The following is a 115,343-nucleotide window of genomic DNA, read 5'->3' as shown; positions in this document are numbered from 1 at the left end:
ATAGGAAGTAAAAAAATGGCTATTTATGGACAAAAGGAAGGCGGAACAGAGACCAAGCAGCTCAATCCTGATCAGCAAAAGACGCAAACTCTTACGGATCAACAAATTTTACAACTGGCACGCATTGGAAGACAGATCGAAGAACATTTCGGCTGCCCACAAGACATCGAATGGTGTTTGGCTGATGATACATTTTATATTGTTCAGAGCCGACCGATTACCACTTTATATCCCATTCCTGAAGCAAATGACCAGGAGAATCACGTGTATGTATCTGTCGGCCATCAGCAAATGATGACTGATCCTATTAAACCACTGGGGATATCTGTTTGGATGCTAACAGGTGCCACACACATGTTTAAAACTGGTGGTGGAAGGCTGTTTGTGGATATCACGATGGGCCTGTCTTCACTGGAAGGCAGACAGAATTTATTGGATGTTTTAGGGCACTCCGATCCGCTCATAAAAGACGCGCTTATTACCATCATAGAGCGGGGAGATTTTATAAAATTGGACCCATCTGACAAAAACGTACCGGGGCCGGTTAAAAGCCATAAGGGTATGTCGTCTGCAGATATTCTGGCAGAAGCAGGAAATGACCCGGCAATTGTTGCTGATTTGATTAAGAGTAGTGAGACATCACTATCAGCGTTAAAACATAGCATCCAAACGAAATCAGGATTGGATGTGTTTGATTGTATCCTGGAAGATATGCAGCAACGGAGGCAGCGTGCGTCAGATCTAAAAAATTTGAGTGTAATTATGTCCGCCATCCATGCTTCAGCATGGATCAATGAAAAAATGAATGAATGGTTAGGTGAAAAAAACGTAGCAGACACACTTTCCCTATCTGTACCTAATAACGTCACTTCTGAAATGGGTATGGAGCTACTGGATGTTGCAGATGTGATTCGTCCCTATCCGAAAATAGTTGAGTATTTACAACAGGTAAAGGATGATAACTTTTTGGATGAACTGGTTCAATTCGAAGGTGGGCAGCAGGTGCGTGATGCTATTGCTGCTTATCTCGACAAATATGGAATGCGATGTGCCGGGGAGATCGATATCACAAGAACACGCTGGAGTGAAAAACCAAGTATACTGGTACCTATGATCCTCAGTAACATCAAAAACCTTGAGCCTGGCGCTAGTAAACGAAAATTTGAGCAAGGGCGACAGGAAGCTTTGAAAAAAGAACAGGACTTATTAGCCCGATTGAAGCAATTACCGGGTGGTGAACAAAAAGCCAAAGAGACAAAACAAATTATCGACCAGATCCGGAATTTCATCGGTTACCGTGAATATCCGAAATACGACATTGTTAGTCGTTACTTCATCTATAAACAGGCTTTATTAAAGGAAGCGGAACGACTCGTACAAGCCAATGTTCTTCATGAAAAAGAAGATATTTACTATCTCTCTTTTGAAGAATTGCAGGAAACTATACGTACCAATAAACTGGATTACCAGGTCATCGACAAACGAAAAAATGAGTACAGATTATATGAAAAATTAACTCCCCCACGTGTTATCACATCTGATGGCGAAATCATTACAGGTCAGTACAAACGAGAAAATATCCCCGCCGAAGCTATTGTAGGCCTCGCTGTTTCTTCGGGCGTTGTAGAGGGTCGGGCACGTGTGATCCTGAATATAGAAGGGGCTGATCTGGAAGATGGCGATATACTAGTCACCGCCTTTACCGACCCCAGCTGGACTCCATTGTTTTTATCCATAAAAGGCTTGGTTACGGAGGTGGGCGGACTGATGACCCATGGAGCCGTTATCGCACGTGAATATGGCTTGCCAGCCGTTGTCGGAGTGGAGAATGCGACCAAACTGATAAAAGATGGGCAACGAATTCGCGTGCATGGAACAGAAGGGTATATCGAATTTTTGTAAAGGATAAATAAGGGAGGGTAATTATGGGCAGCGGCGGTCATTCAGGCTTGCCGTTGCATTTAATTCAAATACATGCAGGCCTGGCGTTCGTTTCACGTAGCCCACAGGGCAGTACTATGTTTCCGCTAACTAGCAGCTGTATCATCCAAAAGTGATTTGTTATCCTTTAGAGAGAGTCTAAAAGAAGTTGGTGCTAGGCCGATTACCATAGCCCTTGTAGATTTTAATTGTGAAGTTGTGACGATGAGGTGCATATGAAGTATATTCATGCTGGCAATGGACAACGCTTAGGTTAAATATTATCTTATGCGGGAGGTCATCGCTTCATGAAATTTGAACTAGGACGTTGCTTACTGAGTGAAAGATTGATGGAATCCGGAAAGTCAGCAGAATGGCTGGCAAAAGACTTGCTTTTTAAACCGGAACGAGTTTATGACTTTATTGAAAACAAGAGAGTGATGCCACTCAAAATTGCCGTATCGATCGCCGATTCCATCGGTTGTGATGTTCGTGCATTGTATGAATTAATTCCGAACGATAATGAAGTAAAGTGAGATTAATGGAATAAGTGGCAGGTTCCATTAAGGCAACAAATGTGATCCATTAAATTATAACGGCAAACGCTAACTTAATAAAAAAGGAGCTGATCAACGTGATCGGCTCCTTTTTTTGAACAACTTAAATCATGTAAAAAAGCGAATAATCGTTTAATATTAGTTGGCTAATTATCTTGTGAATAAATCCACTTAAATTGAATTATAAATGAAAATTAGACAAAAATAGTTATTTTTTAACAAAGAAGCGTGCAAATAGAGATTGATTAAAAGAAGTAGGACATTATCCAACAAATATTGGAGGGAATGCACATTATGTACTCACCAATTCGAAAAATAACGAATGAGATGGGTAAAAATAGATTTTTTTGTTTTTAGCAAGAGACTCCAGAGGGGGGGAGATTACAACAGTCTACAGTACGATCACTGGCGCTAATTGAATCCGATCTTTCGGTTCTGTATCACTGTGAAGACCTCACAAGATAGTAGTTTCTGTGGCAGGTAAATTAATGATCCGCGCCATGAACTGTTGTTACAAACCATGCCTGATTTTTTAGACAAAAAAGGGCATGGTTTGTGTGTGTAATATACTTATACATTATATTGCCATACTTTAATATACTTTTATGCTTAATATAACAAAAACATTCATTCTCATAATTTTCCCTTATTAAAGGAATTTAAATGTATATTGACATTTTTCGAGTCCATATCTATTATATAAATAAAATATTCCATATTTAACGCTTACTTAGAAAAACATCCTGTATAACTCCAGTAATTTCACACCATTCATCTATGATGCTGAATTTTAGCTTCCAAGCCTAAAAATTTCAGTATACTCCAAGGTTTTTACACTTCCAATTCTACTCACACACCTGACTTTTGATCACAATCACATCACGAACAGAACCCTATTACCAATTCACTGACATAGGTCGATTACTGTTTTTTGGCAATCGACTTCGTTGCTCTTTACTGCATTTTCTCTACATCTTAATGTCCCCATACATATGTATCCATACATAAAATGGAAAATATTTTTTTGTTTTTCCGTAATTTTTGTGGAAAGGGGTTTGATATGAATCGCATGGCTTTGGTTTTTCCTGGGCAAGGATCTCAGTATGTAGGAATGGGAGCTACGTGGCATAGCGGCTTTGCAGAAGCAGATCGCTTGTTCGAAGAGGCTGCTGATATTTTGGGATATGATCTGAAAGCTTTATGCATGGCGGGTCCGATGGACCAACTATCCAGAACATTCTATACTCAGCCCGCACTTCTCACGACCAGTGTCATTGCATTCCGGCGTTATATGCATGAAATCGGAATGATTCCTGAATTTTCAGCTGGTCATAGCCTGGGTGAATATTCAGCTCTGGTAAGCAGCGGTGCTCTGTCCTTTGGAGACGCTTTACGTTTGGTCCAAGAGCGGGGACGCTTCATGGAAGAAGCCGCAGTGGCTGGACTGGGCAGCTTGATTGCCGTTCGCGGAGCTGAGTTGAGCGCCGTGGAAGAATTCTGTCGTCTGCATTCCACAGACGATCAGCCTGCTGTCATTGCCTGTTACAATTCACCTAACCAGTACGTCGTTTCAGGTCATCACACTTCTGTCGCTGTGGTAGCTGGCGAATTAGAACAGCGGGGAGCCCAAATTACCCGCTTGCAGGTCAGTGGTCCTTTTCATAGTCCGCTTATGCAGCATGCTGCGGATAGACTGACCGCAGAGCTGCAAAAATACACTTTAAATGAGGCGAAGTGGCCCGTGATCTCCAATGTGACCGCTCTGCCATACCCCGATGTTGACAGCATCCGTCAAGGATTGATTTTGCAAATGACTCACCCGGTTCGATGGATTCAAACCATGCAGTATATTGCGAATCATGGCGTGAAACAAGGCATCGAGTTAGGTCCACGAACGGTGCTGAAAAATTTGGCGAAGGAAATAAACACTACCATTGAATTTCTGTCCCTGGACAGAGAATTGGATCGCGTTGAACTGGAACGCCGCTTCTCAGTCCGTGATTGGGTTGCTCGTTCCCTTTCATTGGCGGTGTCTACCCCCAATGCCAATTGGAATGAAGATGATTATCGAAAGGGTGTTATTTTACCTGTTCGAAGACTGGAAGAATTACTTCGAAACTCAGAATCAGGCAGCAGTTCGTCTCCTGCCTCTGAGCAAAGACAGGAGATTTTGGAGTGTATTCGCCTGGTGTTGCAAACCAAACAGGTCTCCGAAGGAGAGCAGAAAGTAATGCTAGAGCAATTGAGGAGGGATCAGGATGGAACAGTTTCAAACTTTAATTGAAATCATTCAAGACCGTGCAAGCCGGGATGAGAACGGAATCACCTTTATTTCCGGTGATAAACAAGAGGAATACGTATCCTACAGTAAACTTCTGGAGCAGGCATCACAGGTACTTTATGAATTACAGGAAAAAGGGATACAACCTGGCGATGAGCTGATCATGCAGATCGACGACAATCATAGCTTTGTGAATGTATTTTGGGGCTGCCTACTCGGTGGAATCGTTCCTGTTCCTGTAAGCATAGGGAGTAATGATGAGCATAAAATGAAATTGTTTAAAATCTGGAACATACTTTCCCGCCCTTATATGATTGCAGACGACAAGGTATTGGATCAGCTGGAAAAATACTCGCACCAGCACGAACTGCTGGATTCCTTTGAGCTTGTTAAAAAAGCGGCTTTTTCAAGCCATACATTCGATTATTCCAGTCAGAACAAAGGTGTTGTCCATATATCCAAACCGGAGGATTTAGCTTTTATCCAATTTTCCTCAGGCTCTACAGGTGATCCCAAAGGAGTCATGCTGACGCATGAAAATTTGGTTTACAATATTCGGGATATCGCAAATCAAACGGGCATGAGCTCCAAGGATGCTTATTTGGGCTGGATGCCGCTTACGCATGACCTGGGATTGATTTGCTTTCATTTAACCTGTGTGATCGCTAATGCCAAGCAACTGATTATGCCGACGGCGCTTTTTATCCGACGCCCGTCTTTATGGCTAAAAAAAGTATCGGAGCATAAGGTGACTCAAATATGCTCTCCCAATTTTGGATATAAATTTTTTCTCGATCAGTATAAACCTGAGACAGCATCTAACTGGGATTTGTCAAGCGTTCGTATGATTTTAAATGGAGCGGAGCCCGTATCCGTAGAGCTTTGTCATGTGTTTATGGACGCAATGAGTGTTCACGGTTTGAATAAAAATGCAATGTTGCCTGTCTACGGATTGGCAGAGGCGAGCGTGGGTGTTTCCTCTCCACCTCTGGACAAAAACACCTTTATCCCTATTCATTTGAATCGGCAGCAGTTACACGTAGGTGAGCCTATAGAAGAAGTGGACAAGTCTGACAAGCGGTGTCTTACTTTTGTGGATTTAGGGTATCCGTTGGCCAGTACCTCTGTCCGCATTTGCGATGAACAAAATCAGGTGCTTGAAGATGGGGTGATTGGACACACACAGATCCGCGGCAAAAATGTGACATCCGGATACTATAACAATCCAGAGGCTACCGCGAAGGTCAAAACAGAGGATGGCTGGCTTATCACCGGCGATTTAGGGTTTATGCGGAACGGTCGCCTGACTATTACTGGTAGAGCCAAGGATATCATTTTCGTGAACGGACAGAATGTCTACCCGCATGACATCGAGAGAATTGCCGAGGAACTAGATGGTGTGGATCTCGGAAAAGTAGCTGTATGCGGTGTACATGATACGCAAACAAGGCAGGATCGTATTATTGCCTTTGTGATGCACACGAAAAAGATAGAGCATTTTGTACCGCTTGTCCAAAAACTGAAGAGTCATCTAAATTACCGGGGAGGTTGGCATATTCAGGATGTGGTTCCGATCCGGCGTATTCCTAAAACAACCAGTGGCAAGGTTCAACGCTTCAAATTAGCCCAGAGTTATGAGCAGGGCGAATTTGATGAAATATTGACAGCACTGGCCGAGGCTACTCGAGTCATGCAAGCAGCTGAGCATGCAGTCTTACCTCAAGGAGAGATAGAACAGAAGCTGATTGGAATCTGCCAGGATATTTTAAATGTAAAGTCGATCGGGACGGACGACAGCTACTTTGATATCGGAGTGACTTCCTTACAGCTCGTTCAAATTGTGGAACTGTTGGAGGATCAATTAGGGGTTCATATTGAGGTGACGGACTTCTTTTCCTATCCGACCATCGCCAAGCTTGCTGCATATATCTCCAGTCAGGGCATGTGCAGCGACCCGACTGCAACAGCACAGTCCGAGGCCAAGGAGGAAGCAAATGTCAGGGATATCGCCATCATCGGCATGTCCGGCAAGTTTCCTCAAGCAGAAACATTGGAGCAGTTTTGGGCAAATGTGGCATCAGGGGCTGACAATATCGGCCCGTACAGCGACGAAAGAAGAAAAGATGCCGAAGATTTCATTTCCCGTCTGAATACGGAAGGACGGAATATGCAAATTGCAGAAGGCGGCTATCTGGATGAAGTAGACAAGTTCGATTACTCCTTCTTTAAGCTGACTCCACGGGAAGCCTCACTCATGGACCCGAATCAACGGTTATTTCTACAAACAGCCTGGAGCACGATTGAGGATGCGGGGTATGGGGGGAAGCAACTGGCAGGCCAAAAGGTCGGCGTGTATGTCGGCTTCTCCAAAACCAGCTTCGAATACGAGCGTTTGTTGTCCGAGGTGGAACCGGGCGCGCTGCCGAACTTTGCCATTGGTAATTTATCATCCATTATTTCCAGCAGGATTGCATATTTGCTCGATCTAAAAGGTCCGGCGCTAACAATTGATACAGCATGCTCTTCATCACTCGTGGCAGTGCATTTGGCCTGCAAGTCCATCCTTAGCGGAGACTGCGACATGGCCTTGGCAGGTGGAGTGAAGACGATTTTGCTGCCACTGAAAGCGGGCATTGGCATGGAATCCTCCGATGATCGAGCACGCGCCTTCGACGACCAGTCTAACGGAACGGGCTGGGGTGAAGGAGTTGGAGCCGTTTTACTGAAGCCGCTGCGCAAAGCAGAACAAGACGGTGACAACATTTTAGCCGTGATCAAGGGAAGTGCCATCAATCAGGACGGCAGCACGATTGGTATTTCCGCGCCGAATGCGCTGGCTCAGGCAGAAGTGATTTCGCAGGCGTGGCGCGATGCACGGATTAATCCTGAAACGATAAGTTATATCGAAGCACATGGAACCGGAACCAAGCTGGGCGATCCGGTTGAGATTGACGGCATTACCAAGGCTTTCCGCAAGCATACACAGCGTAAGCAGTTTGTGGCGATCAGCACGGTCAAAACGAATATAGGTCATTTATACGAAGCCGCCGGGATTGCGGGCTTGATCAAATCCGTATTGTCCATGAAGCACAAACAGATTGCGCCACTCGTGCATTTTCGCACACCAAACCAAAAGATCCATTTTGAGGAATCCCCGGTATATGTCAATACGAGGCTGAGGGAATGGAAGACGGACAGTTTCCCGAGAAGAAGCGGACTGAGTTCCTTTGGATTCAGCGGGACAAACTGCCATGTGGTGCTGGAGGAATATATAGCGAAGACGGAATCAGACCAAGCCTCAACGGACAGCAACAATAGATCATCACCACTGCTGCTGACCCTGTCAGCGCGGAGTGAATCCGCTTTGCACGAGCTAGTCGGGCGGTACGCAGAACGGTTTGGACGTGCGGAAGAACTCGTGATGCAGGATGTATGCTATACGGCTAACACAGGCAGAAGTCATCTGAATCACCGGATTGCTGTGACTGCCCCAGGAGCGGATGCGTTGAAAGCGAAGGTACTTCAGTTGCACGAACAAGGCAGAGTCGTTGAAGGCGTATACACCGGGAAAGCGGATAGTACAGTTGGCGCAGAGATGGTCACTGGAAGCTTGGACACGTTGCAATCACTGGAGCAACTGGCTGCCAAGTATGTGCAAGGAGCGCAGATCGATTGGAATGCCCTCTATGCAGGTAAGCACTATAAAAAGGTTTCTCTGCCTACGTATCCATTCGAACGGAAAAGATGCTGGATTAACGTACCCGAACAGGTTCGAACGGAACAGAAGGTACCAGTTCATGAAAACTCAACAGTAAAGGAGTCTGGAATTATGGGGAACGAGTATTCAGCGCCAGCATCTGCTACTGATCAGCACAAATCATCTATTCTTCAAAAGTTAGCGAAAATGATCGGTAATGTGTCCCAACTCAGCCTGGAGGAACTGGAGCCACAAACACATTTTCTGGAGCTTGGGCTGGATTCCATTAATTTGTCCCAGGTTCGCCACAGTATCAAGGATACCTTCGGACTGGACGTTCCAATGAACGAATTTTTCGAATCGCTGACCACGCTGGAGCTGTTGGCCAGCTACGTAGCCGAGCGGGTGAGCATTTTCACTTCTGCTGAAACCCCGGTTCAATCTGTGGAAAATCGTCCAGAAACAACTCTGAATCAGGTTGATCATGCAGCTTTCCCGTTAACACAACGGTCTCATGAATCCGCTGTTCCGGCTACCGCATCCGTTTATGCCATAGATACGGCTGGGCAAACACGGGCTCAAAGCTTTCCAATCGCTACAGCTCCTGCAGCTGTAGAGCGAATTTTGGAGCAACAACTACATCTGATGTCACAGCAGCTCGATGTTCTCCGGCATCAGCCAGCTGCATCCGTAATAGCTTCCGAGCCATTTAGCCCGGAAACGGGCGTTTTGCCATCGGCAAGTAGTGAAAGCGCGCAGATCATCCGTACCGAATCCAAGCAGAAAGTCGCGGCTGCATTAGCACCGGCTCCATCCGTAAAGGCTGTTTCCAAGCAGACAGGCAATGAAGCCAAGCCTTATACGCCTTATAAAAAGCTGGATGTTAAAGCACGTGAATTGCTTTCGCTCCGTCAGGAACAACACCTGCAAGAGCTGATTGAGCGCTACACGACCCGTACGCGTAGCACCAAACAGTACACCCAGCAATATCGCTCCGTATACGCCAATAACCGTAATGTGGCTGGTTTCCGACCTGTTTTGAAGGAAATGGTGTATCAAATTGTATCCCAGCGTGCAGACGGGTCTAAAATTTGGGATCTGGACGGCAATGAATATGTCGATTTGACAATGGGCTTTGGTGTGAATCTGTTTGGACACAATCCGACCTTTATTCGTGAAAAAATTGAGGAAGAGCTAAAGAACGGCATGTGTGTCGGCCCCATGTCCAACATGGCTGGGCAAGTCGCCGAGCGAATATGCAAGATGACCGGCGTGGAACGGATTGCCCTGTATAATTCCGGCACAGAGGCTGTCATGGTCGCGCTCCGTTTGGCACGTGCTGCCACAGGACGAGCTAAAGTCGTCATTTTTGCTGGCTCGTATCACGGTACATTTGACGGGGTGCTGGCACTGGGGAGCGCGGGTGATGACAAGGAGCATTCGACACCTCTGGCCCCAGGTATCTTGCAGCATATGGTGGATGATGTCGTCGTGCTTCATTATGGGGCGGACGATTCCCTGGACTATATCCGCACCCACGCGCATGAACTGGCTGCGGTTATCGTGGAGCCGGTGCAAAGCCGCCGACCGGATTTTCAGCCTAAAGCCTTTTTGCAGGAAATTCGCCGGATAACGGAGCAGTCGGGTACTGCCTTCATTTTTGATGAAGTCATTACAGGCTTCCGGATTCAGCCCGGAGGAGCCCAAGCGTGGTTTGGGGTGCAAGCTGACCTGGTGACCTACGGTAAAATCATTGGCGGCGGGCTGCCCATTGGCATCGTAGCCGGAAAAGCCGTCTTTATGAACGGGATTGATGGAGGCACGTGGAGCTTCGGGGACGATTCCTATCCGCAGCATGAGCAGCAGCGAACCTTTGTGGCAGGAACCTTCTGCCACCATCCGCTGGCAATGGCTGCATCCTTAGCGGTGCTGGATCATTTGGAGAAACATGGCGAGCAACTGCAAAATCGCTTGAACAGCCGCACCTCTGCGTTAGCAGCGGAGCTGAACAGCTATTTCACTGACGAACGCGTACCTATGAAGGTCGTTCACTATGGCTCCCTATTCCGCTTCGTGCTCAAAGGCGATCTGGAATTGTTCTTTTATCACATGCTGGACAAAGGCATCTATATCTGGGAGGGACGAAACTGCTTCTTGTCCACGGCCCATACCGAGGAAGATATTGCGCGAATCGTACAAGCAGTCAAGGATAGCGTGGACGAGCTGTGTAAAGGGGGATTTTTACCGGACCCGCCCCCGAATGGAAACGGACCGGGAAAGCAACCTGTTCCTGTAACCGTACCTCCAGAGGCTGAAGTAGCAGAAACTATTATTCCGTTAACTCCAGAGCAAAAGCAGCTTTGGTTCGCTTCTGTGTCAGATCGAAGTGACTCTCAGTCTTTACACGAAACCGCCTTGTTGCGGTTTCGAGGTCCACTTCAGCACCAGGCGTTCAACCAAGCTGTCCAGACCATTGTAAACCGTCATGAAGCCTTACATATCTTTATGAGCGGCGATGGGGAAACTCAGGTGTTCGCTCCTGTGATGAAGGCGGAAATCCCGCTTCATGATTTTACCACTCATCGCCCAGATGAACAGGAACAACATATCTGGGCATGGATGAACAAGGACAGTGAAACCCCATTTGCCATGACGCCAGGCGAGCCATTATTCCGAATTCATCTGCTGAAAATATCGGATGAAGAGCATCTGGGTGTTTTTACGTTTCATCATTTTATCGCGGATGGCTGGTCAATCAGTGTATTCATTCAGGAATTGGAACACATCTATTCTGCGCTTGTCCGATACGCTGACTACAACCTTCCCGATCCAGTACCTTTTCGGAATTACGTTGTTTGGCAGCAGGATCAATTGAAAGCAGGGAAAAAAGAGGCCCTTGCTTTTTGGTCGTCAGTGCTAGAAAAGCAGCAGCCTGTCATCCATCTGCCATCTCCGGTGAGGGGAATACAAATTCCGTCTTCCAGAGGAAGCAGACATACCATAATGCTCGAAACGAAACTCGTTAAACAATTGAGATCCGCCAGCATAAAGCTAGGCAGCAGTCTTTTTATAACGCTGCTATCCGCCTTTCAGATTTTTCTGCATCGCCTGACAGGGCAGCAGGAAGTAACGGTGGGGGTTCCCACCGCAGGACAATCCCATATGGACGCCTTCTCTCTGATCGGCAACTGTGTCAACTTGCTTCCGGTAATCAGCGAAGTGCGTCCTGATGCTACTTTTACGGAGCATGTCCAAACGGTCAAAAAGCGCATGAATGAACTGGACAGATTTCAAAAGTACAGCTTTGCCGGACTCGCTCAGCTGGGGCTGAGGCATTTGCCTGTCATTAACGCTGTATTCAATATGGATCGACCGATTCCGCGATTTCAATTCCACGAACTGGAAGTAGAACTCGTTGAGAATGAGGTATCATTCAGCAAATACGAGTTGTTTTTGAACGTGACAGGGGCGCAGAAACAATTACGTCTTGATTTCGACTACAATTCGGATCTTTTTCAGCCAAACATAATCGAAGTCTGGTCAGGATATTTCCTGAATCTGCTGTATTCCATTGTAGAGGAAGAAGGGGCTCGCGTTTCTGCGTTGACTTTACTCCGTGCGTCGGAGAACGAGCAACTTCGAGCTACATGGGCAGCCAATAGCGATGCCAACGGAAACTATCTTTGCGTCCTCGATGCCTACAAGCATTTGGCACCTGTTGGGACAGCAGGGGAGGTGTATCAAGCCTCAGTAGCAGGCCTGTTGGGAACGACCCGGGAATGGGCTTACGTGGAACACGATGGCAAGCTGCGGCATATTGGCAATTTGAATCGGACTATCCACATTCGCGGACATCAGGTTAATTTGGAGCAGTTGGAGAAACACCTGCAAATATTACAGTTGGAGTCCTGCGTCATTACACCGCAAACAGACGAAGCTGGAAAAGTCTCATATATAACCGCGTATGTGGTCGCAAACGCATCGAAGCTATGGGAAGAAGACGCGCTGAAAGAGGCTGTAATCGAAATTCTTCCAGATTATACGCAGCCCCGTTTTTGGATTTCTATGGATCATATTCCTCTTCTGCCGGATGGTCAGCCTGATCTACAGGCTTTGCCAGAGCCGGGACAAGCAAGCGTATTCACTAAAATAGGCGCCGCTTCTGAGAGCCAGGGCGTAGAAGATCAACTCGTGAACATTTGGAAGGACGTTCTGAATGTAACGGAAATCAGCTATAACGATAACTTTTTTCAACTGGGCGGTGATTCACTAAAAGCGACGGTCATTCTGTCGAGAGTCAATAAGGAACTGGGTGTACACATTCCACTTAGCCACATTTTTGAGCTGCAAACGATTGCAGAGCTGGCTACATATATTGCGGGTAGAACAAAGAAAACCTACGAACCGATTGTATCTGTGAAATCGCAAGCCTTCTATCCGGTATCTTCTTCCCAAAAGAGAATGTACGTGCTGGATCAGCTGGGAGGCGGAACGGCCTATCATGTACCCGGCCAGCTTTTCATAGAGGGAGATCTGGAGGTTCCCCGCTTCATTGAAGCCGTTAGGGAAGTTATTTTGCGTCATGAATCCTTTCGGACTTATTTCGATCTGGAAGACGGGGAAGTGGTACAAAAAGTTCGGGACACGATTCCATTCGACATCCCATGTACCCGTATTTCCAAGGAAGAAGCAAAACAGGCTCGGACCTTGTTTGTTCAGCCTTTTCATCTTGGAACAGCTCCTTTATTCCGGGCTGAACTGTACGAATTTATCGAAGGTGGCTTCAATCTGCTAGTGGATATGCACCACATCGTGTCCGATGGTTTCTCCATGGCCGTGCTGCTGGATGAAATCATTCAACGGTATCAGGGTAGACAGCTTGCGAACATTCAGCTTCATTACAAAGACTTTGTTATTTGGCAGAAGCAGCAGATCACTGACGACGCATTGCAAGCGCATGAATTATATTGGCTTCAGACCTTGAAGGGCGAGCTTCCTGTACTAAATATGCCTACGGACTTTTCGCGTCCGCAAGCACAAAGCTTTGAAGGTGACAGCTTGACCGTCACCTTGGAATCCAAACTTACTAGCAGACTCTACAAATTGGCCAAAGATACCGAATCTACAATCTTTATGGTATTTTTGGCGGCTTATAATGTCCTGCTGGGTAAATATTCTGGCCAAGAGGACATTATCGTGGGTACACCTGTTGCCGGAAGACGGCATGTGGATACGCAAACGATGATTGGCATGTTTGTCAATACGCTGGTTCTTCGCAATCAGCCGCAATCTTCTTTAACGTTCCAAGCCTTTTTGCAGGAGGTTAAGCAAAACTCGCTGCTGGCACTGGAGCATCAGGAATACCCGTTTGATGAGCTTGTAGACAAGCTGGAACTGGTACGCGACGTAAGTCGAAACCCGGTGTTCGATACGATGTTCAGTTTGCAAAATGTCGGCACAGATGTTTTGGAAACAGGAGGCATTCGTTTTAAACCGGAAGAAATCAACGCGGGTATATCCAAGGTGGATTTTTCATTGCATGTGACCGAGGAAAAAGAACGTTTGTCCTTCACTTTGGAGTATGGCACAAAGTTGTTCAAACCGGAGACCATCCGACGGCTGGCAGAGCATTTTGTGCGAATTTTGGAAACGGTGACGCAGGATGTCACGGTTCAGTTGGCCGATATATCGATTGTATCTGATGAAGAGAAGCAATTACTGCTAACCGGATTTAATCGTACCATCATACCTTTCCCGCACAATGAGACCGTCCACAGACAGTTTGAAAAGCAGGTTAAACAGACGCCGAGTCATACAGCATTGGTGTTCGGAGATCAGCGTCTGACCTACCGGGAGTTGAATGAACGTGCTAACTCATTGGCACGGGTGCTTCAAGCGCATGGTGTAGGACCCGATAAGCTAGTCGGCCTGATGGTGCAGCGTTCGGCGGAAATGATTATCGGTCTGCTCGCCGTGCTAAAAGCGGGTGGCGCTTATGTGCCTATCGACCCTGAATATCCGTCAGCCCGTATTGAGTATATGCTGAGTGACAGTGAGGCTGCCGTACTCCTGACCAGTCGCGATCTGGTAAGAGAACACCATTACAGCGCTCACACCCTGTTTATCGAAGATGAGGAAGTATATCAAGTGGAAAGGACCAATCTGGAAGCTACTGCTCAGCCGGAGCATCTGGCTTACGTCATCTATACTTCTGGCTCAACCGGAAATCCGAAAGGAGTTATGCTCCAGCATCGCTCGGTGCTGAATTTTATTACAGGAATGCGTGAAGTGATCGACTTTGCAGCCAACAAAACGATTTTATCGCTAACCACCATTTCGTTCGATATTTTCATTTTGGAAACGATTCTCCCGCTGCTGGGTGGAATGACCGTCGTGCTAGGCGACCGCCATCATCAGGTCGATCCTCAGACACTTGGCGAGCTGATTACTGCCCATCATATTGACATGCTGCAAATGACGCCATCTCGGCTACACATGCTGCTGAGTCATGAAAAAGGCTCCCGTGCGCTGCAAGGTGTACAGGAAATTATGGTTGGGGGAGAAGCGCTTCCGCCTAGGCTGCTGGAGGCATTGCAGAAATTGAACGGTCCCCGTATTTATAACATGTACGGACCTACAGAAACGACGGTTTGGTCGGCAGTACAGGAACTTACTCATGCCAAACAGATTGACATTGGACGCCCTATTGCAAATACGCAAATTTATATCATGGATGCGCAGGACAGATTACAACCCATCGGTATACCGGGCGAGCTATGCATTGCAGGGGAAGGGCTGGCCCGTGGTTATTGGAACCGCGAGGATTTGACGGCAGAAAAATTTGTGGATAATCCATTTTCAACAGGGACACGAATGTACAGAACGGGTGACCTCGCTCGCTGGAAAGCAGATGGAAATCTGGAGTTTATCGGCCGAATCGACCATCAGGTGAAAGTACGTGGATTCCGGATCGAACTGGGTGAGGTTGAAAATGCTTTGATGAGCCATTCTGCAATTCAAGAGGCTGTCGTCACTGTATATCAAAACAAAGAGCAAGAATCCGTCTTGTGTGCCTACATTGTATTGCATACAGAAGAAACACCAAGCTTAACGGTCATTCATGAACATGCCGCCAAGTTGCTCCCGTATTATTCGGTTCCGTCATACTTCGTGTTTCTGGATCGGATACCGTTGACACCGAATGGAAAAACCGACCGAAAAGCATTGCCGGAGCCTGAAAAGCTATTCCGACCGGATGTGGCCTATGTAGCGCCGCGAAATGATGTGGAAGAAGCTTTGGCCGCCGTATGGCAAGATGTTTTGGGGCGCGATCAAGTGGGCATTCAGGATAACTTTTTTCTGCTCGGAGGCGACTCGATTAAAGCAGTTCAAGTCATCGCACGCATGCGTCTCCACGGGTATTTACTGGATATCCGACACGTACTGGAGCATCCGTCCATTGAAATCCTGAGCGGCTATGCAGAAACACTGTCCCGTCCGATAGAGCAAGGCCCGATAGATGGAGAAGTACCACTGACACCGATACAACGACATCTAATCGATTGGTTCGAACGGCATCCAGCATCCGAGGCACTTCCTGCCGCAATGTCGGTACTGCTGTTGGCAAAGTCGGGCTTTGACGAGCAGCCATTGCGAGCCGCATTGAAGAAAATCGTAGAGCACCACGATGCTCTGCGCCTTGGCTTATTACAACAGGCTGACGGGTCGGTTAAGCAAGCTCACAAAGGACTGCATGAGGAGCTATTCACGCTGGAGGTACTGTCGCTTACGGGAACGGAAAGCGAAGCATGCAGCCAGATGGAAACTGAATGTCAACGGATTCAAAGCAGCCTGCGGCTGTTTGAAGGACCACGAGTTCGGGCAGGGCTTTTCCGTCTGGATAGCGGAGATCATCTTTTCCTTGCTGTAGACCCGCTAGTGGCTGACGCCATTTCATGGAATATTTTGCTCGAAGATCTGGCAACAGGCTACGGACAAGCTCTGGATGGGGAAACGATTGTCTTACCGTACAAAACGAACGCTTACCAAACGTGGGTAGAGCATCTTGAGCATTATGCGAATAGTAAAGAGCTGCTCAAGGAGCAGGACTATTGGAACAAGATAGAGTTGTCAGAGTGGAGAACGCTTCCCAAAGACTATGAAGCCATTACGGATTCTGGATCGGAGAGACAAACACATCAGCTCGACCTACAATTATCAACTGACGAAACCCAGCATCTGATGACACAGGTCAATCATGCCTACAACACCGTGCCCGAGGAAGTACTGCTATCCGTACTGGGTCAGACAGTATCCGAATGGTCAGGACAAGAACGGATTGCACTCTACGTGGAGAACCCTGGCCGAGAGCAGGCTGAAACAAATTCGCTGGATATCTCCAGAACGGTGGGGCAGTTTACGTCTTTTTATCCGATTGTACTGGACATCAAATCTGTGGATGATATAGCGCTGTTGCTCAAGCGTGTGAAGGAAACGGTTCGGCAGGTTCCAAATCACGGATTGGGCTACGGTGCATTGAGATATCTGACCGAAGCCAGCAATCCAGCGGATTCTAAACGTTTTCGTCATCCGGAAATTGGTTTCCGTTATATAGACTCCCCACACCCGGAATCGGTTTATTTTTCAACATCGCCGCTGCAAGCTGAAATTGGACCAGGTACCAAGGATGTGATTAATGGTTCTTCTTATGCTCTTTATATGGATAGCCGGTTGGAGGACGGAAAATTAAGTATCCGTATATCCTATGACAGGAATGCATATGAAGAGCGCACGGTCAAACAACTTTTCTCCCGCTTCGAAACACACCTGTTGAATACCATTCGTCATTGCCTTGATCAGTCCGGTCAGGAACTGACACCAACAGACGTAGGGGCAGATGATCTGGATTTGGAAGAGTTCGAAGAGATGAAGCATTTTTATGAAAGCCTATAAATATTCGATTGAGGGGGAAATCCGATGAGTAAAAGGCTTGAAATCGAAAAAGTGGCCAATTTAACGCCTTTGCAGGAGGGGATGCTCTTTCATACAGTGATGGAGCCGGAATCACAGGCGTACTATGAGCAAGTACGAATGACCATCCGGGGTGAACTGAACCTGGAGGCTCTGCAAAAGAGCTTCGAGACCCTGGTGCAGCGTCACGAAACGCTTCGTTCGAATATTTATCATAAAAGTGCTTCCCGTTCGAGGCTCATCGTGTTGAAGGAGCGAAATCCAACGCTTCGTTACGAGAATCTGACGAATATTCCCGAGGCAGAGCAAGCTGAGGCCATTCGCAGCTACGCAGACGCAGACCGGAACCATCGTTACGATCTGAGCAAGGATTTGCTCATTCGTCTGGCTGTGCTTCAAACCCAAACGAACGCATATACGCTACTTTTAAGCTTTCACCATATTATTATGGACGGCTGGTGCCTCGGCATCGTTATGGATGAGCTATTCGTGGCTTATGAAGCGCTGAAAGCGGGTAAGACCGTACAACTGCCAACACCGCAGCCCTATACTGGCTATGCCCGCTGGCTGGATAAGCAGGATAAGGAGGCGGCGAAGGAATACTGGCGGTCCATCCTGAACGGCTATGAACAGCCAGCCGTGCTGCCAACCCTGCCTGTAGCCCATCCGCTCCAGCCAGATACCGGGTACTTGCTGCATGAGCATAAAATAACACTCACGGATGAAACAACCCGTCAATTGCGGACGGTGGCTGAACGCAACGGAACAACCCTTAGCAGTCTGTTTCTGGCTGCATGGGGAGTGGTGCTTGGAGGATACAACCAAAGTGAAGACGTCGTCTTCGGCACCGTTGTTTCCGGCCGACCGCCGGAACTTGAAGGTGTTGAACAGATGTTGGGACTTTTCATTAACACCATACCGGTACGAATCAAATTGGATGCAGATCTGCCATTCTCAGGTCTGCTTCGTGAAGTGCAGCGCAGCGCGGTTCAATCACGGGCATATGACTATTTTTCACTCGCTGAAATACAGTCTCAGTCAGCGCTCAAGCAGCAACTCATGGATCATTTTGTTGTATTTGAAAACTACCCGCTGCAGAATATGATTGGCCGGCCTGATCTGAAGGAACGACTTGGATTCGTCGTGGAGGACGCTCAGCTGTCCGAAGAAACACCTTACCACTTCAACATCGAAGTGGAGGACGGAAAAGCGTTGAGCTTTATGCTGTCCTACAACAACTATGTCTACAGCGATGAAGCGATGACACGGTTAGCCGGGCATTTGGAACATGTACTCATCCAGATTGCACGTATACCAGAACTCCTGCTGCGGAACATTCGTCTGCTGACCGCTACAGAAGAGACGGAACTCACCAATGTATGGAGCGGGCCAGTTGCCGACTATCCTGCTGGAACGTTTCATGGAATATTTGAGGCCCAGGCAGAACGTATCCCGGAACACACCGCCGTCATCTACGAAGACACCGCATTTACCTATTATGAGTTGAATGAAAAGGCTAATCTGCTTGCTCAAGCACTACAAAACCGTGGCGGCAAGCGTGAGCATCTCGTTGCCGTGATGCTTGAGCGTTCAGCAGACATGATTATCGCTGTGTTAGGGATTATGAAGGCGGGAGCTGCCTACGTACCTGTCGATCCGACCTATCCGAAAGAAAGAATTGCTTACATGCTTCAGGACAGCGGAGCTACGATTATGCTCACGCAGTCTTCCTTGACTGAACTATTGGCCGATGTGGATTTTGCGGGGGAAGTGGTGGACTTGCCAGCGTTACTTCAACAAGCTTCACAAGCGGAGCATTCCCCTCAACAAGCGCCTATCTACGCACCTATTCATGATCCCGAGGCTTTGGCCTACGTCATTTACACATCGGGAACGACGGGCAACGCCAAAGGCGTGATGATCGAGCATCGCCATTACGTAAATACGGCGTGGGGCTATAGAGAAGCTCACCAGTTAAAAGAGTTTCCCGTCAAGCTCCTTCAGATTGCCAGTATGTCGTTCGATGTCTTTGCCGGTGATCTGGCCAAGACATTCGTGAACGGAGGCACCATGGTCATTTGCCCACAGGATGTGCGCAACGATCCTCCAGCTTTGGCCCAGGTTCTCGAACAACACGAAATCACGACGTTCGAAGCTCCACCAGCCTTGTTGACGCTGCTTATGGACTATGTATATGAACATGGTACAGATGTCAGTGCCATGAAGCTACTTACTACAGGCGCGGACAGCTTTGGCGTTGATAACTATCGGACGCTTTTGAATCGCTTCGGTGATACAATGCGCATCATGAATACCTACGGTGTAACCGAAGCGGCGATTGATTCCAGTTTTTATGAAGAAACTGCTGAACGTCTGCCTTCATTTGGTATCGTCCCAATTGGAAAGGCACTGCCCAATCATAAAGTATATATCCTGGATGAGACTTTGCGTCCGCTCCCGATCGGCGTAGCCGGGGAGCTGTGCTTAGGCGGTGCCTCAGTAGCCCGTGGATATTTGCACCGTCCTGACTTGACGGCAGAAAAATTTGTACCGAATCCTTTTGTGAACGGTGAGCGTCTATACCGCACTGGAGATCTGGCACGCTGGCTGCCGGATGGCAACATTGATTTCATCGGTCGGGTTGACTTTCAGGTAAAAATTCGTGGCTACCGGATCGAGCCTGGTGAAATTGAGTCGGCCTTGCTCCAATTAGTCGAGGTACGCCAAGCGATAGTTACGGATAGAACGGATAAGACCGGACAAAAGTATTTGTGCGCCTACGTAGCAGGGACAGCCGACAAATCCTTCCTGCGGACAGAGCTGGCCAAGCAGTTGCCGAGCTATATGGTGCCCGCACATATTATCGTGCTGAATCAACTGCCTTTGACTCATAACGGCAAAATTGATCGCCGTGCGCTTCCAGAACCCGAAGATTTTGTGTTAACCGATACCGAATATGAAGCGCCGCGGAACGAATTGGAACAGACACTCGCTTCCATCTGGGAGGAAGTCCTTGGCGTTAAGCCGATTGGCCTGCGCAACAACTTTTTCGAGCTTGGCGGAGATTCGATCAAAGCACTGCAAATTACAGCCCGGTTGAATGCGAAGGGCCTCAAAATGGATATGAAGGATTTGTTCCGTCATCCGCAGATTGATTTGATCGTTCCTTATATTAAGACAATAACACGGATCATCCCACAAGGTGCAGTCCAAGGTGCAGTGGAGCTGACGCCAATCCAGTGGGGATTTTTTGAATATCATCAAACCGAACGTCATCATTACAATCAGGCTGTCATGCTCCAGAACACCGAAAGATGGAATGAAACCTGGCTGAGAAGCGCTATGAATAAGCTGACCACGTACCATGATGCCTTGCGAATTACCTTTGATGAGCGAGAAAAAGAACCTGTCGCCTATAACAGAGGCACAGCCGAAGGTGAATGCTTCACATTGGAAAGCTACAACTTATTACATGCGGATCAGCCTGAGGTAGAAATCTTACAATTGGCTGACGCGTTACAACGCGGCTTTGATTTGCGCAACGGCCCAATTGTGCGTTTGGCTTTATTCCGGCTGCAGAAAGCCGACCATTTATTAATCGTCATTCATCATCTCGTCGTAGACGGTGTATCGTGGAAAATTCTGCTGGAAGACCTGGAAACAGCCTATCAGCAGGCTGCTAACGGTCAAAAACTACAACTGCCTGCCAAGACTGATTCCTACAAGGAATGGGCAGCACGTTTGTCCAAGTACGCGCAAAGCGCGCAGGCGCGTCAGGAAATAAACTATTGGAATGAGGTAGAAGCCCGTGAGACACGCCCTCTGCCAAAAGATCATGAGTTTTCGGTTAGCCTCATCCGTGACACACGCCAATCAGAAGTGACACTCAACCGGGAAGAAACTGAAAACCTGTTGAAGCACGCAAACCATGCCTACAATACAGAAATAAATGATATTTTACTGACGGCGCTAGGATTAGCTTTTTATGAATGGAGCGGACATGCTGAAATTGTAGTCCAGGTGGCTAGCCATAACAGGAAGGAATGGATTAAAGACATTGACATATCCCGTACAGTTGGCCAGTTTACGTCCGTATATCCGTTTGTGGTACATGTGAGCAAGCCCGAAGATCTGGCCTATCAAATCAAGCTGGTTAAAGACAATTTGCGGCGTGTACCCAACCAGGGTGCAGGCTATGGCATTTTACGCTATTTGACCGACAGGGAGGAGCAGGGTAAGGCAGCTCTTTTTTCTGCTAAGCCACCTGAGATCAGCTTTAGCTTTGACGGAGAAGCCAGAGAAGGTACAACATGGCGTACCTCGGCACTATCCATGCTTACCGGTACAGCAATCAGCCCTCTGACTGAAAAAGCGCCCGGCATTGATATCCATGGTGCGGTGGCCGATGAAAGACTCCACATTGTATTCGAATACAGCGCACGTGAATATGAAGCATCGACGGTGGAGCGGCTTACAGCCAGCCTTAAGAATCATCTGATCGAACTTATTTCCCATTGCTGTGCCAAGGAAACATCAGAAAAAAGCCCGACGGATTTTACATATGGGCAATTGTCTCTGGACCAGTTTGAACATATTGCAAACCGCTTGACGGATAAGCTGTTAAACCACCAAGTGAAAATTAAAGACCTCTATCCGCTATCACCGATGCAGGAGGGAATGTTATTTCATGCCATAGCCGATGAAAAATCAGAGGCTTATTTTGAGCAAACGATCATCACCATTCATGAAGCTATGGATACTAACTTAATCAGACGTAGCTTACAAAGGCTGATTGACCGCTATGATATTTTCCGTACGGTATTCATTTATAAGGAGACGGATCGTCCGCTTCAGGTTGTACTGGAGGAACGATTAGCTGCTCCTGTGCATACCGAAGATGTGCGTAGTCTACCGGATGCGGAAAAGCACAGACGACTTCAAGCCATTTTACAGGAAGAGCGGCAGAGAGGTTTTGATCTGGAAAAGGAGGTTCTCATCCGGTTAGCGCTTGTACAGTGGGATGAGGACACTTCAAAGCTCATCTGGATCTCTCATCATATTATTATGGACGGCTGGTGCCTGCGGACGGTAGCAAAAGATTTTTTTGATATTTACACATCGCTTCGGGACGATACTCCTTTAAAATTAGCGCCTGTCCATCCATTTAGCAGCTTTATTCAGTGGTTGGAAAGACAAAATAAAGAGGAAGCAGCAGCTTACTGGAAACAATATGTGGCTGATTTTGAAAATGAAACCGTCGTGCCCGGCTATACCCGTTCCGTTGATTCTTCGTTTCAGGCAGAGCAGCTCATATGCACATGGGGGGAGCGGCTGACCCAAGGCATGGAGCAAATAGCCAAGCAAAACCGTGTCACCGTCAGCACTTTATTTCAAACCGTTTGGGGCTTATTGCTACAAGCGTACAACAATAGTAACGATGTCATTTTCGGGTCCGTTGTATCGGGCAGACCTGATGAAATCCCCGGTATTGAAAATATGGTCGGATTATTCATTAATACCATACCCGTACGTATTAAAAGCTCCGCTGAGCTGCGGTTTTCAGACTTGCTTACGTCTATACAGGATTCCTTGATGGAGTCCAATCGGTATTCTTATTTTTCCTTGGCTGATATTCAAGCCCATAGTGTACTAAAACAAAACCTGATCCAGCATATTGTCGCCTTTGAAAACTTTCCCGTTTCGGAAGAACTTACGAGCTTGGAAAAAAAACCTAAAGCCCTCCGTGTTGGTGAAGTAGAGGATATTGAACAGACCAATTATGATTTGAATGTAATCGTCATGCCTGGCCGAGAGCTGGAAATCCAATTTAGCTATAACGCGCTGACTTATAACAAAAATGTGATCAAACAATTGGCTGCTTACCTCATCCAAATGATGGAGCAAGTTATTCAAAACCCAAATATCCGGGTTTCGGAGATTGATCTTTTGACAGCGGAGGAAAAACAGCAGCTCTTATTTGATTTTAACGATACACGAAGACCGTATCCATCGGACCAGACCATACATCACGGATTTGAAGAACAGGCAGAGAAAACACCAGATGCAGTAGCTATTGTATTTGAAAATCGTGAGCTAACCTACCACGAATTAAATATAAAAGCTAATCAACTGGCCTCGAAGCTGCTGAAACTGGGTGTTACGCCGGATACCATCGTAGGCATTTTGACTGAACGTTCACCAGAAATGATTATCGGTATTCTTGGTATTTTGAAGGCGGGTGGAGCCTACTTGCCACTGGAGCCTTCTTATCCACAGGAACGGATTATGTTTATGCTTCAGGATAGCGGTAGCGAAATTCTGCTAACCCTATCGGACAAGGGAAAACCGATGCACACTGTCGATTTTTCCGGTACTGTTCTGGATCTGGCCGACATCAGCTCCTACGAATCCGACGACTTCATTTTTTCCGAATCGTCAACGGCAGACGATCTGGCTTATGTCATGTATACATCCGGTTCGACCGGGCGTCCCAAGGGTGTTATGGTTGAACACCGGAATGTCATACGGCTGGTGAAGAACACCAATTACATGCCATTTGCCGGGAACGAACGCATTTTGCTGACCGGGGCGCTCGTGTTCGATGCCTGTACCTTTGAAATTTGGGGAGCTTTGCTTAACGGATTGCGCCTGTACATTGTACCGGAATCCGTAATCTTGGATGCTGTTCAGCTTGGTGAAGCGCTGGATCGATATCATATTACAACGATGTGGCTCACATCGCCCTTGTTTAACCAACTCACTCAGCATAAACCAGATCTCTTTGCTTCGCTAAAGCACCTGCTGGTGGGCGGGGATGTACTTTTACCTGGGATCATTAATACGGTGAGAGCACATTCTCCGGGGCTGAACATTATCAATGTCTATGGCCCCACGGAAAACACAACATTTTCTACTTATTTCCCGATTGATAAGGAATATAACCGCATTCCTATTGGTCGTCCAATTGGCAATTCAACAGTTTATATTTTGGACTCTTCAAGCAGGCTGCTGCCTATTGGTGCTCAAGGAGAAATATGTGTTGGCGGGGATGGTCTGGCACGTGGCTATCTGAACAGGGATGATGTGACCCAGCTAAATTTTGTCCCTAATCCATTCATTCCGGGCGAAAAAATGTATCGGACAGGTGATTTGGGCAGATGGTTACCGGATGGCAATCTAGAGTATCTCGGACGGATAGACCAGCAGGTTAAAATCCGCGGATATCGTATTGAACCTGGGGAAATTGAAACCCAGCTCATGAGACATGATGCAGTTCAGGAGGCGCACGTAGCGGTAAAAAGCACAAACGATGGTCAAAAAACGCTCTGTGCTTATATCTCAACCGACGTACCGCTATCGAAGAGTGATATGAAGACCCATTTGACTGGCCAGTTGCCGGATTATATGATTCCTGCCCAGTATGTGTTCCTACGGGAGTTTCCTCTGACAACGAACGGTAAAATCGACCGCCAAGCATTGCCTGAGCCAGAAATGGCCAACGGTTCCGATATGGAATACGTTGCTCCAAGAAATGAAGCGGAACAACAGTTGGCGAACCTGTGGCAAGCAGTGCTTGGCGTTGAAAAGGTCGGGATTGACGACGGCTTTTTCGAGCTTGGAGGTCATTCATTGAAGGCCATTCAACTGGTATCGAAAGTACAGGAATCGAACATTCCGCTGGATATACATCAATTGCTTCAATATCAGACGATAAGAAGCTTGTCCGATCTTTTACAACGTGGTGAAGAGGGCGGAGTGAATACAGATACGCTCATTGCGAAAGCTCAGGAGGTTGAGCGGGCTATTACAGAAGCGTTTGGTGTACAGGTCTTGCTTCAGTCCATATCCACCGATAAGCAAAACTATTTGTTCCTGCAAGTGGAGCCTTTTCGCGTAGAACAAGTTCAGGCAATCTCAGAATTTATCCAATCGCATATCCATCCAGACCTGCACCCGCATTATATCGTCCGCTGGGGAACCGACGAACCAGATAGAATTCTCGGAGCTATACCGATACACGAAGAACAAGAAACCTTACTCAAACAACAGGCCGATGTATGGCTTGCCAGCATTGCTGAGTTAAATACAGAGTGGAATACTAATATACTAAGTCTAAATGCTATTGGGCGCTATCCGCTTGCACCAGCTCAACATTACCATTTGCAACATTTTACAGGTTCGGGTATGGCTGTGCAGTTAGATAACTACTTGGACACCGAGCGTTTGAACGTAACGATTCAGCGGCTTATTGAACGCCATGAATTGCTAAGAAGCGTACTTGTTCAATCGTCCGGAGCATGGAAATGGGAGTTGCGTCCAGCTCCAGAGCATCTTTCTTTACCGACTGTTGATCTCTCGGATCAGCCGGTACAGACACAACGTAGGCTGCTTTTATCTATCGCTTCCAGCCTGTTTTTAGAACCTTATGAACTTACACAATCTTTGCAGTACCGGATTGTCCTGGTTCGCTTAAATTTGCGTGAACATCTGTTGTTGTTTCCTTGCTCGCACATCATCTTTGATGCTACGAGCAGCGACATCTTACGCAGACAGCTTCTTGATGAATATCATCACCCGCAACAGGGATATACGACAGAAGAGGTACAATACCGGGATTATGTGAACCATATCCGTCAAGGCCCTCAAGGAATCGGGGATCAGGAAATCAGCGAGCAATTCAAACTCCAGACGTTTGGTGAGAATAATGATCGTATCCATGTGCTGACCGAAGAACGCAACTATGCGGACACTACCAGATATCTTTGGGAGCTGAATTTAAGCGACATTTCAGAGCAGCACGGCGCTGCGAATATGTGGGATATTTCGCTTCAAATGGCTGTACGTTTTTTCAGCAACTATTTCCAACTCTCTGATGTTCCGCTTTGGCTTACTAATTATGGAAGACAATATGGCGACCGAAACTATTTTGGAATCGCAGGCGAGTGTATTGATCATATCCCCGTTGTACTGCAGGAAGATGACATGGAACCCTATGAAAAGAGCATCCATACCTATCTGAACTTTGCTTCACGCTATCATTTGAACTTTTTCAACCTGATCTTCAATGCGGAAATGGAGGAAGTTTACCCGGTATCCAGTAGCTTTTTGAAAAAGGGACTTGGGCAGCTGCCCATCGTATTCAACTATTTGGGTGAGGGACGCGAGGATGCAGAATTGCTCGACAATCTATATACCGAAAGCACAAAGACTAATGTCAACAAGGTTATTTTTTTCGAGTCAGAGCATGTAGGGGATATTCTGAAAATTTCACTTACCATTCCATATGAAGAAAACCGGCAGTATATCCATCAAATCTTCCAGACTGCTAGTGACAGGCTTATGAATGCTTTGACTATTTTGCAGTAAGGAGATGAAGATGTGAATCTATTGTTTAAGGATAGCCGTTTTATCCGTTTCTTCGCATCTCGTACTTCTGCCAATATCGCGGACAGCATTTATTCTATCGTCCTGCTGTATTTTGTTCAGCAATCGACACAGTCGGTGGCGATGACCAGCTTCACGTATACGGCCGTATCTGCGGCGTCAATTTTCAGCTTTCTCGTGGGTCCTTTGGTGGACCGTTATTCACCGCCTTTGTTAGCTAGCATCGCTTTGTTTACGCAGGCTGTGTTAATTTTGGCCGTCCCGTTTCTCATTCAGGGCGGGATGGTCAATCTAGTCGCTATTCTTGTTATTGTATTCATTGCATCCTGCTTTTCCACCCTGTTTTATCCGGCCAACAGTAAAATGCTGCCGCAACTGGTAGACTCTCCAGATTCGATTGTCCGGGCGAATTCCATGATTTCGTCGACGGATCAGGTTATTAACATTGCCGGATATCTAGCTGGAGCCTCGCTCATCATCACAATAGGGATGAAAAATACGTTTTTTCTAGCCGGTGCAATGCTGTTTCTGGCAGGCTTTGTATATGTCAGGCTCAGCAAGCAAATCGATGCTCCTCCGGTGGAAGACACGGACAGGAGCTCACTAAAGCTCGGGTACTATCTGAAACAATTGAAAGAAGGGTATCTTTTTGTAAAAGGGCACACCTTCCTGAGAATTATGCTTCCATTCTTTGCGCTGACAAACTTTTCGATGGCGATTTTGGTCATCGCCATGCCTTCCATCGCTGTATCCTATGGCTCGCCGATCTATTACAGTCTGCTGTATGTAGCTTACTTTATCGGTATTTTCATCGGTTCCTTTCTGGTCAGTGTACTGAAAAAGAATGGCATTACCATCGCAGTTTCCTGGGTAGCCATGGGACTGGCAATCTATGTCTTTTCCCTTGTGCCCGAGATGTGGATGAAACTGCTGGCAGCTCTGTTATTAGGCATTTTTACTGGCATCATCAATGTGCTGCAAACGTCGTTGATTCAAATTATTACACCGCTGCCGTTACTGGGACGTGTTACAGCCTTTTTAAACACCTTGTCGAGTGCGGCTCTGCCATTAGGGGCTTTGATTGGGGGGGCGCTAGCTTTACGGTTTGCTCTAAGTGAGGTTCTTTTTTTCAGTGGACTGATTATTGTACTGTGCGGATTGATTATGTTTCTGGTTAAGGATATCCGCCAGTATCAGATTCCTTCTGGGGAGATTGGAAGAGTTGCCCCTTCCCACAATTCATAAGCCACGCATGCCAATGCCAGGTTCTCATCATAGAATCTGGCATTTTTAGTATGTCTGGCCTCACCATGATAAGGATGACCATTTTGGCGCTGATGTTAAAAAATATATACACAGCGAATTTTCTTCGCTCTTTCGGTGAAAGAAGTATAAACTGTTTATAGCTCGTTTGATACCTGGGGATTTATCCTTCAAGTCATGAACGAGACGTGGGAGGGCTGGAGCTAAAAGAACGAATAAATCGGCATAATTTACTTCGACTTGGACTGGCTCTGCCGATTCGATCCGAAGTGCCCGGTTGATCTGTCCCCGGTGATATCGCCCATGTAAGAGAACCTGCAACAGGATGTCCCGGACGGACGTTCGGAACGGAACCCCGCTCTGGTTCGCATAGTCGATCATCTCGTCCGACTCGGATTCCTCGAGCCCTTTGATATAGACACGATATTGCTCGGCGGTTCGGGTAGCGTGTAGTGCTTTTAAAGGAGCCTTATACTGGCTTCCGGATCGGTGAGCAATGCAGGGAGATGCGCCACAACAGAGTGGCAAAAGAGCAGGGCCTATCTCACGCATATAACAAGAGTAGGAGAAAGCGACCCCAGCCAAGGTGCTCTATAACACCACGGACGTACATCCCATTGCGCTAATATCAAAACAATTTGATAAGCAAAATCTTTTGATTAGACACACTCCCGGATATAACGTTAAAAACTATGTGCAGGCCTTCAAGCTGGAATATGTGCATAGCTCGACCGCTATTGAAGAGCATGCCAGTTTGTTAAAGCCAGCATTGCCCAGGCCGTTGCTCAAGCTTTTTTTGAGCTTATCCGGGACTGGAGAGACGCTTTGAGCGCGACTTTTTTCAATGCGAAGTCCATACGGCTCTTGTTTTATAAATTCAGTCCATTTAAAGCGGCTGGGAGGTATAAATATGCTAAAAACGATATTAGTTGTAGACGACGATGAAGAAATCGTAAAACTCATCACAAAGAGTTTAAGGTACGAGCAATTTTCAATACTTTCGGCATATTCGGGGAGAGAAGCCTTATCTACATTGGAAGAAAATCACATTGATTTCATCGTTCTTGATATAGTGATGCCTGATATGGATGGACTTGATGTCTGCAGAAGTATCCGAAATTCTTATAATGTTCCAATTCTGTTTTTAAGTGCGCGTGATAAGGACATTGATAAAATCGTCGGGCTCGAAATAGGAGCAGACGATTACATGACCAAACCTTTTAGTATTCAGGAGCTTGTCTCCAGGATAAAGGCTCATTTCAGAAAAGTGGACAGACTTTTTAAAGAGTGGGACGAACTTAGTACCAGTAACGAAAAGGCGGATTCTCCGCTCATTTTGAATGATAAGACGTTTGAAGCATTCCTGAATAGCAGAAAGCTCGACTTATCAACGAAGGAATTTCAGATTCTGTCTATCCTCATGCGCCACCCCAATAATGTATTGACTCGTGAGCAGATATATGAAAACGTCTGGGGAGACGAATACGGAGAAATAAATACCGTAACGGTTCATATAAAAAATATCCGGAAGAAACTTGGTCCTGAATATGACTTTATTAAAACAATATGGGGCATAGGATATAAATACACGGAAAGAGAGCAATAGTATGAAACTGAAAATAAAGCTTCCTCTTTTGTTCCTGCTGATGTTTATAATATTCATGTTTTCGATTGGAATGTACCTGAAGCTTGTCTTTGCAGTGTATTCTCCTATACGCAGTTCATTGCTGGACTCGCGATACATAGCATTGCTCCTGCCCATACTGGCAATTGCCTGTATCATATTTATTATTCTAATTATCTATATTCATTTTTGCATAGAGAAACCCATTCAGCTTCTGAATACCAGGCTTGAAGAAGTAAATATTGTACATCCACTGCCTCCGCTAGCTCTGAGAAGTAATGACGAGATCGGAGAACTTTATAAACACTTCAATAAGATGGAGCATCGGCTTCAACTCGCGCACAAAGAGCAGGTCGATATGATCGCGGCAATTGCCCACGACTTGAAAACTCCCTTGACATCTATTAATGGCTTTACTGAACTGCTGGCTATGCACAAGGATTTACCAGAAACTGAAAAGCGGGAATATTATGATTTGATTCAAAAGAAGTCAGCATATATGGTCGAACTCATCAATGATTTCTCCAGCTTCACCAAAGAAAAACTCGAGTTGGAATCTATGGTAGCTAAACCTGTAAAAGCATCAAGATTATTTGAAAACATTGCCCTTGAATATGAGTATGAGTTGGCGGGACTTGACAACGAGCTTACTTGCCGCCATTCATTCACGGAAAATATATGTCTGATGGTCAATGAACCGATGATACGTCGGGTTTTCGGTAACCTCTTTAGCAATGCTGTAAGATATGGAGGGAAAAATAAGCTGAAAGTGTATATGACCGGTTACCCGCTAGGACAGTATGCCTTTTTTCAAATCGAGGATAATGGAATTGGAGTGCCGGATAAGGATATACCTTCTCTGTTCCTCAAATTTTTCACTGTGGATAAATCGCGACAAATCCAAAAGGGCGGGCTGGGGCTGGGGCTTGCAAGCTGTAAATCCATTATTGAACATCATAGGGGCGAAATTGACGCCTATCCTTCCGAATATGGCGGTTTGGGGATAAGATTCAGCCTTCCCTTGGCCGCACAACACTGATTTTATTTTTGCACATTTTCTTTTACTACAGGAGTTAAAGGCTGTTGCCAGCTGTGAACACCCAGGCAGCAGCCATTTTTTATTTTTTTTAGTGTTTTATAATTTTTTATATTCTCTTTACAAACATTTATTTTTCTTTTAAAGAAGCTTTATCTTTGTGTTGTAAAAATTACTTGTAGTAAAAAAACTACAATAACTAGAACTGGATAAGGAGGATGTTACAATGTCAATTGAGTTCAGCCGTTGGCCTAATCACTACATGATGTCATACCAAGTAACCAAAGCTTTAGGTATGGCAAGCCTCGGTGCTACGGACGTCACCGAGATCTACGAGGCCTGCAAAAATATCGACCCCGAAGACAAGGACACGTGGCACAGGGAATGGCTCATAACGGCTCAGGCATTGGAAAGACACGGCAAGGAGGCCGAAACGGCTGGAAACTGGTATACAGCACGAAACTGCTACATTCGTGCCTGCAATTACTACAGAATTGCAGAATATACGGTGATGAATGATGACACCGAGAAAATCCGTGTATTTAAGAAAGTAAGTGAACTCTTCGAAGCTGCCGGAAAGTACTTCGATGTCCAACCGGAGAAGATCCAAGTCGATTACGAAGATGTCAAGCTGGATGGTTACTTCTTCTCCCCTTCCTGGATAAAAGGTCCGAAGCCGACCCTTTTTGCGCTCAATGGTGGCGACGAGTGGTCAATTGAAAACTATTTCTGGCTAGGTCCCGCTTTTATTTCGTGTGGATATAACTTTCTGGTCTATGATCAACCTGGCACCGGCCTCTCGCTGTACGAAAAAGGAAAAGGAAGACGAGCGGACAGTGAGGCTTTCCATTCCCGAGCAATCGACTTTCTTCTAACGCGGCCGGAAGTTGACCCCGACAAGATTATCGTGCACGGTGAGAGTTTTGCGGCTTACGACTCTTTGCGATTTGCTTCGTTCGATCACAGAATTGCTGCCGTCATCTCCGACGGCGGTACGCATGCCTTTGATTGGGATGCAATGCTTAAATGGATGCCACCGAGTCTGGCCGCACATGGCATGAGAATTCTGGGGGCAAAAAGCATGGAGGACTTTGCGGGTAATCCGCGTTTTGCCTATGATCTTGAGGGGGTGCTCCACCAGATTGAATGTCCGCTTCTTGTAATGCACGGAGCGGAAGAGATATTGGTTCAGCCAAATCCGCTGGCACAAGCCTTGAAAAATTATGAGCAAGCGGGTTCGAAAAACAAGACGTTCTTCCCGATAGAGGATAGACGACTTGGGGGATTAGAACACTGTCAGGTAGACAACATCAACGTGCTACATGAGGTAGCGCTGAATTGGCTCTGCTCAATTGGGCTTGGACCAGCCGTACCTCGTCCTAAGTGATTGCCAGAACGTCATAAGTAAATTTGGACCATCGGAATTGATCCCATTGCGGATGATGCTGGCAGCTTCGATCTTCCGGTTGCCAGAGGCACCCAGTGCTATCATGAAAAAGCAAAATTCGATATATTGAAAGATTTAGATTTCTGATGAGCTTATTTAGGAGTGTCCTACTTAGAATCCTGAATAAGCTCTCCTCTTTATTGAAGAGTTGAAGACTGTGAGTATTTTCTCAAAGGAAAAAATTAGCGTAACGTCCGCCATGCAAATTGAGGGACTGCACAAAAAATTTGGCGACTATATCGCATTGAATAATCTTTCGCTGGAGGTGAACCGAGGAGAGATATTTGGATTTTTAGGACTGAATGGCGCTTGAAAGACAACGACCATAAAGATGCCCTTAGCGATGCTGAAGCCAAGCTCAGTTAACTCCTAAGTTAACCATTAAAATCCAAAAAACAAAAGCGGGTGCCGTCCAACAAAGGAGAGCGCCCGCTTTGATTTTTTAGTTGATGAGCTCCCCCAATGCTCATGGCGTGGGTTCGTACACCTTGCCAACTAAGAACATCCGCAAGCTCTGCCGATGCAATTACCAGCGCGTCGTTTCGTTTTGCAATTTCAAGTATTTCCAACATGGTCCCGTGGCCATGGTTCAGAAGGATTACATCAGCCTGCACGTCGGCTGCTTCCAGATCGGTGTTGGAGTTGGTACCAATTGAGGCTCTTGAATGAATGTATATGCAGGTGCGTATATGCAAGTGTAGTGAGGAAGTCTATACTACTGGAAACAGGAGAGAAAGCAATTGCTTTCTCTCCTGTTTCCAGTTTGCTTCCGACATGGGAGATAACCTGATCTCTTCCAGCTAAGTAACAAAAAATGGAAAAAAACATGCAGAAGCAGCAACCGATCGGCTGCCGTTGTTTTAGTGTTTCGTTGTATACTGTGACCTTTATTGAATAGGGAAAAGGACATTTTCTTTACAGAATATATTACCGATTAAAAACTTCTTTCTAACAAGGTGCCAACTTGCGTGGCCATGACTTGCGGTGAATAGGGCATTCCATTTCGAATCCACCATTCAATGACCCCTACATAAGCAGTCCCAGCATATTGTAACATCACATCTTCGATTAATTCCGTATTTTTCCCGCTTTCTTTGTCAATTTCCCCTTTGAACCCTTCCATAAAATAAGCAAGTAGCCGTGTTCTAAAAGATGAAGGTGTACCTTTTGATGCAGCTAGCATGGTTGAAAAAAACAAATAATTTTTCTCAAAGTACTCGAAATATGGAACAAGAGCATCAGCCCACTCCATCTGACATGCCCACGTATCCATTTCTTTTAATTCATTAATGTGTGTTTCCATGATTTGATCTAATAAATCATATTTGTCCTGATAATGAAGATAAATTGTACCACGGTTTACGTTTGCCTTGTTTGCAATGTCTTGAATGGTAATGTCATCGAAGTTTTTTACAGCCATCAGTTCAATAACAGCTTTTTTTAAGGATTCTTGCGTTTTTAGGATTCTCCGATCCACTTTAATCATCTTGTCTTTTCCCCCTGATCAACAAAATAATCAACACTTTTCGCGATGATGTTGCTATTTCAACAAATTGCGCATTTTTAACCATTGAACTTAGGTTTCTTTTTTTATAATAATAGACATAAGTTGATAAAACAACCAGTTTTGTTTATTCGCTCTCCGTGGCTTACTTACCTAAGAGGAGAACTAAATATTTAAAAAAGAGGGGTGTTCACTTGGTGTTTAAATGGACATATGGGTACCTACGGAGTCATCGATAGATATGGACAATATACGCAGGGAGGTTATTCCAGCCATATCGTTGTAACGGAGGATTTCGTGGTTCGAATTCTAGACGGTATTAATCTTGATGTCGCCGCTCCACTTTTATGTACTGGGATCACAACGTATCTGCCGCTGCGCCATTGGGGTGTTAATTCCGGAAAAATATAGCGGTTGTTGGACATGTGGACTCGGACACATGGCTGTGAGGATCGCTCATTCTATGGGGGCAGAAGTAACGGTTTTATCTCAAACTTTGAAGCAGACTTGGATGAGGAAAAAAAGGAGGCATCCCATGAAATCTACTCAGCCAAAGTTCCCAACTGTTTTCCTAACTTTTACAAGGTATTATCTTACGAAATTTATCTAAGCCCCTTTGTATATCGAATGGGTATAATGTCACCGGGTAAAAACCATAACATCTAAAGCAAATGCGTCAGCTTAAAGAAAGCATTTAAACAAATCATAGGAGTCAAAGGAATGAAATATAAGACCCCAAAAAATTCTCTCGGTTTTGCTCTAATATTGGCCATATTTTCGGCGTTAGGGCCGTTTACCGTTGATATGTATCTTGCATCACTTCCGCAAATCGCTGTTTTTTTTGGAACAAGCGCAACTGCGGTTCAAGCGAGTTTAACCACTAGTCTGTTAGGATTAGGGCTAGGACAGTTGATAATGGGACCTTTAAGCGACATTTATGGAAGACGCCAGCCTTTGTTGATTTCCATGATACTATATGTCCTTTCCTCTATTGGATGCGCTTTTGCACCAAGCATAGGATGGTTTATATCTTTAAGATTTATACAAGGGGTTGCTGCGTCCGCTGGTCTCGTTATTTCGCGCGCTATTGTTCGAGATCGGTTTAGTGGGATTGAAATGACTAAGTTTATATCGTTGCTGACAATGATAAGCAATGTGGCACCGTTAATTTCCCCTACGGCTGGAAGTACGGTTATGTCATACAGCTCTTGGTTAGGTGTATTTATATTTTTAGGGGTGCTAGGCATAGGTTTAACTGGGATAACCATATGGGGGTTAAAGGAAAGCTTACCTGTACAACAACGTATTTCAGGCAGTCCCCGTGCGTTGATGAAAAATTATAATAGCTTATTCCGAAAGCGGTCTTTTATGGGGTATGCTCTAGTCAATGGCATATTGTTCGCAGGTGTTTTTGCCTATGTTGCAGGTACCCCATTTATTTATCAAAACATATACGGCGTGTCGCCGCAACTGTTTTCAATCCTCTTTGCGTTGAATGGCCTTGCTATTATCTTGGGATCTCAGTTCGTCAAACTGCTCGCAGGCCGGGTAACGGAAGGTCGATTGTTTTTGATCGCGATAATACTAGCGTTTATATCTTCTGCTGCAGTCTTATTAATAGTACTAGTACATGGAGTATTATCAGCTATGTTTATTTCGATCTTCTTATTCGCTTTATCCATTGGGATCATTGGCCCAATCTCTTTTACATTAGCAATGGAATCGCAGGGGCATATTGCAGGGAGCGCGTCCGCCGTGCTCGGCACCTTACAATTCGCATTAGGTGCCGTTACGTCTCCACTTGTGGGAATTGCAGGCGAAAATTCTGCTATACCTTTTGGAATTATTATTTTTTCTACAAGTTTATTATCTATAATTACCTACATCATTCTGGTTAAAGGGATAAAAAAATTTTCCGGCACCAAAAATAGCTTTGAATCCAATACTTAACCAATCTAGCAAACATTAAGATCTTTACGAGACCCCAGCATTATCGGAGCATCTTTTTATCTTGGGTATCGAGGTTAAAAAACAGGAGGATCTAAAATGCAAAATTTAACTTTGAATTGAGTAGGGAAGATAAAAGGATTACTACGTTGAATTCCAAAGAGAGTTTAATCTTATCTCTTCACGATCCTGAAAACGTGGAACGGCTCAGCAACATGAAATTTCGTAACTAATTTTGGGGAGGTTTTATCACAAAATACTCAAACCCAACAACACTTTGTTCACCTAACATTTAACCAAAATTCTTCCCTTATATCGATTCAATTCCACCTATAATTATATGCATATAGAACTGATTAATGGTTATAATGGCAGAGAAGTATGTGAAAAATTAAACTGAAAGAACTGTATTTAAGGCGATAAGTTAATTACTAAACATATTGCATCTATTTCTCAAGCACATATTATCAACAGGGGGAAACATGGAGTTAAGAGTGCTTCGTTATTTTCTTACAGTTGCTCGTTTGGAAAGTATTACACATGCAGCAAATGTACTACATGTAACACAGCCGACATTAAGCAGACAATTGGCTGATTTAGAAAAAAATTTAGGAACTCAATTGCTTATTCGTGGTAAAAAAAAGGTGTCATTAACGGATGCTGGCATGCTTTTACGTCAAAGGGCAGAAGAAATCCTAACGATTGCGGATAAAACAGAGAGAGAATTCAAAGATCAAAATAATCTGGTTGGAGGAACTATCTCTATAGGAAGCGTCGAATCACTAACATCGCATTATTTATTTCAAACATTAAAAGCTTTTCATGAAGAGTATCCACAGGTTAATTATTATATTTATAGCGGAACAGGGGATGATATAAAGGAAAAAATAGACAAAGGATTACTTGAAGTTGGGATTTTATTAGAGCCTATAAATATTGAAAAATATGATTTTATCAGATTGCCTCAAAAGGAACGATGGGGAATTCTAACACAGGCTTCATCCCCTCTTGCACAAAAAGAATATGTTACTCCCAATGATCTTGTTGGAGTTCCTTTACTTCTTTCTAGTCGTCCAACAGTACAAAATGAATTTGCTAATTGGTTTGCTGATGAATATGAAAATATACATGTTTTAGCCACATACAACTTAATTTCTAACATAGTTAATTTTGTAGATAATGGTATGGGAACTGCTATTTGTATTGAAGGTGCTCTTGCGATGACAGGTTCAAAACATCTTTGCTTCAGACCATTTTTTCCAGAACTCAAATTTAGTTGTGTTATTGTTTGGAAGAAACACAAGATTTTTAACCAGGCTACTTCTCGCCTTATTCAATTAATCAAGTATGCCTCACAAGCATAATAGAACATAGAAAATAGGTATTGGATATGGTTATTTATCTAGTGATATCTTAAAGGTGCAGCTTGAATGAAGCCTTTAATATTACCGATAAATAACTTTTTTTATTTTTAGCGGGAAAAGTTGTTTATGTTTAATAAATAAAAGGCGTAATTCATTGTTCAGCAACAAGAAGAGGGGGCATTTTCAAATGAGCAAAAAATATGAAAAATTAGCTCAGGATATTGTAGAGAAGATTGGCGGCAGCGAAAATGTATCAACACTAACTCATTGTATGACAAGGCTTAGATTCGCACTAAACCAAAATAAAAAAGCCGATCAAGACGCTATTAAAGCTTTAGATGGCGTGATTGATGCGATTGAAAGCGGCGGACAATTTCAGGTGGTTATTGGCACCCATGTTGAAGAAGTATATGAGGAAGTGGTCAAATATATAAAACATGCAGAAAATATAGATGATACATTATCTAATGAAAAAAATGTAAGCGTTTTTGGCAAATTAATCGATTTTATTTCAGGTACATTCAGTCCAATCGTTCCGGCTATTGCAGGCGCGGGAATGATAAAAGCGCTATTGGCTTTGCTGATCTTATTTAATGTAGTTTCAAAAACGTCGCAAACTTACTATGTAATCAATTTCATGTCGGATGCCATTTTTTATTTCTTACCCTTTTTATTAGCATATTCGGCTGCAAACAAATTAAAATGCAACCCTGTACTGGCACTTGTGTTGGCGGGGATATTGCTTCATCCGAATCTAGACCTATTGCGAACTGCGGGCAATGATGTTAGCGTTTTCAATATTCCATTGACACTTGTTGCTTGCAGTTCATCGGTTGTTCCGATGTGTGGGCGCAATCCTACATTGAACCATTCTTCAAAAGAGTCATTCCTAACGCTGTAAAAATTATTTTTGTTCCGATGTTTACCATTCTGGTTGTTGGATTTATTTCCTTAACTGTACTTGGACCGTTAGGTTCTTTCTTCGGAACATATTTGGCAATGGGATTTAATTTTCTGGGATCGCACGGAGCATGGGTGGTCATTTTCATTATTGCAACTTTCTGGCCAATCCTTGTTATGTTTGGACTTCATCACAGTATCGTTCCGTTATCATTGGCTCAAATCACGACATTGGGATATGAAAATATCATTGGACCTGGAGCCATGATATCCAATATTTCGCAAGGTGTAGCTGCATTGATTGTCAGTTGGAGAACAAAGGATACAGTATCCAAACAAATCTCCACTACAAGTGGAATTACAGGCTTAATGGGAATTACAGAAGCAGCACTTTACGGTGTTAATTTACCTAAAAAATATCCTCTTGTTGCGGCTATGATTGGCTCCGCTGCTGGAGGGCTTTACGCAGGGTTTATGGAAGTTTCACGTTATGCAACAGGTTCATCAGGGCTTCCAGCTATTCCGCTTTATATAGGAGAAAACATTTGGAATTTCTATAATATACTCATCTCATTATTAATTACAACGGTTATAACTGCAGTGCTTACCTATTTATTAACCTTAAAATATGAGAAAGAAACGTCTGAGCAGAATAAAGTCACCACAAACGATAAAATCATCACACTTAAAAATACCGTTATTACGAGTCCTATCAAAGGGGAAATGGTTCCATTGAAGGATGTTCAAGATGCAGCCTTCTCCTCAGAAGCAATGGGAAAAGGAATTGCCATTGAGCCAAGCGAAGGAAAAGTGGTCGCTCCTTTTAATGGGAAAATTGTTTCGCTGTTTCCCAAGAAGCACGCAATCGGTTTACTATCCGATGATGGGGTTGAAATACTCATCCATATAGGATTGAACACCGTTAAACTGAATGGGAAGTACTTTGAAGCTCATGTTGAAGAGGGTCAAAGAATTACCAAGGGACAGACACTAATCACGTTTGATTTGGAGAAAATCAGAGAGGAAGGATATGTTACCCAGACCCCGGTGATCGTTACGAATACTTACAGTTATGCTGATGTGCTAACTAATAACAGTAGTACAATCACTGATTTTAACAATGAGTTGTTAGTCCTAATAGTGTAACCATACCAAATTCAAGGAGCGGATTATAAATGACTTTAGTCAAAGACTTTTTATGGGGAGGAGCAACTGCTGCAAACCAATGTGAAGGTGGATATTTGGAAGGGAATAAGGGATTGTCAACCGTCGATGTTATACCCGCAGGAAAGGATCGCATTTCTGTAATGAAAGGCAAGATGAAAATGATGGAATGTGATGATGAGCATTTCTATCCGAGCCATGAAGCCATCGACTTTTATCATAATTATAAGGAAGACATTGCCTTATTTGCAGAAATGGGTTTCAAATGCTTCCGCTTATCTATTGCATGGACACGAATCTATCCAAATGGGGATGATACATTACCCAACGAAGAAGGTTTGAAATTCTACGACGATGTTTTTGATGAGTGTTTAAAATATAATATAGAGCCTTTAGTAACTATCACTCATTTTGATGTGCCGATGCATTTGGTAAAAACGATCGGTTCTTGGAGAAGCCGTAAAATGGTTGATTATTATGAAAGACTATGCGAAACACTATTCACTCGCTACAAAGATAAAGTAAAGTATTGGCTAACTTTTAATGAAATCAATATGTTATTACACCTACCATTCGGGAGTTCAGGGTTGGTGTTTGAAGAAGATGAAAATGAAGAAGCTGTGAAGTATCAGGCAGCTCATCACCAATTGGTCGCGAGTGCTAAAGCTACTGAAATTGCACGCAAAATAAATTCCGAATTCAAGATAGGTTGTATGTTGGCGGGTGCTAGCACTTATCCCTATACTTGCGCTCCCGAAGACGTATGGAAAGCCATGACAAGGGATCGAGAGCATTACTTCTTTGTGGATGTACAATCTCGTGGTGAATACCCGAATTATGCCAAAAAAATGTTCGAAAGAATGAATATACATCTGAAAATGGAAGATGGTGATGAGGAGCTTCTAAAAAATAATACAGTTGACTTCGTTTCATTTAGTTACTATGGTTCGCGATTAACAAGTGCTGACCCAGCAGTTAATACTCAAACCGCTGCTAATCTCTTTCCGACATTACGAAACCCCCATTTAAAAAGAAGTGAATGGGGCTGGAAAATTGACCCACTCGGGCTGAGAATTACATTAAATGCATTGTATGATCGCTATCAAAAACCATTATTTATTGTCGAAAATGGGTTGGGAGCTGCGGACAAGCCTGATGAAAATGGATGGATCTCGGATGATTACAGAATCGAGTATATTCGTGAACATATCCAAGCATTTAAAGCTGCTGTAAAAGAAGATGGCGTAGAGTTGCTAGGATATACAACCTGGGGATGCATTGATTTAGTAAGCTCAAGCTCTGGAGAAATGAGCAAAAGATATGGCTTCATCTACGTGGATAAAGATGACCAGGGAAATGGTACGTTAAGTCGTAGTAGGAAAAAGTCCTTTAAATGGTATAAGAAAGTAATTAGTAGCAATGGAGAAGATTTAGATTAAGTCTGCCAATTAATAAGAACAAACCTTTGATTTTATACAGCCAAAGCTAGTTTGATGGTGAAAATTTATCCTTGTCTGATATGATCGCGGTTATGGAGCAGCATTTTGGCCATGAGATTAAAGTTGAAAAACCTCAAGACGATCGGTAATCCAAATGCTATGAACTAGATAATTAGGTCGAAAGCCAAATAATTTTTCATCATTATATTCTTAGAACATGAAAAGTAAAAACTAATTCTGAAAGAATAAGAGACAGATAGCTCAAACTCTGAAGGAGGCTAGGGAATGAGTTAATTGAAGGAAAAACGCAACGAAAGACACAATGTCAAGCTGATGAGTTGTTCTGGAAAAGTTGTCTTCATGAGTCTTTCAGTATAATCTGCTGCTCGAATTGCTACTTAATTTCATACTGGAATCTGTATGCTGGCTCATTTTGGCACTAATCGGCAGATTGGCGCTTTATTAAGGCTGATTTTAAAAATAAATACTTGAAAAGTGCTCCCTTCTCTGGTGATGCTGTTCTGGACAAATCCAATCTGCCAGAAAGCCGGAGTCCTTTTCACATTTTTCTAAAAAGGGCCTGGTTCTTTCGAATTTCAGGCTATCCCAATGATATACAATTTGTCTCCGTATAAATTTATAACACTCCTGAATGGTAGAGCCAGCCCCCTTCCCAACATAATGCTAAACAAAACCCTCATCACGAAAACAGGATGAGAATTTTGTTTAAGTAACCTCGAGTTCTCGATTTTATTAGAATTCGCTGGGAATGCGAGTTAAAAATTTCTGTCTAACAATATCCCAGTTTGTTCTGCCATGACACGAGGGGGGACTGACATTCCATTCCTGAACCACCATTCTACTATCCCGACGACCGCAGCCCCAAAAAATTGAAGAATAACCTCATCACTTAAGCCTTGATTTTTTCCTTCTGTTACATCGACTTCAACCTTGTACTCCTGGACGACTAAATCAAGGAATTGGCTACGAAAATAAGCTGAACTTTTCGTGTTAAGCATAGTTGAAAAGAACAAATGATTGTCTGCAAAATATTCGAACCAGACATAATTTCCTTCTTGGAAACTCATTTCAGATGCTGAGTGGCAAAGTTCACGGAGATTGTTTATATGTTGTTCAATTATCTTATCTAGTAAGTCAAATTTATCCATGTAATGGAGATAGATTGTTCCTCGATTAACATTTGCCCTGTCTGAAATATCCCGAATTGTAATGTCATCAAAGTTTTTTTCAGTCATCAGTTCAAGTATTGCTTTCTTTATGGCTTCTTGAGATTTGAGTACCCTTCTGTCCACTTTAGTCATTTTTAAAGTCCCCTTACTGAGATAATCGGCAATTATTAATAATTTGTTGAGTAATCTACACATCGAGAAAAATTGATTATTGCAAGCATTTTGTTTCCGTTTAGAATTATAAACGTAAGTTGATTAAACAATCAATGTTCATTTTTTATTTGGAGTTATCTAAACTCAATGATCAGCACGCCTACCCGTTCTGAGGCAAGTCAAGATCGCACCACACGAAGCCAAGGACAATATAATTTTTAAGGATAAGAAAGGGAGGAACCATGAAATGGATTATACGAAACTTGGAAATACTGGCTTGGATGTATCCCGGATTTGTCTTGGTTGTATGGGCTTTGGAGACGCAGAAAAAGGTCATCATCGATGGGTGCTTGATGGGGAACGCGCTCGTCCAATCATAAAAAAAGCTCTGGAGCTTGGAATCAATTTTTTTGATACTGCAAACGTGTACGCTGACGGGACAAGTGAGGAAATAATTGGAGGTGCATTAAAGGATTATACGAACCGTGATGAGATTGTCATCGCGACTAAAATACATGGACGAATGCATCAAGGACCTAATGGAGCTGGGCTTTCCCGCAAGGCGATCATGAGCGAAATCGATAAAAGCCTTAAGAGATTGAGAACCGACTACGTCGATTTGTATCAAATTCACCGTTGGGATTACAACACGCCCATCGAAGAAACGATGGAAGCACTGCACGATGTAGTCAAGGCTGGTAAGGCGAGATACATCGGAGCCTCTGCCATGTGGGCATGGCAGTTTCAGAAAGCTTTACATATAGCTGAGAAAAATGGGTGGACCCGATTTGTATCAATGCAGAATCATTTAAATCTCATTTACCGCGAAGAGGAACGAGAGATGCTCCCACTTTGTAAGGCAGAAAAAATCGGGGTCATTCCTTATAGCCCGCTCGCAGGAGGAAGGTTGGCGCGGGAGACAACAACACATCGTGCCGAAACTGATGAAATAGCAAAACAAAAATATGATGCAACAGCAGATGCGGATCAATTGGTGCTAGACCGGGTTGCGAGTTTGGCAGAAAAACATGGTGTTCACCGGGTTCATATCGCACTTGCGTGGCTTCTGCACAAAGAACCGGTAACCGCTCCTGTTGTCGGTGCGACAAAAATATCCCAACTCGAAGATGCAGAAGCTGCTTTATCTATTCAATTAACAGCTGAAGAAATTGCGTTTTTGGAAGAACCATATGTACCGCACCGAATCGTTGGTCATTTTTAAATTCATATAAATTGGAGTCGCACGGTCTCTTTAATAAGAGAGATGCATATGAGTTATTGTGTCAGCTCGACGTCATTAGACATAAATTCACAATAAAGGAGAATAAACTTTGCCTGTAATTACAATTGAAGCAGCTAAATTAACTAAAGAGCAAAAAAGAAATATGCTAAGCCTGTCGGCTTCACAGATGGAAATTAGAGGTTACCGCGTCGCAATTATCGGCATTCTTTCGGCGTGTCTTATTCATCCGCAAAAAACAAGCAGGAGGCATAGTTATGAATCGAATTAAAAATAGCCAAGAAACGTTTAATCAGCTATTTGGTGATGGAGTGCCAGCGGCATACGCTACTGATCCTGATTTTCAGGACATCCTAAGCCGTTTTATTTTTGGGGAAGTTTTTTATCAAGGTAAGTTGGACGATAAACAACGTGAGCTTATCACTCTAGTGGTGCTTGGAACGAACCAAACGTTACCTCAGCTCAAGGCACATGCTCATGCTGCTCTGAACGTTGGGCTGACACCGGTAGAAATCAAAGAGGCCATTTACCAATGTGCGCCTTATTTAGGATTCCCTAAAACGCTAAATGCCATCGCGGAGATTAATGAGGTTTTCCAATCCAGAAATATCGGGTTACCTCTCGAAAGTCAAAAGCAGGTTGAAGAAGAGAATCGGTTAGACAAAGGTCTTGCAGTGCAGGTAGAGATCTTTGGCGATATCATTGAAAAGAACAGGGGGAATGTTCCATACAATCAAAAGCATATACAGGACTATCTTTCTTCCTTCTGTTTTGGTGACTTCTACACTCGTGGAGGCCTTGATCTGAAAACACGGGAGTTGCTGACCCTCTGTATCGTGAGTAGTCTCGGCGGTTGTGAAAATCAAGTCAAGGCACATGTGCAAGGCAACCTGAATGTAGGCAATGACAAGGATATTATGATCACGGCCATCACTCATTGCCTTCCTTATATGGGTTTTCCGAGAACATTAAATGCTTTGAGTTGTGTGAATGAAATCATTCCAGAATAGCAGGGGAAATTAAGCGAGAAAATAGATTTTTTTATAGATGAAAGTATACCTAAAGGTAAGAAAGGGTGTTTATCTAAAATGTCAAATATTCAAGAAAAAGTAGTTATTATTACAGGGGCGTCCAGCGGTATTGGAGAAGCAGCTGCAAAAGAACTGGCATCCAAAGGTGCAAAATTGGTTCTTGCCGCTCGCCGCGAAGACCGGTTAAAGAAACTACAAGATGAAATTGAACAAAGCGGCGGACAAGCTGTGTATAAAGTGACGGATGTAAGTTCACACCAACAAATGGAAGATCTTGCTGCATATGCGCTTAACGAGTTTGGAAAAATCGATGTTTTAGTTAATAATGCTGGAATCATGCCGCAGGCTTTTCTTGCTTTAAAAAAGGTTGATGAATGGGACCGAATGATCGATGTCAATATCAAAGGGGTATTGTACGCAATCGGGGCAGTCCTTCCATCTATGAGAGAACGGAAATCAGGTCATATTATTAACCTTTCATCCGTGGCTGGACACAACATCTACCCAGGCGGGACAGTTTATTGTGGTACCAAACATGCCGTAAGAGCAATCTCTGAAGGCTTGCGTCAAGAAGAAGCGATGAGTGGTACAAATATTCGTGTGACCAATATTTCGCCGGGGGCTGTGACCAGCGAACTGCTGGAGACGACAACCGATCCGGCAACGAAAGCGGGCTTGGATGATTTTTACAAGATAGCAATCGATGCAGACAGCATCGCACGTGCCATTGCCTTTGCCATCGAACAACCATCGGATGTGGGCATCAATGAGATGATCATTCGACCAACAGCTCAAGTTGGATAACGTTAAAAATATAAGAAAGTAGAGATGAAAAATGAAGAACGAGCACTTAAGCCATAGCACAATCTTCCCATTGGGTCAAAAAGTCGAAAAAAACTTTATCGGAGACGCGTACTTACAAATGGTGTTTACCGATCCTGCACCACTCAATACAGCAATTGGGAATGTAACCTTTGCTCCCGGTGCCCGTAATAACTGGCACTCTCATCATACTGGGCAAGTGTTGTTAGTTACTGGCGGTGAGGGGTGGTATCAAGAAGAAGGAAGGCCAGCTCAATTACTCAAAACAGGCGATGTGGTAAACATTCCAGCGAACATTAAACATTGGCATGGGGCTACAAAGGATAGCTGGTTTGTTCACTTAGCTCTTACACCAGGACAAACAGATTGGTTAGAACCCGTACTGGATGAAGAATATATTAAGCTATAGTAAATGAATTAACACATATAAACGGCAGCCGTCAATGCTGCCGTTTATTATAGAAGCTTCTAATAAATCTGAAACCCTCTGTTGCTATTCTGCGAATTATGGGGTCAGAGAAAATTTGAAGCTAGTACTGAGCGATTGGAGACAGTATTATGCAAACGATCGATCAACAAATGCTTACCGGAGAACGAGCACTTTTCAAGAGAAAGAACCTCATGGTCACTAATTCCATTTTTGCAGATGGCGAGTCCCCCCTAAAGGAAAGCAACGATATTACTATCGATAATAGCATTTTTAAATGGAAGTATCCCTTGTGGTATTGCAATAATATTTGTGTTAATCGTAGCACTTTCCTTGAAATGGCCCGATCGGGAATATGGTATACACATCAAATTGTCATTAGTGACAGCGTAATAGAGGCGCCAAAGACATTTCGGCGTTCGAGCGGAATCCGACTGAGGTATGTCGATCTACCCAACGCGCAAGAAACCTTATGGAATTGCGAAGATATTCACTTGCATCATGTGACCGCAAAAGGTGATTACTTTGGAATGAATAGTGCAAATATCACTATCGACGATTTCACATTAGCGGGGAACTACGCATTCGACGGGGCTAAGAATATGGAGATTCGCAATGCGAAGATTATTTCAAAGGACGCCTTCTGGAATTGCGAGAATGTCACCGTCTATGATTCATTGATTATCGGAGAATATTTAGGATGGAATTCGAAAAACATCACCTTTATCAACTGCACTATCGAAAGCAATCAGGGAATGTGCTACATGGACCGTCTCGTAATCGAGAACGGAACGATTCTGAATACCGACTTGGCATTCGAATATTCAACCATTGAGGTGGAAACCAAGACCTCAATTAATAGCGTGAAAAATCCAATCTCCGGGAAAATCAAAGCAAAGGATATCGGCGAAATCATCATCAATGACGAAGAAATCAACGCTGCCTACACCCGATACGAGCTGGATAAAGCAGGTGATCGATTTGTCCTTTAATTTTGATAAAATGACGAAACGCTTGGCCACTAACTCTTATAAATGGGATGTTGGACCAGAAGAGCTGCCGATGTGGGTGGCGGATATGGACTTTGAGACTTCGCCTGCTTTAGTCGATGCTCTGCAAAAGAGATTAGACCATCGTATTTATGGATATACCTCGATACCAGATACTTATTATGATGCAGTTGCCCATTGGTGGGAAAAGAGACATCAATATCAGATCCAAAAAGAATGGATAATGTTTTGCACGGGGGTAGTGCCGGCGATATCATCTATCGTACGCAAAATGACCAAAGCCGGCGACAAAGTGCTAGTGCTCGCGCCTGTCTATAACATTTTCTACAACTCCATAAAGAACAATCAACGAGAAGTTCTCGTAAGCGAGTTAGTTTACAAAGACAATCGATATTCGATCGAATTTGACGATGTGGAGAAAAAGCTAGCCGATCCTGACACAACGCTTATGATTTTCTGCAATCCGCATAACCCCATAGGCAAAGTGTGGGACAAACAAGTTCTTGAGAAACTCGGCACGCTCTGTGTCAAGCATCAGGTCCTTATTCTGTGCGATGAAATTCACTGCGATTTAACACACCCAGGCAACCAATACGTTCCATTCGCTTCCATATCGGAAGAGATCGCCCAAAATTGCATCACCTGTGTGGCGCCGACGAAAACTTTCAATCTTGCGGGAATTCAAACTTCAAGTATTATCGTGCCGAATTCGAAGATTCGAAAACTTGTACACCGTGGCATTAACACCGATGAAGTGGCCGAACCTAACTTTTTTGCGATTGAAGCAGCAATCTCTGCCTTTACGGAAGGCGAACCCTGGCTGCAAGCATTATTGGAATATCTCATGGCGAACAAGCAATATCTCGAACATTATTTGGCTAGTGAACTACCGCAGCTCCAAATTATCCATTCGGAAGCGACTTATTTGGCCTGGATCGATTGCCGGAACATAACTTCTAATGTAAGTCAACTATGTAAATTCATAAGGAAAGAAACGGGACTGTATGTCTCGAAGGGCTCCATTTATGGCGGCAATGGACACGGTTTCATTCGATTGAACTACGCCTGCCCTAAAAAACGACTAACTGATGGATTGCAGCGCTTGAAGATTGGGATTCAGGCATATCAAAGAATGAATGATTGATTCAATAATGGTTACACTTGAACCTGAAACCATGTCATAATAATCTGAGACTGGCGCATTCTGGGGATTTTTGTTTTAAGGGAGGAATTAAGTTGTTAAATGATTATGAGAGAAAAGGAATATTTAAAGCCATTTTTGAAAGGAGAGATATTCGATCATTTAATAGAAAACCCATATCCAAAGATAAGTTAAACAACATATTAATGGCTGGTCATCATGCACCTTCCGTTGGTTTTATGCAACCTTGGGATTTTATTGTAATTGACTCTCAAGAAGTTAAAGAACGATTGGCGCATACATGTCATAAAGAAATACAGGCCTTGTCCATACACTATGAAGATGAAAAAAAGAAAAGATTTCTCTCGTTAAAATTAGAGGGTATAAGGGAAGCACCTATAACGCTCTGTATTACATGTGATCCAACAAGAGGTGGCGGACATGTAATTGGGAGAAATTCTATTCCTGAAACTGATATTCTATCCGTAGCCTGTTGTATCCAAAATATGTGGTTGGCGTCTTATGCAGAAGGAATAGCTATGGGATGGGTGAGTTTTTACAAAAAAACAGACATACGGGAAATACTAAATATTCCACCACATATTGATCCTATTGCATTGGTTTCATTAGGTTATACGGATTTTTATCCTACAAAACCAATCCTAGAGCAAGTAAATTGGGAGAGACGTCGAAATCTAAATAATCTAATACACCATAATGCTTGGGAATGATTGAAATATAAATGAAAAAGATAAATTTATTCGAGGTTACAAAAGACATAAACGATTATGCGAACTTTGAGTCACTTATAACCTCAGTAAACAAGTTTCCTGTAGAATGACATAAAATTAACAACCAAGAAATCCCTTTTTTTATAAGGGATTTTTAATTTTTGGTAGGGACTTTGTGTCAATTTTAAAAAAAACGTTTATGTTAAGGCATTTTTATCTCTGAAGCTCATGTTATACATATGTACAAAATACGGGTTTTGTGAATATGTCTGAAGAGAACCTCATAGATGTAGTTTTCTGCTGCAACTGTTGTCCGTTGAAGTTAACTTTATTGCATTAGTGAACTTAAGATTATTGCATAAGTAAAAATGAAGATAAAGTTGTGTCATAAATCATATCATCCATCCTTTATGCAATAACTTTATCTTCAATAATCATCTACTGAATTACAATTGAACTTAGAGTTATTGCATAAAAAAATCTAAATCCATTTTATTAACCGCTGTCTTCAGATTGTCATCTGATAAATGTGTGTATATCATCGTTTTCTGTACTGATAAATGACCTAGTTGATCCTTCAGTTTTGAAACATCACTTTACCATAAAGATTAGCATATTTTTGAATTAACTTTTCTATGGATCTTTGAGTAAGTCTTCGTGTGCCTCCTTTTCTTCCTACAGGAGCAGCTATAAATAAGGCTATCTCTTTTGAGCTGGGTTTATACCTTTGATCTCTAATTTTTATATATTCTTTGATGTCATATAATGCAAGGTCATTAAAGTAAACATACTGCTCCTTACCGCCTTTACGGATTACTCGTAGTAAATTTTCAGTCAAGTCTACATCTTCAATGTTAGCGCCAACCACTTCGGATAGTCTCAATCCAGATCCCAAAATCAAAGAAGCAATGGCTGTATCACGCTCACGATTAAATATAACAAACTCTGTTGAAGTAACCCAATTTATAGCTGCAGAAAGACAAAAAGATGAAATAGACTGCTGATATTAATTATTCAAAATTAGTGTTGACTTCAAGTTAACTTTAAGATTTAAAGTATGATTATTAACTTGAAGGAGTGATTACCTTGTCAGAACAAAAAGTATGGCTTATCACAGGATGTTCAACAGGAGAATGCTGTACTTCCCTACATGCGCTCACAAAAAAGTGGTCACATTATAAACTTCTCGTCCATTGGCGGTCTAACTTCCTTCCCAACTCTCGGGTATTATCACGCAACAAAATACGCCGTTGAAGGTATTTCCGAAAGTATTGCGCAAGAACTGGCTCCTTTTAATATTTATGTGACTTTAATGGAGCCAAGCAGTTTTCGTACAGATTGGGGTGGCCGTTCTTCTGCCAAGACTGAGACAAGCATACCTGAGCTTAAAGAATCTATTGTCGGACATATGCTGCAAGGTATTCAACTTGGTGCTGGTCAAGAAGCTGGAGATCCTGTAAAGGCTGCTGAAGCGGTTATTAAAGTCGTGGAAACAACGGAACCTCCACTTCGTTTGTTGCTTGGTCAACAAGTCTATGATGCGGCAACCTATAAATTTAACAACATGCTTGCCAGCATAGAACAATGGAAAGAAACAACGATAAACGCAGATTACAAATAATAAAATCACATATTGGCAGGATAGCTAATGTATTGTTTCTGCTGCCCTTTTCTGTGTATCCACATCTCATCCTTCATTTAGAGCCAGCTAAATAAATCAAGTTTGCAACATCCTGTTAAATTTTTAACAAGATGCTGCAGTAACTAATTTACATTCGTGATGATTCTTCCTTTATCTCTTTCCATGTGGCTGTGTACTGGTTCTTTAACACGGTATCATCGATATCTGTGATTGATCCCTGAATAAAATGATTCAATTCATTCATAGAATGGTTTTCTGCCCACTGATTTAATTCCTCTACGACTTCCTGCTGATAAATGACAAGGGAGCCATAAACAGTATCATCAATTCCTTGATGAGCAGGTAATTGTATACTCTCTCCCTGATAACGATTCAAAAGCAGAAGAAGCTTTCCAGGTAGCAGCATTTCTGTTTCTGCCAAGCTACGGGAGAGCATATCTCTGAGATACGGAATATCATCGGTTACACCTGTTCCGGATGTCGCTCGGTGGCTCCCGTAAGATTCTACAGTTCCATCGTCGTAAATGTTCAGGTTGAACGGTTTCTTACTGTCATAAGGAAGTATGCTGTCTTTATCCGGGTCAGTAATAATAATGTGCACTGTTCTTGTGAGGTCTGAAGGCAGTTCTTCTTCCAAAGTATGTCCGAGAACTCCCGGATAGCTGTTATTCAGTCTTGTCGAAAACCCCTCCGGCATTGAACTTCCGTTTTCTTCATAGGTGAATCGTCTTGAAATCTGATCGACTGGAACCAAAACATCAGACGTAACATGATTGATGACCAGAGGACTACTAAAATGATTTGCCAGTGCAACCGGGGAGAATGCTTCCCATCTTGCGATGTCTTCTTTATCCGGAAAATTATCTAAGATCGGCTCAAACATACCAGATACCATACCTAGAAACGGAATCGGTAAGTCCATCATCGTTTTCAGCATTTCTTTCGCCGTTATCTCCGCAGTGATCATTTTAAACAATCCTTTAAGCATAACCCAGCCCATCTTGTTGTTGTTCAATTGGTTTCCCTCGGGAAAATACTGATAAAAATTAAAGTACACATTAGCAATCGGTGAATTCGCGATCGAAGCATTAATCCCCATTTGCAAAGCGTTAAGCATCAGTGTCGTGTATCCACCTGCGCTGCCTCCAACGAGGGCGATTCTTTGATGATCGACTTCTTCCATATGACGAAGCGTATATAAGGCGGCATTATTGAAAACCAGATCATCATCGGTCAGCTGACCGTTGTATTTATTATCAAATTTCGTCGGTGAAGCAACCATCCACCCTTCAGCTAGATACTTGCGCAATTCCACAGCATCCTCGGTCATTTCATAGTGAGGAATATAGATGACGGGGATCGGCTGCTCCGCATCCTTCGGAATATAGAGCCTCATTTGTCGGGTGTCCACTATATTGTCCTTGCTGATGTATTTTATATCAATGGTTCTCTGCTCAATATTTTCAAGAGGATGAAGTCCTTCTTGGGATTGCGCCTGTTGTGCAAATATCTTATCAATATCTAGTTCACTGCTATCAACTTTTGGAGGGAATAACATATTTTTAATTCTCAGTCCCACGATCAAAAGAATGAATATCAATATACACATGCCTATTATTTTAATCATTTTTCTCATTGAATTCTCCTTGATATTTGTTGAGGATGTCTACTGTCTTGTGTCTTATTTTCCTTGAAGTAATATACCTGATCTGAATAAACTGAAAATAAACTGATATGATGATGCCTATAACCAAATAAAACACAAACGATATTTTTAACTTAATATTTCTGTTCTGTAGCAATCTTACGAAGTAATTCCAACTCAACTAAAAAAGGACTGGAATCCAGTCCTTTATCAGGTATATAACATTGTTGTAATTGTATATAAAAATAATTCATTGACTTCTAATAACATCCTGCCAGTTCGCATTTTCAAGTAACTCTGCATCGTCACCAAAGAATGCGTTACCCGCTTGTACATCACCTTTCAGCCAATACATAAACCAGGCTGTCATATATCCGTCTGCATGGTTCACCATATCGCTGTGGTCAGTGTTTACGCGCCTAGCCATAACTTTGGTTACCGTATCGGGAATATTGGAATAATTCGTATTAAGTGACCAAAGCGGAGTAATTCCTTGCCCTTCTGTAGCCGTTATGTCTTCTGTAGTTCCCGCATCAAAATCTCCCGTACCAGCAACCATGAAGTAAGGGATTTTGATCTTGGATACGTCGTAACTCCAATCGGTTCCCAATTGGCTTTGCTGTCCCCAGAAGCTTGAAGTGGCGCTTGCCGTAAACATAGCTTTGTAGAAATCACCGTTCTCCTGATTGGTTACGGCATTTATTGTTCCCACGCCTCCCTGCGAATGTCCGCCGATCCCAATGTTATCAACATCAATTTTCCCATAAAAATCGCTCTCACTATCCTCATTCAGCTTTAGCATAAAGTCAAGGCTTGCAAACGATGAAGCTCCCGTTCGAGAATTCAAGTCCTCATTGCCAACAACAATAAACCCCCATGATGCAAGATGTTTAAAAACAGATTTATATTTTGATGCCGGGGTTCCCGTCCCGTTTGCCAATACAACGAGAGGATATGCAGATGAACGATCTTTCATTTCGGACGGATACCAAATTTCATATTTTTTATAGGTATCATTTTCTGCATCGAATTCTACAGAAGAAACCTCATTTGGTCCAAGAGCTGTATATTGTGCCTCTATTGGCTTATCAGTCTTTACAAACTTATAATAATTATCAAAGCGGTATGACTGAAATGCAAACAACGCCATAACTGCCAGAATAATTACAATAACTATGATAAACACAACTAACAATATCCTTTTTAATATTTTCACTATTTCCTCCTGAGTATGATGATAGTTTTTTCGTGTAACAAATGTATCATCAGATAATAGTTGAATCAATAAACCAAGACAAAACGATACATAAAGCATTAAATGTAACATGCTGATAAAAAAAACAGCAAACACCATTAATTAATGTCTGCTGTTTTACACCTTTACTAACATTAAGCTAACATGAAATAAACTATACAACATCGGGTGCATAATTATATACCGACAAATTATCTGGCAATCGTTTTGCCTTCAAATACGGCATTATCTTCAGTATTCATCCCCTTAATGTCTTAGAAGAAACAATATAAAATATGTCATTATAACAAACATAGAGGGTTCTGCGCCTCTCTCGAAGACACTTCTCCAGATTTGCGCGGGTCAGCGGATAGGCTGCCGTCTCATTGTTCAAAGCGTTCATCAAATCTTCATGGTTTTCCTGCCGCCAGGCATCATGATGTCATTGCCCGTTCGCTGACCACGCTATTGGAATTGAAGCGGTTGGTCTCCTGGTTGTTGCAGACAAAATGCTTGACCGTGGCACCGCAGCCCGGATGTTTTTGGGCTCCCAAGACGATGCCAACCGCCAATTTGCCGCTGATAAGAGGATCCTCCGAGAAATACTCAAAGTTCCTACCACAGAGTGGATTGCGATGGATGTTCATCGCCGGTGCCAGCCACAGGTGCACGCCTAACCGTTTCATCTCCTCCCCCACAATGTCGCCGCACTCCTGGCAAACCGCCGGGTTCCAGCTCTGGGCAAGGGCCGTGCCTACGGGAATGGCCGTACAGTTCTGCTCGCGGATCTCACCATTGCGATTCTGGCCTGCCGCAGCGGGGTAGATGCCCAGCAGAATATTCAGCAGCGCCTCCGGCAAACACCTAATTTTACAATCAAATGAAAATATTAGATATTCAGAACATCCGGGGGTTTGATGAATTGTACTTCGCTGGACATACATTACCATGAGTATATAAACTGAAAATAAACAAAAGCGTCGTGCTCGTTGTTCACTTCAAGCAGTACATTGTGATAGAATGCCAGTTCAGTTATTAAAGAGTAACGGAAAGGATTGAGGGGAATGTTTCAAATTCTCGTTGTAGAAGACGATAAAAATACGGCCAAATTAATGAAAACTATCATTGGGTCTGCAGGATACGAGGTGTTTTTGACGGAGAATGGCATCGTGGCATTAGAATTATTAGACAAGCAGCATATTGATTTAATTGTTCTTGATATCATGATGCCTCAAATGGATGGATTCGAGTTGACTCAAACGATCCGCGAGAGCAAAAATGATATTCCTATTCTGATGGTTAGTGCCAAACATTTACCGGCAGACAAACGTAAAGGCTTTATGGCAGGAACAGACGATTACATGGTCAAACCTGTGGACGAAGACGAAATGCTACTTCGGATTAAGGCTTTGCTTCGGCGAGCCAAGATCCAGAATGAACGGAAGCTTCAAATAGGAAAAATCACGCTGCAATACGATGAATTATCGGTGTCAAGAGAGAATGAAGTGCAGACACTGCCGCAGAAGGAATTTTATTTATTGTACAAATTGCTGTCGTACCCAGATAAAATTTTTACCCGTATTCAGTTAATGGATGAAATTTGGGGCATGGACTCTGAAACAAGTGATATCACGTTAAATGTTCACATCAACCGTTTAAGAAAGCGATTTGGCGATTATCCGGAATTTGAAATCATATCCATCCGAGGAATTGGCTATAAGGCGGTAAAACATAGTGAGTAGAAGGATAATAAACTTTATCAGAGAGAGATCTTTACGTGGGTTTGGACTAACTTTTATGTTTACGTTCATTGTGTTGTTTATTTTGCTCATATCCATTTTTCTTTCGTTGGTCATTGTCGTGTTTTTCGTGTATATCGGACTCTACACTTCCCCTCCAGCCGAAGATCCAAATTCAGGAGGTGGCTTAGTGCTTGTTACATATTTTGTAACAGTGAGTATTCTGGTCAGTATCCTTGCATCGTTGATATTTAGCCGAATCCCGCTCTCTCCCATTCGAAAAGTTATACATGCTTCTGAAGAGCTGGCCAAAGGGAATTTTTCCGTCCGTATTCACCTTAAGGGGCCAAAAGAGTTAAGAAAGTTGAACAGAAGTTTTAATCACATGGCTGAAGAACTCGGTAGTCTTGAAATGCTGCGGTCCGATTTTATTAATAATTTTTCGCATGAATTTAAAACACCGATCGTTTCCTTACGAGGGTACGCGAAAGTTTTGAAAAGAAAAAACTTATCAGATGAGGAACGCAATGAGTATTTGGATATCATCATCAATGAATCGGAACGTTTGGCAGAACTTGCCACAAATGTGCTTCAGTTATCCAAGATCGAAAGCCAAGCCATCATCACTGAGAAAACGACTTTTAACTTAACCGAACACATCCGAACGGTTATTGTATTGTTGGAGCCGAAATGGTCGGCGAAAAATATAAGCTTTCAGTTTGATTCGTCTGAACTGATGGTTACTGCAAATGAAGATATGCTTAGTCAAGTTTGGATCAATCTTCTGGACAATGCCATTAAGTATTCGACTTCGAATTCCGAGATCACAATCGATATGAATTCGAAGATTCAACATGTTAGTATATCTATTCACAACAACGGTCCAGAGATTGATGCCTATCAGCAAAAACACATATTTGATAAATTCTATCAAGGAGATCCTTCTCACGCCTCCCCGGGCAATGGATTGGGTTTAAGTATTGCGCAAAAGATTGTTATACTGCATGGTGGGACGATCCGGGTTGCAAGCTCAGATGACACAGGTACAACTTTTGAAGTGATTCTTCCTTCACCCTAGAAATAATCCCATTTTCTCAGCATCTAAATTGAGAAAATGGGATTATTCACTTCTGGAAAAATGTCCAAATGCCCACAACCTCAGGAGATTAATTTTTATTTAAATCACGATTTTTCAGAAGTAAAGTCATCTCTTCTGAAGTTTCCTGCATACCTCTAGCAAACCATTCTTCAATCCATCCGAACAATCCATATGAAAAATAAGCTGCTACATAAGCACCGAAGTTTGGATATTCTGGTTTTGGTCCGAATAGTTCTTTGAGTATTTCCTTCAGCAGATAGAACAATTTCCTTTGGCTAAGAAGCAGATAAAAATCTCTATTTTTACTAAAGTGTCCAAACAAACTCCCCAAAAGTTCATCTTCCGATGTACCACCACTATCTTGATATTCCTTATACCAACTGTCTATTAATTTATAAAGATATTCTTTCAGCACATCTTCTTTTTCATCATAATTCCTGTAAAACGAAACGCGACTTACTTGTGCTGTTGAGGTAAGATCACTGATTGAAATCGCCTTAAGTTCTTTCATTTTCAACAAATCAAGAAGTGATTTTGTAATTTGAAGCTTCACATGTGTGTTTTTCAATCTTTTATCTTCCACGTTACATTTTTTCCTTTCTGTATCATTTTCTATTGATTCATTGATTCAGATTTTAACCAATGATACATTTGTTACACAAAAAATGATACGTCTATTTTATGGAGTTCATACAACGGATGTATTCTAGATAAAGGAGAAAATATGATAACAAAGGACCTCTGATCACCTGTTAAAATTGTAGTTGAGCCAATTAAGTGACCAATCGATATCAGCTTCCTAGCGTATAGTTCGGTATGTTGTAAAAAGGCCCAAATTCCGGCACGGAAAAAAGTCTGAACATTAGGATAAAACAACTCAAGGGGTAACATCACGAAGAAATTGATAAGGAGATTAAGAGATGACACTTTCACAAAAACGCATGGTTATTCTGATTTTAGTTATCATCGTAGCTGCCGTTTTAGGCCGTCTTGCGGTGCGGGCATTTATGAATTTTTTGCTCGGCGGTACACTGTTTGGAGGTAACTTCTTATGAAAAATGAGAGAAAAGGCAGAAAAAAAATGTTGTGGGGATTTATTTATGTTGGTGTTTTTATTCTTGTGTTCACGACTTCAGCAATCATCAAAATGACATACAATCCACTGTCTGGAGAGATGCAAGTTCATTGGAATGACACCGTTGGGCATGTATATTCAGATATCGTCTATGACGATAAGGAGCAAAATAAATTTGATCTCTATGTTCCAGCAGATAATACAAAGAAAAGCTATGGTCTTGTCGTATATCTCCATGCAGGAGGTTTTTCAACTGGTGACAAAAGTGATGACGCCAATATGCTGAGATGGCTTACTTCAAAAGGTTATGTCGCCGCTGGTATTAATTATACGCTGCCTAATGAAAATAATCCCGAAGCCAGTGTATATACTATGTCACAGGAAATCAAAAAAAGTATTCCAGTTGTAAAAGCGGAAGCGGAAAAGTTAGGCTACAATCTCGATAGAATGGCGATATCCGGCGGCTCGGCAGGTGGAACTTTGGCGCTATTGTATGCTTACCGTGATGCGGACACCTCTCCTATTCCTGTAAAAATGGTATTTGAGATGGTAGGACCACCGAGCTTTTATCCAGAGGACTGGGCTACCTACGGTTTGGATCAGAATCCAGAGGCAGCAGCAAATTTATTCAGCGTTATGTCTGGTAACACGATTACAACAGATATGATAGGAAAAGCAAGCTATGATACAGCAGTCAAAGATATTTCACCGTTTATGTGGATTGATAAAAATTCTGTACCAACGCTAGCTGCCTATGGAAAATACGATAAGGTCGCTCCGTTCGGAACAGTAAAATATCTGATCAACGCATTGGAAGAAAACAATGTTCCCCATGATTATTTCGAGTTTCCTCATTCGGGGCACGGTCTGCAAAATGACAATAAGCTATATTTAAAATATATAGAAAAGTTGAATGAGTACCTGGAACGATATATGGGGAGTGAATAAGACAGATTAGATCCGCTGTTCTGTTTGAGACAACAAAATGTGACAGATTTAGAGAAGGTACTATTTTTAAAAGGTACTATTTTTAAAAACTACCTTCTCTTCTCTACTATCCAAAGTGAAAACGAAAAACTTAAAATAACCGTCAAAAAAGCAGGTTTATGAATTAAATTTGAAGTTTAATATTTCCTAATTCATTACGCTTAACAAGACAATATCTCTTTCAGGTTATACGGCTTCAACATATGTCTGAGCAGGCTTTTCCGCCCGTGTTTATCTCTTCTTGAGTCTTTTTGCCATATGAAATGAGAAATCGTACTTCATTATGCTACCTATTCAAGTTAACTACATATGCTTTTTATTTAGATATATAACTAAACTAATCGGTCTATGCTTACATCAGTTTATTTTCAGTTTATTCAGATCAGGTATACTACTTCAAGGAAACAAGGCAGACAATCCACAAGACCTCCGCTAAATTTATAATTTATTGAGAGTTAAGGAGATATACGTGCATGAAAAAGATGTTGAAAATTACTGGTTGTATTATTTTTATCATTGCAGTACTGATTGCCGCTTTGTTGATTTACTTAGCAAATAATCCTTCCGTTCCGAATAATTATACGGAAACAGTCAAAACAGGCGGCGAGTTGGAAGCAAAGTATATAGCTATGGGTGAGCACGAGGTAAGTTATTTTGAAAGTGCCGCTATGATGTCATTTAAGAAATATGAGATTTTTTATCCGGCGGATATATCCGAAATGAATAGATCGCTCCCCGTTGTTGTATTTGTCAACGGAACAGGGATCACAGGCTCTAAATATCAGGCACTGCAAAAACATCTTGCCTCTTGGGGATTTATCACAATTGCCACAGAAGAAGAGTATGCATGGAATGGGTTTTCCGCTGAAATGTCTGTTCGGTATCTTGAGCTTTTGAATGAATACAAAGATAAAATCAATGGTGGGGATAATGTTTTTTATAAGAAGATAGACCTCGACCATATTGGTATTACCGGACATTCACAGGGCGGCATCGGTGTAATAAACGCTATTACAGATCAGAAGCATTCTGACATCTATAAAGCTGCTGTAATGTTGAGTTCCGCGAAGACCGTGATGAGCGAATCTCTGCAATGGACATCTGATCCTACGCTCATCAAAGCACCAACTATGATTATTGGTTCCACTGGCAACACAGATGAGCAGATTGCACCTCTGGAAAGCCTGCAAAAACTTTATAATGACATCCCCAATAATATCACAAAAGTGATGGCAAGAAGAAATGATGCCGATCATGGGCAAATGCTTTACTATGCAGACGGATATGTAACCGCATGGTTTATGTACTATTTTAATGGCGATACCGAAGCAGGAAACGCATTCTTCGGAGAGAATGCTGAAATTTTATCTAATGCAAACTTGCAGGATATTAAAAAAAACCATTAAGGGATTTGTGAAAGATTCGTGAGCGGTTTTCCACCCCATACATTTTCGGGCAATGGTTGATTAAATCAAGCGAACGCTCCAAAGCCACATCGGATACTTGGGCAAAGTCTGTGCCTTTAGGAAAGAACGGTACAGTCTAACTCTCAATTTTCGGCATTGTATATGACCGACCAGATGCTGGAGATTACGAAATTTACTCATTCGCATTAACGATTCCAGGTTTCCAAATATGAAACCGGAGATATTACACTGGATATCGATACGCTCTATGCCATAGCAATTGTATTAAATGTACAGGTAGAGCAGTTGTTGCACACTGAGCCCAAAAACCGTTTGATTAGCAAAAAAGGTGTCCCTTCAGCTGAATATTAAACCATACCACGAAACCTTTCTCTGACTAAGGTTAGAATTTATTATTTTTTCATTAATGTGCGCTCACTCGCCATAATCCTATGGTTTCAGCCAAGGGATTATGGCGAATGAGCATTAAATTAAATACACTCTAATCTCCCATCCAAATAAAAATTGATTCAGCTTCGTTTTACAAGTACCTGCCCTTTTCCTTTGCCATTTCGAATGACAAGCTATCTGAGTATTCGGTTTGTTTGGAGTGACTACAAGACTCACGTAGTAACAAGAGTCAGTTGTTGGTTTTCTTCTTTACCTGAACAGGTACATTAAAATCATCTACGTTGATATGTCCAAACCCGCCTTTGGATTGGTCGACCACCTTTATATAAAGCTCCTCGCCGATATAATCCGACGCATCCCAAATCTTCCGTTGATATTCCTCATAATTGGTCGCTGTCTCTTTAAATAACTCTTTGCCGTCCGACACCCGAACCAGCGCAACATACAGACGATCTATATCCCGGCCGCCGCTGATAAGGAAGTTGATCTTACCGTTCCCACCAAGGACGAAATTTTGAGATCTTAGCGCTCCGGTTAAGCTGTCGCCGCCGGCTTGCTCGTTGAAGCCCCACAAATGGTAGCCGCCCGGAATTTTATGCGACGGGTTGAAGTAAATGTTGTCCCAGAAGAACTGGGTATTGGTCACATGGACATTCTGGAAGGCGTCTCCTTCCGTCATCCATCCTGTTAAGTCGCCCGTAGCAAAATCATGGTTAGGCAGCTCTGTAATATCCTTATACACAGAATTATCCCACTTATCGGGTACATAGACCGGAGCAGCTGGTTTACCCGTTAAGGCATTCATATCCCATACTTGCATGGATTTGATATTGATATCGCCATCGGCCCAGATCTGTAAGCCTAAGGAATCGTATCTGCCTACATAGACACGAGTTGTCAGCTTCTTCTTGTAATTTGCAAAGGCTTCAATGACCGAGCGATCGAGAAAGATATGGAGTTTCAAGTTCTCTCCTTCAAGATCTACATATCCTCCTTGAATGCCGTCCACACGCACATCCGGATCAATGCTGCTCTTGGTTCGATCCACGTTAAATGTCCCGTTCTTCTTGTCGTAGTAAATGAGCGTCTCTTCTTGGCCTTTTTCCGAGCGTCGCACCTTGAGACCAAATTTCTGGGCCTCATGCGGATCAATCTCCATCACAATCTCTAGCATGTCGCCTTTGACATTCTTAATCAATTGATTGGCACTTTCCAAATTTTTGTCCGAAAAATCAACCCATTTTTTCCCTCGAAGGCTCTGTAGTTCTTTAATCGGTTCGATATGCAATTTATCATGCTTATCGAGGCTTAGGGAAACCGGCAAAGATAAATTATGAGCCCATCCGGATTGATATTCGGCTTGCGGTGTTCTTACATTTTGCACCATGGAAAATACGACCGATCTTCCGTCGGGTGTGACCAGACCGCTCTCTGCGGTTAAATAGCCGTCACCTACATCCATTTTGGAGGGTGCCTCCTGATCAGGAATAAATTTAAAGTTATCCCGGTCCCAGGTCCCGATCCAGTAAAAGACCTCAACATCTCTTTGCACATCGTTCGCTGGAGGAACATGCTCCGGCTTTTCATGGGGATTAATCATGAAAATATATTTTTGCTTGCCCGTACTATCCGTGCCTAACGGCAATAACACTGGTAGCTCCCATACCGTCCCCAACTCCGGATAACGGCTTCTGTCACTAACGTATAACGGCCCCTTATATTCCCAATTGTACATATCATCGGATACATACACCAAAGCTGTGCCGCTGCTGAAGTCTGGAAGACCAGATGTCACTAGCTGATACCACTTGTCCACCTCTTTGTCGTACCATACAAACGGATCGCGGAACTCGTTGTGGATGCCTTTTCCGTTCTGCTCCGTTACCGGTTTAGGATATTTCACCCATTTTTCCAAATAGGGATCGGACAAATCCGCCGGAGTTGCCAACCCTGTTCTTTGGTTCGGCGACAAGGAGTCATTGCCAGCGGTATAGAACAGAACAGGATTGCCGTTTCGATCATACGCTGCACTGCCTGACCACGTGCCGTCCGGATCTAGGGTGCCCGCTTCGGGCGCAAGAGCAGGTCTTACATTTTCCCAGTTCACCATATCGTCACTCACCCAATGCCCCCAGTGGATTTGATGCCAGAATGGACCTTGCGGGTTATGTTGATAAAATAAATGGTATTTGCCGTTATAGTAAATCGGTGCATGTGCTTCATTCATCCAGTTTTGCGGAGGCATCGCGTGGTACTGGGGTCGATGCTGATCTCCGTCAAACACACTTGGATCTTCATCAATGTCCGCATTCGGAATTTTCGGAATTGAACCTCCATGAAGCTCCTTCACGCTCTCATATCCAGCAAGTATCTCCTGGTTCGTAAGGGCCTTATTATGCAGCTTCACTTCATCTAGAAGTCCGCTGAACATATTGAAGGAGAACACCCCTGCTAGCTCTACAGGTTTATTATTTTTCCCGATAATCAGGCTTTCGGTAGATGGTGTGATCGGAACGTTGACGGGGGTTGCTTGGGAAGCCACTTCCTCACCGTTTAGATATAACTTAATTTTTCCATCTTCTTTACTGAAAGTAGCGGCCACATAATTCCACTTGTATTTTTCCAACGGGTGATCCTTTACCCATACCTGAATCCACTGACCACCAATGCCTACTTGCATCGACCATGTACCGTGCCGATACATACCAAGAGAAAAGCCTTCCGCTTTATCTTGGTCGGATTGGTTTACGATCGCAGACAGCTTGTTTCCGTCTCCCCACTCATAGCTACGCGGTGCAACCCAAGCTTCGATGGTTAACGCGTCGCTTACAGGCACAGTATCGTTTGCATTGACCTCAATATAATTCGAGTATCCATCGAACAATAAGGCGCCGCCTTTTATTCCGCGCGGAGTCCATCTCGGATCCTTCGATGCCATATACCTGGCGTTGTTAAATACATAGTTCACATCGTGCTTAAGATTGTGTACTTTCTCCAGCGCTTTCTTTCCTGCGCCTTCATCAAGGTTTAAGTAGAAAATAGTACCCTTACCACTTGCTTGGAAACTATCAACGGCAATGCTGGCTTCATTGGAATGATCGACAACCTTTACATAGAGCTTCTTGTTGTAGTGTTCTTGTACTTTCCATGAGATTTTCTCGTTCGCACTGACATTCCCGGTTTTCATAAGCAATGTATTGCTGTTCGCATCGTAAAGTGCAACGTATGCGTTTTCTGGTTTGAGGATATCCAAAATAGTAAAGTTAATTGTTCCGGTTCCCTGAAGCGTGAAAGAATTAGAAGTGATGGAGCCCTTTCCTTGTAGGGAGGATTTGGCATAGAAGTTCCCTTCTTTGCTCGCATGAGCTTCATCAGTCACTTGAAAAGCATCTCCCTCAACCGTCCAGCCATCGAGATTTCCGGTTTCAAAGCTTGGATTATCGATTTCATAGCGCTTGAAATCCGGCTTGATATCCGTCGCAACAATTCCTTCAGCTGGCTCCGACTCATGGTACATGGAGAATGCGTCCGCAAAGATGACTCCCCAATCCGAGGTTGCATTGTCGACGACCTCCACATACAGTTTCTTGCCCAAATATGTGGAAAGATCCGCCTTGTATTGCACCATATTGGCAAGCCGCATGCCCAGCGCGGGATCTGGGAAGCCAACGTCGGCGAATGCGCTATTTCCGTATCGGCCAATAACTTGTCCTGTATCGACTTCCACAATATTTATAAATACCTTGTCTGGGTTTTTCGCACCGCCAAGCCTGAAGCTGATCCAGCCGCTGCCGCCCAGCTCGAAAGTGCTTGAATGAAGTATACCTGTCGCAGATTCGTCATACTTCCAGCCGTTTAAATGATAAGCTCCTTCCTGGTTATACGGTATTTTTTCCGCCCACCAAGTTGTTTCGTCGGTTACGCTATTCGGACCGAACGCATCGCCTTTGACAACGGTCCATCCCGTCAGATCTCCTGTTTCAAATCCAGGATTCCGGATTTGATAGACTGAATCCGGAACTGACAATCCCATGTCATTCTTAGGAATATTCTTGATTTGATAAATCGCATCTGTAACCGATGATTTCACATCATTCTTAGGAATGAGCGTTTCTCCAGCAACAGTTCTATTTTCGGATGCGACAGAGATTCCCGGAACAACAAGCTGGAGAACCATAGCCCATATAACCATTCTCGATATCCAACAATTTCTTCCTTTGGCTTTCCTCATTCTCGAGCCTCCTTCGAAACTTGTTATACTTGCAAACATCAATACCTCATTTCGAAATGCTCTCCTTGTACAAAGTTGAATAGTCATGAAGAAGGGAGAATATGAATGAAACGTTTCCAAACGGAGGAATACAAAATTACTTGATCATTTGTACATGACCCCATTCGTAAGGAGCGCCTAAACAATCGTCTTACCAAATGGACTGCATATCCCATATATCCAAGGATTTAACAAACGGTTCTCCATCTCCCCAAATCTCGAGTCCCAAAGCATCCATACGGCTCGGATATACCCGGGTTGTCAGGCTTTTCAATCCGTTTGCATAGGCTTCGACCATGGAGCGGTCCAAATAAATGTGGAGCTTCAGATTCTCCCCAAGTAGCTCCAACTTACCGCCTTGAACCCCTCCGCACTTTTCTCCCGGGTGCAGCGTCGTTTTCGACCGGTCGACCAAGAGCATCGCTTGATTCCAATTATAATACAGCAGAGTTTCTTCCTCTCCGTCTGGTGTACAACGGACCTTGATTCCGAATTTTTTGGCGCTGCCGGGCTCTAATTCCAATTGAATCTCAAGCATGTCACCATGAACATTCCTAAGCTGTAAATTAGTTTCAGCCAATGACTGGTCCCGAAGCGATAGCCGCTTGGGGCCACGCAGCGATTGAAGCTCCTGAATCGGCTCTATTCCCAGACGTCCGTCATCCCTCAAATACACGCTTAACGGCAAGCCTCCGTTATGAGCCCAGCCCGACTTATATTCCATCTCGGACGTCCTGTTGCCTTGGGCTATCGTAAAGACGATATTTCTGCCGGTCTTCGGATCAACCATTCCACTCGGTCCGGTAAAATGGAAATCCCCAACGTCAATCAATTGAGGTTCTTCTTGATCGGGGATGAACGAAAGATTTTGCTTGTCAAGTTGTCCGATCCAATAGAACACCTCGACATCCGCTCCCTTCCCCACAGGGCTGACAAGCAGGAGATGTTTGTTCACCCCCTGCTTGTCACTGCCAAGGGGAAGAAGCACAGGGAGCTCCCAGATGGGTCCAAGGTAAGGAAACTTCTGAATATCCGCTTTAAAAAATGGCCCTTTATACGTCCAATTCAGCATATCCTGTGACGCAAATGCCAGTGCTGCTCCTCCTTCGATTCCGGACCCGACCAGAGCATACCAGCCGTCATCGTCCTTCCATACGAATGGATCTCGGAAATCCCCAAATGCGCCCATTCCCTTCTTCTGCACGATCAACGGCTCTGGATGTTTGACCCACTGAACCAGATCCGGGTTTCCGTCAAGGGTATAAGTACTTCGGGCAAGCGCTACGCTCTGATTCGGAGAAGCGCTGTCATTACCTGCCGTAAAGAACAAGACAGGAAGTCCGTCAGCATCATAGGTTGCGCTTCCCGACCAGATCCCGTCCGGTGCGAGCTGATCCTTTTCGGGCGCCAGGGCCACGGGTAGATCACGCCAATGCACCAAATCCTGACTTACCCAATGTCCCCAATGGATCTGATGAAAGAACGGCCCCTGCGGGTTATGCTGATAGAACAAATGATATTGCCCATCAAAATAGATCGGTGCATGGGGTTCGTTCATCCAATGGGCCGGCGGGCTAACATGATATTGCGGTCTGTGCCGATCAAGTAGCAGTGGCGTTCGGTCCAGCTTGATCTCGTCATAGTTTAATTGCGGCCGGATACCTTCATGAAAGATATCCAGCACATGCCGATAAGAAGCGGCCACTTCTTCCGCGCTCAGCGCCCGATTATAAATCTTGAGTTCATCAATGATACCGCTAAACATGTGCAGGCTGAACACTTCCGCCAGCAGGCTGCTATGGTTATTCTTGCCAATCAGAAGATCCGTGTCCGCCGCCTCAGCTAGGCGGGAACCACGAGGCACGGCAGCTGAAGCGATTTCACTGCCGTTCAAATACAGCTTGATTTCCCCTTGGTTCCCATCGAACACAGCATTGACGTATGACCATTCATTCTTCGGCAGTTCATGGCCGTCTGGCGACCAAAGTTCCTTCCATTCCCCTCCTTCCAGCCCGACTTGGAAGGACCAGGAACCGTGACGGAACATGCCGAGCAGATAACCCTGCTTGCGGTCCAGGTTGTAGCGGTTCACGATGGCGGACAATTTGCCATCATCCCCCCATTCATAGGAGCGTGGGGCTACCCATACTCCTATGCTTAACGCTGATCGATACTCTGGCTCGGTGTTCTGATTTCCCTCATCGAACGAATGCGCAATGTAAGTCGAATAACCATCGAACAGAAGCCCATTTCCAATTACCCCCTGTCTCCACCGTGGAGGGCAAGGTTTAGTAAACTCCGCTTGGTTAAATACGTACTGGATTTTATCCTGGACTTGGGATACGCTCTCCAGAGCGCTTGTACCGGTTCCTTCATTGAAGGCCCAATACATGATCAATCCCCGATTATCGGTTGCATGGCTCATACTTCAACCCTCCTTAATGTCTGCTTCGTTGGACCATTGGGAATATGGATGGAGTTAAGAGCATGCATATAAAACGAGTTCACTACAACTTCCCCTGATTTCGTACTTATCTCAATACGATCCATCGGAGCATCAGGGAATATTTGATCCGTCAGTGCAACCAAACCCTCATTCGCGTACACTTCAACCGCGTTGCGATCCAGCCAAATATGCAGTTTGATCTTCCCATTCTCCGAAACCATTCTAGCACCGTGCTTGCACGCAAACGATGGGTGGAAATCAGTCAGGCCCGATTTCGAACGGTCGATGAATAGCCATTGGCGCACAGGGTCATATCCGATAATAGTCTCACTTTGCCCAGAGGACTTCATTTTAATATGAACCTCGTCCCCGGAACGAATGTCGATATCCGCTTCAATTTCAAGCAGAACATCATTCATTTTTTGCGTAAACGGCACCGCTGGCTTAACCTTAACCTCATTCCAGCAGAGCGTTCCTTTCCGCAGCTGTTCTATTTCCCGAACAGGCATTTGGGTCAGAACTACGCCCTCGTCTCGGCTGGTCAATGACAAGACGCGAGGCAGAGTCATTGTGCCTCTCCAGGCCCCGGTAGGCGTTTGGTTAGCATATTTCCAGTTGCTCATCCATCCGATGATCACACGCCGTCCATCCTGCTCAGCTATATCCGACCAGGTGACCCCCGCATAATTGTCCCGGCCAAAATCCAGCCACAGGATATGATCGGCCGGATGGTCATTGATGAACGTATTTCCGTCGAACTCTCCGATAAAGTATTGCGTGCGTGAGCCTTCCGGACAGTTGGGATTATCTCCGATGCTTATGATAAGTACCCATTTGGAATGTCCGCTGTCATCAACCGGTAATTCAAAGAGATCAGGGCATTCCCAAACTCCGTCATGCGAGCCTTCACTCTTTCCGAATTCGCCTGACAACGACCATTCACGTAAATTGTCGGAACGATAAAACCGAACGTGGTCTCCAGCGACAAGAGCCATAATCCAGCATTCACTTGGCGAATGCCAGAACACCTTGGGGTCCCGGAAGTCGACCAGATCATGCTCGTCGAGTATTGGGTTCCCCTCATATTTGTGCCAAGTTCGGCCTTTATCGCTGCTGTAAGCTAGGCTTTGCCGCTGGCGAGGTTGTCCGGTCTCCGGACAGCTGTCTGCATGAGTGAAGAGTGCGATCAATCCATGGGAACCATCGAACAGTCCGCTGCTATTATTCCAGTCAACCACACAGCAACCGGAGAAAATAGCGCCGTGCTCATCCGGGAACAGAGCGATAGGCATATGCTCCCAATGAACCAGGTCTTGGCTTACAGCATGACCCCAGTGCATTGGTCCCCATTGGTTACTATAAGGATGGTGCTGATAAAACAGATGATAGGCTCCTTCGTAATAGACTAATCCGTTGGGATCATTCAACCAGTGGGAGTGAGGTGAAAAATGAAAACCCGGCCTAAATCTATCATCATCGTGCTGTTTATTTGTCTCGATTATCTGGGTAATTTCATCTTTCGTCGGCATAGATTGAAGAGCCCCTTTCCGTGTGGTTACTAATGCACCACCGGCATTAGCAAAAGTTAGCATACCGATGATTTGCTGTTTGGTCAGCTGATTCAAAGAAATACCAGCATTCAGTATCTTATATAACAAGCAGCCCAGAAAAGCGTCGCCGGCTCCTGTCGTATCAATGGCCTCTACTTGAAAACCCGGCACATATCCGTCATGACCTGCTAATCGGTAATAGCAGCCTTTTTCCGCTAAAGTTACGAAGATCCCAGCGATGCCGAATTGCTGTTGCAGCTCTAGCGAGCCTTTTTCAACATCAGTTGTACCCGTTATAAAGTGGAGCTCATCTTCCGATATTTTCAGGATGTCGGCATACTTCATGCCCCAAAGGATATTCTGTTTCGTTTCCTCTTTACTCTCCCATAAAGCAAACCGGATATTCGGATCGAATGAAAGCAGGACTCCTGCCTCTTTAGCCTTCACAACTGCCGCTCTTGTTGCCGTACGGGCCGGCTCATGGGTCATCGACAAAGAACCAAAGTGCAGTGCATGGCAGTTTTCAATCCTATCGAACGGGACATCCTGCGTGCGCAAGTATGTATCCGCTCCTGGTTTCCGGTAGAAGCTGAACGATCGGTCTCCGTTGTCATCCAGATGAACAAATGCCAGCGTTGTATTGGCTTCATCTGTAAACGTAAGCGCAGACACGTCGATACCGCCGTTCATCAAGGTATCGTGCAGCAAGGAACCGAATTGATCATCTCCAACTTTGCTAATCAACGTCGCTCTAGCTCCTAAACGGGATAGAGCAGCTGCTACGTTAGCCGGAGCCCCTCCAGGATTGCATTCAAACTGCCCGTTGCCTCCCGCTGTACGACCTGATGGCGTAAAGTCTATCAATACTTCCCCAATGGTTATTACATCAAGCACAGTTTTCTCCCCACCTATCGTTTGATTATTTATTTTTTAAATTTGCACTATATCGGTCCAACCCTTTTTGATAGATCTCCATTAATTCGTTCAGCCCCATCTTCTCGAGTGTCTTCACATAGCTGTCCCACTTTTCATCTACGTCGCCATCGACGATGAACTTGCCTCTTTGGGTATTTACATATTTAATAAGTTCAGGCTCAATCCGATTGATTTTATCTAGTTCATCCGGTTCAAAGAAGATGCTCGGATAGTTTTCCTCTTTCATATATGGAGTGTAATATTTCTCCAAATACTCAGCACGCTTCTGAGCTCGGGGTTCCATATCAACAACTTTTCCGAAGTCATCGAAAGTAATGACGCCCGGATTCCCTGTGCCTGGAGCCACTTTTTGACGGAATTCACCTGCGGAGACTCCCTTGGGAAGCGGCAGGTTCACCAATTTTCCTTTTTCGTCCTTCTTGAATACGACATCCAACGGACCCCAGTGAATTTGAGCCGCCATGTAAGGGTCATACTGTTGATCGATCCAACGCATCGTCATTGCCGGATAACTGTTCTCCTTTGTAATCACGAAGCTACCTCGTCCCGGTCCTCCGCCGTTGTTGCGGCCAATCATTTGATCTCCATTTGGGCCTTTAAGCGGGGGGAGTAGAGCATAATCCTTACTCCGCTCCGCTCCGACAACTTCTTCGACTTCCCACCAAACGTAGGAGCCGAGCGTTTCATCTGGTGTTTTGCCTTTTGCTAAATACTGAGCGGCATCCTGAGTGAACGATTCAGGGTCAATCAGCCCCTGCTTATACCAGTTATCATGAATATATTTTAATGTTTCCTTATATTGAGGTTGCGAAGCTGTAAAGATCACTTTACCTTCGCGGACGATCCGATGTTCCAAATTATCCGGAATACCGAAAGCTCCGAATATGCCAGCAATGTCACTACACCACTGCATGTGCATAAAGCTTAATGGGATTTCATCAGCCTTGCCATTGCCGTTTGGGTCCTTCGTTTTAAAGGCAATCAAAGCCTGCGTGTATTCGTCCAACGTTTGAGGTACTTTTAAGCCCAATTTATCGAGCCAATTTTTATTGATGACGTGAAAGAAGGGGTTGGTATCGAGCTTATTCTCTTCCCACGACGGCAGCCCATAGATGTGACCGTCTGGTGCCGTGATGGCTAGTTTAATGTCAGGCCGACGATCGAGAAGCGCTTTCAAATTAGGCGCATATTTATCAATTAAATTCTCCAGCGGAATAATGGTTCCGTCTTTACCATAATTGATTAGCTCGTAATCTGTGAATCCGGCTCCGTAAAAGGCATCTGGCAAGTCTCCGCTGGCCAACAACAAATTTTTCTTCTCTGCAAAGTCAGTGTCTGGAATGTTTTCCCAATCAATTTTTACGTTTGTTTGTTTTTCCAGCCGCTTAAATATTTCCATTTTTGAGTAATCTGGCGCTAAAGCAGCTTTTGGGGATACCATCTTTAATGTCACCGCATCTTTAACAATCGGAAGACCGGTTTTATTAAAATTTGCATCCAGATCCGGATTCACTATCTGATTTTTTGACTCGCCACCGCCTCCCGAACATCCGCTAAGAACAAACACTCCAGCCAGCATTAGAATTCCAGCCCTTTTGAATAATTTCATCGTACATAACCTCCTTATGTCAGTCCACAAGCTGAGAACTTCCCTTGTCCTTGTTATTTACTTGTCTGAATGCTGAATTTAGGTATTCTGTTGCACATTCCCCCTTTCAGGCACCATGACAATGTTAGCCTTTGATCGAGCCGATCATCACGCCTTTAACAAAGTATTTTTGCAGGAAAGGATACAAAATCAACAACGGTAGGCTGGATACTATGATGACACCATATTTTATAAGCTCTGTAACGCGCATCTTCGCTGCGTAGGATTCCACGTCGATCATCATGCTCGAGTTGGCCTGATTCTGGACAAGAATGTTGCGAAGGACCAGTTGTAATGGATACTTGCTTTCATCGTTCAAGTAAATCAAAGCGTCAAAGAAACCATTCCAGAACCCGACAACATGATACAGTACCATTACGGCTATAACGGACTTAGACAAAGGCAATACGATGCTCCAAAAAAATCTGGTATTGGAACAACCATCAATGGAAGCGGCCTCCCACATTTCATCCGGAATGGTCGACTGAAAAAAAGTCCTTACGATAATGACATTGAACACACCTCCCGCTCCAGGAATAACAAGTGCCCAGATCGTATTCAGCATGTGAAGATCTTTAATCAGCAAATAGGTCGGGATCAATCCCCCACTAAAAAACATGGAGATCAGTAAAAACCACATTATCACCGACTTTCCTGCCAGTCCTTTACGAGCTAACGGGTAAGCTGCACATACGGTCACGGCAACTCCGATTAATGTTCCTAGACTTGCATATAAGATCGAATTAGCATATCCAACCCATATAGATGAATCGCTGAATATTCGCCCGTATCCATCCAGCGTGAACCCTTTTGGAAAGAACCACACTTCACCTGAGTAGATGAGATTGGGGTCACTGAGTGAAGCAATCAATACAAAATACAGCGGGAATAATACAAGCAACATAACTATGGTCAGCATGACGTAGTTGATGATGTCAAACCATAGGTCTCCCTTACTTTTTCTCTTTAATAATTGATTCAAAATGATCTCCCCCTTACCACAGGCTGGTTTCCGTCAATTTTTTTGCGATCCGGTTCACGGTGACTATCAGGATAATATTTACAAGTGAATTAAATAGGCCAATTGCCGTAGAAAAACTGTATTGTGCCTTTTGAATCCCAATTTCATAAACATAGGTCGGAATAATATTGGAGGTGGCATAATTCAAATCATTCTGCATAAGGAAAGCCTTTTCAAAACCGATGCCCATAATGTTGCCGAGTGCGAGAATCAATAAGATGACGATCGTCGGCAAAATGCTTGGAATATCCACATGCATTACGCGCTTCCATTTGCTTGCTCCATCCATGATCGCCGCTTCATGCAATTCCGGGTTGACCCCTGCCAGAGCTGCAAGGTAAATGATGGTAGCAAAACCTGTCTCTTGCCAAACCCCTGATAATATATACAAAGGACGGAACCACCCTTCGTCGGCCAAAAACATAATGGGGTCTCCCCCAAACCAAGTGATGATGTGATTCACAATTCCGCTGTTTGGAGACAGAAAAACATTAAGCATACCAACGAGCACTACGGTAGAAATAAAGTGCGGTGCATAAATTACAGTTTGTACAATTTTCTTGTATCTCTTGGCCAGCATCTGATTGAGCATAATCGCTATAATAATCGGAGCTGGGAAGCTAAATACAAGCGATAGAGCACTGAGTGTAAGCGTATTAGTCATGATCGTCCAGAAGTTATAGGAATCGAAAAAATCAATAAAGTGCTTAAAGCCTACCCACTCGCTTCCCCAGATTCCCCGACTTGGTGAAAAATCCTTAAAAGCAATTTGTATTCCATACATCGGATAGTATTTAAATACGAGATAAATAATAATGATTGGCAGCAAAAACAAATACAGTTCATAATCACGTTTGATCAGGTTCCATATTTTGCGATTTGGCTTGATCGTGGAATGATCTAACTCGCTAATTCTTGTATTCACCATTACACTCCCTTTCTTGACATAGGATATTTTCATTTTTGAAACGTTTCCAATTTAATTTAAAAAAACGGGAAGACGAAGCATCTGTTGATCCAGACTTATTCCTTTGATCTCCAAATGAAACGTTTCCAATTTATTATAAAAAAAATGCCGAATTTGCAGATCCAAACTGAGATCCAACTGAACGAGCTAATATCTCTACAATAAGATCATGTAGTTTCGCCTTGCCTGAAGATAACGGGGAGACGATACACTTGCTGATCTAAAGTTATACCATCCATCTTTTGATACAGCAGTCTGATTGTCATACGTGCCATTTCCTCCACTGGCTGCCTGATTGTGGACAATATCGGATGAAAATAAGGATGATTCTGGATGCCGTCGTAACCGATGACCTTTACATCCTCTGGAACGCGAATACCCTGCTTGCCTACTCTTTCTATATATTTGGCGGCTAACATATCGGTAATAGCGAAAATGCCGTCCACAACCTGATACTTATGTAGAAATTCGCTAAAATAGACATCGTCGTTCACAATAGGGTCTGGTTTCTCGTATATCACATAGTCGACCCCTAATTTTTTCGCCTCATCAATGAAACCTTTTCTTCGATTCATGGTTTCACTAAATACGGAAGTTACACTTCCTATAAAAGCCGGTCTCTGGGCTCCCGCTTTAATAAGTTCCCTTAAAGCCATACGCCCTCCCTTATAATTATCCGAGGTCACACAGGTAATTTTTTTGCTAAAGTGTCTGTCAATACTTACAATCGGAATGTCATTGCTTACGCTATTCTCAATATCATTGTAAGTAATGCCGATAATACCAGCCACTTTATTTTGCCGTAGCATATCTAGATAATACAGTTCCTTTTCGGGCTTACCACCGCTATTACATAGCATGAGCTTAAAGCCTTCCCGATCCAACTCATCCTCAATGTAATAAGCCAGTTCAGAAAAAAAAGGATTCCAGATACTTGGAAGCAGCAAGGCTACCATCTTGGATTTCCTCATCTTAAAATTTCGAGCGACTTCATTAGGGATATAATTCAATTCTTGTATAGCTTTTTCAACTTTTTGGCGTGTATCTGGTTTTACAGAGCCCGAGTTGTTAATAACACGGGAAACAGTTCCCACAGCTACGCCAGCCAGGTTAGCTACATCTTTAATACTTGGCATTTAGCCCCCCCTCTCTCTTATGAAAATCATAATAGCACGAAATTGGAAACGTTTCAATAATCTTTGAAGCACTTTTTTTCGACTTTTTTATTGCCTAGCCCGCATGTAGCTAAATCAAGTGTAAACTGGTCAGAAACATGATAAGCCAAGTGACAGAGCTGCCATAGGGTAAATAGGTGATGTGCGTTAGAAGGACGAGTTCGGGTACTTCCTTTCTGAAGTCTCTCTGTAAAAAGTAATAGAACGCGAACCTTTCTTAAAGCCTCGAAAGCAAAGGCCTTCTTGATTATTCTTTTGGATTTACCACTTAGTTTAGTGGCTCGTTTACTTGTCACTTTGATAAGAATCGATAATTTGTTTCGAATTTTAGCGTTACAATTAGGAATAATATGAGAGAATTACTATCTGATCAATTCGTTTGGGTTAAGGAGAAGAACTGGCCCCTTCAAATGATTTGTTTTTGCCCTCTGATATGTGTTGTGGTTCTACTTTATATAGATACTTCTCTGCCGAGTGGTCACAGGACGTCACAAACTCATATTTTCCAATATAGGAGAACGACTCTTTATTACGATCCAAGAGTTAACTCCATAGCAACACAATTGATGGTTTCAACTGAATTGCTATTCAAAAATCTCTTTATAAATATTAATCATCTTACGAATATTCTTATTTTCTTGCCCGATCGGGGAATAGCCGTTTTAATTTGTCTCCCACTGAATAATCCTGCCCATTACTTCAATAAAAAAAGCAGCCCTTCTTGAACTGCCCTACTGCTAGTCACTTCAACAATAGGGTGAGTTCATTCATGGGCTACCTTATTTACCAAGTAGCTATTCAGCGTTTTTTAAGAATTCAAGCTCTTTGACAATACCCGGAAATAATTTATCTAGATTGTAAAATGCTAGCAATAAAATTTGCAGGATAGCCAAGATAATTGGAACGTAGATAAACATGAAATGAATAGATGCTAGCGCAGTAGCACTGATTGTAGCCTGTCCACCAGCATATCCTCCCAATGCCAGTCCCCAACCGATAAGTGCCGCTCCCAAACCACCTCCCGCTTTTGTGCCGAAACTACCCGCACTGTACACCAGTCCTTCGGTGCGCATCCCTGTCTTCCATTCGCCATATTCAATGGTATCTGCCAACATAGCAAAGAAGGTTCCAAGAATAGCGGCATGCCCAAGCGCTTTAATAACGAGTCCCAGACAGACCGCCATCAGACTTATGGGGCTGACGGCAATGACAAGCGATCCGACAATAAGGAGGATACTTCCGATAATGGAGGAATTTCGTTTACCGATCCGCTTGACGACGGGGGGCAATAGCATATAACCAAGCAGGGAAGGAAGCAGTAAGGATATGCCGAGCACTCCAATCAGATTGGCGTCTTTTAACACATAACGTGCGTAGTAAATATTCATACCTGTGCCCAGTGCGTTATTTATAAAATAGACCACAGCAAACCCAAGGATCAATTTCCAATACTTATTACGCATCAGCGCTCCAAAAGCGCGTCCAAACGGAATTGGCTTTTGTACAACAGATGGAGTAACCCTTTCCTTGGTACTGAAGAAGGTAACGAGAAATAAGAAGGTTCCGAGCAAGCCAAATATAATAAAGGTGAAAATCCACCCTTTTTGACCGCCACCGAATGACTTCACTAACGGGAGGGTGAAATAATTAATTAGCAAGGCACCAATATTCGCCAGACTCATACGAAAAATATTAAGCAGAGAACGCTGGTAAGAATCCTGCGTTATCATGGAATTAAGTACACCATAAGGGACATTAATGCTGGAATAGATAAAGTTCATCAGCAGATAGGTAACGTAAATGTATAGAATAGTGATCGTCATATTTCCACTTGGAACCGTGAACAAGAGAATTCCAGACAACGCAAATGGCCCGGACATCCACAGTAACCAAGGACGTGCCTTCCCGTGTCTACTCTTCGTTTTATCGATCAAAGCCCCAATCGCTACATCAATAAACGCATCCAGTACGCGAGCAACTAGCATTAAAGTACCAATGACCCCGGCGCTGATCCCGATTACATCTGTGTAAAAGTAGGACAGAAAAGTCATTGCGGCAGCAAACAGCAACTGGCTGGCAAAATCACCGAATCCATAACCAATTTTTTCTTTCAGCGTAATATTTGAACCGGTTTGCACTGAAGCCTCATTTCCCCTTACAACAATATCGCTTGAACTTCTCATGCTCATGCTCCTTTTCCCTTGTTATTCTCTACAATTCAAGGTCAATAAGAAAACGTTTTCTTATTTATCAAAAAAACAAGCTGAAATGCCCTGAATCCAGCCGATTATTGGTAAAAACAATTATTTTCGTCCAGAAAATACTAGAAAACGTTTTCCGGAGTTGATTATACTCGCCTTTTAAACCAAGGTCAAGCGCTTTCTTTGCTCTGGAATCTTTGTTAAACTCAATAAACAATTCAATAAACTGATATAATAAATTCAATCCACTTTGAGACCTTTTTTTCTAAATAAATACTTGCTTGAAAGTCGGTGTGTACAATGAAAATGACTATAAAAGATGTGGCTCGAATGGCCAACGTCTCCATTTCTACAGTTTCCAGAGTGATTAATAATAGCCAGACGGTCAACAGCGAAATACGCAAACGAGTTCTGGATGTTCTTGAAGCCACTCAATTCCGTCCAAATGCCATAGCACGGACACTGGTAAAGAATAATACATCTTTGATTGGGGTACTTCTCCCCGCGATTAAAAACAATGTCTTTGATGACATGGTTGAAGGCATTAATCAGGTAGCGCATCTATATGGCTTCGATGTCATAATCGCCTTGTCAGGGGGGGACGCGGACTCTGAATTACACTATTACAATATGTTCCGTGAAATGCAGGCGAGCGGAATTATTATATCGGTAAGCGGAATCCGGGATGCGCTATTCGCGCTCATTGAAGCGGCCGGAATTCCCTGCATCCTTGTCGGACGGGATTTCCGAGACCAAACCATTCCTTCCGTGCATGTTGACAACATAACGGCTGCTTTTGAAGCGGTAACTTATCTAATACAGCAGGGTCATCAGGATATCGCGATGCTGCAGGGACCAGCGGGGGATATTTCAGTGAGCAATCAGCGTTTTTTGGGCTATGAACAGGCATTGAAGGCCGCTCACCTGCCAGTACGCCCCGAACGTGTGTTGGAAAGCGGCTTTTCAGTTGAAGATGGCATAACCTCTATGAGAAAACTTTATCATTCAGGCCCACTGCCTAGTGCAGTGTTCTGCGCAACGGACAGAGTTGCCATAGGCGCTATGAACTTTCTGGCCGAGAATGGGGTGAAAATACCTGAACAGGTCTCTTTCTTCGGATTTGACGACATTGACATGGCTACAATAATCCGGCCTAAATTGTCAACTGTCCGATATTCAGCATCCGAACTTGGCATGGTCGCCGCCCGCAATCTCATTAAGCTTATTAGAGGGGAGGAATTGGCGGCTATCCACTGGTCCATATCACATCAGTTAGAAATTCGGGATAGCAGTACAAAACGTGGAGTATCCTAACCTTTGATGCTCCTACGGGTTGCGGGAAATGCTTAACCGGCAGGGGTGGTCTTTTCAGCGAATCCAACGCCGAATAATGGAAACGTTCTCTTTTAAACTTTTTCGCTAAAGGGCATGATTGGGGATACGCAGAAACCAGGCTCGGTTTAAAATTGGCTATCATGTAGGTGGGCATTTCCGGGGAAAGTCGCTATTGCCGGACTCGCTCGTATTCAATTCTTTTCGATAGCGGTCAGATTAACTATCAACAAGAAAAGGTTACTTTCTAAGTCAATACAAGGACTCAGAAAGCAACCTTTTCTTCGAGTTATTCAGCTTGCCAAATATCTTTCAATTTCCAGTATGTCAACCCATTTACTAGAGCCTCACCGCCCTCCGTTACGAGTTCTATGCCTAGCAGTTTTTCACTCGAATAGATGCGACTTGTCATCGTAGCTTGCCCTTCATTGGCAAATATTTCAATGGATGAGCGATCCAGATATACATGTAACGTCAGCTGCCCCTCTGCACTTAAGGCTGTTTGACGTACTCCATCCGTCTTTTTGCCTGATTTAGAACAATCAAGCATAAGTTTCTGACCCGGGATAGAATAAGTGATAACCGTTTCCTCCTCACCTGTTCCGCGAAGCTTCAAGCCTACCAGATCTGCACTTGACTTCGTCAGGTCGAACACGACCTTTACTTCAAGCAGATCCGCTTCAATTTCCGTCAAGTAACTTCCAGAAATAGCGCAATATTGGTACAAAACATGTTCGCTTTGACGAAGCAACTTCATTTCCTCTACTGGGTTCATCAACAATTTATTATTGGCACCCAATGTAATTACACGTGGGATCGTCAGCGCTCCGGACCAGCCGTCTGCTTTCGTTGGCATATCCGATTCCCACATATCCATCCAACCAATCGCAATGCGGCGACCTTGATCATCTAGAAAAGTTTGGACCGCATAGAAGTCATGACCATTATCCAACTCGACGAACTCTCCATGTTTATATTCATTACTATCATAATTATATTCGCCAACATAATATCCCGTCTGGAACAAATTATTGTACTTATCTCCTTGTGCATCAATACCTTGCGGGGAGAACATAAATATATGCTTACCGTTCAGTTCAAAGAAATCAGGGCACTCCCACATGAAGCCCATATTCTTATCTCCCTGCAGAAGCACACCATGATAGGTCCAAGTTCTAAGATCAGGAGATGTATATAGAATAACACGCGGCAGATCTTCTTTCGTGCTGTTACCTAGGATCATGTACCATGTATCCTCATGCTTCCATACCTTCGGATCACGGAAATGCTGTGAGCTATCTGTTGGAGGTTCAGCGATTACGGGATTCTGCCCTAGTTTAGTAAAATGAATGCCATCTGTACTTACTGCCACATTTTGATTTTGGAAAAAGATATTGTTTGGTTGATCAATATAGTGATGGCCAGTATAGATTAATGTCAATTCGCCGTTATTATCTACTGCGCTTCCTGAGAAGCAGCCATCAAGGTCACATGCATCTCCAGGCGCTAATGCAATCGGACAATGCTCCCAGTGTACAAGGTCTTTACTCTTCACGTGACCCCAATGCATTGGACCCCAGTTCTCATCATAAGGATGATGCTGATAGAAGGCGTGATATTCACCTTTAAATTGAATTAATCCATTGGGGTCGTTAATCCAGTTTGCTGGTGCCATAATATGATAGCCTAATCGGTACCGCTTGTTCATATTCGCTTCTGCCTGTTTCAATGCTTCCTCAGCTTGCTTCGTATTGTTATTATATGTGTTCATTTGTCTTCCTCCTATGCTGTTTCAATATGCTTGTTAGGCTTGGGATCCAGATTTTTCGGTTCTTTCTTTAAGGTAAAGATTGAGATTGTTGTAAAGACAAATACGAATACACCCATAATCACGTACGTATTTGCAAAACCTCTAATGTCATAAGACATACCGGCGAGTGGCGAGAAGATCGAAGCTCCTACCTGACTCATAAACTGGAATCCCACCAGATACAATATCGAAGACAGACGCGTATCGAAATTAGCAGCCAAGTACTTAAATATGGAGATCAGCATGATTGGCAGTTCCAATGCGTGAATCAATTTCATAGCTGAGATACCATAAGGTCCAATAACTAAGCCTGAACCCATGATCCGGAATGCCATCAAGAACCCTGCCAATATCAGACCCTTTTTTGCTCCAATTTTGTTGACAATGAAAGGCGCTAAAAACATCATGCCTGCTTCCAAGAACACTTGTAGGGAATTTAAGTAACCATAAACTTGATTGCCTAATGCAACCGTTGAGAACGTCGATGAAAAGTAATTCGGGAACTGCTGGTCATACACATTGTAAATACAGGTAACACCAAGAACATATAAAATGAAGAACCACAACTGCTTATTTGCAAACAAATAGCCGATTTGCTTAAAGTTAACAGATTCTGCTCGCTCCATCTCGGAATCTGTCATTTCAACTTTAATTGTCATCATAATGATAAACAGAATGACAGCAGATACTGATGCAATCCAGAAGTTAATGTTAGGGTTGATATTGAAGAGCTGACCAGCGAAAAATGTTGCTGCTGCCCAACCTAGCGAGCCCCACATACGAGATTTTCCGTATTCAAAGTCATATTTTCGGCTGACTTTCTCGACATAAGATTCGATGGCTCCGATCCCTGCCAAAAAAGAAATACCCAGGTATAATCCACCTACAATGGCGCCGAGAAATACATTGTATTGAAGTAACGGCCCATAGATAAAGATATAGAAAGGACCAACAAATAAGAGTAAAGAACTGATGAGAAATAAAATATGCTTCTTTAATCCGATTTTATCAGATATATAGCCATAAAGCGGTTGCATACATAGCGCAAAGATAGCGTTTACAGTAAAGATAACACCTGTTTCAGCACCATTCAGACTGATTTCTTGTCCTAGCCAGATAGAGAACAATGAATAACTTGCTGACCAAGTAAAGAAGAAAAAGAAGAAATAGGCACTTAGTTTCCAGTACATGCTCTTTGACTTTCTCATATCGAACGCTCCTCTAAGTTGAACATTTGGATGTAAATGAAAGCACTTTCGTATTTACAGATCGATTATATGTCAACCGATTTCATATGTCAACCGCTTGACATATTTTCGAAAGAAAAAAGAGCTCTCCTCTTTGATTTCAATAATCTAATAAGGATAGCTCCAATTTATATCACAATGCTAAAAACGTTGGAATTGTATTAAGCTGTACTAGCTTTAATAAGTTTCACTGGTAGATAGGTTTCTCGCGGGACATCACTGTATCCGCCTTCAATTTCTTTAATAAGTAACTCTATGGAAGATCTCGCGATCTCCTGTATTGGTTGCTGAATTGTCGTTAATTCAGGGAGAAGATTGCGGGTTGTTTCTGTTCCGTCATACCCAATTACTCGGATATCTTCAGGAACCCGTTTTCCTCTTCTTCTTGCTTCAGCAATAAAAGACGCAGCCACCATGTCATTACTCGCGAACAATCCATCTACTTCAGGATGTTCATTGAGCAAGCGTTTAATCGGTTCATCGTGATTCTGTTGGTGAAAGGGATCATGTACTTCATAGGTAATTGCCTCTCGACTATACTGCTCCATCACATCTTCATATGCTTTTCTTCTTAAGCTTGCTGGTGTTTCCAATTCAACAGGGCCATTTATGTGTAAGATATGCTTGCACCCCTTTTCAATAAGCAGCTCTGATGCCAGTTTTCCACCCATATAATTATCCGACCCTACAACTGGGATTGAATCGGATAGGAAACGGTCGATCGCAATGACTGCAATATTCTTCTGTTCATAATTTACGATACCTCGGTTGTGTGTACCGACGATAATACCGTCAACTTGATTTCGCATGAGCATATCTACATAAGACTCTTCTTTATCCAGCTGATTTAAACTGTTACAAAGCAACAGCTTATAGCCTAATGACGCACAAATATTCTCTATATGGAAAGTCAGCTCTCCGAAAAATGGGTTGCTTGTAGTTGGAATGATTAATCCAATCAGATTTGTCCGTTTAGTAAATAATGACCGAGCTACATCATTAGGAAAATAGTTTAGCTCCTGCATCGCTTTATGAACTTGATCCTTCGTTTCTTGACTGATATAGCCACGATTATTAAGTACGCGAGAAACCGTAGTCGGTGAAACTCCAGCTAATTGTGCAACATCGTTAAGTTTTGGTTTCATTGATTCAACCTGCCTTCTCTTCATGCCAAGTCTCCAATTATTCTATTATTTTAGCATGGTTAAACGTGAAAAAACATGTCTCCAGCATTCCGCGCTGTATATGCAATGACATCATTTTAACCATTATTGTTCATCATATTTCAATAATATATGTTCCTGTCTCTCCTCGAGAAGATTATATACACCTATGTAGTATGTAGGAGGTAGTGAATAAACTTGGTTGAAATATCATCTAGATAATTATGGATAAATGTATCTATTAAAGTGTATACACCCCGATATTTTTCTCATTTTACATGGACTAATATGTGAATTTACCGTAGTGAAAAGAATCTCACATGTGATTTCGTAGAAGTCGTTGTCGCAGGCTGTCAGGCAGACTTTAACGAAAAAACTTACCGAACTAAGCGTCGTGCAATAGTAGAACAAAGGGACAAACTTTGATTTTGTTTCCAAAGGCTTTTTTCCCAAATTGAATGTCAACGAGGACTCCGTATGTGGTTCTGCGCATTGTAACTTTATTCCGTTTTGGGCAGAAAGATTGGGTAAAAGCGAACTGATAGCCCGTCAACTGTCTAAGTGAGGAGGCACTTTGTATTGCTTACCTCTTTATCCTATCATAATAGCCGCTCCTGAATTTTTCAGGAGCGGCTATATGCTTATTTCAAATTGATTTTAAATCTATCCCCTGCATTGCCACCCAAAACGATCAAGCCACCCTGGGGCAGTACAACCGAATTGTTATGGCTAGCAGTTGAAAATTGTACAACCGCTCCGTTTTCATCATAGACTGCGAACCCTCCGCTTGTTGGAAAATCAACGGTCATCGTTTTATGGGCTGCGTTTTTATCTATTTTAAACCATGTGGCTTGACCATTCGATGGTATGGTGTACACTGATTTCCCGCCCAGGACAGGTTTAATAGCATCCTCACTGATGTAGGACTGTCCATCTATGGTTAAATACTCTGAACCATCCTTGGTAGTAAAATTCAAATCAAATGCATCTCTTCCACTCATAACGGGAATCTCAACAGCATTAACGGCTTTATTCTCATCCACAATTTTAGTACCACTTGCGTATCCATCATGATCAACGGATATTTTTTTCGTTATAAATGAGGGGGCCAGATAAAATATGGAAGATATCTTTTCATCCAAAGCATAATAATTTTTCCCGTTTCTGTTTTCCCATGCCTTTTTAACTGTGAGGTTTACAGGATTGGCATCTAGCTTTTGATATTCATAAGTCACCATAACCATTTGACCTAATCCCGGAAAGTTTAAATATAGGTTAGCCTTAATATACGTTTTCCCGTTTTTTTGTTTGTCAAAGCTTATGCCTACACTGCCATCACTGCTTTTGAATTGTCCATTGCCTGTATACACATATTTTTGCGCCGGGACGAATCCATCCAGAAAAGCTGGTAACTCAAGCTCACCGTTTTTAATCTCTACATTGATGGTTGTACCCACAGAACCATATAATCCCGAATAAGAAAGTAAATCAGATGGCATTTCCACCTTTACAGGAGGCTCAAATGTTTTCTCCGGTATGATGTCTTTAATGATGCCCTTGTCTTTTAAAAGCTCCAATAAAAGATTAGAAGCAAAAATACTATCTAAGATGGAAGACCCTCCAGATGAAAGCACAGCCATAGAAATATGATGCTCTGGTATGGTGATCAAAGTAGAGTGATACAAAACAGTATCCCCACCTTTGGACAACGCAGTTATTCCGTAATCACTAAACGGTGCCAACTGAACCGCATCCCAACCGAGTCCATAATTAAAGCTGTTTATCTCTTCAGGCACCCATATTCCTTTTCGATATTCATGACTTTGCATGGACTTCGCCGATTGTGCAGATAAAATATCAGGCCTGTTCCCTGTTAATACCTCCGAAAACATAGCCACCTCTTCTGCGGTGGAGTATAAGCCCCCTGTCCCGATGACATTGGCATTTTCAACCGGCAAGGCCCCCTCAATCGCAGGAAAATAAGTTTTGGCCAGCTTTTGTCTATCAAATTGATCGAGTGGTGTTTTCGTAGACTTCAAACCCAAAGGTGCACTAATATGCTTTGCCAGGAAATCGGTGTAACTTAGGCCGCTCACCCGTTCAACCAATATTTCAAGCAATTGAAAACTATCATTACTATATACGGAATATTCGCCGGGGTTGGATTTTAAAGTTTCTGATTGTAATCTCAGCAAGAGCTCATCGTGATTTTCTGTATCATTGTCATTAAATAACATACTATTTTTATAGTGAGCACCATAAAGACCTGACGAATGATTTAACAGCATACGTGGTGTGATTTGTTTGTACCTTTCATCAGACATTTTAAAGTCCTTAATGTATGTTGTGAGCGGCTGATCAATATCTACCTTATGGGCATCCACCAACATCATCGTTGCAGCAGATACATACATTTTGCTTGTAGAGCCTATACCGAACATCGTATCTTTGGTGATTGGCTCGCTGGTTGCTTTATTCTTTACACCCACGCTATCCGATAATACGATGTTTCCATGGTCCATAATGGCATACTGCACACCGCTAGCACCGTATTTGGATACCAGCTCCGAGGCCAGATTACGGGCCTTTTCCTTAATGGGTTCAGGTTTGTTTTGAGCAAAAGTATTCGTCATCGGCAGTACAAAAAGCATAGCCGAAATGAACACAGCTATTATTTTCTTCATTTCATATTTCCTCCTCTTATTGGTCCCAGATATTATTTCTGCACTGATCATACAATGAACGAGGATTCTATATAGCAAAGTCACCCTAAAACGAAAAAAACAATCCCTAAACAACATGATGTTTAAGGACTGTCCTTATAAAATGGTAATAAAACCATATTATTAAATATTTTATTTTTCATTTCAATGGTCATGTTACCACCGTATTTGTCACATATTCTAGATATATTGGTTAAGCCAATACCATGAATATCCGGGTTTGATTTTTGACTTTGCAATTGGGCCACTTCATTCTCCATATGATTCAGAATGTGAATGAAAAGCGCAGATTCATTGGAATGTATTTTAATAAGAATGTACCTGTCATCAGCAATCTTGACCTTTTTAGATGCTTCTATGGCATTATCCAGCATATTCCCTAGAGCGACACATAAATCATAACGTTCAATATTTACTTTCTGTGAGTATAAGTTGAGCTGGGTATCCACCTTGATGCCATTGGCCTGAGCAATATTAAGACTATTTGTGACAAGAGCATCTATAACCAGATTACCAGTGTTAACCCTCTGATACGCTCCTTCGATTTTATTTAATGTGATCTTAATATGTTCACTCGCCTCAGCTAATTCATTTCTCTTGATACATTCGTCAATATACAAAAACTGTTGGTGTGTATCATGAATGATTCTTTTTATATTTTTGAAGCTGTGAACCGTCTTTTCGTAGTTAGCATCTTGGTAGTCCATCTGATGTTGTAATTGAGCATTTTCATGCATTAATTGAAATTTTTCAATGACATTATCAAAAATATATATGATAAAAACATTTAAGGAAATAAAGCCAATAATAGAACCAAAATAATACATATTCTTTTCACTATAAACAGATAAAACATTGACCTGGTATAAACTTATGATGGGAACGATTAAAAATAAAATATAATAACGATGCTGCAAAGGGAAGGTTCTGCGTTTGGCAAATAGCCGTATAATCTGAATGACAGCAAACATGATAATGCAGCTGAGCAACATAACCTTAGAGAATATCAAGTGATCTTGTCCACTCAAATGGCTAAAGTTGCTAATTTTAACGGAGCCTACAGCATATAAAATATAAAGAGATATAAAATTAACGATGGTGATCAATACAGCATAAAGGATAGAAAAAATGATCTTTGTCTTTATTTCCACTGTATACGATTGCGCTAAACTAAATATGACAAGTAATGCTAAAATTGAAGATATCGTAGGAGTCAAATAAACATTTAAATATAAGGAATCCAGCAGCCCGAAAATAATGAAATACATAATTCTGTTCGGCTTTCGACTGGACTTATCAAAAACCGAGTTGAAATAAAAATTGACCTGAAAGCACATCACCAGTACAACACATAGGTTAAGAAACAGGTAGTTATATGACATCATATTAATGCATCTTTATAATCATAAATTTGGTATACAAATCTTTAACTTCTTTTATTTTAGAACGTCCAATAGGCAACTTCACATCATTTGACATCAGAACATCACCGCCAGCAAATTTTTTGACATGAATTAAGTTTATAATAATCGAACGATGAATTTGCAAAAAATTATGTTCCTTTAATGCTAATGCATAATCAGAAAGAATCCCTTTGCTATCATAGGTTTGTGTAGAGGTTACAAAATGCAGTTTGTTTTTTATGGTCAAGCTTTTGGCCACTTCAATACTAATGATATCATCATATTTTAAAAGCACTTCCTCATAAGCTGACTTGATGATAACGAATTTTTTATCAAGAGCTTGAAAATATTGACACAGCTTTATTATTTTTTCCTCAAAGATATGGGGAGCAATCGGTTTTATTAAATATTGAAATGTAACTACGTCGAAACTTTCCACCATATATTCAGGGTAGCTCGTTAAAAAAACAATCTGTTCATCCAGGTGATTTAAACTCCTTATTTTTCGGGCGGTTTGAATTCCGTTCATGCCATTCATTTCAACATCCAATATTAAGATATGGAATGGAGACTCATGGTTTTGATAATGAGATACTAGTTGTTCTCCTGAGTCGAATAATTCAACTTTAAATTCTATATTTGTTTTGATTGATAAAGCGATCAGCATATTTTTAACAAGCTCTCTTTGCTTGTACTCATCATCGCAAATAGCCACTCTATACATAAATGACATTCCCCCCTTTCCCATTACATGTTGCAAGGAAGTATAGTCTGAACAGTATACAATATTTTAATATTCTATACATAGCTTTTGGATAAAACGCAAATTCAAATCCCTTAAATGCGATTTATTGTGTGCTATTCGTTCTCTATGCTTGGGCGTTCGTTCCCTTTTTGCCATCGGGGGCTTGCGTAGGTTGGTCAGTTTGCGAATGATGTCGCTGAAATGAGGTTTGCTGCTGTTTTGACTATTTTGACCCGTTGAATAAGAACACAACTTGTGATTTATTAGGAAGGTAGGAGTTGATGTATCAGGAGAACGACTTTCATACATAAGACTTATTGGAGGAATTTATGGATAATAAAAGGTATTTTTCAATTGGGGAAGTTTCTAGATTAAAAAATGTACGATAAAAGCTCTACGTTATTATCATAATATTGGTTTGTTAATACCTGCATACACTAATCCCGAAAACGGTTATCGCTATTATACAATTAATCAATTCATCTATCTGGATATTATAAAAATTTGCAAGCAAAGTAATGTAAGTGTCAAAGAAATTAAAGCTTTATTTGATAAAGCCGATACTAATTACCTTAAACTTTACTTAGAACAAAAAAATGAAAAAATTCATAAAGAAATCAAGAAATTAGAGCAGCTTAATACACAAATAGAAATATTAAAGGCAGCTATCCATTCATCTGAAGATGAACTCATGAACAATGGATTTAATATTCAAACATTCAAAGACAGATACTTTTTAAGTTTACCTACTCAAGGTGGAGAACTTAATGAGATAAAGTCATTCGATAAATTGGATGAAAAATTAGGTGAGTTTGCAGCCCATACGTATCAGTATGGATTAATTTATTCATGTCACCATGATAATTGGAAAATCAGTGATGTATTACGTCTAATAACATCAAATGATTATAGATTGCTTAAGGATACTTTTAGTGTATCTAAATTACCGAAGGGAGAATATTTAACTATTAATTGCACGGGAGATACTGAAATTGAAACATTTCAATTAGTAAAAGAATATTTGGAGAAAAACAGTTTGACGTGTAATAAGGTTTATATGTTTTATTTAGTGACAGATGTTTTTAATCAATATAATCACTTCTCTCAATTTCAAGTTAGTCTAAAGCCCACCCTATAAATAAGGTGGGCTGACTTTTATAGTTTGTATTCATAAATAAAATTTGTATTTTCGAGTTTGCCGTTAGGTAGATTAAATACAGTTACTTCTTCATCAAGACGGACAAATCCATTATGATCATAGAATCCATAGTTACTCATTGTATCTGTATACACATAAATTTTATTTGTTTTTGTATTTCTTAAGTAAGAGATGAGCTCATCAAATAATTTTTTCCCTACCTTTTTTCCTCTAGCTTCTTCAGAAATAGCAAAGAATTCTAAGCACCCCTGAAACTCATCTTCTTTTCCTCTAATTAACTTGCTGTATGCTTTATTAGTCATAGAAGTGAGTTCAACAAATACTTTTCGTTCGATGTCATTTAGATTTAAGAGTTGTAGCAATTCACTTGTATAATCTTCCTGTAGCAATCTATAAGATGTTATTTCACCAACTCTTGAACCCAAAATTACACCCATGACTTCTCCATCTAATGTAGCTACTCTTCCAAAAGTACTTTTATTTAATATTGGACTTATGAACATCATTGTAACTGCTGCATTTATTATGCCGTTATCCTCGATAAAATCCTTTGCGTTCCAGGTATCTTCGATAATCGCTTTAATAGGTTCTATATCCTCTTTTCTAATGTCTCTAATATCTAAATTCTTTTTGACTTCCTCCTTTTAATCGATTAGCTTACAAACTGAGTTTAATGTCTCCCCTAATGGGGAGAGTCAAGTATTTATTGTAATGTTTTTTTCCACAGGGCTCACTTACAAGGACAGACGGCTAATAGTCATGTTAAACTGGGAAGTTTGGTCCGCTCGGAACCTGGTGACGATGGTACGATAGCAACACAAGATGCCATCAATTGTCGATATGCAGTTTGGCACCTGTTCCAAGGGCGTTTAATACGCTATCGCTCTGTTTTTGAAGTTTTTCATAACATCATTATGCTAACTAAAAAATCCCCTAGCGGGTCTATTCACCTATATCTCCCTGGACAAGCAAAAGCAGCCCTACAGGGCTGCCTCTTCTGCGTAATCATACTAATTGCTCGTATATTTTACCCAGTCATATTCAGCGTACAGCGGATTTGCTCCGTTATATGAACCTAACCAGCTATCCACTCCGGTGCCATTCCATAAATTCATCATAATTTTACCTGGCGTACTTGGAATATTCGTGGTTGCTGTATGTTTCAGAACACCGTCAACGTACCATTTAATATACCCTGGCTGCCAATCGAAAGCATAGGTATGGAAGCTCGTTGAAGCATCAAAGCCAAGATTGATAATCTTTTCGTGCCCACCGACTCCATTGGTATAATAGTTAAACTGTACTTTTGTCGTGTCCTTTCCTAAAAATTCGATATCTATTTCATCCCATTGCGTGCCATGTGAAGGTCCTGTATACGTGAAAAAGGATGAGACAATTCCCGTGTTTTTAGCAGGCTTCATGCTGACCTCGTACAGGCCATATCCGTAATTGTTCGTTGATCGGTACTCCCCACAATCAAATTTGTTGTTCGCAGGACTCGTTAAACTCAGCTTGAGCTTTCCATCATTCGTAAAGTTAACATTGTTTGCACGCCAAGTACAATTGAACATTTGCCCATTGGAATACCCATCTGCCTTTTGCCAAGTACTTGAATTAAAATAACTTAATGGTTCCCAGAACACATTCCCCGCAAATGCGCTTACCGAAAAAAACAGAGAAATCACACCTGTGATCATCAGCGTAAACCAAGACTTCTTCTTCATAATACACCTCCATGGACAATTTCAAATATGAATGAAAGTTGTGGAACGTGGTTTCCAGCAAACGTAGTATGATCTGCCGAAAACCAAATAATAGAGCTTGCCTGGACATTTACCCGCTAATTGCGTTCTCTTGGAATAACAGGGCGGGTCCCTCGATTTTGCAAAAGGTCCAAAACAACTACTGTTTATACGAGCGATCATAATGAAAATTCAATAAAATCCACGTAGGCATCCCAAGTGCCGTCATCGCTCGTCAAAGCGAGTTTGATCTCCTGATCTCCGGTAGCGTGAGTAATATTGGACAAGGTTTGGACAGTCGGCGTTTTGCCTGTGAAATAAAAGGAACCTACAGTTACTCCTCCAATGACCAAATCCACCTTGGCCGTACCCGCATTGCTTGAAGCCCCCCGCACTGAGATATTATGCGTAGAGTTGGCAAAATACTGTGAAGATGATGCGTAGTCAGCATTGGCATACAAAGCAACCCCTTCAAACGGTGCACTAATCTTGCCTGCATAAGTGCCGCCAATATTCATATTCTCGGCTTCAACCTTTGTTATCGGATTTCCCCCCGTGTTGGGAGTGAACTGCCAGGAATCCAAATTCAACAGATTGCCGTTGCCTGACCCAGTAAACACCAGATAAATGTTGTGAACCCCAGTTGCATTATTGATCGGGGTCTCTACTTCTCTCCAGGTCTGCATACCTCCAGTTGAAGGTACTTTCAAAGAACCGACTAGAGGACCTGTTTCATTGTCAAGCCGTACTTCAATGTTGCCACCGACATTAGAGGCCACATTAGCTTTGAACGTCTTCGCTCCGGTAGAGCCAAAATCAGCCTTTCCGACAGCGATCCAGTCCCCATTATGAATGTTGGTCACATCCAGGTTGCTAATCGGACCGCCACTGGCTTGCGTGGGTTCGGTCGTAACGCCAGCTTGCCAGGCAATGGTCTCCGCTTCGACTCTGGTATATGGATTCATATTGGATAGCTGAGCGATTCCTGTCATATTCCCTTGCACCTCAGAGATGCTTCCGTCCTCCTTGTGCACCAGCTTATTAATATGCGGAGAGCGATAGCCTTTTCCAGCTCCAATTTGAGCCTTGCTGACCGTTTGGGCATGGTATACGACATACCATTCATTCTTAAAATTAAATACAGCATGGTGATTGTTGCCGCCAACGCCGAAGAACGTATACGGATTTTTTAGGAAATGACCTTTATAAGTGAAGGGCCCCATCGGGTTGTCGCTAACCATATAACCGATTTCACCTGCAGGGTACTGTTGAGGGTGCGTTCCGGCAAAGTTGATACAGTACGAATAGTAGTATTTGCCGTTGTGCTTATGAATACCGGAGTCTTCAAACAGGTAAGGAGCATCAATAGTAGTGGCGCTTCCGATAACGCTTGTCATATCTGCGCCTAATTTGATGACTCTGGCGGTTTTCGGATTTGCAATGGAAGCCGGATCGGATTCATTAGGAATTCCGCCACCGCTATACAGGTATCCCGCTCCATCATCATCTACCAGTACAGCCGGGTCAAAAAGCCAAGTCACGCCAGCCATCCCAGGTGTACTATGTGTCACAAGTGCTTTGCCAAGGGGATCTTTCCAAGGTCCGATAGGCGTGTCTGCTGTTAGGACACCAATACCTGCTCCCCCATTGGCAAAATATAAAAAGAACTTGTCTTTGCCATTTATTTTTTTATGGGCAACAGCTGGAGCCCAAGAGTTAGAGGCCCATTTGGCAATGCCTCTTCCACTGTTTTTGTTGTTGGCACCTGCGACTGGTATCGTTCCGTGATCTGTCCAGTTCACCATGTCTGTAGAGGATATAACCTGGATACGATCCAGCGCACTGAAGTCGTTTTCTTTAATCGATCCATCCTTGTTATACACGTACGTATCACTTGACATGTAGATATACACTCTTCCATCATACACCAATGAATAGGGGTCAGCTCCCAATTTATGATCCATTAAAGGGTTGGAATTTCCAGGTAGTTTAGCCAGTGGTCGATTGGCAGCATTCACATTTAGCATGGGAAAGACACTGAGCAATAAAGCGAAGGAAAGAAATAAAACTAGACATTTTCTAATCATAACATTACCTCCGTTTTTTTATATGGTCTAAAGCCGAGCTGTCCGTAAATTTACCAAACTTAAGAATATGCTCGGACCTCTACCCGTAAGGAGAACTGACGTAAAGAGTAGTAAGTGATAGAAATAATTTGAAACCGCTTACAAATCAGTGTTTAAAAGCACTCTACGAGAGGAGTCACTACATAATACTTATCTCTGTCCTTATGCTGTCAACTTCAGTATTAATTAAATAAAGTATAGAAATATAAAATATTAAGCATTAATATGTAATTCTATTTATAATAATGGATTTATTTGGAATAATCATAGCATACTCTATCAAATATAACAATATCATTCTAATTCAAAAAGAACATACCAAGAGGGATGTAACCTACCGGCGTCCGCCATCCATGACAATGGTTTGTCCAGTGAGATAACCAATTTTCGGATTGGCAAGCTGGAGCACAAGCTCCGCAACCTCGGATTTTTTGCCCAAGCGACCCAGCGGCGTATTCCCCATAACCCCTTCCATGCAGCGTCATTTAATGAATCTGTCATTTCTCAAGCGATCGGGTCTGGCACGATCACATTCACACTAATATTGTATGCCCTGCATTGTTAACTAAAATGTCCGGTCTCCCGCAATGTTTCTCAATTTCTTCAAAAGCCCGAAGAATGTTGGACTCGTCTCTCAGGTCAAACTGCACCCATATCCCGTTTCGATTATGATTTTTGATCGTATCCAATAGATGAGTTGCTTGCTGTTTATTACAATGATACGTAATCACTACATCCATATCGGACTCAGATAACTTCGAATTATTTCCTCACCGACACCTCTGGAACTGCCTGTAACTATTGCCAATCTGTTGTTATGCAACATGCTCACCCCTTCAATCGGTCTGGTTTAAGGAGTATACATTCCACCGTTTACATCCAGAACAGCTCCTGTAACATATTGATTTGCTTCCGAACCCAGAAATAAACAGCCTCGGCTACCTCTTCTGGTGTCCCCAAACGATGTAATGGTATATCGCCGCAAATTCATAGGACAAATGTCGAGAAACAGCAATGCGAGCCGTTTTGGAGGCCGAATAATCCGCACCTAGTTTTATGAGCAGATATCGAAGATATATTCACAATTTTCCCATTCTGATTTCTGTTCATTACGGGAAAGCAAGCTTGTGTCAATTGATGAACAGGCTTCAAGTTAAAAACAAAAGACGAATTAAAGTTTTCCCATGAAATATCGTGAAAAGGCGCCCATTTCTCTTGAGAACCGCCTACATTATTGACTAGGGCAGATGCGTTTCCGTGTCAGGTGCATACTCAGCAAGCTGATCCTTCAACTCATTTCCTGCAAAAGCTTGTCACGGGCATCCTATTTACCGTTTCGCGGAAAGATATTGTACTTCTCCAGCATTCTAGACCTGTACAACGGGGAGATTGTGGCTTACAGCATAGTGGACAAGCAAGATACGTCCTTGGTTTTTGGATAAGCTGAATCAACTTCCAAAGCGGACAGGTATGCTGCCCCATAACGATCAGGGAAGCGTATATACGTCACAGGCTTATCAATCTGCTGTTAAGGGAAAAGGCATGACCATGAGCATGTCCCGTAAAGGAATGCCCGCTGATCATGCCTCCATCGAGTCGTTTCATTCCACACTAAAGTCTGAAACGTTCTACCTCGAAGATCTCATGTGTACAACGACTGCAATCGTTATACACACCGTTCAAGACTACCTCACCTACTATAACTCAATTCGGATTCAAGCAAAACTAAATAACCAGTCGTCCGTAGATTTCCGACGACTGGCCGCTTAAACTTGAAAGGTGTTTTGATCCCTGTCTCACAAATGGGGATCAGTTCCGGATAAGGCCCCTGAGGTTTAATCATTTATACATAGTCCAGATCACAAGCCGGATTCGGTTTGTCCAGATGAACCTTGATGGAATGAAAATGGATCGTTGTTATATCAGGAAAAACTACTTTGCAGACAAGGGCAGTCGGTTTGATCCGCTCCCCTTGCCTGCAAAGTGAAATCATTTCTTTTTAGTAAAATGAAAACTGATTTAGAACACAAAGTCGATGGAATCTGGCGAGAAGCCTTCCGCTTGCTCGTCCGAGTTCACCTGAATATCGCTTAATAGCAAATCTGGATTGGCTCCAACCTGGGACAGGATCGCTATCAAATCTCCGATTAATCGTTCAATAGCATCTGCGCCAAACAGCTTCGTGCAATATTCAAAGGAACCCTTGATCTGCCCGTCTTCATCACTCATGGACAAGGTCAAATCGAATTTGGAGGTCCTGTGTTCCTTAACATACGGACTAAAGGATAGTGTATCAAGTTTCGCTTCCTGTGACTCCGTATTTTCCAGTACAAACACAGTGTCAAACAACGGATTACGGCTTGCATCCCGTGCTACATCCAGCTTTTCCACCAGCTCTTCAAGCGGATAATCCTGATGTTCGAAGGCTTGCAGCGTACGATCTCGGGCTTCCAGCAAGTAGTTGTGGAACGTTTGGTTGCCCTGCGGCTGATGCCGAATGGCTAGCGTATTAACGAACATGCCGATCAGTGGCTCCAGTTCAGGCAACAAGCGGCCTGCTACCGGCGTACCGATGATCAAATCATCCTGACCGCTGTATTTGGACAGCAGGACGGTGTAGGCACTCAGTAGCACCATGTACAATGTGCTTCCGGTCTGTGCCGCTATCCGGCGCAGTTGTCCAGATACATTCGGATCCACGGTAAATTCATACATGGCTCCCTCAAAGCTGCGCACAGCAGGTCTAGGATAAGCGATCGGCAGATCCAGGACCGGCAATTCCCCGGCTAAATGCTCCAGCCAGAACTGTTCTCGGCGCTGGTAGGACTCCCGCTGCGTTTCCTGCTGCTGCCACACCGCATAATCCTTGTACTGAATTGACAACGGTTCTAGAGCCTGTCCCTCGTACAGTTGTCCCAGCTCCTGCACGATATTGTTAGACGATACACCGTCTGAAATAATATGGTGCATGTCGTACATCAGGAGGTGACGCTCGGGTCCGGTTTGAACGAGACGGACACGCAGCAGCGGTGCCTGCTGGAGATCGAAGCTGCGTACAAAGGACTCGATATACGCTTCGGCTCCAGACTCATGGGCCTGCAGGCGCTCTACCGCAAATTCAACTTGATCGTAAATCCGCTGCACGACCTCGCCGTCCACCATTTCAAAGGAAGTCCGCAGCGTTTCATGGCGGGCCACTAGCTGACGGAACGCCTCCTCCAGTCGGTCTGCCTGAAGCGGCCCCTCCACTACTAATACACCCGGCATATTGTAGCTGACATCTCCACCTTCCAGATGGCTCAAAATGTACAGTCGTTTTTGAGCCGAGGAGACCGGATAATAAGACTGTTTCGCGGCTGCAGGGATCATCGTATAGGTGTCTGTACCATGCGTTGCGATGAGCTGGGCTTGCTGCTCAATCGTAAAGTGTTGGAACACCTCACGCAGTGTCATTCGGCTGCCCAGTTCCTGATGGATTTTGGCCACCAGCGTCGTGGCCCGCAGGGAGTGTCCACCCACATCGAAGAATGAGTCGGTGACGCCGACGCTGGACAGTTTCAAGACATCCTGCCAGATTTGAGCTAGCTTGGCTTCCAGCGGCGTCCGCGGCGCAACGTACTCCAGACCTCCTTCAAGGCGTGCTTCCGGTGCTGGCAACGCCTTCCGGTCGATTTTCCCGTTGGGTGTCAGCGGGAAACGATCCAGCTGTACCACATATGTCGGGATCATATAATCCGGCAGCTTCGGCTGCAGCGCATTCCGCAGTTCCGGCAGACTCAGCGACTCTGTAGCTACGATATAGGCACATAGATCCTTGTGTCCGTCCTCGTTTTCCCATGCCGTGACCACGGCTTTTTGGATACCGTCCACGGTCAGCAGCTGTGCTTCCACCTCGCCCAGCTCGATCCGGTAGCCGCGGATTTTGACTTGATGGTCGATCCGGCCCAAATACTCGATACTGCCGTCCGGCAGCCATCGTGCCAGGTCGCCCGTTCGGTACATCCGGTTTGCGTGAGTGCTGTCCGCTTGATCGGCTGCCACCGCATCAGCGAACGGATTCGGAACAAACTTCTCAGCCGTCAGTTCCGGTAGGTTGAGGTATCCTCGTGCGATACCTGCACCTCCGATATAGAGCTCACCTGCGATACCGATCGGCACCAGCTGTTGCTGGTAGTTCAGGATGTACACAGCCTGGTTCGCTATCGGCGTTCCGATGGATACCGTGTGCTCCCCTTTTTCCAGCAGTACATTCAGCGACTCTACATCTTCAATCGTATAGGCGGTCGCATCTACGGTCGCTTCGGTCGGACCATACACGTTCGTAATGACCGGACGATACCCGGCCCATTTGTGTAGGAACACATGGACCAGCTGCACGGATAAGGCTTCGCCCCCGATCAGGTAATGCTTCACATCCGGCGCTTCTGTCACGCTGACGTTTTCGTTCAAAATATGCAGATGCGCTGGTGTGCCGTCCGACAGATCAATTCGGTGCGTTCGGTAGTAGGCGATCAAATGCTCTCCGCTCAGGCTGACGTCACGGGATACCACATGCAAAGTGTGGCCTAACAGCAAGCTGGCAAAGATTTGTTTCACCGACGCGTCAAATACAAAGGCCGACAGCCATGCGATGTGAAGCGGCTGATCATACCGGCTGTATACTCGTTCATACAGCGCATCTACCAGATTGCTGACACTGCCCTGCTCTATCATAACCCCTTTCGGCTGACCGGTTGTACCTGACGTGTAGATCATATAGGCCAGGTTATGCAGGCCGGCGACAGGGATCAGGTTGCTCGCATCCTGTGCTCCCCATTGAGCTTGAACGTCCTCATCGTCAAGAACGATAGCTTGTACTGTGGATGGCAAGCTCAGCGAAAGGTTGGCGGCTCTGCTGGTGATCACAACCTTCGCCCCACTGTCTTGAAGCATATAGTCAATACGCTCCTGTGGATACATCGTATCCATTGGCACATACGCGCCTCCGGCCTTCAGTACCCCGAGAATGCTCACCAGAAGATCCGCAGAACGTTCCAGCAGTACGCCTACCGGTTGATCTGCTCCAACACCTTTCGCCCGTAACACCCGGGCCAACTGGTTCGCCTGCTCATTCAGCTCAGCGTAGGTTAGCGTCATGTTCCCAGATACAACGGCTATCCGCTCAGGGCAATGCTCCGCTTGCTCTTCAAAACGCTCGCTGAGCGACAGACCTTGCAGTGTTCCACGCACACTGTGCGCGTTCGGATCATTGAACACCTTCAGAATCTGTTCGGTTTCTTCGGTCGTAATCAGCTCCAGCTCACCCAGCTTCGCATCCGGGTTTGCCGCCACGGCTTCAGCCAAGCGAATAAAGTGACGTGTCATCCGTTCAACGGTTTCCCGTTGATACAACGCGGTTGCATACTGCAATCCAAACTGGATGCCTATCTCTTCCTCTCTGGCTTCCAGCGTCAAGTCAAACTTCGCTGGTGTTTGCTCCAAGCCATATGGACGGAAGCTCAGGTCTGCCAGTTGCAGTTCGCCTTCCTCGGTCGTTTGCAGGGTAAACATCGTATCGAACAGCGGATGGCGACTCATATCCCGCTTCACATTCAGCTTTTCCACCAATTCCTCAAATGGATAGTCCTGATGTTCGTAGGCTTGCAGGGCCTGAACCTTCACTTCTTCCACGTAGCTGCGGAAGGTATGTTCCGCTGTCGGATAGTTTCGCAATGCCAACGTACCTACGAACATGCCGAGAATCGGCTCCAGGTCCGCATGCGGTCGTCCGGCAATCGGCGTGCCGACAACGATGTCCTCTTGACCGCTGTATTGGTGCAAGAGTGCGGTATACGCCGCCAGCAGCACCATATACAGGGTAGAGCCTGTGTGCGCCGCCAGTTCCTTCAGGCGTTCGCTCGTTTCGCGTTCCAGCCCAAACACCACGGTATCGCCTGCCGTACTTCGCACCGCCGGACGGGCAAAGTCTGTCGGTAAATCCAGTACAGGCAGTTCCCCTCGGAAGGTGTTCAGCCAGTACGCTTCCTGACGCTGCATCCATTCCTGATGGGCTTCGCTTTGCTGCCATACGGCATAATCCTTGTACTGTATCCGCAGTGGCGGCAGCTCTCCACCGTCGTACAGGCGGACAAATTCTTCAGTCAGTACCCCCATCGACACACCATCCGAGACGATGTGGTGCATATCGAGCATAAGCAGATGTTGAGATTCCTGCTCTACTCCCTGGACGCCCAGATCCACCAAGCCTACTCGCAGCAGCGGCGCAGCTTTGAGATCAAACGGACGGACAAAGCGATTCACCAGCTCATGCACTTCCTTGCCGACCCTTGTGTCTGTATCCGTAGTCGCACCCTCAGCTTGTACCTTCGTAAATTCCACCTCGAACGGCACCGTGTCTTCAATCCATTGCATCGGCTCACTGTCCACCAGCTCAAAGCGGGTACGCAAGGACGCATGACGGGCGATCAGTTGACGGAATACATGTTCCACTCGCTGCACGTCCAGCGGACCGCTCACTTGCAGCACCGACGGCATGTTGTAGTTCACATCATGCGGATCAAACTGATGCAACACATACAGTCGTTTTTGCGCCGAGGACAGGGGATAGAAGCTGCGCTCTTCCGTGACCGGAATAGACGCATACGTCACTTGATCCAGCTGTTCCAATACGACTGCCAGATGCTCAATCGTTGGAGCTTCAAAAATGCTGCGCAGGGGAAGCGGCTTGTTCAGCTCCTTGTGAATCCTCGAGGCGAGCGTCGTCGCCCGCAGGGAGTGTCCACCAATCTCAAAGAAGTTTTCCTTTACGCCGACCTGCGTCAGGCTCAGTACATCCTGCCAAATTTGCGCCAGCTTCACTTCCACCCACGTCCGCGGTGCGACATAGTCGGCTCCGGTTTGCAGGCTGTCTTCTGGTGCTGGTAGAGCCTTGCGGTCGATTTTACCGTTCGGTGTCAGCGGCATTTGTTCCAGCTGTACCAGATAGGAAGGGATCATGTAACCCGGCAGCTTCTGGCTCAAATCGCTGCGTAGCTCACTTGCGACAACTTCCTCATCGGCGACCACATAAGCGCAGAGCTGCTTCTGCCCTTGCTCATCTTCCCGTGCGATGACCACAGCTTCTCGTACTGCCTCCAGCTTCAACAGCTGCGTTTCTACCTCGCCCAGTTCGATCCGATAGCCCCGAATTTTCACCTGCGCATCGAACCGTCCCTTATATTCAAGCGTACCGTCCACATTTAAGCGTACCATGTCGCCTGTGCGATAGCAGCGTTCTCCGCTGCGGAACGGGCTATCAATGAACTTTTCGGATGTCAGGTCCGGACGGTTGCGGTATCCACGTGCCACCCCGTCACCGCCTACCAGCAGTTCACCCCATACCCCGATGGGCTGAAGCCGCATTGAACGGTCCACGACGTACGCTGTTGAATTATGGATTGGTCTACCAATTGGCACCGATTCCGATTGCACACCGATGATCGCATGCACTGTGGAAAAAGTCGTATTTTCAGTCGGGCCATAGATGTTACTGATTCGCAGGGACGGATGGGCCTCAAGCACCCGGTTCATATGTGGTACGGACATCACATCACCACCAACCAGCAGCTCTCGTATCCCCTCGAACAGCGCCAAATCCTGCTGAGACAACTGGTTAAAGAGCGGTGTGGTCAGAAACATCGTGGTAATACCGTGACTGCGGACTGCTTCCTTAAGCTTGAGCACGTCCAAAATGATATCCTGACTCACTAGCACAAGCCGTCCACCGTTTAATATCGCCCCCCAAATTTCGAAGGTGGATGCGTCGAAAACAATAGCCCCTGTCTGCAAAATACGCGTGTCAGCATTCAACTGCGCGTAGTTTGTATTTTTCACCAAACGTACGACATTGCGATGCTCTACCATAACACCCTTCGGCTGCCCCGTCGTACCCGACGTATAAATCACATACGCTAGATCGTTCGGGCCGGACAACGGCTCCAGATTGGAACCATCCCCGTGATACACATTCTGTGTCCCATTCAGCACCAGCACGTGACCGTCGAAAGCTACTTTGTCTACCAGATGACCTTGAGTTAACAATAGCTTCGCTCCCGAATCGTCCAGCATGTAGCGGATACGCTCTTCCGGATAGGTTGGATCGATAGGTACATATGCACCCCCGGCTTTCAAAATCCCTAAGATACCCACGATCAAGTCTATCGAGCGCTCGGTCATCAGACCCACTAAACGATCTTTCGTCACACCTTGACTCCGCAAGGTACGAGCCAGACGATTCGCACGTTCATTCAGCTCGCGATAAGTCAACTGCTCTCCTTCGAAGTACAACGCTGGCTGATCCGGTGTCTGCGCCGTCTGTGTCTCAAACAGACCATGGATCGTTTGCTCGCTTGGATACTCGGCGGCTGTATCTCCCCATACGCTGAGAATTTGCTCGCGTTCCTGCTCGCTTAGCATATCCAGCTCCTGCACCCGAATGTTCGGCTTCGCGACCACCTGCTCCAACAGCTGTATCAAATGCCCTTGAGTCCGTTCCACGGCTTCCCGATCAAATAATTTTGTATTATATTCGAATCGGATTTTCATCGCTTCCTGCGGCATGACGACCAGATTGAAATCATAGTTCGTTTGTTCAATCATGCCTGCATTGCTGATTACAAAATCCGACGCTGCACCTTCGCCAAGCTGCTCGACCTGCTCCTCCACCGGATAGTTTTCAAACACGATAATGTGGTTGATCAGCTCTTGCTTTTGCTCGGTTAAGGCTTGAATTTCATACAGCGGATACGTTTCATAATCTTGAGAAGCCAGCGCCTGCTGCTGATTCGTTCTAATCAGGTCGGCAAAGGTGTCCTCAGCTCCACTGCGGATACGTACGGGAATGGTGTTAATGAACAAGCCCACCATATTTTCGATCCCCGGAATATCAGCCGGACGACCCGACACGACACCGCCAAATATGGCATCATCACTACCGTTGTACTTTTGAAGCAGTAAGCCCCAGGCTGTTTGCAGTAATGTATTCGGGGTCACGTGGTACTGCTTAGCTACCATTTCCATACGCCCTGTCAAATCCTTACCTAGATCGCACAACACATGCTCAAATTGTGCACCGTCCGCTTTCGCGCCGACTTTTCCGGTTGGAATCGACGTTTGTTGATCATAGCCCAGCAAATATTCTTTCCAGTATGAAGCTGCTGCTTCTACATCCTGGGCTTCCAGCCACTCAATATACTGACTGTATGGAGTCACCGGGGCGAGCTTTGGTTCTCTATGTTCTACAGCTGCAAAATAAGCCTCAAACACCTCATCCGTTACCAACGCCACACACCAGCCGTCCATTAGGATGTGATGAGAGCTCCACACAAAATAATAATCCTCATCACCTGTCCGTAAAATCGCCACGCGCATCAACGCATCCCGGGACAAATCGAATCCGGCTGCCTTGTCTTTGCGAATAAATTCCTGCACATACGCGTCACGCTCCTGATCATCCAAATGACGCAAATCTTCATAGCTGAAACCAACTTCCTTACGGCGGAAAATCACCTGCACAGGCTCATCCTGCCAGCCGCTAATGAAGTTAGCTCTAAAGATCTCATGCCGCTGTGCCAAATGATTCAAGCTATCTTGGAAAATATCCGCTTGGAAGCGACCGCGCAAATCAAAGGTCGTCTGTTCAAAATAAGCCCCTGACGCTGCATCCATCAGGCTATGGAACAACATCCCTTTTTGCATCGGTGTCAAGGCATATACATTTTCCAGTTCCCCGATGTCACGAGTCCGCTCTACTAACTGATCCAGCTCGGCCAGGGTTACATGTTTAAGCATCACATCGCTTGGCGTCAGCTCCTGCTGTTTGCGACCCGCGCAATGCGCGATGATGTCCTGCAAGCTGGTTCTGAGCGCTTCAGCTAGCTGCTCCATCGTTTCACTGCGATATTCCTGATGGCTGTAGCTGATCGTCAATTGTAATTGACCTTCCGAAATCAGTCCGTTCAGATCCAGCGTATGCGTTCGGGCTGCATGTGGGCTCAGCTCGGTACCGCTAGCGTAAGGAGACACGCCAATGGATGGATTTTGCATATCCTGGTCAAATTGTCCCAAATAGTTAAAGCTGATTTCAGGTTCAGTTACAAAACGCTCTTGCTCACATGCTGCAGACAGGTATCTCAGCATCCCGTAGCCAATACCCTTTTGCGGAATACGGTGCAGCCCTTCTTTCACCTGTTTGATGCGCTGTGAAAGGTCTTGCCCCGCGCTCATATCCAGCACAACCGGGAATTGGGTCGTAAACCAGCCCACGGTGCGCGTAATATCCAGCTCTGGCAAAATGGATTCCCGTCCATGACCTTCCAGGTTGACGAGCACTTGTTCAATCCCCGCCCAGCGATGAATAGCCATGCCGAGTGCGGTCAGCAGCAAATCATTCATATCCGTGTTGTAGGCACGATGCGCCTGTTTTAACAACTGCTCCGTTTCCTGAGCCGTCCACGTGATCGTCATGAGCTCGCTGTCTTTATTCAAGGAATGAGCAGGTAATTCGTCTTTTGGAAGCGGCTCATACGTTCCCTGTTCCACTTCTTGCCAAAATGCAAGTTCTGCTGCCATTTCTGGACCATTCGCATAGTGAGACTGGTCCTCAGCCCAGGTGCGGAACGAATCCGTTTTGTGCGGAAGACGAGCGGCTTGTCCGTGCAATGCCTGTTCATAGGCTGTCGTAAGATCCTCGAACAAAATGCGCCAGGATACGGTATCCACCACTAAGTGATGAATAGCCATCAGCAAATGATCTCCATCTGGGCAATGGAACAGCCCCAGCTTCACCAGCGGTCCTTCGCTTAAATGGATGCCCGCCTGAATTTCGTTCGCTTTGGCCTCAATCGCCGCAGACACTTCCGTCTCATGGCTGAAGTCCATACATTCCAGCGTATACAGCTCACCCTCGCCAATGGCGCGGTTCCAGGCCTCATATCCGTGCTCCGTAGGACGGAAAACGATCCGCAGCGCATCGTGATGGCTGACGATGTGGTCCATCGCTGTACGCAGTGCCACTTCATCAAAACCGTCCTTGCTATGCAGCATGATGGACTGGTTATGATGATGAGCATCCGTCAGGTTCTGCTCCAAGAACCAGTGTTGAACGGGTGTCAGCTTCACCGCGCCTACCACTTCGCTTTGATCCGCCAATCGGGTAACCGATTGGACTTTCAGCGCCAATGCAGACACCGTTGGATGGCTGAACAGGTCTTTCATATCCAGTCGATACCCTGCTTGCAGCAAGCGGGAGGATACTTGCAGCGCTTTGATCGAATCCCCGCCCAGCTCGAAGAAGTTATCCTGCGTGCCTACGGCTTCTACGCCGAGCACTCCGGCCCATACCGTAGCCAGTACTTGCTCCACCTTCGTACGCGGGGCCACATAGGCGACTCCGGTATAAATGCTGCCTTCCGGATCCGGCAAGGCCTTGCGGTCGATTTTGCCGTTGCTGGTCAGCGGGATCGTCTCCAGTCGCATCAGCCGTGCTGGCACCATGTATGCTGGCAGTCCGGCTTCCAGTGCGGCCTGTACCTCCTCAATCCGCAGCTCGGCTTCTCCCGTGATGTACCCACACAAATACTTATGTCCACGCTCATCCGTCCGGTCGATGACTACGGCTTGACGCACACCCGGCACCTGCTGGATCGCCGTTTCAATCTCGCCCAGCTCGATCCGGTAGCCGCGGATTTTGACTTGGTAGTCCATCCGGCCAATAAAATCCACGTTGCCGTCTGGCATCCACCGCGCCAAGTCGCCGGTGCGGTACAGTCGTTCACCTGGTACGTACGGGTTCGCTACGAATTTTTCAGCGGTCAAGTCCGCACGGTTCAGGTACCCTCGTGCCACCCCGATGCCGCCGATACACAGCTCACCCAGCACACCGATCGGTACCGGATTCAGCTGGCTATCCACAATGTAGAAGCGGGCGTTCAGCCACGCCTGACCAATCGGCACATGGCCGCTGCTTGGCAGCTTCGACAGTTCTTCGTCATAGAAGCTGGAGTCAATCGCTGCTTCCGTGACGCCGTAGCTGTTCATGATGCGGATATCTGCGCCAAACCGTTCTTGAAGCACCCGGTAGTCTGTGACGCTGCAGCTATCTGAGCTCGTGATCAGCAGCTCCAGACTACTCATGTCCAGTCCGTGTTCATATACATGCTGCATAAACGGTACGATCAGAGCCGGCGTCGATTCGAACACGGTAATCTGATAATCACGAATCCAGCCATACAATCGGCTTGGATCAATACGGTCATCTTTCGGACAGATGACCATCGTGCCACCATTATAGAGAGTCCGTGCAATATCGCCTACGAACACGTCAAAGGAGAAGCTGGCCAGTTGCAGCAATCGGACCGGGAACTGGTTCAGACGGTAATCCCGGCGATACGCCGCGGCTGTATTCACCAAGCTGCGATGCTCGATCATGACGCCCTTCGGACGTCCGGTTGTCCCGGACGTGTAGATCACATACGCCAGATCGTGCGGTTCGTTGATGTGATCGACGTCTGTCGTATCTCCGGTATATAGTGACTCATCGTCCAGCTCCAGTACGGTGTGCAGACGCAGCCCTGTTGCTGGCTCGGATGCTGCTTCGCGGCCAGACTTCGAATCTGATTTCAAGCTTACACCCTCATTGAGGCTGTCTCTTTCCATCGTTTCAGCGCTAACCGCCGTCTCCAGCACACCCTCGCTCTTTCCTTCGCCCAAAGCCCATTGGCTTTCATTCAGCCAAGCTTGTGCGCGCTCATGCAATTCCGTCTGAGTTAACAGTACCGTCGCACCGCTATCCTCCAGCATGAAACGAATCCGTTCGGATGGATAGTCTGCATCCAGCGGCACATAGGCGCCTCCAGCCTTCCATACCGCCAATACGCCGACCAGCATGTCCACCGAGCGTTCACTCAAAATGCCGACAATCGATTCGCGTCCAATGCCTTCTTTTCGCAATCTACGCGCCAATTGGTTCGCACGTTCATTCAGTGTGCGGTACGTAAGCTGTTGCTCCTCGTACACTACCGCCACGTGATCCGGTACACGCTGCGCCTGTTCTTCTACAAAGGCATGGAACAGGGCTCCTTCTTCAACAGCAGCAACATCCGATACGCCTATATCTCCAAAACCATAGAGGATTTGTGCCTTCTCCTCGACGGTTACCATATCCAAAGCTGCCAGCGGCTGCTGCGGATGCAGTGTAATGGCACGTACAAGTTCGGTAAAATGCTGCGCCAAGCGCGCGATCGTCTCCGGTTTATACAGCGCCGTGCTGTATTCCAAACTGCACAGAATGCCTTCGGGCTGCTCTACGGCATCCAAGGTCAGATCGAATTTGGACGTAGGATTATCCGTCGGATACGGCTTGAAGGTCAGACCTTCCAGTTCGAACTCCTGCTGTTCAAATGTTTTCAACTCAAACATGGTGTCAAACAGCGCATTTCGGCTCGTATCCCGTGTTAAATTCAGCTTTTCAACCAGCTCTTCAAACGGATATTCCTGGTGCTCATACGCACGGAGCGCATGCTCTTTGACCTCTTGCAGATAGTCCAGGAACGTTTTGTCGCCAGACGGATAATTGCGGATCGCCAGCGTGTTGAGGAATACGCCTACCAGGCTGCCCAGTTCCGCATGTGGTCTTCCGGCAATCGGCGTGCCGACGATGATGTCCTCTTGACCCGTGTATTTATGCAAAAGCGTGCTATACGCGGCCAGCAACACCATGTACAAGGTGGAGCCGGTTTGCGCGGCCAGCTGTTTCAACTGCTCACTGTCCTCCATGCGGATCGCAAACTCAAATCGAGTTCCTTCTAGACGCTGTACAGCGGGTCTTGTAAAATCCGTCGGCATATCCAGCGCCGGGATTTCACCAGACATGGTGTTCAGCCAATAGCTTTCTTGCTCACGAAGGCGTGCACTTTGCATGTCTGCATGCTGCCAAACGGCATAGTCCTTGTACTGTATCCGAAGTGGCGGCAGTTCCTTGCCTTCATACAATTGAGAGAACTCCTGCACGATAATGCCTTCCGTCACGCCATCCGAAATAATATGGTGCATATCATAGAGCATGACGTGACGCCCCGGTCCGTTTTCGATCAACTGAACCCGCAACAATGGGGCTTGTGCGAGATCAAAAGCACGTACAAAGTCCTGTGCGTACTGCGCTGTCTCCTCTTCGCTTGCTTGTACATGCTCCACGCTGAATGGGGCGCTGGATTCAATCCGCTGAATCACCTCACCATCCACCATCTCGAATCGGGTCCGCAAGGCTTCATGACGGGCAATCAGCTGGCGGAAGGCTTGTTCCAGTCGTTTTTTATCCAAGAAGCCTTCGATAATCAACGCTCCTGGCATGTTGTAGCTAACCTCTCCTCCTTCCAGGTGACTCAAAACGTACATCCGCTTTTGCGCCGAGGAAACGGGGTAATATTCGCGTTCCTCTGCCACAGGGATAGATACATACGTTTGCTGGGTCTGATCTTTATCCATTACCTGTACCAATTGTTCAATCGTCGGATATTGGAAAATATCTCGCAAGGCCAGCTTGTGATTCAGCTCCTGATGGATTTTCGCCATCAGGGTGGTAGCGCGCAGCGAATGTCCTCCCACTTCAAAGAAGTTATCCTGGATGCCTATTTGCTGATGATTTAAAACGCTTTGCCAAATACGGACCAGCTGCTCTTCCAGCGGTGTGCGCGGCGCCACGTACTCCGTGCCTCCTTCGAGGCGTGCTTCTGGCGCGGGCAACGCTTTGCGATCAATTTTTCCGTTTGGTGTCAGCGGGAATTGATCCAGCTGTACGACATACGTCGGGATCATATAGCCCGGCAATTCGGGCTGGAGTGTGCTGTGTAGCTCTGGCAAATTCAGTGCCTCCGAGGCTACAACATACGCGCACAGATCCTTGTCTCCGTCTTCATTTTCCCAGGCGGTGACGATCGCTTTCTCAATGCCAGCCACAGTCAGCAGCTGGGCTTCCACCTCGCCCAGTTCAATCCGGAAGCCCCGGATTTTGACCTGATCATCCATCCGGCCGATAAAGTCTACATGGCCGTCTGGCATCCACCGCGCCAAATCGCCGGTGCGATACAGTCGTTCACCCGGTACGTACGGGTTCGCCACGAATTTCTCATCCGTCAGGTCCACACGGTTCAGGTACCCCCGTGCGACCCCGGCTCCGCCAATGCATAGCTCGCCCAGTACACCAATCGGCACCGGATTCAGCTGGCTGTCTACGATGTAGAAGCGTGCGTTCAGCCACGCCTGCCCAATGGGCACATTACCGCTGCTTGGCAGCTTCGACAACTCTTCGTCATAGAAGCTGGAGTCAATCGCCGCTTCCGTGACGCCATAACTATTAATGATGCGAATATCTGCACCAAACCGTTCTTGCAGCACCCGGTAGTCCGTCACGCTGCAACTATCCGAGCTCGTGATCAGTAGTTCCAGACTGCTCATGTCCAGTCCTCGTTCATGCACATGCTGCATAAACGGTACGATCAGGGCCGGTGTCGATTCGAACACCGTAATTTGATAATCACGAATCCATCCGTGGAGACGGCTAAAATCAATCCGATCGTCTTTCGGACAGATGACCATCGTTCCACCATTATAAAGCGTCCGCGCAATATCGCCGACGAACACGTCGAAGGAGAAGCTGGCCAATTGCAGCAGTCGTACCGGGAACTGGTTCAGGCGATAATCTCGGCGATACGCTGCAGCCGTATTCACCAAGCTGCGATGCTCGATCATGACACCTTTTGGACGCCCGGTTGTCCCAGACGTGTAGATCACATACGCCAGATCGTGCGGTTCATTGATCGGCTCGATATCTGTGTCATCTCCGGTGTACAGTGACTCATCGTCCAGCATTAATACAGTACGTAGACGCAGCTTTGTTGCCGATTCAGATACTGCTTCGCGGTCAGACACCGAATCTGATTTCAAGCTCAAACCTTCATTAAGGTTGTCTCTTTCCATCGTTTCAACGCTAACCGCCGTCTCCAGCTCACCCTTAGCTTTTTCATCGCCCAAAGTCCATTGGCTTTCATTCAGCCATGCTTGTGCGCGTTCCTGCAATCCCGTCTGGGTCAACAGTACCGTCGCACCACTGTCCTCCAGCATGAAACGAATGCGTTCGGACGGATAGTCTGCATCCAGCGGCACATAGGCGCCTCCAGCCTTCCATACCGCCAATACGCCGACCAACATGTCTACCGAGCGCTCACTCAAAATGCCGACAATCGATTCGCGTCCGATACCTTCATTTCGCAATCTACGCGCCAATTGGTTCGCACGCTCGTTCAGTTTCCGGTACGTAAGCTGTTGCCCCTCGTACACAACTGCCACGTGATCTGGTACAAGCTGTGCCTGTTCTTCCACATAGGTATGGAACAGGGCTCCTGCTTCAACCGCAGCAACATCCGTTACGCCTACATCTCCAAAACCGTAGAGGAGTTGCTCCTTTTCCTCGGCGGTTACCATATTCAAAACTGCCAGTGGCTGCTGCGGATGATAGGCAATCGCTCGAACGATTTCCGCAAAATGCTGTGCCAATCGCGTCATGGTCTCCGGTTTATACAGCGCCGTGCTGTATTCCAGACGGCACAGAATGCCTTCGGGTTGCTCTATGGCCTCCAAGCTCAGATCAAACTTGGCCGTATGATTGTCCAGTGGATAGGAGCTCAAGGACAGACCTTCCAGCTCGAATTCTTGCTGCTCCCATGTTTTCAACTCAAACATCGTGTCAAACAGCGCATTCCGGCTCGTATCCCGCGTTACATTCAGTTTTTCAACCAGTTCTTCAAACGGATAGTCCTGATGCTCATACGCACGGAGCGCATGCTCTTTGACCTCCTGCAGATAATCCAGGAACGACTTGCCGCTGGACGGATGATTGCGCATCGCCAGCGTGTTAATGAACACACCCACCAGATTACTGAACTCCGCATGCGGTCGTCCGGCAATCGGCGTGCCAACGACGATGTCCTCTTGGCCTGTGTATTTGTGTAGGAGCGTAGTGTACGCCGCCAGCAACACCATATACAGGGTAGCGCCGGTTTGCGCCGCTAGTTCTTTCAGACGTTCACTAACCTCACACTCCAGCACAAATTCGATCGTATCCCCTGCTGTACTCTGCACCGCTGGGCGGACAAAGTCAGTAGACAGATCCAGTACAGGTAGTTCACCTTGGAAGGTGTCAAGCCAATACGTTTCCTGACGCTGCATCCATTCCTGCTGGGCTTCGCTTTGCTGCCATACGGCATAATCTTTGTACTGAATCCGCAATGGCGCTAGCTCTTCACCGCCATACAAACGGACAAACTCATCGGTCAGGACCTCCATGGACACACCATCCGAGACGATATGGTGCATATCAAGCATAAGCAGATGTTGGGCTTCCTGCTCTACTCCCTGAACGCCCAGATCCACCAAGCCTACCCGCAGCAGCGGTGCAGCTTTGAGATCAAACGGACGGACAAAGCGCCGCACCAGCTCTTGTGCTTCTATGTTGACTCTTGTGTACGTATCTGTAGTTGTGTCCTGATCTGTGTCCACAGTCGCACCCGCTGCCTGTATCTTCGTATATTCCACCTCGAACAGCACAGCGTCCTCAATCCATTGCATTGGCTCGCTGTCGATTAGCTCAAAGCGGGTACGCAAGGTCGCATGGCGGGCAATCAGTTGACAGAACACGTCCTCTACTCGTTTCACATCCAGTGGACCGCTCACTTGCAGCACCGCCGGCATGTTGTAATTCACATCCTGCGGATCGAACTGATGCAGCACATACAGTCGTTTTTGTGCCGAGGACAGAGGATAGAAGCTACGCTCTTCCGTTACTGGAATGGACGCATACGCCACCTGATCCATACTTTCCAGCACAGCTGCCATCCCTTCTATGGTTGGAGCTTCAAAAATACTGCGCAGAGGAAGTGGCTTGTTCAGCTCTTGGTGAATCTTCGAAGCTAGTGTCGTCGCCCGCAACGAATGTCCGCCAATCTCGAAGAAGTTTTCCTTCACGCCGACCTGTGCTAGACCTAGCACATCCTGCCAGATTTGCGCCAGCTTCACCTCCACCCACGTCCGCGGCGCAACATAGTCGGCTCCGCTTTGCAGGCTGCCTTCCGGTGCTGGCAGGGCCTTACGGTCAATTTTGCCATTGGGACTCAGCGGCATTTGCTCCAGCTGTACAAAGTACGATGGCACCATGTAGCTTGGCAGCTCTCGGCCCAGCTCACTTCTCAGCTCGCTGGCTCCTAGCTCTTGCCCCGCGACATAGTAGGCGACCATTTGTTTTTGGCCCGTTTCATCCGCACGAGCCATGACCACCGCTTCTCGTACCGATTCCACTTGGAGTAGCTGCGTTTCCACCTCGCCCAGCTCAATCCGGTACCCCCGGATTTTCACCTGATGGTCGATCCGGCCTAAGTACTCAATGTTGCCGTCTGGCATCCATCTCGCCAAGTCACCGGTGTGATACATCCGTTCGTATCCTAGTTCACCACCCGAAAACGGATCGACTACGAATTTCTCGGCCGTCAGTTCTGGACGGTTCAGATAGCCTCGGGCTACGCCGACACCACCGATGCACAGTTCCCCTGCCACCCCAATCGGCTGCAATTGCTCCGTGCCTTCCTTGACGATGTACAGACGAATGTTTTGAATCGGTTTCCCGATCGGGATCACCGCATATTCCTCTGACGGCTCGCAATCGAAATACGATACGTCCACCGTCGCTTCGGTCGGTCCGTACAGATTGACCAGCTTCGCTCCGGCCAGGCTCGACACGAGCCGCTGGAACCGGGCCACATGCTGTGGCGGCAACGCTTCACCACTGGCAAAGACATGGCGCAGCGTGCCCAGCTTCGCTTGCATCACTTCCCGTGGCTGCTGTTCCACATACTCCAGGAACGCATGCAGCATGGCTGGTACAAAGTGCATCGTGCTCACGCCATCGCGGGCAATCGTGTCGACGATGTCTTCCGGGTTCTTTTCCCCGCCTACAGACAACAGGCTTACCTTTGAGCCGACTATCGACCACCAGAACAGCTCCCACACCGACACATCGAAGGTGAAGGCGGTCTTTTGCAAGATCGTATCTTCCGCACTCAAGCCGTACCGATTATGCATCCACAAAATCCGGTTCAGCACGGAATGATGCTCCACCATGACGCCCTTCGGTTTTCCGGTCGAACCGGAGGTGTAGATGACGTACGCGACATGGTGCGGCCCGGCCAGGGGCTCCAAATTTGATCCATCTTCGTGATAAATCTCCTTGCCATCCTGCTCCTGACGATCCAGCACCAGCACCTGACCGTCGAAACTCAGCGAGGCTTGCTCCGCCAGATGCGCTTGTGTCAGTACCAGCTTCGCTTCCGAGTCCTCCAGGATGAAGCGGATACGATCGGCCGGATATTCCGGATCAATCGGCACATAGGCTCCGCCGGCCTTCAGGATCGCGTAGATGCCTACGATCATGTCCAGTGAACGGTGGATCAGAATGCCCACAGGCTGATCTGGTTCAACCCCTTCGGCACGCAAGGTGCGTGCGAGTCGGTTCGCTCGCTCGTTCAGCTCACGGTAGGTCAACGACTCCGCTCCGCACAACACCGCCACTTGCTCCGGTGTGTTTTTGGCCTGCTGCTCAAACAGACTGCTTAGCGTCTGATCCTGCGGATAGGCTGCCGCCGTATCGCCCCACACCTGCACGATTTGCGCTTGCTCTTCCGCTGTCACTAGTTCCAGCTCATTCACACGGATATGCGGATTGTCAATGATTTGCTTGATGACATGCAGTACATGTCCCTGCATCCGCTCGATCGTAGCCCGATCATATACATTCGCGTTGTACCTAAACATTATGCGGAAGATTTCATCTGGCATCACAATCAAGTCCAGATCATAGTTCGTCTGCTCGACAACCTCTACATTCGTAATGTCAAACGCGGATGGACGAACTCCGCTCAGCTGTTCGACTTGCTCCTCGACCGGATAGTTCTCAAATACCATAATATGATTGATTAAATTCTGCTTCTGCTCGGTCAGCGCCTGGATTTCATATAGCGGGAAGCTGTCATATACTCCCGAAGCCAGCGCTTGCTCCTGCGTTTTGCGCATAATATCCACAAACGTGGCATTCCGTTCACTTTGTATCCGAACCGGAATCGTATTAATGAACAGACCGATCATATGCTCTACACCTGCAATATCCGTCGGACGTCCAGATACGACACTGCCAAACACAACATCCTCATTGTTGTTATATTGCTGCAAAATAAGGCCCCACACGCTCTGCATCAGCGTATTAATCGTGACTTGCTGCTGCTTGGCAATCCGGTACATGGCCTGGCTCCACGTTGGATCCAGCTCTACCGTTATTTTTTCAGAAACATATTCGCTGGTTTCGCTTGCTGTCGTGGATAGAACACTTTCGCTGCTATCCGCCACTTGGTCTTTCGATGAAGTATTCGCTCCAGGTAACAACGTCTGCTGTTCAAAGCCAGCTAAATAACTGCTCCAATACTCTTTTGCCGCACGTTCATCCTGACGCTCTAGCCATTCGATATATTGGCCATACGGTGTGATCGGAGCAAGCTCTGGCTGTTTCTGCTCCAGCAGCGCAAAGTACGTACCAAACACCTCGCCCGTAACGAGCGACAAGCACCAGCCGTCCATCACGATATGATGGAAGCTCCATACCAAGTGATACGTTTCTTCATCGGTCTGCAGTACCTGTACGCGCATCAGTGCATCCGTACCGAGATCAAAACCTCTCGCTTGGTCCTCCTGCTTAAACGCCTGGATATATGCCTGTTGCTCTGCCTTCGGCATTTTGCGTATATCCTTGTAGGAAAGGTCGCTTGCTTTGTGACGGAACACCATTTGCAATGGCTCCTGACCGTTCCCTGTCTCAAATTGATGGAAATTCGTCCGCAGCGCTTCGTGGCGCTGTATCAACAGATCCAGACTCTTACGGAAAATAGCAACATCAAAGCTGCCTTTTTGATCAAATGACGCTTGCTGGAAGTATGCGCCTGAGTCCGGCTCCATCAGGCTATGGAACAGCATCCCCTTTTGCATCGGAGAGAGAGCATACACATTTTCCAGTTCGCCCACAGCAGCTGTTTGCTCCGTTAATTGCTCCAACTGCTCCAGTGTCAAGCCCTTGAACAAGACATCGCTTGGGGTTAGCTCACTCCGCTCTTGGGAGGCACAATGCTTGATTACTTCCTGCAAGCTTTCCCGTAGCAACTGTGCAAAATTTTCTACATTTTGCTGATGATATACTTGGCTGTCATAGCGAATTTCCAAGGTCAGCACGCCTGCTGTAATCATACCGTTCACATTCAGCGGCTGCTCCAGTACGGTGCGGTCACTCAACGGCTCTCCACCTGAATGTGAAGACAACGTGATCTCCCCATGTTCCAAGTCCTGATCAAATTGTCCCAAATAGTTAAAGCTGATCTCAGGCTGCAGGCTCCAGGAAAGATCGGCATCATCCGAAGACATATACTTCAACATACCGTAGCCAATGCCCTTATGCGGCACATGACGCAGGTCCTCTTTGACCCGCTTGATGCGCTGCCCTACTTCTGCCTTTCCATCCACGTCCAGCAGTACTGGATACTGACTCGTAAACCAGCCCACGGTACGTGTGATGTCGATATCGGGAACAATGGCTTCCCGGCCATGGCCCTCCAGATTGACCAGCACACGCTTCTGCCCGCTCCAGTTGTACAATGCGGTACCGAGTGCAGTTAACAGCAGATCATTGACCTCGGTGTGGTATGCACGATGTGCTTCCTGCAGCAGCAGCCGGGTGTCCTGTTCGCTCCACGCCACGGTTACCGTCTCACTGTCTCTGACCACAAAATGCTGTCCTGCCGCTCTTTCTTGATCCTTAGGTAGCGATCCGACTTCCACTTGGGCAAGACGCTGCCAGTATTCGCGTTCATTATCGATGGCCGGACTATTGGCATATTGAGACAAACGTTCTGCCCAAGTGGAGAACGAATCCGTTTTATATGGCAAGCGAATCGCTTCTCCCCGAATGGCCTGCTCATAACCCGAGGCAAAATCCTCAAACACAATCCGCCACGAAATGCCGTCTACAACCAAATGGTGAATGGCAATCAAGAGATGATCTCCATCTATGCAGCGGAAAAGTCCCAGCTTCACCAGCGGTCCTTCGTCCAGACGAATGGAGCTTTGGATGGCATTGGCTTTTGTTTCCATCGCCACCGCCACATCTGCCGTATCTTCGACGCCTGTCAAATCCACAACGTCCAGACTGTACAGCTCGCCTTCGTTCACACCGCGATTCCACGCTTCATAGCCCTGTTCGGTCTGACGGAAGACCATACGCAGCGCATCATGATGCTCCGTCAGCTTGGTCACCGTGTGATGCAATGCGTCTAGATCAAAGCCTTCTGCTCGATACAGCATCACCGATTGGTTGAAATAATGCGGCTCTGCTGATGATAATCCAAAGAACCATTGCTGAATCGGAGTCAGTTTAACACTGCCCGAAACCACGCCCTGATCGGCTGTACGGCTGACCTTGTGTACATGACCGCTCAGCAGCGAAATGGACGGATATTGGAACAAATCCTTCATCTCCAGCTTGTAGCCCGCTTGCAGCAAGCGGGAGGACACCTGGATTGCCTTGATCGAATCGCCGCCCAGATCAAAGAAATTATCCAAAATCCCGACGCTCTTCGCTCCTAATACCCCCTGCCAAATGGAAGCTAGCGTCTGCTCCAGCTCGGTGCGCGGCGCTACATAATCCGCTCCGCTTTGTAGGCTGCCTTCCGGTGCTGGCAAGGCTTTGCGGTCGATTTTACCGTTCGGTGTCAGTGGCATTTGTTCCAGCTGAATAAAGTACGAAGGCACCATGTAGTTTGGTAATTCTTCACCCAGCAAGCTGCGCAGCTCACCCGCGCTTACTTCTCTTTCAGCAACCAAGTACGCCACCAGTTGGTTTTGCCCTTGTTCGTCCGCTTGGGCCAGCACGATAACCTCTTGCACGTCTTCCACTTTCAATATTTGTGCCTCGACTTCGCCCAGCTCGATCCGGTAGCCCCGGATTTTCACCTGATGGTCGATCCGGCCCAAATATTCGATATTGCCGTCTGGCATCCATCTTGCCAAGTCCCCTGTACGGTACATTCGTTCATAGCCTGTTTCACCAGCCGCAAACGGGTTCGCTACAAATTTCTCTGCCGTCAGCTCTGGACGATCCAGATAACCACGTGCCAGACCTGGACCAGACACGCACAGCTCACCCGCTACGCCTATCGGAGCCAAATGCCCGTGTACATCTACCATGTATACGCGATGATTCGGCACAGGGCGTCCAATGGAAATGAGTTGGCCTGCCCGCTTATCCTCGGATACCGGCCAGATGGACGTCGCCACCGAGTTTTCGGTTGGACCGAAGCCATTGTAATACGCCACTTGATCCTTCCACTTGTATACCAGCTCGGTGGAAGCGGCTGAACCCGCAGTGAACAGAATACGCAGGTTTGGCATCCTTCCGGGATTCAGATACACCGCATAAGTCGGCGGCAAAGCGGCCACCGTAATCCGGTGATCGGCCATATATTGCTCAAACCGCTCATAGTTCAAAATCGTTTCTGTCGTTGGCACATATAACGTGGCGCCGCAGAACAAAGCTTGAAAGATTTCCCAGCAAGCTGCATCAAACGAATAGCTGGCGAACAGTAGCGCATGATCCGACGTACGGATTCGAAGCGTCTGATCAAAATACGTTTTCAGATTGCACAGTCCGTGGTGCTCCAGCATGACGCCCTTTGGCTGCCCGGTTGTACCTGACGTATAAATCACATACGCCAAATCGTTCGGGCCGGACCCCAGCTCCAGATTGGAACCATCCTCGTGGTACACCGTTTGCTCACCATCTAGCACCAGCATGTGACCGTCAAACGCGACTTTGTTTACCAGATGGCTTTGTGTCAACAGCAGCTTCGCTCCCGAGTCGTCCAGCATGTAGCGGATACGCTCTTCCGGATAGGTTGGATCGATAGGAACATAGGCGCCCCCAGCCTTCAAAATCCCGAAGATGCCCACGATCATGTCCACCGAGCGCTCAGTCATCAGACCCACCAAACGATCTTTCGTCACGCCTTGACTGCGCAAAGTACGA

At 44.9% G+C, this 115,343-nt stretch carries 57 protein-coding genes and 8 pseudogenes (1 of these 65 running past the window's edge); 35 read left to right on the top strand and 30 right to left on the bottom strand.

Features of this window, described 5'->3' with window-relative positions; genetic code table 11:
• The 6 genes from ppsA to ACN6NF_RS12320 form a co-directional block, all read left to right on the top strand.
• A protein-coding gene (gene ppsA / locus ACN6NF_RS12345) for a phosphoenolpyruvate synthase (protein ID WP_474317980.1) crosses the window boundary here: on the top strand, positions 1-1,902 show its 3' portion. The gene continues 717 nt to the left of window position 1, outside the view; 1,902 of the gene's 2,619 nt are visible here — the last part of the coding sequence; its start codon lies beyond the left edge, outside the window; the stop codon is at positions 1,900-1,902.
• Between the two features lie 326 nt (positions 1,903-2,228).
• Entirely contained in the window at positions 2,229-2,456 is a 228-nt protein-coding gene (locus tag ACN6NF_RS12340) for an XRE family transcriptional regulator (protein ID WP_474317979.1), read from the top strand.
• 1,081 nt (positions 2,457-3,537) lie between these two features.
• Entirely contained in the window at positions 3,538-4,761 is a 1,224-nt protein-coding gene (fabD, locus tag ACN6NF_RS12335) for an ACP S-malonyltransferase (RefSeq protein ID WP_474317978.1), read from the top strand.
• Positions 4,736-17,407 carry a non-ribosomal peptide synthetase/type I polyketide synthase gene (locus ACN6NF_RS12330; protein WP_474317977.1) on the top strand — a complete coding sequence of 4,224 codons (12,672 nt, stop codon included), beginning with the start codon at positions 4,736-4,738 and terminating at the stop codon, positions 17,405-17,407. The genes fabD and ACN6NF_RS12330 overlap by 26 nt, the downstream gene beginning before the upstream one ends.
• 24 nt (positions 17,408-17,431) lie before the next feature.
• Positions 17,432-26,791 carry an amino acid adenylation domain-containing protein gene (locus ACN6NF_RS12325; RefSeq protein ID WP_474317976.1) on the top strand — a complete coding sequence of 3,120 codons (9,360 nt, stop codon included), beginning with the start codon at positions 17,432-17,434 and terminating at the stop codon, positions 26,789-26,791.
• A 12-nt stretch (positions 26,792-26,803) separates the two neighbouring features.
• Positions 26,804-28,054 (top strand): MFS transporter, encoded by a 1,251-nt coding sequence (locus ACN6NF_RS12320; RefSeq protein WP_474317975.1) that lies wholly within the window; start codon positions 26,804-26,806, stop codon positions 28,052-28,054.
• Positions 28,055-28,114: 60 nt separating this feature from the next.
• Here the strand turns inward: ACN6NF_RS12320 and ACN6NF_RS12315 are convergent, their stop codons facing one another.
• The gene (locus ACN6NF_RS12315; protein WP_474317974.1) at positions 28,115-28,624 is read right to left on the bottom strand and encodes a DinB family protein; all 510 of its coding nucleotides are present in this window, start codon (positions 28,622-28,624) and stop codon (positions 28,115-28,117) included.
• 358 nt (positions 28,625-28,982) lie between these two features.
• Here ACN6NF_RS12315 and ACN6NF_RS12310 point away from each other — a divergent pair, with 358 nt between their 5' ends.
• The 4 genes from ACN6NF_RS12310 (at position 28,983) to ACN6NF_RS12295 (ending at position 32,492) form a co-directional block, all read left to right on the top strand.
• A complete protein-coding gene (locus ACN6NF_RS12310; RefSeq protein WP_474317973.1) occupies positions 28,983-29,678 on the top strand; it encodes a response regulator transcription factor in 696 nt (231 codons plus the stop codon).
• A gap of 1 nt (position 29,679) precedes the next feature.
• The gene (locus tag ACN6NF_RS12305; protein WP_474317972.1) at positions 29,680-30,735 is read left to right on the top strand and encodes a HAMP domain-containing sensor histidine kinase; all 1,056 of its coding nucleotides are present in this window, start codon (positions 29,680-29,682) and stop codon (positions 30,733-30,735) included.
• 223 nt (positions 30,736-30,958) lie between these two features.
• Complete coding sequence (locus tag ACN6NF_RS12300) at positions 30,959-32,119, top strand: alpha/beta hydrolase family protein (RefSeq protein ID WP_474317971.1); 1,161 nt, start codon at positions 30,959-30,961, stop codon at positions 32,117-32,119.
• 217 nt (positions 32,120-32,336) lie between these two features.
• Positions 32,337-32,492 (top strand): ATP-binding cassette domain-containing protein, encoded by a 156-nt coding sequence (locus tag ACN6NF_RS12295; RefSeq protein ID WP_474317970.1) that lies wholly within the window; start codon positions 32,337-32,339, stop codon positions 32,490-32,492.
• 133 nt (positions 32,493-32,625) lie between these two features.
• Here ACN6NF_RS12295 and ACN6NF_RS12290 read toward each other — a convergent pair.
• A pseudogene (locus ACN6NF_RS12290) lies at positions 32,626-32,823 on the bottom strand (metal-dependent hydrolase); the annotation flags it as partial.
• Between the two features lie 290 nt (positions 32,824-33,113).
• Entirely contained in the window at positions 33,114-33,665 is a 552-nt protein-coding gene (locus ACN6NF_RS12285; RefSeq protein ID WP_474317969.1) for a TetR/AcrR family transcriptional regulator, read from the bottom strand.
• 210 nt (positions 33,666-33,875) lie between these two features.
• On the opposite strand from ACN6NF_RS12285, the pseudogene ACN6NF_RS12280 reads away from it, so the two are divergent.
• From ACN6NF_RS12280 to ACN6NF_RS12255, 6 genes and pseudogenes are all read left to right on the top strand, one after another.
• A pseudogene (locus ACN6NF_RS12280) lies at positions 33,876-34,188 on the top strand (alcohol dehydrogenase); the annotation flags it as partial.
• Between the two features lie 215 nt (positions 34,189-34,403).
• A complete protein-coding gene (locus ACN6NF_RS12275; RefSeq protein ID WP_474317968.1) occupies positions 34,404-35,633 on the top strand; it encodes a multidrug effflux MFS transporter in 1,230 nt (409 codons plus the stop codon).
• Between the two features lie 479 nt (positions 35,634-36,112).
• On the top strand, positions 36,113-36,994 hold the full coding sequence (locus ACN6NF_RS12270) for a LysR family transcriptional regulator (RefSeq protein ID WP_474317967.1): 882 nt from the start codon (positions 36,113-36,115) through the stop codon (positions 36,992-36,994).
• A gap of 187 nt (positions 36,995-37,181) precedes the next feature.
• Positions 37,182-37,895: a PTS transporter subunit EIIB gene (locus ACN6NF_RS12265; protein ID WP_474317966.1), complete on the top strand. Its 714-nt coding sequence runs from the start codon at positions 37,182-37,184 to the stop codon at positions 37,893-37,895.
• On the top strand, positions 37,838-39,040 hold the full coding sequence (locus tag ACN6NF_RS12260; protein WP_474317965.1) for a glucose PTS transporter subunit IIA: 1,203 nt from the start codon (positions 37,838-37,840) through the stop codon (positions 39,038-39,040). Before ACN6NF_RS12265 ends, ACN6NF_RS12260 begins: the two co-directional genes overlap by 58 nt.
• Before the next feature lie 29 nt (positions 39,041-39,069).
• Positions 39,070-40,497 carry a 6-phospho-beta-glucosidase gene (locus ACN6NF_RS12255; RefSeq protein ID WP_474317964.1) on the top strand — a complete coding sequence of 476 codons (1,428 nt, stop codon included), beginning with the start codon at positions 39,070-39,072 and terminating at the stop codon, positions 40,495-40,497.
• Between the two features lie 776 nt (positions 40,498-41,273).
• On the opposite strand, the gene ACN6NF_RS12250 is transcribed toward ACN6NF_RS12255, so the two are convergent.
• The gene (locus ACN6NF_RS12250) at positions 41,274-41,819 is read right to left on the bottom strand and encodes a TetR/AcrR family transcriptional regulator (RefSeq protein ID WP_474317963.1); all 546 of its coding nucleotides are present in this window, start codon (positions 41,817-41,819) and stop codon (positions 41,274-41,276) included.
• Between the two features lie 268 nt (positions 41,820-42,087).
• Between ACN6NF_RS12250 and ACN6NF_RS12245 the strand changes: the two genes are divergently transcribed.
• The 8 genes from ACN6NF_RS12245 to bluB all read left to right on the top strand — a co-directional run bounded on the left by ACN6NF_RS12245 (position 42,088) and on the right by bluB (position 48,242).
• On the top strand, positions 42,088-43,062 hold the full coding sequence (locus ACN6NF_RS12245; RefSeq protein WP_474317962.1) for an aldo/keto reductase: 975 nt from the start codon (positions 42,088-42,090) through the stop codon (positions 43,060-43,062).
• Positions 43,063-43,171: 109 nt separating this feature from the next.
• Positions 43,172-43,351, top strand: coding sequence for a hypothetical protein (locus ACN6NF_RS12240; RefSeq protein ID WP_474317961.1), 180 nt, complete (start codon positions 43,172-43,174; stop codon positions 43,349-43,351).
• On the top strand, positions 43,338-44,090 hold the full coding sequence (locus ACN6NF_RS12235) for a carboxymuconolactone decarboxylase family protein (protein WP_474317960.1): 753 nt from the start codon (positions 43,338-43,340) through the stop codon (positions 44,088-44,090). The genes ACN6NF_RS12240 and ACN6NF_RS12235 overlap by 14 nt, the downstream gene beginning before the upstream one ends.
• 78 nt (positions 44,091-44,168) lie before the next feature.
• Positions 44,169-44,915: an SDR family oxidoreductase gene (locus ACN6NF_RS12230; protein WP_474317959.1), complete on the top strand. Its 747-nt coding sequence runs from the start codon at positions 44,169-44,171 to the stop codon at positions 44,913-44,915.
• 31 nt (positions 44,916-44,946) lie between these two features.
• A complete protein-coding gene (locus ACN6NF_RS12225) occupies positions 44,947-45,342 on the top strand; it encodes a cupin domain-containing protein (RefSeq protein WP_474317958.1) in 396 nt (131 codons plus the stop codon).
• A gap of 149 nt (positions 45,343-45,491) precedes the next feature.
• Positions 45,492-46,352, top strand: coding sequence for a DUF3737 family protein (locus ACN6NF_RS12220; RefSeq protein WP_474317957.1), 861 nt, complete (start codon positions 45,492-45,494; stop codon positions 46,350-46,352).
• Positions 46,282-47,514 (top strand): MalY/PatB family protein, encoded by a 1,233-nt coding sequence (locus tag ACN6NF_RS12215; protein WP_474317956.1) that lies wholly within the window; start codon positions 46,282-46,284, stop codon positions 47,512-47,514. The genes ACN6NF_RS12220 and ACN6NF_RS12215 overlap by 71 nt, the downstream gene beginning before the upstream one ends.
• Positions 47,515-47,606: 92 nt before the next feature.
• On the top strand, positions 47,607-48,242 hold the full coding sequence (gene bluB / locus ACN6NF_RS12210; RefSeq protein WP_474317955.1) for a 5,6-dimethylbenzimidazole synthase: 636 nt from the start codon (positions 47,607-47,609) through the stop codon (positions 48,240-48,242).
• A 577-nt stretch (positions 48,243-48,819) separates the two neighbouring features.
• Here the strand turns inward: bluB and ACN6NF_RS12205 are convergent.
• Complete coding sequence (locus tag ACN6NF_RS12205; protein WP_474317954.1) at positions 48,820-49,125, bottom strand: tyrosine-type recombinase/integrase; 306 nt, start codon at positions 49,123-49,125, stop codon at positions 48,820-48,822.
• Between the two features lie 261 nt (positions 49,126-49,386).
• Here ACN6NF_RS12205 and ACN6NF_RS12200 point away from each other — a divergent pair.
• A pseudogene (locus ACN6NF_RS12200) lies at positions 49,387-49,863 on the top strand (SDR family NAD(P)-dependent oxidoreductase); the annotation flags it as partial.
• Between the two features lie 148 nt (positions 49,864-50,011).
• Here ACN6NF_RS12200 and ACN6NF_RS12195 read toward each other — a convergent pair.
• The 3 genes from ACN6NF_RS12195 to ACN6NF_RS12185 all read right to left on the bottom strand — a co-directional run bounded on the left by ACN6NF_RS12195 (position 50,012) and on the right by ACN6NF_RS12185 (position 53,623).
• Positions 50,012-51,520 (bottom strand): alpha/beta hydrolase family protein, encoded by a 1,509-nt coding sequence (locus ACN6NF_RS12195; protein WP_474317953.1) that lies wholly within the window; start codon positions 51,518-51,520, stop codon positions 50,012-50,014.
• 259 nt (positions 51,521-51,779) lie between these two features.
• The gene (locus ACN6NF_RS12190; RefSeq protein WP_474317952.1) at positions 51,780-52,745 is read right to left on the bottom strand and encodes a poly(ethylene terephthalate) hydrolase family protein; all 966 of its coding nucleotides are present in this window, start codon (positions 52,743-52,745) and stop codon (positions 51,780-51,782) included.
• 452 nt (positions 52,746-53,197) lie between these two features.
• Positions 53,198-53,623 (bottom strand): glycoside hydrolase family 3 N-terminal domain-containing protein, encoded by a 426-nt coding sequence (locus tag ACN6NF_RS12185; protein WP_474317951.1) that lies wholly within the window; start codon positions 53,621-53,623, stop codon positions 53,198-53,200.
• 204 nt (positions 53,624-53,827) lie between these two features.
• On the opposite strand from ACN6NF_RS12185, the gene ACN6NF_RS12180 reads away from it, so the two are divergent.
• Positions 53,828-54,505: a response regulator transcription factor gene (locus ACN6NF_RS12180; protein WP_016820900.1), complete on the top strand. Its 678-nt coding sequence runs from the start codon at positions 53,828-53,830 to the stop codon at positions 54,503-54,505.
• Positions 54,506-54,692: 187 nt separating this feature from the next.
• Positions 54,693-55,580 carry a HAMP domain-containing sensor histidine kinase gene (locus ACN6NF_RS12175; protein WP_474317950.1) on the top strand — a complete coding sequence of 296 codons (888 nt, stop codon included), beginning with the start codon at positions 54,693-54,695 and terminating at the stop codon, positions 55,578-55,580.
• An 88-nt stretch (positions 55,581-55,668) separates the two neighbouring features.
• Here ACN6NF_RS12175 and ACN6NF_RS12170 read toward each other — a convergent pair whose 3' ends face one another.
• Positions 55,669-56,184, bottom strand: a complete 516-nt coding sequence (locus ACN6NF_RS12170; RefSeq protein ID WP_016820902.1) for a TetR/AcrR family transcriptional regulator — start codon at positions 56,182-56,184, stop codon at positions 55,669-55,671.
• 337 nt (positions 56,185-56,521) lie between these two features.
• Between ACN6NF_RS12170 and ACN6NF_RS12165 the strand changes: the two genes are divergently transcribed.
• From ACN6NF_RS12165 to ACN6NF_RS12150, 4 genes and pseudogenes are all read left to right on the top strand, one after another.
• Positions 56,522-56,656: a hypothetical protein gene (locus tag ACN6NF_RS12165; RefSeq protein WP_016820903.1), complete on the top strand. Its 135-nt coding sequence runs from the start codon at positions 56,522-56,524 to the stop codon at positions 56,654-56,656.
• Entirely contained in the window at positions 56,653-57,624 is a 972-nt protein-coding gene (locus ACN6NF_RS12160; RefSeq protein WP_474317949.1) for an alpha/beta hydrolase, read from the top strand. The genes ACN6NF_RS12165 and ACN6NF_RS12160 overlap by 4 nt, the downstream gene beginning before the upstream one ends.
• Positions 57,625-58,136: 512 nt before the next feature.
• Positions 58,137-59,069 (top strand): poly(ethylene terephthalate) hydrolase family protein, encoded by a 933-nt coding sequence (locus ACN6NF_RS12155; protein ID WP_474317948.1) that lies wholly within the window; start codon positions 58,137-58,139, stop codon positions 59,067-59,069.
• A 228-nt stretch (positions 59,070-59,297) separates the two neighbouring features.
• Positions 59,298-59,441 (top strand): annotated as a pseudogene (locus tag ACN6NF_RS12150) (helix-turn-helix domain-containing protein); the annotation flags it as partial.
• 268 nt (positions 59,442-59,709) lie between these two features.
• Here ACN6NF_RS12150 and ACN6NF_RS12145 read toward each other — a convergent pair.
• From ACN6NF_RS12145 to ACN6NF_RS12110, 8 genes are all read right to left on the bottom strand, one after another.
• Positions 59,710-63,711: a GH32 C-terminal domain-containing protein gene (locus ACN6NF_RS12145; protein ID WP_474317946.1), complete on the bottom strand. Its 4,002-nt coding sequence runs from the start codon at positions 63,709-63,711 to the stop codon at positions 59,710-59,712.
• Positions 63,712-63,901: 190 nt separating this feature from the next.
• Entirely contained in the window at positions 63,902-66,175 is a 2,274-nt protein-coding gene (locus ACN6NF_RS12140) for a GH32 C-terminal domain-containing protein (RefSeq protein ID WP_474317945.1), read from the bottom strand.
• On the bottom strand, positions 66,172-68,640 hold the full coding sequence (locus ACN6NF_RS12135; protein WP_474317943.1) for a PfkB family carbohydrate kinase: 2,469 nt from the start codon (positions 68,638-68,640) through the stop codon (positions 66,172-66,174). The genes ACN6NF_RS12140 and ACN6NF_RS12135 overlap by 4 nt, the downstream gene beginning before the upstream one ends.
• A gap of 25 nt (positions 68,641-68,665) precedes the next feature.
• Positions 68,666-70,291: an ABC transporter substrate-binding protein gene (locus tag ACN6NF_RS12130; RefSeq protein ID WP_474317942.1), complete on the bottom strand. Its 1,626-nt coding sequence runs from the start codon at positions 70,289-70,291 to the stop codon at positions 68,666-68,668.
• Positions 70,292-70,415: 124 nt separating this feature from the next.
• Positions 70,416-71,312, bottom strand: a complete 897-nt coding sequence (locus ACN6NF_RS12125; RefSeq protein WP_474317940.1) for a carbohydrate ABC transporter permease — start codon at positions 71,310-71,312, stop codon at positions 70,416-70,418.
• Positions 71,313-71,325: 13 nt separating this feature from the next.
• Positions 71,326-72,279 carry an ABC transporter permease gene (locus tag ACN6NF_RS12120; protein ID WP_474317938.1) on the bottom strand — a complete coding sequence of 318 codons (954 nt, stop codon included), beginning with the start codon at positions 72,277-72,279 and terminating at the stop codon, positions 71,326-71,328.
• Between the two features lie 206 nt (positions 72,280-72,485).
• Positions 72,486-73,454, bottom strand: coding sequence for a LacI family DNA-binding transcriptional regulator (locus ACN6NF_RS12115; protein WP_474317936.1), 969 nt, complete (start codon positions 73,452-73,454; stop codon positions 72,486-72,488).
• A gap of 833 nt (positions 73,455-74,287) precedes the next feature.
• The gene (locus ACN6NF_RS12110; protein ID WP_474317934.1) at positions 74,288-75,676 is read right to left on the bottom strand and encodes an MFS transporter; all 1,389 of its coding nucleotides are present in this window, start codon (positions 75,674-75,676) and stop codon (positions 74,288-74,290) included.
• A 318-nt stretch (positions 75,677-75,994) separates the two neighbouring features.
• Between ACN6NF_RS12110 and ACN6NF_RS12105 the strand changes: the two genes are divergently transcribed.
• A complete protein-coding gene (locus ACN6NF_RS12105; RefSeq protein ID WP_474317932.1) occupies positions 75,995-77,008 on the top strand; it encodes a LacI family DNA-binding transcriptional regulator in 1,014 nt (337 codons plus the stop codon).
• Between the two features lie 307 nt (positions 77,009-77,315).
• Here the strand turns inward: ACN6NF_RS12105 and ACN6NF_RS12100 are convergent, their stop codons facing one another.
• The 3 genes from ACN6NF_RS12100 to ACN6NF_RS12090 form a co-directional block, all read right to left on the bottom strand.
• Positions 77,316-78,797, bottom strand: a complete 1,482-nt coding sequence (locus tag ACN6NF_RS12100) for a glycoside hydrolase family 32 protein (RefSeq protein WP_474317931.1) — start codon at positions 78,795-78,797, stop codon at positions 77,316-77,318.
• An 11-nt stretch (positions 78,798-78,808) separates the two neighbouring features.
• Positions 78,809-80,044 carry an oligosaccharide MFS transporter gene (locus ACN6NF_RS12095; RefSeq protein ID WP_474317930.1) on the bottom strand — a complete coding sequence of 412 codons (1,236 nt, stop codon included), beginning with the start codon at positions 80,042-80,044 and terminating at the stop codon, positions 78,809-78,811.
• Between the two features lie 200 nt (positions 80,045-80,244).
• Positions 80,245-81,228, bottom strand: coding sequence for a LacI family DNA-binding transcriptional regulator (locus tag ACN6NF_RS12090; protein WP_474319048.1), 984 nt, complete (start codon positions 81,226-81,228; stop codon positions 80,245-80,247).
• Between the two features lie 439 nt (positions 81,229-81,667).
• Here ACN6NF_RS12090 and ACN6NF_RS12085 point away from each other — a divergent pair.
• A pseudogene (locus ACN6NF_RS12085) lies at positions 81,668-81,808 on the top strand (PhzF family phenazine biosynthesis protein); the annotation flags it as partial.
• A gap of 79 nt (positions 81,809-81,887) precedes the next feature.
• Here the strand turns inward: ACN6NF_RS12085 and ACN6NF_RS12080 are convergent.
• The 3 genes from ACN6NF_RS12080 to ACN6NF_RS12070 form a co-directional block, all read right to left on the bottom strand.
• On the bottom strand, positions 81,888-83,930 hold the full coding sequence (locus ACN6NF_RS12080; RefSeq protein WP_474317928.1) for a serine hydrolase domain-containing protein: 2,043 nt from the start codon (positions 83,928-83,930) through the stop codon (positions 81,888-81,890).
• A 122-nt stretch (positions 83,931-84,052) separates the two neighbouring features.
• Positions 84,053-85,354: a GHKL domain-containing protein gene (locus ACN6NF_RS12075; RefSeq protein WP_474317926.1), complete on the bottom strand. Its 1,302-nt coding sequence runs from the start codon at positions 85,352-85,354 to the stop codon at positions 84,053-84,055.
• 1 nt (position 85,355) lies between these two features.
• A complete protein-coding gene (locus tag ACN6NF_RS12070) occupies positions 85,356-86,096 on the bottom strand; it encodes a LytR/AlgR family response regulator transcription factor (RefSeq protein WP_474317925.1) in 741 nt (246 codons plus the stop codon).
• Positions 86,097-86,535: 439 nt separating this feature from the next.
• Between ACN6NF_RS12070 and ACN6NF_RS12065 the strand changes: the two genes are divergently transcribed.
• The gene (locus ACN6NF_RS12065; protein WP_474317923.1) at positions 86,536-87,255 is read left to right on the top strand and encodes a MerR family transcriptional regulator; all 720 of its coding nucleotides are present in this window, start codon (positions 86,536-86,538) and stop codon (positions 87,253-87,255) included.
• A gap of 17 nt (positions 87,256-87,272) precedes the next feature.
• Here ACN6NF_RS12065 and ACN6NF_RS12060 read toward each other — a convergent pair whose 3' ends face one another.
• The 6 genes and pseudogenes from ACN6NF_RS12060 to ACN6NF_RS12035 form a co-directional block, all read right to left on the bottom strand.
• Positions 87,273-87,713: a GNAT family N-acetyltransferase gene (locus ACN6NF_RS12060; protein WP_474317922.1), complete on the bottom strand. Its 441-nt coding sequence runs from the start codon at positions 87,711-87,713 to the stop codon at positions 87,273-87,275.
• A gap of 573 nt (positions 87,714-88,286) precedes the next feature.
• On the bottom strand, positions 88,287-89,000 hold the full coding sequence (gene bglS / locus ACN6NF_RS12055) for a beta-glucanase (protein WP_017426919.1): 714 nt from the start codon (positions 88,998-89,000) through the stop codon (positions 88,287-88,289).
• 197 nt (positions 89,001-89,197) lie between these two features.
• Positions 89,198-91,105: a carbohydrate-binding protein gene (locus tag ACN6NF_RS12050; protein WP_474317920.1), complete on the bottom strand. Its 1,908-nt coding sequence runs from the start codon at positions 91,103-91,105 to the stop codon at positions 89,198-89,200.
• Between the two features lie 373 nt (positions 91,106-91,478).
• Positions 91,479-91,619: an SDR family oxidoreductase gene (locus ACN6NF_RS12045; RefSeq protein ID WP_474317919.1), complete on the bottom strand. Its 141-nt coding sequence runs from the start codon at positions 91,617-91,619 to the stop codon at positions 91,479-91,481.
• A 58-nt stretch (positions 91,620-91,677) separates the two neighbouring features.
• A pseudogene (locus tag ACN6NF_RS12040) lies at positions 91,678-91,890 on the bottom strand (SDR family NAD(P)-dependent oxidoreductase); the annotation flags it as partial.
• A 241-nt stretch (positions 91,891-92,131) separates the two neighbouring features.
• Positions 92,132-92,383 (bottom strand): annotated as a pseudogene (locus tag ACN6NF_RS12035) (SDR family NAD(P)-dependent oxidoreductase); the annotation flags it as partial.
• A gap of 61 nt (positions 92,384-92,444) precedes the next feature.
• On the opposite strand from ACN6NF_RS12035, the pseudogene ACN6NF_RS12030 reads away from it, so the two are divergent.
• A pseudogene (locus ACN6NF_RS12030) lies at positions 92,445-92,914 on the top strand (transposase); the annotation flags it as partial.
• 249 nt (positions 92,915-93,163) lie between these two features.
• Here ACN6NF_RS12030 and ACN6NF_RS12025 read toward each other — a convergent pair.
• A partial coding sequence (locus ACN6NF_RS12025) for a non-ribosomal peptide synthase/polyketide synthase (protein WP_474317918.1) occupies positions 93,164-115,343 on the bottom strand: 22,180 nt, incomplete at its 5' end.

This window comes from Paenibacillus sp. TSM33 (assembly GCF_056099025.1).
The sequence above is the reverse complement of the archived record's forward strand: the minus strand, read 5'-3'. Positions and strand labels throughout refer to the sequence as shown.

Coding starts and splice junctions, on each gene's coding strand:
- ACN6NF_RS12340 (WP_474317979.1), top strand. CDS start 2,229: ATGAAATTTGAACTAGGACGTTGCTTACTGAGTGAAAGATTGATGGAA.
- fabD (WP_474317978.1), top strand. CDS start 3,538: ATGAATCGCATGGCTTTGGTTTTTCCTGGGCAAGGATCTCAGTATGTA.
- ACN6NF_RS12330 (WP_474317977.1), top strand. CDS start 4,736: ATGGAACAGTTTCAAACTTTAATTGAAATCATTCAAGACCGTGCAAGC.
- ACN6NF_RS12325 (WP_474317976.1), top strand. CDS start 17,432: ATGAGTAAAAGGCTTGAAATCGAAAAAGTGGCCAATTTAACGCCTTTG.
- ACN6NF_RS12315 (WP_474317974.1), bottom strand. CDS start 28,624: ATGCGTGAGATAGGCCCTGCTCTTTTGCCACTCTGTTGTGGCGCATCT.
- ACN6NF_RS12310 (WP_474317973.1), top strand. CDS start 28,983: ATGCTAAAAACGATATTAGTTGTAGACGACGATGAAGAAATCGTAAAA.
- ACN6NF_RS12305 (WP_474317972.1), top strand. CDS start 29,680: ATGAAACTGAAAATAAAGCTTCCTCTTTTGTTCCTGCTGATGTTTATA.
- ACN6NF_RS12300 (WP_474317971.1), top strand. CDS start 30,959: ATGTCAATTGAGTTCAGCCGTTGGCCTAATCACTACATGATGTCATAC.
- ACN6NF_RS12285 (WP_474317969.1), bottom strand. CDS start 33,665: ATGATTAAAGTGGATCGGAGAATCCTAAAAACGCAAGAATCCTTAAAA.
- ACN6NF_RS12275 (WP_474317968.1), top strand. CDS start 34,404: ATGAAATATAAGACCCCAAAAAATTCTCTCGGTTTTGCTCTAATATTG.
- ACN6NF_RS12270 (WP_474317967.1), top strand. CDS start 36,113: ATGGAGTTAAGAGTGCTTCGTTATTTTCTTACAGTTGCTCGTTTGGAA.
- ACN6NF_RS12265 (WP_474317966.1), top strand. CDS start 37,182: ATGAGCAAAAAATATGAAAAATTAGCTCAGGATATTGTAGAGAAGATT.
- ACN6NF_RS12255 (WP_474317964.1), top strand. CDS start 39,070: ATGACTTTAGTCAAAGACTTTTTATGGGGAGGAGCAACTGCTGCAAAC.
- ACN6NF_RS12250 (WP_474317963.1), bottom strand. CDS start 41,819: ATGACTAAAGTGGACAGAAGGGTACTCAAATCTCAAGAAGCCATAAAG.
- ACN6NF_RS12245 (WP_474317962.1), top strand. CDS start 42,088: ATGGATTATACGAAACTTGGAAATACTGGCTTGGATGTATCCCGGATT.
- ACN6NF_RS12235 (WP_474317960.1), top strand. CDS start 43,338: ATGAATCGAATTAAAAATAGCCAAGAAACGTTTAATCAGCTATTTGGT.
- ACN6NF_RS12230 (WP_474317959.1), top strand. CDS start 44,169: ATGTCAAATATTCAAGAAAAAGTAGTTATTATTACAGGGGCGTCCAGC.
- ACN6NF_RS12225 (WP_474317958.1), top strand. CDS start 44,947: ATGAAGAACGAGCACTTAAGCCATAGCACAATCTTCCCATTGGGTCAA.
- ACN6NF_RS12220 (WP_474317957.1), top strand. CDS start 45,492: ATGCAAACGATCGATCAACAAATGCTTACCGGAGAACGAGCACTTTTC.
- ACN6NF_RS12215 (WP_474317956.1), top strand. CDS start 46,282: ATGACGAAGAAATCAACGCTGCCTACACCCGATACGAGCTGGATAAAG.
- ACN6NF_RS12195 (WP_474317953.1), bottom strand. CDS start 51,520: ATGAGAAAAATGATTAAAATAATAGGCATGTGTATATTGATATTCATT.
- ACN6NF_RS12180 (WP_016820900.1), top strand. CDS start 53,828: ATGTTTCAAATTCTCGTTGTAGAAGACGATAAAAATACGGCCAAATTA.
- ACN6NF_RS12165 (WP_016820903.1), top strand. CDS start 56,522: ATGACACTTTCACAAAAACGCATGGTTATTCTGATTTTAGTTATCATC.
- ACN6NF_RS12160 (WP_474317949.1), top strand. CDS start 56,653: ATGAAAAATGAGAGAAAAGGCAGAAAAAAAATGTTGTGGGGATTTATT.
- ACN6NF_RS12155 (WP_474317948.1), top strand. CDS start 58,137: ATGAAAAAGATGTTGAAAATTACTGGTTGTATTATTTTTATCATTGCA.
- ACN6NF_RS12145 (WP_474317946.1), bottom strand. CDS start 63,711: ATGAGGAAAGCCAAAGGAAGAAATTGTTGGATATCGAGAATGGTTATA.
- ACN6NF_RS12140 (WP_474317945.1), bottom strand. CDS start 66,175: ATGAGCCATGCAACCGATAATCGGGGATTGATCATGTATTGGGCCTTC.
- ACN6NF_RS12130 (WP_474317942.1), bottom strand. CDS start 70,291: ATGAAATTATTCAAAAGGGCTGGAATTCTAATGCTGGCTGGAGTGTTT.
- ACN6NF_RS12120 (WP_474317938.1), bottom strand. CDS start 72,279: ATGGTGAATACAAGAATTAGCGAGTTAGATCATTCCACGATCAAGCCA.
- ACN6NF_RS12115 (WP_474317936.1), bottom strand. CDS start 73,454: ATGCCAAGTATTAAAGATGTAGCTAACCTGGCTGGCGTAGCTGTGGGA.
- ACN6NF_RS12110 (WP_474317934.1), bottom strand. CDS start 75,676: ATGAGAAGTTCAAGCGATATTGTTGTAAGGGGAAATGAGGCTTCAGTG.
- ACN6NF_RS12105 (WP_474317932.1), top strand. CDS start 75,995: ATGAAAATGACTATAAAAGATGTGGCTCGAATGGCCAACGTCTCCATT.
- ACN6NF_RS12100 (WP_474317931.1), bottom strand. CDS start 78,797: ATGAACACATATAATAACAATACGAAGCAAGCTGAGGAAGCATTGAAA.
- ACN6NF_RS12095 (WP_474317930.1), bottom strand. CDS start 80,044: ATGAGAAAGTCAAAGAGCATGTACTGGAAACTAAGTGCCTATTTCTTC.
- ACN6NF_RS12090 (WP_474319048.1), bottom strand. CDS start 81,228: ATGAAACCAAAACTTAACGATGTTGCACAATTAGCTGGAGTTTCACCG.
- ACN6NF_RS12080 (WP_474317928.1), bottom strand. CDS start 83,930: ATGAAGAAAATAATAGCTGTGTTCATTTCGGCTATGCTTTTTGTACTG.
- ACN6NF_RS12075 (WP_474317926.1), bottom strand. CDS start 85,354: ATGATGTCATATAACTACCTGTTTCTTAACCTATGTGTTGTACTGGTG.
- ACN6NF_RS12070 (WP_474317925.1), bottom strand. CDS start 86,096: ATGTATAGAGTGGCTATTTGCGATGATGAGTACAAGCAAAGAGAGCTT.
- ACN6NF_RS12060 (WP_474317922.1), bottom strand. CDS start 87,713: ATGGGTGTAATTTTGGGTTCAAGAGTTGGTGAAATAACATCTTATAGA.
- bglS (WP_017426919.1), bottom strand. CDS start 89,000: ATGAAGAAGAAGTCTTGGTTTACGCTGATGATCACAGGTGTGATTTCT.
- ACN6NF_RS12050 (WP_474317920.1), bottom strand. CDS start 91,105: ATGATTAGAAAATGTCTAGTTTTATTTCTTTCCTTCGCTTTATTGCTC.
- ACN6NF_RS12045 (WP_474317919.1), bottom strand. CDS start 91,619: ATGGAAGGGGTTATGGGGAATACGCCGCTGGGTCGCTTGGGCAAAAAA.